We start from the raw sequence: 112,439 nt of genomic DNA on the forward strand, positions 1-112,439 counted from the left end.
TCGCCGAGCGCGCGCTGGACCCGGCCCGCTCGGCGTTCGTGGTCAGCGCCGCCGTGCCCGCCGGCAGCCCGCGCGACCGGGAACTGGCCACCGTGCCCCAGGTGCAGACCGAGGTGTACCCGCTGGCGACCTTCGCCATCGGCGGCATGATGCTGTTCGTCGCGGCCAACGACCTGCTGGTCATGTTCGTGGCGCTGGAGGTGCTGAGCCTCCCGCTCTACCTGATCAGCGGCCTGGCCCGCCGGCGCCGGCTGCTGTCCCAGGAGGCGGCGGTCAAGTACTTCCTGCTGGGTGCGTTCGCCTCGGCGTTCTTCCTCTACGGCCTGGCCCTGGTCTACGGGGCCGCCGGGAGCGTCCGCCTGAGCGAGGTCCGTGAGGCGGCGGGCACCGACGGCGGGGGGGTGCTGCTGGTCCTCGGGCTCGCGCTGCTCGTCGTCGGGCTGCTGTTCAAGGCCAGCGTGGCGCCGTTCCACACCTGGACACCCGACGTCTACCAGGGCGCCCCGACCGCGGTCACCGCCTTCATGGCCGCCTGCACCAAGGTCGCGGCCTTCGGTGCGATCCTCCGGGTGCTGTACGTCGCCTTCGGCACCGCGGAGTGGACCTGGCGGCCGCTGGTCTACGCCGCGGCGATCGTCTCCATGGTCGTGGGGGCGGTCCTCGGCCTCACCCAGACCGACCTCAAGCGCATGCTGGCCTACTCCTCGGTGGCGCATGCCGGCTTCCTGCTCACCGGCGTGATCGGCCTGGGGGCGACCGGCACCGGCTCGGGCCTCCCCGCGACGATGTTCTACCTGCTCGCGTACGGGATCACCACGCTCGGCGCCTTCGCCGTCCTCACCCTGGTGCGCGACGGCGACGGGGAGGCGAGCCACCTGTCGCAGTGGGCCGGTCTCGGCGCCCGCTCGCCGATCACCGCCGCGGTCATGACGCTGTTCCTGCTGGCGCTGGCGGGGATCCCGCTCACCGCCGGCTTCACCGGCAAGTTCGCGGTGTTCCGGGCGGCGATCGAGCAGGGTGCCTGGCCGCTGGCCGTCGTCGCGCTGCTGGCGAGCGCGGTGGCCGCCTTCTTCTACCTCCGCGTCGTCGTGCTCATGTACTTCTCCGAGCCGGTCGCCGACGGGCCGACGGTGGGAGTGCCCGGCGTGCCCACCACCCTGGTGCTCGCGGTGACCGCGACGGCGACCGTCGCGCTCGGCATCGTCCCCGGGGCGGTGCTCGACCTCGCCGAGCGGGCGGCTATCTTCGTCGGTTGATGACCGGAGCCCGTGCCGCAGTCGACGGCACTCCCCCCGAGGTCTGGCACCGGATCTCCACCCCGGCGTCCACCATCGGCCCCTGGCTGCCCGAGGGGCGACTCGGGGAGGCGCTGGCGGACGGGCTCGCCCGGGTGGAGGCCGAGCTGGTTGTCGCCGTGGGCAGCGAGCACCCGTTCGTGCGGGAGGCCGCCGGCCACCTCATGGCCGCCGGGGGCAAGCGGTTCCGGCCGATGCTCGCGCTTTTGGCCGCGCAGCTGGGCGACGCCTCGGCCGCGGCGGTCACGCAGGGCGCCGTCGTCTGCGAGCTGACCCACCTCGCCACGCTGTACCACGACGACGTCATGGACGAGGCCGCCGTGCGCCGGGGGGCGCCCAGCGCCAACAGCCGGTGGAGCAACAGCATCGCCATCCTGACCGGCGACCTGCTCTTCGCCCGGGCGTCCGACATCCTGGCCGATCTCGGCCCGGAAGCGGTGCGCATCCAGGCGCGGACCTTCGAGCGGCTGGTCACCGGGCAGATCAAGGAGACCGTCGGCGCTCAGCCGGGCGAGGACGCGATCGCCCACTACCTGCAGGTGCTCGCCGACAAGACGGGCTCGCTCGTCGCCACCTCGGCCCGTTTCGGCGCCTCCTTCGCCGGGGTCGACGCCGCGCTCGTAACGGCCCTGACCGAGTTCGGCGAGGAGGTAGGCGTCGCCTTCCAGATCTCCGACGACCTGATCGACATCGTCAGCACCGACGGGGTCTCGGGGAAGTCCCCCGGCACCGACCTGCGCGAGGGGATCGCCACGCTGCCGGTGCTCTTCGCCCTCGCCGGCGACGACCCGGACGAGGCCCGGCTCCGCGAGCTGGTGGCCGGCCCGGTCACCGACGACGACCAGCACGCCGAGGCGCTCGCGCTGCTGCGCTCCTCCCGGTCGCTCGCGCGCGCCACCGGCGTGCTGCGCGAGTACGCCGACCGGGCGCGCGCCCGCCTGGCCGGGGTGCCGGCCGGCGACGTCCGCGACGCCCTCTCCGCCCTGTGCGACTACGTGGTCACGCGCACCAGCTGAGGGAGGACCCCGTTGCCCCGCACCGCTGGCAGTCTCGCGGCGGGGCCGTGCGTGGTGGCCGCGCTGCTGCTCACCGCGTGCTCCGGCGGATCGGGGGAGGACGTCGGGTCGGTCGCGACGCCGCCCGCCACGGAAGCTCCGGCCGGCGCCCCGTCGCTGCGGGTCGAGGTGGTGGCGGACGGGCTCGACCACCCCTGGGACGTCGCGCAGGCCGAGGACGGCACCCTGCTGGTCGACGAGCGCGGGGGCGACCTGACCGCCGTGCTCCCCGACGGCACGGTCCGGAAGGTCCAGGCCGACTTCTCCGACCTCTTCGCCACCGGGGAGACCGGGCTGATGGGCCTGGCGCTCGACCCCGCGTTCGCGGAGAACCGGCGGTTCTACACCTGCCAGGGCGTGACCGACGGCGACGGTGCCTCGATCGAGGTGATCGCCTGGACCGCCGCCGACGACTGGAGCGCCGCCACCCGGGTCGACGACCCGCTGATCGGCGGCATCCCGGTCAACGAGGGCTCCGGGCGGCACGGCGGGTGCCGGCTGGAGTTCGGGCCGGACGGCGCGTTGCTGGTCGGCACCGGCGACAACGCCGTGGGCACCACCCCGCAGGACCTCGGGACGCTGGCCGGCAAGGTCCTCCGTGCCGATCCGGCGACCGGCGAACCGTTGCCGGACAACCCCTTCGCCGCCCCGGACGACGGCGCCGAGAACCTGATCTGGACCTACGGGCACCGCAACGTGCAGGGTCTGGCCGTCCGGCCCGGTACCGACCAGACCTACTCCGTCGAGCACGGCCCCGACCGGAACGACGAGGTGAACCTGCTGCAGCCGGGCGGCAACTACGGCTGGGACCCGGTAGGTGGTGGCAGCTACGACGAGAGCGTGCCGATGACCGACCCGGGGATCGAGGGCGCTCTACCGGCGGTCTGGGACTCGGGCGCCCCGCCGATCGCGCCCAGCGACGGCACCTTCCTCGACGGCGAGGGGTGGGGCGGCTACGACGGGCTGCTCCTGCTCGGCGCGCTGCGGGGGCAGCACGTGCTGGCACTCCGCCTGGACGAGGAAGGGGCACTCGTCGAGCAGTTCCGGCTGCCGGAGCTGGACGGCACCTACGGCCGGATCCGCACCGTCGAGCTGGGCACCGAGGGCGCGCTCTACGTCACCACCGACAACGGCGACGACCGGGACCAGCTGCTGCGCGTCACCCCGCAGGGCTGAGCGCCCGTCCCGCGACGCGCTGCGGGACGGCGGTGCCCGGCGGCAGCAGCGGGCACGGGTCGGGTTCGCCCAGCACCGTCCGCACCGGGAGGACGCCGGCCCACACCGGGCCCCCGAGGTCGCGCTCGTCGTCCCCCGGCGGGCCGGTGCGGATCTTGACGCTCGCCTCGGCGAGGTCCAGGGCGAGCACCGCGGTGGCGGCGAGCTCCTTGCGGTCGGGCCGGCGGGTGGCCGCCCACGAGCCGGGCGCCAGGTGCTCGGTCAGCACCTCCAGCCCGAGCAGCCGCTCGTCGGGATCGGTCACCAGCCGGGCCGCACCGTGCACCACCGCGCAGCGGTAGTTGACCGAGTGGTGGAAGGCCGAGCGCGCGTAGACGATCCCGTCGAGGTGGGTGACGGTGAAGCAGACCGGCACTCCCGTCGCCGCCGCCCGCAGCGTGGCCGCGCCCGTCGAGCCGTGCAGGTAGAGGGTGTCGCCGTGCCGTCCGTAGCCCGTCGGCAGCACCACGGGTGCGTCCCCGAGCTGCACGCCGAGGTGGCCGATCAACCCGGTGTCCAGCACGGCGTGCAGGTCGGCCCGGTCGCTGCGGGCGCGCTTCGCGCCCCGGCGCACGGTGCTGCGGGCGGTGGGGGAGAGCGGGTCCGCGGTGTCCACGACATCGATCTTGGCGCTGCCGGTGGACTGCCGGAACGGCCAATCCGCTAGATTCCCGGCAGTCCACTTTCCCGTCCTCAGGAGCGCCGTGATCGACGTCCCCCCGGTGGTGCTCGACCGCGGCTCGGGGACGCCGCTCTCGGTCCAGCTGGCCGAGGCGCTGCGCGGCGCGGCCGCCGGCGGCATTCTCCGCCCGGGCGACCGGCTGCCCTCGACACGCGCGCTCGCCGCCGCGCTCGGGGTGAGCCGCACCGTTCCCGTTGCCGCGTACGACCAGCTGCTGGCCGAGGGGTGGCTCGGCGGCCGCCGCGGCGCGGGCACGTACGTCCTCGGCGCGGTGACGGCTGCCCCGGTGAGGTCGCCCGCGCCGGCCGCCGGCGTCACGGTGGTGCCCGAGCTGGTCGACCTGCGCGCCGGGTCGCCGTGCCTGGAGGTGCTGGACCGGGCGGCCTGGCGGCGGGCATGGCGGGCCGCCGGTGAGGGTGCACCCGACGCCCACCCGGAGCCGGCCGGGGACCCGGCCTTCCGGTCGGCGGTCGCGGAGCACCTGCTGCGGCACCGCGGCCTGGTCGCCGGCGCGGACGACGTGCTGGCCACGGCCGGCACCTCGGCGGCGGTGGGGGAGGTGGCCCGCACGCTGCCGCCCGGCAGCCGCGTGGCGGTGGAGGACCCGGGCTACCAGCGGGTCGCCGGCGCGCTGCGGGACGCGGGGGTGGAGGTGGTGCCGGCAGGGGTGGACGACGACGGGCTGGTCGTCGAGCAGCTGCCGTCGGACGTGGCCGCCGTCTACTGCACGCCGGCCCACCAGTACCCGCTGGGCCGCCGCATGTCCGCCGCCCGCCGGCTGGCGCTGGTCGCGCGGGCCCGCGCGGAGGGCTGGTGGGTCCTGGAGGACGACTACGACGGGGAACTGCGCTACGACGTCGCGCCGCTGCCGCTGCTGGGGGCGCTGGGGCCCGACGTCGTGGTGCACCTGGGCACGACCGGGAAGATCCTGAGCCCCACCCTCGGCGTCGGCTGGGTCGTGGCTCCCGAGCCGCTGCGCGCGGCCCTGCTGACCCGTCGCACCGCCACCGGCACCCGGCCGGCGCGGGCGGGGCAGCGCGTCTTCTCGGCGTTCGCCGCCTCGGGCGACCTCGCCCGCCACCTGCGCCGGCTGCGGCGCGAGCTCGTCGCGCGGGCCGACGAGGTGCGCGCCGCGGTCGCGGCCGCCGGCTGCCGGGCCGAGGGGGACGCCGCCGGGGCGCACGTCGTGGTGCCGCTGCCCGACCCCGTCGCCGAGGAGGCCGTCCGGGCGGCGGGCGCGGCGCGGGGGGTGGCGCTGGACGGCCTGCGCCGGCACACGGCGCACGGTGACACCCGGCGGTCGGGCCTGGTCGTCGGCTTCGCCGCCCCCGCGCGGGAGGAGCTGCGCCGGGCGCTGCCGGTGCTCACGGCGGTGCTCCGCGAGCACGCCCGTGGGCCCGCCTCCGCGAGGGAGGCGGGCCCGGTCGCGCCGAGTGGACGCGTCTTCCCCGCGGAGGTGTGACGCAGCGCTCAGCTCATCCGGGGGACGGCACCTGGCCGCGCCGGTGCGATCCGGAGGATCGCAGTGTCATCGCCCTACCCCACGGTCCAGGTGTCGCCGCCGGCGAGCAGCGCGTCGAGGTCGCCGGGGCCCTGCAGTCGGGCCTCGTGGAGCTGCTCGGCCATCATCGCCTCGTAGCTCGGCTTCTCGACCTTCCGGAACACGCCCATGGGGGTGTACCGCAGGTCCTGCGTCGACAGCCGCGAGAGCGCGAACGCGTACGACGGGTCCTGGCGGGTGGCGTCGTGAACGACGATCTCGCCGGCGTCGACCTGGTTGGTCTCGGCCACCCGGAGTCCGCCGAAGTCGTCGCGGACCACGCACGAGGCGCCGTCCGGGCCGAACACCAGCGGCTTGCCGTGCTCCAGCGGGATCGTCCACATGGGGCCGGTCGCCGGGTCCTTCAGCAGCTCGAAGGCGCCGTCGTTGAAGATGTTGCAGTTCTGGTAGACCTCCACCAGCGACGTGCCCTTGTGCTCCGCCGCCTGGCGCAGCACGTCGGTGAGGCCCTTCCGGTCGGAGTCCATCGCCCGGCCGACGAAGGTGGCGTCCGCGCCGATCGCGAGGGACACCGGGTTGAACGGGTGGTCCAGCGAACCCATCGGCGTGGACTTGGTGACCTTGCCGACCTCGGAGGTCGGCGAGTACTGGCCCTTGGTCAGGCCGTAGATGCGGTTGTTGAACAGCAGGATCGTCATGTTGACGTTCCGCCGCAGCGCGTGGATCAGGTGGTTGCCGCCGATCGAGAGCGCGTCGCCGTCACCGGTGACGACCCACACCGACAGGTCCGGGCGCGCCGCGGCCAGCCCGGTCGCGATCGCCGGGGCCCGGCCGTGGATCGAGTGCATCCCGTAGGTGTTCATGTAGTACGGGAAGCGCGACGAGCACCCGATGCCCGAGACGATCACCATGTCCTCGCGCGCGATGCCCAAGCTCGGCAGGAAGCTCTGGACGGCGTTGAGGATGACGTAGTCACCGCACCCGGGGCACCAGCGCACCTCCTGGTCGGTCTTGAGGTCCTTGCCCTTGAGCTCGGTCAGCTTCGGACCGTGCTGCTCGAGCGAGCGGGCGATGGCGGCGTCGATCGGGGTCGGCGCGTCGGGCATGCCGAGTTCGACGGTGGTCACTGGGGTGCTCCGTTCACAGCTGCGGGCTTCACCGCGGCGGGGTCCACGGTGTCGATGGCGTCCTGGATGACGGCGGCCAGCTCGGCCGCGCGGAAGGGCAGGCCGCGCACCTGGGTGTGGCTCTGCACGTCGACCAGGTACTTGGCGCGCAGCAGCAGGGCCAGCTGCCCCAGGTTCATCTCCGGGCAGATCACCCGGTCGTACCGGGCCAGGACCTCGCCGAGGTCGGCCGGGAAGGGGTTGATGTGCCGCAGGTGGATCTGGGCGACCTTGCGGCCCGAGCTCCGGATCCGGCGTGCGGCGGCGCCGATCGGCCCGTAGGTGGAGCCCCACCCGATGACCGCGACGCGCGCGTCGCCGTCGGGGTCGTCCACGTCCGTGGGCGGGATCGTGGCGGCGATCCCGTCGATCTTCGCCTGGCGGGTGCGGGTCATGAAGTCGTGGTTGGCCGGGTCGTAGGAGATGTTCCCGGTCCGGTCGGCCTTCTCCAGCCCGCCGATGCGGTGCTGCATACCCGCGGTGCCCGGGATCGCCCAGGCGCGGGCGAGGGTCTCGGGGTCGCGCAGGTAGGGGAGGAACTCGCCGTCCTCGCCGTTGGGCTCGGTGGCGAAGCCCACCGCCGGGGCCAGGTCGGGCAGCGAGTCGGCGTCCGGGATCGCCCACGGCTCCGCCCCGTTGGCCAGGTACCCGTCCGAGAGCAGCATGACCGGGGTGCGGTAGGTCAGGGCGATGCGCGCGGCCTCGACGGCGGCGTCGAAGCAGTCGCCGGGGGAGCGCGGCGCGATGACCGGGACCGGGGCCTCGCCGTTGCGGCCGAACATCGCCTGCAGCAGGTCGCTCTGCTCGGTCTTCGTCGGCAACCCGGTGGAGGGGCCGCCGCGCTGCACGTCGACGATGACCAGCGGCAGCTCCGTCATGACCGCCAGGCCGATGGTCTCCGCCTTGAGCGCGACGCCGGGGCCCGACGTCGTCGTCACGCCGAGCGCACCGCCGAAGGAGGCGCCGAGCGCGGCGCCGATGCCGGCGATCTCGTCCTCGGCCTGGAAGGTGCGCACGCCGAACGCCTTGTGGCGGGAAAGCTCGTGGAGGATGTCCGACGCCGGGGTGATCGGGTAGGCGCCCAGGAACAGCGGCAGCCCGGAGCGCTGACCGGCGGCGACGAGCCCCAGGGCCAGGGCCTGGTTGCCGGAGATGTTCCGGTAGCGGCCCGGCTTCATGGGGGCCGGCTTGATCTCGTAGGAGACGGCGAAGGCCTCGGTGGTCTCGCCGTAGTTGTAGCCGGCCCGGAACGCGGCGATGTTGGCCGCAGCGATCTCCGGCTTGCGGCGGAACTGGCGCTCGAGGAAGCGGACGGTGCCCTCGGTCGGCCGGTGGTACATCCAGCTCAGCAGGCCGAGCGTGAACATGTTCTTGCTCCGCTCCGCCTCCTTCTTGCCGAGGCCCGAGTCCGCGAGCGCGTCGAGCGTCATGGAGGTCAGCGGGACGCTGACGGTCTGCCACCCCTCGAGGGAGCCGTCCTCCAGCGGGTTGGTGGCGTAGCCCACCTTGGCCAGGTTGCGCGGCGTGAACTCGTCGGAGTCGACGATCAGCAACCCACCACCGGGGAGCTCGGCGAGGTTGGCCTTGAGCGCGGCGGGGTTCATCGCCACGAGCACGTCCGGGGCGTCGCCCGGCGTCATGACGTCGTGGTCGGCGAACTGCAGCTGGAAGGAGCTGACACCCGGCAGGGTCCCCGTCGGCGCCCGGATCTCGGCGGGGAAGTTCGGCAGCGTCTTCAGGTCGTTGCCGAAGGACGCCGTCTCGCTGGTGAAGCGGTTGCCGGTCAGCTGCATGCCGTCGCCGGAGTCACCGGCCAGCCGGATGACGACGCGGTCGAGCTCCACGACGCTCTTGACGAGCCCGCCGGGAGCGGAACCGGACACCGGGGTGGCCGGGGCGTCGTTCGAGCTCGACGGCGCGACGGTCGGGTTGGTGCCAGTCATGAGCGGTCTACCTCCACCGGGCGAGGTTACGTGCGTGTGTCGGCGCCCGGATGTGCAACCGGACACGCTGCGGCGGCGAGGATCTCACCGCGTTCCCGGGGAGCAACCGCGGTTCCCGCGTCGTCATTCCACCGGAGGACGGCCGATCACCGGTGCGGGAACGGGCGCCCCGGGGGCGACGTTGGACCGGTCGTGCAACGCATGACCAACGGACTGAAGACCGCCCTCCTGCTGGGTCTCATGGGCGGGCTGATCCTCATGGCCGGCGCGCTGATCGGCGGGCGCGGCGGTCTGCTCATCGCGCTGGTCATCGCGCTCGCGGTGAACGGATACGCCTACTTCAACTCCGACAAGCTGGCGCTGCGGGCGATGCGTGCCTTCCCGGTCACCGAGACCCAGGCGCCGCAGCTGTACGCGATCGTGCGCGAGCTCGCGACCGAGGCGCGCCAGCCGATGCCCCGGCTCTACGTCAGCCCGACGAACCAGCCCAACGCCTTCGCCACCGGCCGCAACCCGCGCAACGCGGCCGTCTGCGTCACCCAGGGCATCCTCGAGCTGCTCGACCGGCGGCAGTTGCGCGGGGTGCTCGCCCACGAGCTCTCCCACGTCTACAACCGTGACATCCTGATCAGCTCGGTCGCCGGCGCGATGGCCACGGTCATCACCTACCTGGCGCACATGGCGATGTTCGCCTCGTTGTTCGGGGGGCGCTCCGACGAGGACCGGGGCGGCGGCAACGCCCTCGGCGGCCTGCTGCTCGTGCTCCTCGGCCCGCTCGCCGCCGGGCTGGTGCAGATGGCGGTCAGCCGCAGCCGCGAATACCAGGCCGACGCCTCCGGGGCCCAGCTGTCGCAGGACCCGCTGGCGCTGGCCGACGCCCTGCGGGTGATCGAGCGGGGGACGGCGGCGCGCCCGCTGCCGCAGGAGGAGCGGCTGGTCACCCAGAGCCACCTGATGATCGCCAACCCCTTCCGCGGGCACGGGATGGCCTCGCTGTTCGCCAGCCACCCGCCGATGCCGCAGCGGATCGCCCGCCTGGAGCAGATGGCCCGCGAGCTCGGCCAGCGCTGAAGAAGAGCCCGGCCGCTCGTCCCGACACGCCCCGCGCGCCGTGGGGCCCGCGGCCGGGCCGTTCCGTCACGTCACCTGTAGTTGTCGAACTGCAGGGCGACGTCGAGGTCGGCGCCGCGGAGCAGCTGCTGCACCGCCTGCAGGTCGTCCCGCTTCTTGCCGCTCACGCGCAGCTGGTCGCCCTGGATCTGCGCCTGCACGCCCTTGGGGCCCTCGTCGCGGATCAGCTTCGCGATCTTCTTGGCGGTGTCGGACTCGATGCCCTGCTTGATCTTCGCGCCGATCTTGTAGGTCTTGCCCGAGGCCTGGGGCTCCCCGGCGTCGAGCACCTTGAGCGAGATGTTCCGCTTGATCAGCTTCTCCTTGAACACCTCGAGGGCCGCGGAGACGCGCTCCTCGGTGTCCGCCTGCAGGGTGACGCCGTCCTCGCCGGCCCAGGCGATGGTCGCGTTCGTGCCGCGGAAGTCGAACCGCTGAGAGAGCTCCTTGCCCGCCTGGTTCAGGGCGTTGTCGACCTCCTGCCGGTCGACCTTGCTCACGACGTCGAAGGATGCGTCGGCCATGTCGTTTCCTCTCCGTGCGGGACGGGGCGCTCGGCGGCCCGTCGGTGGGGACCCGTCACGTGCCGGGCCCCTCGGCTTGTTACTCTCTCCCGCGTACCCATCGCGGCGGGTTGCCCGAGTGGCCAATGGGAGCGGACTGTAAATCCGTCGGCTTAGCCTACGAAGGTTCGAATCCTTCACCCGCCACGCCCGGTACGACGGCCCCCGACCGCCAGGTCGGGGGCCGTCGCCGTTCCGTTCCCCTTCAGGGCGACGTCGGCGCCCGGGCGCTCGAGACGGCGGTGCGCTCGAGCTGCTGCCCGCCGAGGAAGAGCCAGCCGAAGGCGATGTCGACGTGGCGGGTGCAGCGCACGGTGACCTCGGCGCCGTCGGTCTCGGCGGCCCAGCTGTCCAGCGCGACCCCGCCGTCGGCCAACTGGTCGCCGACCGCGGCCTGCGCGGCGGCGCGGGTGAGCGGGAGCTCGGCATCCACCCCCTGGGCGTAGACCACCGCCTCGTCGGCCTGGTTGGCCGCGGCGAGGGCGGCGCCGTCGCAGACCGACTGCACCTCCTGCTGCTCGAGGAAGGCGTCGGACGCGGCGATCGCCCCGAACGCCATGAGCGCCGCGACGAGCCAGCACACCAGGACGAACGGGAGCGTCGAACCGCGTTCGCGGTCGTCCTGGTCGAGGCGCACGCCCGGCAGCGTAGGCAGCGGCGGGCGGTCGCCCACGACCTGTGGACACGATCTGTGGACACTGTGGACGGCGGTTCACCCGTCCTCGTGTCCTCCCGCGGGCGCCTGTGGACGACGCCTGGCCGCGGCGGTGCCGGGTCCGTCGTGCGGCCGGTCGACCCGGCGTCCGCGGAGGCCCGCTCCCCGGGCGCCGTAGAGCCTGCCGGCGGGTGAAGCGGCTCACTCGACGTGTGATCAACGTGGCGGGTGGTAACGACATGGCGTCTCCCGCGGCGTGTCGTGATCGACATGCTTGTGGCCGCCCGTGACGGGAAGGAGTGTCTCCCGCGCGGTCCGTATTCGACGACGCTCTGCCCCCGCGCGTAGATGGCTGCCGCAACAGCCGATCAGTCGTGCCACGAGGGAGGCGCCATGAACAGCAGCGTGCAGCGTGAGGCCGGTAACCGCGGTGTGAAGTGGGGCCGTGGCGTGAAGTGGGGCCGTGGCGTGAAGTGGGGTCGCAGCCAGGCCTGAGGCCTCCGCGGTCCGGGTCGCCGGAGCTCACCCGTCGGGGCGGTCGGTCGAGTGGGCCGGCTGCCCCGCCTCATGTCCGGGGAGGCTCGTGCCGATGATCGTCGCGGACGGGGGCTCCGACCCCGCGTGCGGAGGGCGTGGCGGTGATCGCCACCGCTGCTAGCCTTCGCCCGCCCAACGACCCGGGAGAGTGCCGTGCACGTGGCTGAGCAGGACGTACGCGAGCGTAGTCGCCCGCGTACCGTGCGCAGCCCTTGGGTCGTCGCCGTCCTGGGTCTCGCGGTCGCCGTGCCGGCGGGGATCGCGGTCTTCGCGCAGGAACCCCGGGCGGTCGACGGGCGGGTCCTCGTCGCCGTCCTGCTGGCCGCGATGCTGGCCGAGTGGGTGAACGTCCACGTCGAGTTCCGTCGCCACAGCTTCGTCAACTCGGCGAGCGAGGCGGCCTTCGTCATCGCGCTGCTGGTGGTCGGCGGCGTCTGGACGGCGGTCCTGCGCGCGCTCGCCGTCGGTGTCGTGCTGGCCGTCCAGCGGTTCCCGCGCCCCAAGATCCTCTTCAACGTCGCCGTCGCCGTGATCGACAGCGCTGTCGCGGTCTTCGTGCTGGAGCTGCTGCCCGCCGGGGACGTCCGCGAGCCGGCCACCTGGGTCTCCTGCCTGCTGGCCATCTTCGTGGCCAACGTCGTCGCTGCGGGCATGGTCGCCGGTGCGATCACCCTGACCCAGGGCTACCCCGGGCGAGCGGTGTGGACGAGCCTGTTCGTGCCCGTCGTCGTCGTCCAGCCGGTTGCCGTGGTCACCGGGCTGGCCATCCTCCTGCTCCTCCAGGCCACCCTCTGGACCTGGGTGATCATCGTCCCGCTCACCGCGGCGCTCGTCCTGCTCTACCGCCGGTTCGCCGAGGTGACGCGGGAGAGCCAGTCGCTGGAGCGGGTCTACGAGTTCGCCCGCCGGGTCGAGCAGGTGGAACCGGACGAGGTCGGCACCCGGCACATCGTGCGTGCGCTGCAGGAGCTGCTGAACGCCGAGCGCGTCGCCCTGTGGCTGCCCCCGTACCTGGACGAGGGGCCGCGGCTCGTCGTCGCCACGGAGAGCGGCGCGGACTGGTACGACGGCCCCGGGGACCCCGACGACGTGCTGCGTCGCCGCGCGGTCGCGTCCTCGGGGGCCGTCCACGTCTCCGCCGGCCGTGCCGACGAGGCCGAGGCGGCCGCGCTCGCCCGCCGCGGGGTCGCGGAGCTGCTGGGTGCGCCGGTGACCACGGCCGCCGGGGAACCGGGCTACCTGGAGGTGTGCGACCGGCGCAGCGACGCAGTCTCCTTCGGCAGCAGCGAGCGCGGCGCCCTGGAGTCGATGCTCACCCACGTCAACGCGGCGATCCGGCAGCAGCAGCTGCTGACCCGCATCCGGTTCGACGCCGACCACGACCGGCTCACCGGGTTGCCGAACCGGCAGCGCCTCGCGGCGGAGATCCACGCCCTCCTGACCGGGCACCCCGCGGGCGCCGGCGCGGGGCTCATCCTGGCCTCCCTCGGCACCTACGCCGACGTCACCGACACGCTCGGGCACGCGGCGAGCGACGAACTGCTCCTGGTCACCGCCGGCCTGCTCCGCGAGCACGCCCCGCCGCGCGCCCTGCTGGCCCGCATGGAGCGCGAGCAGTTCGCGGTCCTCCTCCCGGGGCTCTCCCTCGCTGCCACCGAGCAGGCCGCCCGGCGGCTGCGCGAGGCGGCGGCGACGCGGGTCCGCGTGGCCGGGCTGGACCTGGAGGTGTCGCTGACCATCGGCGTCGCGGCCGCGCCGGAGCACGGCGCCGATGCCGGCACGTTGATGCAGCGCGCCGACGTCGCCCTGCTGGCGGCCGGGGAGTCCGGGGGCGTGGCCAGCTACCACCCGGTGCTGGACCAGCAGAGCCTGCGCCGCCTGCAGTTGGGCACCGAGCTCGCGCAGGCGATGGCCGACGGTCAGATCGGCGTTGTCTTCCAGCCGGTGATCGACGCGAAGACCTCCGACATCGTGTCGGTGGAGACCCTCGTCCGCTGGACCCACCCTCGTTTCGGCAGCATCCCGCCCGAGGACGTGATCGGGCTGGCCGAGCAGATCGGCCGGATCGGCGCGGTGACCGACCACGTGCTGGACCTGGCGCTCGCCCGCTGCCGGCGCTGGCTGGACGAGGGCATCTCGCTGTCCGTCGCGGTCAACGTCTCGGCGTTCTCCCTCAGCGAGCCCGACCTGGTCGACCGCATCCGCGGCGCCCTGGACCGGCACGGCGTCCCGGGTGAGCTGCTCATCCTCGAGCTCACCGAGAGCAGTGTCGTGGACGACTCGGTGCGCGGCAGCTCGGTGCTGGAGGAGCTGCACGACCTCGGGCTGCGGCTGTCGATGGACGACTTCGGCACCGGCTACTCGTCGCTCTCCCAGCTGCGGCAGCTGCCGATCGACGAGCTGAAGATCGACAAGTCCTTCGTGCTCACCATGGCCACCAGCCAGGGGGAGTCCTTCATCGCCCGGTCGATCATCGAGCTGGCCCACAACCTCGGGCTGTGCGTGGTGGCCGAGGGCGTCGAGGACGAGATGACCCGCAACCAGCTCATCGCCATGGGCTGCGACAAGCTGCAGGGCTTCCTGATCAGCCGGCCGCTGCCGGAGGACCGGCTGGAGAAGTGGCTGCTCGCGCGCACCGGCGTGCGCTCCGCCGCGCCGGGGGCCACCCACCGCCGCCTGTTCGTCCGTACCTGACGGAGGGTGCCGCGGGGCCCCTGCGGAGAGGGCGGCAGGCATCGGGTAGAGTCTTCGACGGCTCCTCGGAGCACGCCCCTTTAGCTCAGTCGGCAGAGCGTCTCCATGGTAAGGAGAAGGTCTACGGTTCGATTCCGTAAAGGGGCTCTGGCAGTAACCCGACCTACCGGTCCTGTCGCGAGACCGGCCCGCGTGGTCACCCGGCGGTGTAGCTCAGCCTGGTAGAGCAAGCGGCTCATAATCGCTGTGTCACCGGTTCAAGTCCGGTCACCGCTACTCCCGACGGACCCGGTCACCCGGGTCCGTCGCCGTGTCGGCCCCGGGCCGATGCGGCAGCAGGGCCCGGCCCCGGGTCCTGTCCCACAAGGCTAGGAGCGCTCCCGTGGCAGCCACCGACGTCCGTCCGAAGATCACCCTGGCCTGCCAGGAGTGCAAGAACCGGAACTACATCACCCGCAAGAACCGGCGGAACGACCCCGACCGGCTCGAGCTGAAGAAGTACTGCCCGCGCGACCGCAAGCACACGCTGCACCGCGAGACGCGCTGACGACGCGACACGGCTGAGCGAGGGCGGGAGCATGGCGCTGGACCGGGCACTGGTCGGGCGCAGCTACCCGCCCTCTGCCGTCTACGAGGTCGGGCGGGCGAAGATCGCCGAGTTCGCGACCGCGGTCGGCGCGACCGACCCCGTGCACCACGACGTGGAGGCCGCCCGTGCGGCGGGCCACGCCGACGTCGTCGCGCCGCCGACCTTCGCCATCGTGGTGAGCCTGGAGGCCGCGTTCGTGGTGCTCGCGGACGACGAGGTGGGACTGGACTACAGCCGGGTCGTCCACGGCGAGCAGAGATTCACCCACCACCGCCCGATCCGGGCCGGCGACCGGCTGGTCGCCACCACCACGATCGACGCCGCCCGCACCGTCGCCGGCAACGACCTGCTGACGGCCCGGGTGGAGCTGGCCACGGAGGACGGCGAGGCGGTCTGCACGGCCACCTCCATGCTCGTCGCGCGGGGGATGGCATGACCGCCGAGATCGGCACCGAGCTCCCCGAGCTGGTCATCCGGGTCACCCGTGCCGACCTGGTGCGCTACGCCGGCGCCTCCGGTGACTTCAACCCGATCCACTGGAACGAGCGGGTCGCGCGCGAGGTCGGCCTGCCCGGCGTCATCGCCCACGGCATGCTGACCATGGCCCTGGCTGCGCGGGCGGTGACCGGCTGGACCGGTGACCCGACGGCGCTCCTCGAGTACCAGGTCCGCTTCGGCCGCCCGGTCGTCGTCCCCGACGACGACCGCGGGGCCGAGCTGACCGTCCGCGGCACGGTGGCCGCCCTGCTGGACGAGGGGCGGGTACGGGTCGACCTGACGGTCACCAGCGGGGGCGAGAAGGTCCTCTCCCTCGCCCGCGCGGTCGTCCGGCTCGGCTGAGCCCCGCCGGGCCCCGGCCCGCTGCGGACCGGGGCCCGGCGTTCAGCCCGCCGTGGACAGCAGCCGCTGCAGCCGCGAGACGCCCTCGACGAGGTCCTCGTCGCCCAGCGCGTAGGACATCCGGAGGTAGCCGGGCGTGCCGAACGCCTCGCCGGGCACGACCGCGACCTCGGCCTGCTCCAGGATCAGCTCGGCGAGCTCCGCGCTGGTCTCCGCGGTGCGCCCGCCGATCGGGCGGCCGAGCAGGCCCTTGACCGAGGGGTAGGCGTAGAACGCGCCGTGCGGCTCGGGGCACGCCACGCCAGGGATCTCGCGCAGCATCGACACGATGGTCTTCCGGCGCCGGTCGAACGCCGTCCGCATCTCGGCGACGGCCGAGAGGTCCCCGGTCAGCGCGGCGATCGCGGCGGCCTGGGAGACGTTCGCGACGTTCGAGGTGGCGTGCGACTGGAGGTTGGTCGCCGCCTTCACGACGTCGGCCGGACCGGCGATCCAGCCCACCCGCCAGCCGGTCATGGCGTAGGTCTTGGCGACCCCGTTCACCACGACGCACCGGTCGGCGAGCTCGGGGACCAGCACCGGCATCGACGGCGCGGTGAGCCCGCCGTAGGTCAGGTGCTCGTAGATCTCGTCGGTGAGCACCCACAGGCCGGCCTCGAGCGCCCAGCGGCCGATCTCCTCCACCTGCTCGGCCGGGTAGACGGCACCGGTGGGGTTGGAGGGCGAGCAGAAGAGCAGCGCCTTGGTGCGCGGGGTGCGGGCGGCCTCGAGCTGCGCCGCCGAGACCAGGTAGCCGCTCTGCTCGTCGGCCACCACCGGGACCGGGACCCCCCCGGCCAGCCGGATGGCCTCCGGGTAGGTCGTCCAGTACGGCGCGGGGACCAGCACCTCGTCGCCGGGGTCGAGCATCGTCGCGAACGCCTCGTAGACCGCCTGCTTGCCACCGTTGGTCACCAGCACCTGGGCCGGGCTGAGCTGCAGGCCTGAGTCGCGGGCGGTCTTCGCGACGATCGCCTCCTTGAGGGCCGGCAGGCCACCGGCCGGGGTGTACCGGTGCATCGCCGGCGTCCGGGCGGCGGTGATGGCGGCCTCGACCACGTAGTCCGGCGTCGGGAAGTCCGGCTCGCCGGCGCCGAAGCCGATCACCGGCTTCCCGGCGGCCTTGAGGGCCTTCGCCTTGGCGTCCACGGCGAGCGTCGCGGACTCGGCGATGGCGCCGATGCGGCGGGAGATGCGGCGCGCGGCGGGCGGCAGCTCGGTCGAGCGGGCGGCGGACCCCGGAGCGGAGGCGTCGGTCATGGGACCATCGTGTCAAAGACCACGGCCCGCGAGCCGCGCGCCCGGCTCCCGCGCGCAGGTGACCGCGTGCGGAGGCTCCGCCGGGGGTGGCGTCGGCGGGACGTTCGCCCCCGGCCGCCGCGGTCCCGTACACTGGCTGCACCGGGGCCTGTTGACCCCGCCACCGGCGTGCCCCGGATCCCCTCGCGGGGCCGGTGCGGGTGTGGCGGCGAGACGCTCGGGGCCCACCAGGGCATAGGGGTGTAGCTCAATTGGCAGAGCAGCGGTCTCCAAAACCGCAGGCTGCAGGTTCAAGTCCTGTCACCCCTGCCAGCAGGACACGGCACGACCGACCGACGGCCCTCGCGGGAGTGGCCACCACCGACGAGGCGAGCGAGGCGCAGTGAGCGACGAGAAGCCGGGCCGCGAGGACGACGCGCGCGCCGCCTCCGACGCCGAGCTCACCGACGAGCAGCTGGACCGCGAGGCGCCGGTGGTCGACGACGCCGCCGCGCTCGAGGCCGCCGAGGACCAGGTGGCCGGCGAGGCCGAGGCCGACGAGGACAAGGTCGTCCCATCACCGCGGGGAGACCGCGCCGCCCGGCGGCGCGGCCGGATCACGGCCGGCGCCGACGAGGACGACGAGCCCGCCACGCGGTCCCGCCGCGCCGCGCGCTCGGCCACGGGCCCGGCCCGCGAGGGCGCCCCGACCCGTTCCCGGGCCGCGGCGGATCGGGCCCGCGCCGAGGAGCTGCGGCCGCGCCGCTCGATCATGCGGTTCCTGCGCGAGGTGGTCGCCGAGCTGCGCAAGGTCATCTGGCCGGGCCGGCGTGAGCTGATCACCTACACGACCGTGGTGATCGTGTTCGTCGCGTTCATCGTCGCGCTGGTGGCGGGCCTCGACCTGCTCTTCGCGCAGGGCGTGCTCGCCGTCTTCGGTTGATCCGCCTGCGCGCCTGAACGCCCCCTGACTAGGAAGAGACACCCTGTGACCGACCCCCGCGAGCCCTTCGAGACCGACAACGCGGTCGAAGGCACCGATCTGGACGACGCCCGATTCGACGAGCGCGGCACCGCCGACGTCGAGACCGGCGCCGGCGAGGTCGGCGCCGCCGAGGGGTCCAGCGACACCGCCGACCTGGCCGCGGGTACCGCGATCGCCGACGGAGAGGTCGCCGACGCGACGCCGGAGATCGAGACCGGTGACCCCGCCACCCTCGCGACCGACCCGCAGGCCGCGCCCGCCGAGGGCTCCGACGGCGCGGAGCAGGAGGACGAGGACCCGGTGGAGGCGCTGCGCAAGGCGCTGCGGATCGCCCCCGGGGACTGGTACGTCGTCCACTCGTACGCGGGCTACGAGAACAAGGTGAAGACCAACCTCGAGGCGCGCATCCAGTCCCTCGACGTGGAGGACTACATCTACCAGATCGAGGTGCCCACCGAGGAGGTCACCGAGATCAAGAACGGCAAGCGCTCGCAGGTCAACCGCAAGGTCCTGCCGGGCTACCTGCTGGTCCGCATGGAGCTCAACGACGAGTCCTGGGGCGCGGTCCGCAACACCCCCGGGGTCACCGGCTTCGTCGGCGCGACGTCCAAGCCCTCGCCGCTGACGATCGACGAGGTCGTGAAGATCCTCGCCCCGGCCACCACGCCGCAGGCGCCGCGGGTCACCGAGACCGCCGCGGCGAGCACGGGTGGCGCCGCCGCCGCGCCGGCCGCCGTCGTCGACTTCGAGGTGGGCGAGTCGGTGACCGTCATGGACGGCCCGTTCGCCACGCTGCCCGCCACCATCAACGAGATCAACGCCGAGCAGCAGAAGCTGCAGGTCCTCGTCTCCATCTTCGGCCGCGAGACGCCCGTCGAGCTCTCGTTCAGCCAGGTCCAGAAGATCTGACGGACAGGCCCCGAAGACCTCACCACCCAACCTGAACCGGAGAACAGAGCATGCCCCCCAGGAAGCGGTTGACCGCGGTCATCAAGCTCCAGATCAACGCCGGTGCGGCCACGCCCGCCCCGCCCGTCGGTCCGGCGCTCGGTCAGCACGGCGTCAACATCATGGAGTTCTGCAAGGCGTACAACGCCGCGACCGAGTCGCAGCGCGGCAACGTGATCCCCGTGGAGATCTCGGTCTTCGAGGACCGGTCCTTCACGTTCGTCACCAAGACCCCGCCGGCCGCGCGCATGCTGCTCAAGGCCGCAGGTGTCGAGAAGGGCTCGGGCGAGCCGCACAAGACCAAGGTCGCCACGGTCACCCGTGACCAGGTCCGCGAGATCGCCACGACCAAGATGGCCGACCTCAACGCCAACTCGCTCGAGCAGGCCGAGAAGATCATCGCCGGCACCGCCCGGTCGATGGGGATCACCGTCCAGGGCTGATCCCGCCCCAGCACCCGTGGGAGGGCCACGCCTGGCCCGTGCACCACGCGATCCCCGGCGACGTCCGGGGGAGAGGATCCACCATGGCGAAGCACGGCAAGAAGTTCCGCGCAGCGGCCGAGAAGGTCGACCGCGACAACCTGTACAGCCCGCTCCAGGCCGCCACCCTGGCCAAGGAGACGTCGACGACCGCCTACGACGCCACCGTCGAGGTCGCCATGCGCCTGGGCGTCGACCCGCGCAAGGCCGACCAGATGGTCCGCGGCACCGTCAACCTGCCGCACGGCACCGGCAAGACCGCCCGCGTCATCGTCTTCGCGACCGGTGACAAGGCCGCCGAGGCCGAGGCCGCCGGCGCCGACGTCGTGGGCTCCGACGACCTGATCGAGCGCATCCAGGGCGGCTTCCTGGACTTCGACGCCGCGATCGCGACGCCGGACCAGATGGCCAAGGTCGGTCGCATCGCCCGCATCCTCGGCCCCCGCGGCCTGATGCCGAACCCGAAGACCGGCACGGTGACCCCCGACGTCACCAAGGCCGTCAACGACATCAAGGGCGGGAAGATCAACTTCCGCGTCGACAAGCAGGCCAACCTGCACCTGGTGATCGGCAAGACGTCGTTCGACGAGGCCAAGCTGGTCGAGAACTACGCCGCCGCCCTCGACGAGGTGCTCCGCGCCAAGCCGTCGTCGGCGAAGGGCCGGTACCTGAAGAAGGTCACCATCTCCACCACCATGGGCCCGGGCATCCCGGTCGACCCGAACCGCACCCGCAACCTGACGGTGGACGAGCCCACCGCGTGAAGACCAGGTGACCTGGTCGTTCCGGGTCCTGGCTCGCCGTCGACAGTGAGCCAGGACGTCACCAGGTGAGCCACGACGGCCCCGCTGCGCACCGCGCGGCGGGGCCGTCGCCGTCCGGGGGGCGGCGATGCGGCGCCCACCGCCGGCGCCTCCGCGGGGATGTGACCGGGCCGACGGCCGGCGCGCCGGAGGCGACATGTATGCTCGTCCCCGTTCCCCCCAAGACCGCTGGTCGTCGCACGTCCGCGTGCGATCGAAGGTCCCGGAGCTCCGGGCGACCCGCGCAGGAGGACGGTTCGATCGGCAGGCGTCCGCGCCCGCCCCTCGCCCCGTGCGCCCTGCGCCGGGGCGTTCCTCGTCTCCGGGCCCTCCGTCGCACGCAGTCGTGCAGCGGCCAGCAGTCGCCCGACAGACGAGAGGAGGCCCATGCCCACGCAGGCGAAGGCCGCGGTGATCGACGAGATCACCGAGCGGTTCCAGTCGTCCAGCGCGGCGGTGCTCACCGAGTACCGCGGGCTGACCGTGGCGCAGCTGACCCAGCTGCGCCGTTCCCTCGGTGAGGGCAGCAGCTACGCCGTCGTCAAGAACACCCTGACGAAGCGGGCGGCGGACTCGGTCGGGCACTCCGACCTGGCCCCGCTGCTCAACGGCCCGACCGCGATCGCCTTCATCGAGGGTGACGTCGTCGAGGCCGCCAAGGCCATCCGCGACTTCGCGCGCGCCAACCCGCTGCTCGTCGTCAAGGGCGGCGTCGTCGAGGGCCGCACCGTCGGCCCCGCCGAGGTCACCGCCCTGGCCGACGTCGAGCCGCGCGAGGTGCTGCTGGCCAAGCTGGCCGGCGCCATGAAGGGCAACCTGACCAAGGCTGCCGGGCTGTTCCAGGCCCCGCTGTCGCAGGTCGCCCGGCTCGCCGAGGCGCTCAAGGAGAAGAAGCCCGCCGAGGCCGGCGCTCCCGAAGCCGCTGCTGCTGACACCACCCCCGACGCTGACGCCGCGGACGCCGCGGCCAGCACCGACTGACCCCAGAAGGAGACACCATGGCCAAGCTTTCCACCACGGAGCTGCTCGACGCGTTCAAGGAGATGACCCTCCTCGAGCTGTCCGACTTCGTGAAGCAGTTCGAGGAGACCTTCGAGGTCACCGCTGCTGCCCCCGTCGCCGTCGCGGCCGCCCCCGCCGCCGGTGGTGGCGGCGGCGACGCCGGTGCCGCCGTCGAGGAGCAGGACGAGTTCGACGTCATCCTCGAGTCGGCCGGCGACAAGAAGATCCAGGTCATCAAGGAGGTGCGCGGCCTGACCTCGCTCGGCCTCAAGGAGGCCAAGGACCTGGTCGACAACGCGCCGAAGCCGGTCCTGGAGAAGGTCGCCAAGGACGCCGCCGAGAAGGCCAAGGCCGCTCTCGAGGGCGCCGGCGCCACCGTCACCGTCAAGTAAAGGACCCGGCGCCCCCAGCCCTCGCTCCGCTCGGGCCGGGACCCTGCGCCGGGCCGTTCCACCGCGTCACCAGGGGCCGTCCTCCTTCGGGAGGACGGCCCCTGTCGCATGTCCGGGTGGTTTGCCGCCGCCGGCCGAGACCCGCGTCACCGAAACTCCGTGACACACGTAACCTTCGCCGGGCGTGATCGTTACTGACCGGTAGTGACGCGCTGAGATCCGCCGCACGCGGGGGATCGAGGTACAGGGACCGCCGGGGCCCGCCGGTGCGGCGGGGCGGGGAGCCGGCGGCAGGGCCGGGACGGGAGGCAGGGGACACGTGGGCGTCGCAGTCGAGGTCTCGGGCCTGACCAAGTCGTTCGGCAGTCAGAACATCTGGAGCGACGTCACGCTGACGCTGCCGCCGGGGGAGATCTCGGTGCTGCTGGGGCCGTCCGGCACCGGCAAGTCGGTCTTCCTCAAGTCGCTGGTCGGCCTGCTGAAGCCCGAACGCGGCTCGATCGTCATCTCCGACACCGACATCGTCCGCACCAGCGAGTCGCGCCTCTACGAGGTGCGGAAGCTGTTCGGCGTGCTGTTCCAGGACGGTGCGCTGTTCGGCTCGATGAACCTGTTCGACAACATCGCCTTCCCGCTGCGCGAGCACACGCGCAAGAGCGAGTCCGAGATCAGGCGCATCGTCCTCGAGAAGATGGACATGGTCGGCCTGCAGGGGGCCGAGGGGAAGCTGCCCGGGGAGATCTCCGGTGGCATGCGCAAGCGGGCCGGGCTCGCCCGCGCGCTGGTCCTCGACCCCGAGATCATCCTGTTCGACGAGCCCGACTCCGGGCTGGACCCGGTCCGCGTGGCCTACCTGAACCAGCTGATCGTGGACCTCAACGCCCAGATCGACGCGACGTTCCTGATCGTCACCCACGACATCGGCACCGCGCGCACCGTCCCGGACAACCTCGGCCTGCTGTTCCGCCGCCACCTGGCGATGTTCGGCCCGCGCGAGCAGCTGCTGACCTCGCAGGAACCGGTGGTCCGCCAGTTCCTGAACGGGCGCCGCGAGGGCCCGATCGGCATGAGCGAGGAGAAGGACGTCGCCCAGGTCGAGGCCGAGATGGCGGCCCTGGAGGCGCGCGGCGGGGACCAGCACAACGGCATCGGGCCCAAGGGCGCGAGCGGTGGGGACGCCGTCCCGCCGCAGCTCGACCCGTCCCCGGGCCTACCGGAGCGGAAGGCCGTGCGCCGCCGGCAGGAGCGGGTCGCCCGGATGCTGCAGGAGTTCGACCCCGCCACCGCGGCGGCCATCCGCGCCTCGCTGCCGGCGGACCTGCTCGCCCAGGCCGACGCGGGGGTCTTCGGCCCGACGCCGGTCCCGGGTGGCCGGCACTGGGGGCCGGAGCCCGGCGCGACGGCCCCCACGGTGGTGCTGCCCCGGACCGGGGGCGACGGGTGACCACCACCGGCAAGCCGGCCGCGCCGGGGCTGCTCGACGGCAGGTACTCGCCGACCCGCCCGCTGGCGGCGAGCGGGAAGCTGTTCGCCTTCGCCCTCGACGTGCTGCGGGCCCTGCCCAGGCGCCCGTTCCAGGTGCGGGAGTTCATCCAGCAGACCTGGTTCGTCGCCAGCGTGACCATCCTGCCGACGGCGCTGGTCGCGATCCCCTTCGGCGCCGTCATCGCCCTGCAGCTGGGGTCGCTGACCCGCCAGCTGGGCGCCCAGTCCTTCACCGGGTCGGCCTCGGTGCTCGCCGTCCTGCGCGAGGCCAGCCCGATCGTCACCGCCCTGCTGATCGCCGGCGCCGGGGGGTCGGCCATCTGCGCGGACCTCGGCGCGCGCAAGATCCGCGACGAGATCGACGCCATGGAGGTCCTGGGCATCAGCCCGATCCAGCGTCTCGTCGTCCCCCGGGTGCTCGCCGCGATGCTGGTCGCCACCCTGCTCAACGGGCTGGTCAGCGTCGTCGGGGTGGCCGGTGGCTACTTCTTCAACGTCGTCCTCCAGGGCGGGACGCCGGGGGCCTACCTGGCCTCGTTCAGCGCGCTGGCCCAGGTGGAGGACTTCTGGTCCGGGGAGATCAAGGCGCTGGTCTTCGGGCTGATCGCCGGCATCGTTGCCGCGTACAAGGGGCTCAACGCCGGTGGCGGCCCCAAGGGTGTGGGCGATGCCGTGAACCAGGCGGTCGTCATCACCTTCCTGCTGCTGTTCGCCGTGAACTTCGTCATGACGGCGCTGTACTTCCAGCTCGTCCCCCCGAAGGGGGCGTGATGGCGCTCCTCTCACCCACCGACCGGGTCCGGCTCCGGCTGCGCCGGCTCGTCACCACCGTCTACCGGCGGCCGCTGGACACCCTCGAGGACCTCGGCGACCAGCTCGGCTTCTACGGGCGGGCCCTGGGCTGGGTGCCGCGCACCCTGCGGCGCTACAAGCGGGAGGTCCTCCGGCTGCTGGCCGAGGTGACGTTCGGCTCCGGCGCGCTGGCGGTCATCGGCGGCACGGTCGGCGTCATCGCCTTCCTCTCCTTCTTCACCGGCACGGAGGTCGGGCTCCAGGGCTATGCGGCGCTGGACCAGCTGGGCACGTCGGCCTTCACCGGCTTCCTCTCCGCCTACTTCAACACCCGCGAGATCGCCCCGCTGGTGGCCGGTCTCGCGCTCTCGGCGACGGTCGGCTGCGGGTTCACCGCCCAGATCGGCGCGATGCGGATCAACGAGGAGATCGACGCCCTCGAGGTGATGGGCGTGCCGTCGCTGCCCTTCCTCGTGACCACCCGCATCGTCGCCGGCTTCGTCGCCGTCGTGCCGCTGTACGTGCTGGGCCTGCTCAGCAGCTACTTCGCCACGCGCACCATCACCACGCAGGCCTACGGCCAGTCGGCCGGCACCTACGACCACTACTTCAACCTGTTCCTGCCGCCGCAGGACGTGTTCTGGTCCTTCCTCAAGGTGCTGGTCTTCGCCGTGGTGATCATCCTGAGCCACTGCTACTACGGCTTCCGCGCCGGCGGGGGGCCCGCCGGTGTGGGGCTCGCGGTCGGCCGGGCGGTGCGCTTCTCGATCGTCGCCGTCATGGTCATCGACCTGTTCCTGTCGCTGGCGATCTGGGGTTCCACGACGACGGTCCGGATCGCGGGGTGAGCGGGAGATGAGCACGCGCGGGGCGGTGGCCCGCCGGCGGCTGCAGGGGCTGGCCTTCCTGGTCGTGCTGGTGCTGCTGCTCGGCCTGGCGGTGGCGGCCTACCAGAAGGCCTTCACCGAGGTGGCCCGGGTGACGCTGCAGACCGACACGGTCGGCAACCAGCTGCAGGAGGCCTCCGACGTCAAGGTGCGGGGCGTCATCGTGGGCGACGTCCGCGACGTGCGCGCGAGCGCTGACGGCGCCGAGATCGAGCTGGCCATCCGGCCGGAGCACCTGGCGCAGATCCCGGCCGACGTGACCGCGCGCCTGCTGCCCAAGACGCTGTTCGGCGAGCGCTTCGTCTCCCTGGAGCTGCCCGAGCGGCCCAGCGCGGAGCGGCTCGCCGACGGCGACGTGATCGGCCAGGACCGGAGCGAGAACGCCATCGAACTGCAGCGGGTGATCGACGGACTGCTCCCGCTGCTGCAGGCCGTGGAGCCGCAGGACCTCGCCACCACGCTCGGTGCCGTCGCCGACGCGCTGCGCGGACGGGGCGACCGGCTGGGCGCCAACCTGGCCGAGGTGGGGCGGTACGTGGGGGAGCTGAACACCGTGCTGCCGGACCTGCAGGCCGACATCATCGGGCTGGCCGACTTCGCCGACACCTACGACTCGGCCGCCGACGACCTGCTGGCGCTGCTGGACAACCTCGCCGTGACCAGCACCACCCTAGTCGACCAGCAGGAGCAGCTGCGCCGGACCTTCACCGTGGGCCGGGCAGCCGGCGACGTCACCGCGGGCTTCCTGGAGGCCAACGAGCGGAACATCATCTCGCTGGCCGAGACGTCCCGGCCGGTGCTGGGCGTCTTCGCCGAGTACTCACCGGTGTACCCCTGCCTGCTGGAGGGGCTCACCCGCTTCAACCCGATGATCAGCGAGGCCTTCGGCGCCGACGGCGACCCGTCGCTGGACCTGAACATCGTCGTGACCCTGCCGCCGCGCAACCCCTACGTCCCCGGCGACCAGCCCGCGTACCTCGACCGGAGCGGCCCGGACTGCCAGGGCCTCGACGACATCGACGGGCTGATCCGGGCGGCCGAGCGCGGCGAGTACTACTGCCCGACGCCGCCGGAGGACGGCGTGGACTCGCCCGACAACCCGGTCTCGGGCAACCCCGTCTGCCTCGGCGGGCGCGGCCCCGACGACGTGCCCGACGGAGCCGGGGAGCCCAACCCCCGGGTCGGGAACTCCCTGCCCCACGACCTCGCCGGATCGACAGCGGAGCTGGACTTCGTGCGCAGCATCCTCGCCCACCAGACCGGGACCGGGCCGGAGCAGGTCTCCGACCTCGCGGTCTCCACGCTGGCTCCCCTCCTGCGCGGCACCCAGGTGGCGCTGCGATGAGGGGCGGGCTGCGGGGGATGGCCGCCCCGGTGACCAAGCTGGTGGCGTTCGCGCTGGTCACCGTGCTGGCCAGCTACGTCCTGGTCAGCACCATCACCAACGCCGGCTACGGCGACCAGCGGGCGTACCGGGCGCAGTTCACCGACGTCGCCGGCCTCGTCGAGGGAGACGAGGTGCGCATCGCCGGCGTCCGGGTCGGCCAGGTGACCGCCATCGGGCTGGCCGAGGGGACCGAGCGCCCGGTCGCCGAGGTCGCGCTGGAGGTCAGCGCCGACGTCCCGCTGCCGGCCGGGGTCCGGGCGACGATCAGGTACCGCAACCTGGTGGGCCAGCGCTACGTGGCGCTCGAGGAGGGTGACGGCTCGGCCGGGCGGGTCCTGGCGGACGACGCGCTGATCCCGCTCGCGCAGACCACCCCCGCGCTGGACCTGACCACGCTCTTCGGCGGGTTCCAGCCGCTCCTGCAAGCCCTCTCGCCCGCGGACGTGAACCGGCTCTCCTTCGAGATCATCCAGGTGTTCCAGGGGGAGGGCGGCACGGTGCAGGGCCTGCTGCAGCACATCGCGTCGCTGAGCGGGTCGCTCGCGGACAAGGACGCCGTCATCGGCAGCGTCATCGACAACCTCACGACCGTGCTGGGCAGCGTGGCCGCCCGCGACGAGCAGCTCTCCGGCCTGATCGTGAGCCTGCAGCAGTTCGTGACCGGGCTGGCCGGCGACAGCGAGGCGATCTTCGACTCCCTGCAGACCGTCGACGGGCTGGCCCGGGCCACCACCGACCTGCTCGTCGACGTCCGCGCCCCGCTGACCGCGGACATCCAGGGGCTGGAGGCGCTGTCGACCACCCTGGCCGACAGCGGGGACGTGCTGGAGGAGTTCCTCGAGCTCGCGCCCACCAAGCTGGACCTGGTCACCCGGACGGCCGTGAACGGCAGCTGGTTCAACTTCTTCCTGTGCGGGGCGTCGGGCAACGTCGTGCTGCCGGTGAGCAACCCCGACGGCACCGAGAACGCCGTCGAGGTCCCGACCGGCGGCCTGCGCAACGGCGAACGGGGGTGCAGCTGATGGCCCGCACACCCCGTCCCTTCCGCAGCCGCAACCCCGTCCCGGTCGGCGCGGTCAGCCTGGCGGTGATCGCCGTCCTGGTGCTGCTGGCCTTCAACGCGCAGTCGCTGCCGCTCATCGGGGGCGGCACGGTGTACCGGGCGCAGTTCTCCGAGGCGGCCGGCCTGCAGCCCGACGACCCGGTCCGGGTCGCCGGCGTCAAGGTCGGGAGCGTCGAGAGCCTGTCGCTGGAGGACGGTGCCGTCACCGTCGAGTTCCGCGTCCGGGACGCGTTCGTGGGCGACCGCTCGGAGGCCGCCATCAAGATCGAGACGGTGCTGGGCGCGAAGTACCTGGCGCTGGTGCCGCGGGGGAGCGCACCGCTGGACCCCGACGAGCGCATCCCGCTCACGCGCACCGCGTCGCCCTACGACGTCGTCGAGGCCTTCGCCGACCTCTCGACGACGGTGCAGGACCTCGACACCGCCCAGCTGGCCGGGTCGTTCGAGGTGCTGGCCGAGACCTTCGCCGAGACCCCCGACGAGGTGCGCAGCTCGCTGCAGGGGCTGGCCCGGCTGTCGGACACCATCGCCTCCCGCGACGCCCAGCTGCGCGAGCTGCTCTCGGCGACGCGGACGGTGACCGACGTGCTCGCCGACCGCAACGGGGAGTTCACCCGGCTGATCGTCGACTCGAACACGCTGCTGACCGAGGTGCAGGAGCGGCGGCAGCTGATCGACGCCGTCCTCACCAGCACCCAGGAGCTGTCGGCGCAGCTCTCCGGCCTGGTGGCCGACAACCGCGAGGCGCTGACGCCCGCGCTGGCGCAGCTCTCCCGGGTCACCGACATCCTGGCGCGCAACCGGGAGCACATCGACCGGACCGTCGACCGGCTGGCGCCCTTCGTCCGGGTCTTCACCAACACCCTCGGCAACGGCCGGTGGTTCGACAGCTTCGTGGACAACCTGCTGCCCGGTGTGGTCGGCAGCATCGTGTGCGGCGGGCCCGGCGTCGTGGGCGCGCCGGTCTCCTGCCAGGAGGGGAACTGATGAGCGGCTCCCTGCAGCGCGGCGTCGCGCTCGCCGCGGCGCTGGTCCTGGTCGGCGCCCTCGGCTGGACGGTGCTGCGGCCCGCGGGCCAGTACCGGGTCACCGCCTGGTTCGGGCAGGCGGTCGGGCTCTACGCCGGCTCCGACGTGCGCATCCTCGGCATCGACGTCGGTGAGATCACCGAGGTGCGGCCCGAGGGCGACCGCGTGCGCGTCGAGATGCTGATCGACGACGGCTACGACATCCCGGCCGACGCCGACGCCGTGGTGCTCGCTCCGTCGCTGGTCTCCGACCGGTACGTGCAGTTCGCGCCCGTGTACGCCGGCGGGCCGACCATGCGGGACGGCGCGGAGGTCCCGGTCGAGCGCACCGCGACACCGGTGGAGCTCGACGCCGTGTACGGCGCGCTCGACGAGCTCTCGGCGGCGCTCGGCCCGACCGGGGCCAACGCGGACGGCGCGCTGTCGGACCTCGTCGACGTCGGCGCCGCGAACCTGCGGGGCAACGGTGACGCCCTCAACCGCACGCTGACCGGCTTCTCCCAGGCGGTGGAGACGCTGGCCGAGAGCCGCGACGGTCTCTTCGACTCGGTGGAGAACCTGCAGCTGTTCACCAGCGCGCTGGCCGGCATCGACAACCAGGTCGGGCTGTTCAACGAGAACCTGGCGGCCGTCGCCGACCTGCTCGAGGGGGAGCGGGAGGACCTCGCCACGGCGATCCGGCTGCTGTCGCAGGCGCTCGGGGAGGTCGCGGGCTTCGTCCGGGACAACACCGACCTGCTGCGCACCAACGTCGACCGGCTGGCCGACGTCACGCTGACCCTGGTGCAGCAGCGGGACGCGCTGGCCGAGGTGCTCGACGTCGCCCCCGCGGCGCTGGGCAACCTGGCGCACGCCTACAACCCCGACTACGGGACGCTGGACACCCGGGACAACTCGCTGGGGGCCACCAGCCCGGAGATCATCGTCTGCCAGCTCCTCGGGGCGACCGGGCGGCTGCGGCTGGACCTCGACCTGGTGCCCGACGTGCTCACCGACCCGCTGACCCAGGGCCTCCAGCTGCCGCCGATCGAGCAGATCTGCACGCGGCTGCTCTCCGGGGACGCGAACGCCGACGGCGCCCTCGACGACGTCGACGGCAACGGGGTGAGCGACCTGCAGGAGCTCCTGACCGCGCTCTTCGGCGGCGGCACCTCCGGCGGCCGGGCCGGCGGCTCGCTCATCGGGCTGCCCGGCCTCGCGGGAGCCCCGCGATGACCCGGCCCCTCGTGCGGGCGGCCGCCCTCGCCGGCAGCGTGCTGCTGCTCGCCGGCTGCGGCTTCCGCGGCGCGTACTCCTTCGGCCTGCCCGGCGGGGCCGACCTCGGCGACGAGCCCTTCACCGTGCAGGTGGAGTTCCTCGACGTGCTGGACCTGGTGCCGCAGTCCGGCGTGCGGGTGGCCGACGTGCCGGTCGGCCGGGTCGAGGAGATCGAGCTGGGGGAGGACTGGACCGCGCTGGTGACGCTGTCGGTCAACGGTGAGGTCGAGCTGCCCGCGAACGCCGTCGCGATGGTCCAGCAGACCTCCCTGCTGGGCGAGAAGTTCGTCGAGCTGGCACCCCCGGGCGGCGAGGAGCCGCAGGGCGTGCTCGCGGACGGTGCGCGCATCGGCCTGGACCGCACCAACCGCAACGTCGAGGTCGAGGAGCTGCTCGGCGCGCTGTCCCTGGTGCTCAACGGGGGAGGGCTCACCCAGCTGCAGACCATCACCCGGGAGCTCGGGGTCGCGCTGGAGGGCCGCGAGTCGGCGATCCGCAGCACGCTGGAGCAGCTCGACACGTTCATCGGCGGGCTGGACGCCCAGCGGGCGGAGATCAGCCGGGCGCTGGACAGCGTGGACGCGCTGGCGGCCGGCCTCGCCGAGCGCACGCAGACCATCGAGACCGCCCTGGACACCATCGGCCCCGGCCTGGACGTGGTGGACCAGCAGCGCGACCTGCTGGTCTCGATGCTGGACAGCCTCGCCCGGCTCGGCGACGTCGGGACCCGCGTCATCGAGCAGGCGGGTGCGAACACCGTCGAGGACCTGAGGCTGCTGCAGCCGATCCTCACCCAGCTCGCCTCCGCGGGGCCGGACCTGGCCGGCTCGCTGGACCTGCTGCTGACCTACCCGTTCCCCGCCAGCTCGCTGTCGGCGCTGAACTACCGGCAGGACCTGCGCACCGGTGGCTACGGCCTCTTCACCAACATGACCGCCAGCCTGGACCTGGACCTCACCGAGGTGCTCTGCCGCTACGCCGTCGACCCGCTCACGGGCGCGGTGGAGGAGAGCGCGCCGGACGACCTCAGCGGTGATCGGTGCGGCGTCCCGGGCACCCCGCCGGGCAACGGCTCCGGTGCGCCCTCGGGCGGGACGGGCCCGACCGGTCCGGCCGAGCAGACCGCCCTGGGCGCGCTGCTGCCGGAGAGCGTCGTCGGCCGGGTACCCGGCCAGGGCGGCATCGTCGGTCTGCCCGACCTGCTGGGAGGCCGGCCGTGATCACCCGGACCACGAAGCTCCAGCTCGCCGCCTTCGCGATGGTGGCCGTGCTGGGGATGGCCTACCTGGGGTTCAAGTACGTCGGCCTCGACCGGGTGCTGCTCGGCACGGGCTACGAGGTGGCGGCCGACTTCCGGGACTCCGGTGGCATCTTCGAGAACGCCGAGGTGACCTACCGGGGGGTCTCCGTCGGGCGGGTCACCGACATGGAGCTGGTCGGGGACGGGGTGCGCGTGACGCTCACCATCGACCCCGACGCCGAGCCCATCCCCGCCGACACCACCGCCAGGGTCTCCACCCGCAGCGCGGTGGGGGAGCAGTACGTCGACCTCGTGCCCGACGACGGGGAGGGCCCGTTCCTGGAGGACGGTGCGGTCATCCCGCAGGAGCGCACCGCGATCCCCGTGCCGGTCGAGCAGCTGCTGCTCAACGTCGACGAGCTGGTCGGCTCGCTGGACCAGGAGAACCTGCGGATCGTCGTCGACGAGCTGGGCCGGGCCTTCGCCGGGGCCGGGGACGACCTCGGCCGGCTCATCGACAACGGCGACCTCCTGCTCGCCCGGGCCCAGGAGTCGCTGCCCGAGACGCTGCGGCTGATCAGCGACAGCCGGACGGTGCTCGACACCCAGGTGGCGGGCCGCTCGGCGATCCAGCAGTGGGCGGCCGACCTGCGGCTGGTGAGCGACACGCTGGTGGCCGGCGACGCCGACCTGCGCAGCCTCCTGGTGAACGCCCCCGATGCCGGCGACTCCCTGCAGCGCCTGGTCGAGGAGGCCGGCCCCGCCCTCGGCCCGCTGATCCGGAACCTCGACGTCCTGAACCGGGTCACGATCCCGCGCCTCGACGGCGTCGAGCAGCTGCTGGTGACCTACCCGGACGTCGTCTCCGGCGGCTTCACCGTCGTGCGCGACGACGGCGGGACGATGCGGGCGCACTTCGGCTTCGTCCTCAACGCCGATGACCCGCACCCGTGCACCAGCGGCTACGTGTCCACCGGCTCCCTGCCGGGGCCCGGCGCGGTGCAGGCGCTGGACACCGACGCGGTGCGGTGCGAGGTCGTGGACGGCGTCGACCCCGACCCGGCGGACGGCGTCGACGAGACCGGCGCCGCCATCCGCGGTGAGCAGAACATCGGGCGCTCCGGCGGGGTCGGCGGGACCGGGCCGCAGAGCGGGGGCGGCACCCGCCCGCCCGTGCTGACCGGCCTCGACGACCTGCTCGGCGAGCTGCTGGGCGCCAGCCCCTTCGCCCGCACCGCTGCCTGAACCCACCCGTCCGGGTCGGTCGCGGTGCACCGCCGGCCCGGGCCACGAGATGACGGAGGAAGATGCGCCGGTGATCAGGAACGCGTGGTCCCGGTCGCCCGCGGGCGACCGGGTGAGCGACACCTCCGTGGCCGTCGCCGAGGAGGCCCCCGCGGTCGCCGCCGCCGGTGCCGCGGGCGGGACGGCCGGGGAGCCGGCGACCGACGCCGCCACGACCGGCCGGCCGGCGGTCCCGGTGGTGCCGCTGCTCGCGACGCTGCTGGCCCTGCTCCTGGCCGCGGCCGCCTTCCTCTGGTCCACCAGGCCGGCGCCGTCGGCCATCGGCACCGACGACTACGTCGACGCGCTGCAGGCTGCCCGTGCCCACGTGGTCGACCTGACCTCCTTCGACCACGTCACCCTCGACGAGGACATCCGCGAGATCGAGCAGGTGGCGACGGGCGAGCTGGCGGAGGAGACGATCGCCCAGCTGGAGGCGCGCCGCCAGCAGATCGTGGAGTCCGAGGCCGTCGTCAGCACCGAGGTCGTCGGGGCCGGCGTCACCCGGGCCGACGCGGGCCGGGCCACCGCGCTCCTGGTCATCGAGTCGACCCAGAAGAGCGACGCCGACGAGCAGGCCCAGCTGCTGCGCTACCGGATCGAGGTCGAGCTGACCGAGGTCGACGGCCGGTGGCTGCTGTCCGCGATCCGGGGAGGGTGAGGTACCGATGAGCCAGGCACCGGAGGACCGCCCGCGCCCCACGGCCCGCCCCCGGCCCGCACCCGCGGCCCGGCCCAGCCCCCGCCCGCGGGTCGCCGGGAGCCGGCGTGACCGCGAGGACGCCCCGGTCCCGCCCGGGTCGGCGCCCGGGAGCCCGGACACCGCGGCGGCGGAGCCCGCCGGCCGCGCACGGCGGTCGGCATCGGCCCGCCGGCACGCCGCGGCACCCGCCACGGGTCCGGCCCCGCGCCGCCGGCGTCCCGGCCGTGCACCGGTCGCGGTCCTGGCCCTGCTCTGCCTGCTGGCCGCCGTCGGCACCGGTCTCCTGCTGGGGCAGCGGCTGGATCCGCGCTACGTGCAGACCGGGGTGATCGAGGCGGCGGAGGACGGCGTGCGTGCGCTGTACGCCTACGACTACGAGGACTCCGAGGGCAGCGTCGAGGGCAAGCTCGCGGTGCTCACCGGGGAGCTGCGCGAGCAGTACGAGCGCGACCTGTCCCAGGGCGGGATCATCGACACCTACGAGCAGGTCTCGGCCACGACCAGCTACGAGGTCGACGACGTCGGGCTGCAGCAGATCAACGACGCCCAGGACACCGCGACGCTCGTCGTCTTCGGTCAGTACGTCGTCCGCTCGGTGAACACCGGGCAGCAGCAGCCCCCCGAGGGCTCGGAGTGCCAGGTGACCCCCGAGGGGGCCCAGTCCTGCGTGCAGACGGTGCAGGTGCGCATGGTCACCGTGGACGGCGAGTGGAAGATCAGCGAGCTGACGCTGCTCACCACCTCCTGAGAGGCCGACGGCGTGGCGGTCCCACCGGGGGCGTCCGACTGCCATGATGGGTCCGGCGCACGCCCTGCCGGGCCCCTCGACGGGCCCGCGCGTCCCGCTGGTGTGGCACCGGTCGCACCGGTGACCCCGGCGTGGACACGGCGCTCCGGTAGGGGTAGGGTCTCCTGTTGCGCTGCCCTCTGACTGCCTGCCCGCCGAGACGGGTCACGACGGGTGCCCGGGAATCTCCCGGGCCACGCCCGCGCTGACCTGTGCGGCGAGCGATCGCGGCCGTCGCGGACAGCCTCGCCATCACCGACGACGACCCAGGACGACCCCGCAGCCCACCGCCCGCACGTCGTGAGGTCCTTGGAAGGACGCATCTTGGCAGGCTCTCGCCCCACCAGCATCACCCCCGGCACCACCGAGTCCGGCACCACCCAGACCACCCCGGTCCCGCAGGACGGTCCCCGCACCGGCGAGGCCGACCAGCAGAAGATCCCCGGCGCGCCGCTGCGCGTCTCGTTCGCCAAGATCTCCGAGCCGCTCGAGGTCCCCGACCTCCTGGCGCTCCAGACCGCTTCCTTCGACTGGCTCGTGGGCAGCCCCGAGTGGCGGGCCACGCTGTCGCCGGAGGAGCAGGCCGACGCCGTCGGCGGGCTGGCCGAGATCCTCGAGGAGATCTCGCCGATCGAGGACTTCAGCGGCTCGATGTCGCTGTCCTTCTCCAACCCGCGCTTCGAGGACGTCAAGGCGTCCCTCGAGGAGTGCAAGGACAAGGACATGACCTACGCGGCGCCGCTGTTCGTCACCGCGGAGTTCATGAACAACACCACCGGCGAGATCAAGTCGCAGACGGTGTTCATGGGCGACTTCCCGATCATGACGAACAAGGGCACCTTCGTCATCAACGGGACCGAGCGCGTGGTCGTCTCGCAGCTGGTCCGCAGCCCGGGTGTCTACTTCGACAAGACCCTGGACAAGACGTCGGACAAGGACGTCTTCAGCGCCAAGGTCATCCCCAGCCGCGGTGCGTGGCTGGAGTTCGACGTCGACAAGCGCGACACCGTGGGCGTGCGCATCGACCGCAAGCGCCGCCAGCCGGTCACCGTGCTGCTCAAGGCGCTGGGCTGGACCGAGGACCGCATCCGCGAGCACTTCCAGTGGTCGCCGACCGTCCTCGCCACCCTGGAGAAGGACCACATCGCCGGCCAGGACGAGGCACTGCTCGACATCTACCGCAAGCTGCGGCCGGGCGAGCCGCCGACGCGCGAGTCGGCGCAGGCGCTGCTGGAGAACCTGTTCTTCAACCCGAAGCGCTACGACCTGGCCAAGGTGGGCCGGTACAAGGTCAACAAGAAGCTGGGCGTCGAGGTGCCGCAGAGCACCAGCACGCTGACCGAGGACGACATCGTCGCCACCATCGAGTACGTCGTGCGCCTGCACGCCGGCGAGCCCGACCACGGTGTGGACGACATCGACCACTTCGGCAACCGCCGCCTGCGCACCGTCGGGGAGCTGATCCAGAACCAGATCCGGGTCGGCCTCTCCCGCATGGAGCGCGTGGTCCGCGAGCGCATGACCACCCAGGACGTCGAGGCGATCACGCCGCAGACGCTGATCAACATCCGGCCGGTCGTCGCCTCCATCAAGGAGTTCTTCGGCACCAGCCAGCTGTCCCAGTTCATGGACCAGACCAACCCGCTCGCGGGCCTGACCCACAAGCGCCGCCTGTCGGCGTTGGGCCCCGGTGGTCTGTCCCGTGAGCGGGCCGGCATGGAGGTCCGGGACGTCCACCCGAGCCACTACGGCCGCATGTGCCCGATCGAGACGCCGGAAGGCCCGAACATCGGCCTCATCGGCTCGCTCTCCTCGTTCGGCCGGGTCAACGCCTTCGGCTTCATCGAGACGCCGTACCGCAAGGTCGAGAACGGCCAGGTCACCACCCAGATCGACTACCTGACCGCCGACGAGGAGGACCGCTTCGTCGTCGCGCAGGCCAACAGCCCGCTCGACGCGCAGGGCCGCCTGGCCGAGGACCGCGTCCTGGTCCGCACCAAGGGCGGCGAGGTCGACTACCTCTCGCCCGAGCAGGTCGACTACATGGACGTCTCGCCGCGGCAGATGACCTCGGTCGCGACCGCGATGATCCCGTTCCTGGAGCACGACGACGCCAACCGCGCGCTCATGGGCGCCAACATGCAGCGCCAGGCGGTGCCGCTGCTCCGCAGCGAGGCGCCGCTCGTCGGCACCGGCATGGAGCTGCGCGCCGCGGTCGACGCCGGCGACGTCGTCGTCGCGGAGAAGGCCGGTGTGGTCGAGGACTCCACCGCCGACTACATCACCGTCATGGCCGACGACGGCACCCGGCAGACCTACCGGCTGCTGAAGTTCCGCCGCTCGAACCAGGGCACCTCGATCAACCAGACCCCCGTCGTCGACGAGGGCCAGCGCGTCGAGGTCGGCCAGGTCATCGCCGACGGCCCCTGCACCGACCAGGGCGAGATGGCGCTGGGCAAGAACCTGCTCGTCGCCTTCATGCCGTGGGAGGGCCACAACTACGAGGACGCGATCATCCTGTCGCAGCGCCTCGTGCAGGACGACGTCCTGTCCTCGATCCACATCGAGGAGTTCGAGGTCGACGCCCGCGACACCAAGCTCGGTGCCGAGGAGATCACCCGGGACATCCCGAACGTCTCCGAGGACGTGCTGGCCGACCTGGACGAGCGCGGCATCATCCGCATCGGTGCCGAGGTCGTCCCCGGCGACATCCTCGTCGGCAAGGTGACGCCCAAGGGCGAGACCGAGCTGACCCCCGAGGAGCGGCTGCTGCGCGCGATCTTCGGCGAGAAGGCCCGCGAGGTCCGCGACACGTCGCTGAAGGTCAAGCACGGTGAGTCCGGCAAGGTCATCGGCGTCCGCGTGTTCTCGCGCGAGGACGGCGACGAGCTGCCCGCCGGCGTCAACGAGCTCATCCGGGTCTACGTCGCCCAGATGCGCAAGATCTCCGACGGCGACAAGCTCGCCGGGCGCCACGGCAACAAGGGCGTCATCTCGAAGATCCTGCCGCAGGAGGACATGCCGTTCCTCGAGGACGGCACCCCGGTGGACATCGTCCTCAACCCGCTCGGCGTGCCCGGCCGCATGAACGTCGGCCAGGTGCTGGAGACCCACCTCGGCTGGATCGCCAAGCAGGGCTGGGAGGTCAACGGCGACCCGGACTGGGCGAAGAACCTGCCCGAGGCCGCGAAGTCGGCGGCCCCCGGGACCCGGACCGCGACGCCGGTGTTCGACGGCGCCAAGGAGGACGAGATCATCGGCCTGCTCGGGTCGACGGTCCCGAACCGCGACGGCAACCGGATGGTGCAGCCGACCGGCAAGGCGCGGCTCTTCGACGGCCGCTCCGGGGAGCCGTTCCCGGAGCCGATCTCGGTGGGCTACGTCTACATCCTGAAGCTGCTGCACCTGGTCGACGACAAGATCCACGCCCGCTCGACCGGCCCCTACTCGATGATCACGCAGCAGCCGCTGGGTGGTAAGGCGCAGTTCGGTGGCCAGCGCTTCGGCGAGATGGAGTGCTGGGCGATGCAGGCCTACGGCGCGGCCTACGCGCTGCAGGAGCTGCTCACCATCAAGTCCGACGACATCCTCGGCCGCGTGAAGGTGTACGAGGCGATCGTCAAGGGCGAGAACATCCCCGAGCCGGGCATCCCCGAGTCGTTCAAGGTGCTGCTCAAGGAGCTGCAGTCGCTCTGCCTCAACGTCGAGGTGCTCTCCGGTGACGGGCAGGCGATCGAGCTGCGCGACACCGACGACGAGGTCTTCCGGGCCGCGGAGGAGCTGGGCATCGACCTGTCCCGCCGCGAGCCGAGCTCCGTCGAGGACGTCTGAGAGAGGACCCCTCCCCGGACCCCTTCGCACGCTCAGGGGACCCCGGGGAGGGGGCCTTTCCAACCAAGCCTTTTCAGTCAAAGTGCAGTACCGATCCCCTGAAAGGGGTCACACCTTGCTCGACGTCAACTTCTTCGACGAGCTCCGCATCGGGCTGGCCACCGGCGACGACATCCGCCAGTGGAGCCACGGTGAGGTGAAGAAGCCCGAGACCATCAACTACCGGACCCTGCGTCCGGAGAAGGACGGTCTCTTCTGCGAGAAGATCTTCGGTCCCACGCGGGACTGGGAGTGCTACTGCGGCAAGTACAAGCGCGTCCGGTTCAAGGGCATCATCTGCGAGCGCTGCGGCGTCGAGGTCACCCGCGCCAAGGTGCGTCGTGAGCGGATGGGCCACATCGAGCTGGCCGCGCCGGTCACCCACATCTGGTTCTTCAAGGGTGTGCCCTCCCGCCTGGGCTACCTGCTCGACCTGGCGCCCAAGGACCTCGAGAAGATCATCTACTTCGCGGCCTACATGATCACCTCGGTCGACGACGAGGCGCGCCACCGCGACCTCCCGACCATCGAGGCCGAGATCAGCGCCGAGAAGTCGAACCTGGAGAACCGGCGCGACGCCGACGTGGAGGCTCGCCAGCAGAAGCTGGAGGCCGACCTCGCCGAGCTCGAGGCCGAGGGCGCCAAGTCCGACGTCCGCCGCAAGGTCCGCGAGGGCGGCGAGCGCGAGATGCGCCAGCTGCGCGACCGCGCCCAGCGGGAGATCGACCGCCTCGACGAGGTGATGGACACCTTCCGCAAGCTCGAGGTCAAGCAGCTCATCGCCGACGAGGGCCTCTACCGCGAGCTGCGGGACCGCTTCGGCGAGTACTTCGAGGGCGGCATGGGCGCCGCGGCGCTGCAGAAGCTGCTCGCCGGCTTCGACCTCGACGCCGAGGCCGCCTCGCTGCGCGAGACCATCCGCAGCGGCAAGGGCCAGCGCAAGCTGCGGGCCCTGAAGCGGCTCAAGGTCGTCGCGGCGTTCCAGCAGACCCGCAACTCGCCCATGGGCATGGTGCTGGACTGCGTCCCGGTCATCCCGCCGGACCTGCGCCCGATGGTGCAGCTCGACGGTGGCCGCTTCGCGACCAGCGACATGAACGACCTGTACCGCCGCGTGATCAACCGGAACAACCGGCTGAAGCGCCTGCTGGACCTCGGCGCCCCCGAGATCATCGTGAACAACGAGAAGCGGATGCTCCAGGAGTCCGTGGACGCGCTGTTCGACAACGGGCGCCGCGGACGGCCGGTCACCGGGCCGGGGAACCGTCCCCTGAAGTCCCTGAGCGACCTGCTCAAGGGCAAGCAGGGCCGGTTCCGCCAGAACCTGCTCGGCAAGCGCGTCGACTACTCGGGCCGTTCGGTCATCGTCGTCGGCCCGCAGCTGAAGCTGCACCAGTGCGGTCTGCCCAAGCAGATGGCGCTGGAGCTGTTCAAGCCGTTCGTGATGAAGCGGCTGGTCGACCTCAACCACGCGCAGAACATCAAGTCCGCCAAGCGGATGGTCGAGCGCGCCCGCCCCGTCGTCTGGGACGTGCTCGAGGAGGTCATCACCGAGCACCCGGTCCTGCTGAACCGGGCGCCGACGCTGCACCGCCTGGGCATCCAGGCCTTCGAGCCGCAGCTGGTCGAGGGCAAGGCCATCCAGATCCACCCGCTGGTCTGCACCGCGTTCAACGCGGACTTCGACGGTGACCAGATGGCGGTGCACCTGCCGCTGTCGGCCGAGGCCCAGGCCGAGGCCCGCATCCTGATGCTGAGCTCGAACAACATCCTGAGCCCGGCCGACGGTCGTCCGATCACCGCGCCGACCCAGGACATGGTGCTGGGCCTGTACCACCTGACGACCCTGGTCCCCTCGCGGCACGAGGCGGACGGTGGCAAGCCGGCGGCCTACGCCTCGGCGGCCGAGGCGCTCATGGCCTTCGACATGGGTGCCCTGGCGCTGCAGGAGCGGGCCTACATCCGGCTCGACGAGGTGTTCGGCGTCGACAACGGCAAGGTCAACGAGCCGTGGGAGCAGCCGGAGGACTGGACGCCGGGTCAGCCCGCCATCGTCGAGACCAGCCTGGGCCGGGTGCTGTTCAACGAGGCCCTGCCAGAGGACTACCGCTTCGTCAACTACCAGGTGCCGAAGAAGGAGCTCGGGGCGATCGTCAACGACCTCGCCGAGCGCTACCCCAAGGTGCAGGTGGCGGCGACGCTGGACGCCCTCAAGGCGGCCGGGTTCCGCTGGGCCACGCGGTCGGGCGTCACCATCGCCATCGACGACGTCGTCACGCCGCCGGTCAAGCAGGAGATCCTCGACCGGCACGAGGCCGAGGCGGCCAAGATCGAGAAGCAGTACGAGCGCGGCGTCATCACCGACGCCGAGCGTCGTGGCGAGCTGATCGAGATCTGGACCCGCGCGCGGGCCGAGGTCAGCCAGGCGATGGTCGACAACTTCCCGACCACCAACCCGGTCTGGGTGATGGTCAACTCGGGCGCCCGAGGCAACATGATGCAGATCAGCCAGATCGCCGGTATGCGCGGTCTGGTCGCCAACCCCAAGGGCGAGATCATCCCGCGGCCGATCAAGGCCAACTTCCGGGAGGGTCTGTCCGTGCTGGAGTACTTCATCTCCACGCACGGTGCCCGCAAGGGTCTGGCCGACACCGCGCTGCGGACCGCCGACTCCGGGTACCTCACCCGTCGTCTGGTGGACGTCTCGCAGGACGTCATCATCCGCGAGGAGGACTGCGGCACCGACCGCGGCGTCCTCATGCCGATCGGCACGCTGGTCGACGGCGTGGTCACCCGTGACCCCCACGTGGAGACCAGCGTCTACGCCCGCGCGCTCTCGGCCGACGTGGTCGCCGAGGACGGGACGGTCATCGCCCCGGCCAACGCCGACCTGGGCGACGTGCTCATCCAGCAGCTGGTCGACGCCGGCGTCGCGGAGGTCAAGGTCCGCTGCGTCCTGACCTGCGAGTCGCTGCTCGGCACCTGCGCCACCTGCTACGGCCGCTCGCTGGCGACCGGCAAGCTGGTGGACGTCGGCGAGGCGGTCGGCATCATCGCCGCCCAGTCGATCGGTGAGCCCGGCACCCAGCTGACGATGCGCACCTTCCACACCGGTGGTGTGGCGGGTGAGGACATCACCCACGGTCTGCCGCGTGTGGTGGAGCTCTTCGAGGCCCGCGTCCCCAAGGGCAAGGCCCCGATCGCCGAGCTGGCCGGCACGGTCCGGATCGAGGACGGCGAGCAGTTCCGCAAGCTCACCATCACGCCGGACGACGGCTCCGACGAGGTCGTCTACGACAAGCTGTCGCGTCGCTCGCGGCTGCGGGTCGAGGACGGCGCCCACGTCGAGGTCGGCGAGCAGCTCACCGAGGGTGCGGTCGACCCGCACGAGGTGCTGCGGATCATGGGCCCGCGCGAGGTGCAGCTGCACCTGGTCCGCGAGGTCCAGGAGGTCTACCGGAGCCAGGGTGTGTCGATCCACGACAAGCACATCGAGGTGATCATCCGCCAGATGCTGAAGCGGGTGACCATCATCGACTCGGGCGCGACGGAGTTCCTGCCCGGTGCGCTGGTCGAGCGGACGCTGTTCGAGACGGAGAACCGTCGCGTCGTCGCCGAGGGCGGCGAGCCGGCCTCGGCCCGTCCGGTGCTCATGGGCATCACCAAGGCCTCGCTCGCGACCGAGTCGTGGCTGTCGGCCGCCTCCTTCCAGGAGACGACCAAGGTGCTCACGGATGCCGCGATCCAGGGCAAGAGCGACAGCCTGCTCGGCCTCAAGGAGAACGTGATCATCGGAAAGCTGATCCCGGCGGGTACGGGCATCAGCCGCTACCGGAACATCACGGTCGAGCCGACCGAGGAGGCGCGCGCCGCCGTCTACACCATGGCCGGCTACGAGGACGGGCAGTACTACAGCCCGGACGTCTTCGGCCAGGGCACCGGCGAGGCCGTCCGCCTCGAGGAGTACGACTGGCGGGGCTGATCCCCGGTAGGCAGTGACGAAAGGGCCCCCGAGTCTCGGACTCGGGGGCCCTTTCGCGCGCCGGGCCGGGCGTGACGATCAGCTCACCCGGACACCGCCTCAGCCGGCGAGGCGCTTCATCGTCTCGACGGTGCGCAGGCGGGCCTCGCGGCTGCCGTCCAGCGGCTGCAGCATCAGCGTGGTGACGCCGGCCTCGGCGAACGCGGCGATCCGCTCGGCGACGTACCCCTCGGACCCGATCAGGGACGACGCCCGCACCAGCTCGTCGGGCACCGCGGCGGCCGCCTCCTCCTTCTTCCCGTCCAGGTAGAGGTCCTGGATCGTCTTCGCCTCGGCCTCGTAGCCGTAGCGGACGGCGAGGTCGTTGTAGAAGTTCCTGCCGCGGGCGCCCATGCCCCCGATGTACAGGGCGAGGGAGGGTCGCACGAGGTCCAGCAGCGGCTCGACGTCGTCACCGATCGCCACGGGGACGCCCGTGATGACCTGCAGCTCGCCCAGCGCCGCGTCGCGCTTGGCCTTCCCGGCGGCCAGCGAGTCGCCCCAGACCGAGGCCGCCTTCTCCGGGACGAAGAAGATAGGCTCCCAGGCCTCGGCGATCTCGGCGGCCAGCTCCACGTTCTTGGGGCCGAGCGCCGCGAGCATCACCGGGATCCGCTCTCGTACCGGGGTGTTGATCAGCTTCAGCGGCTTGCCGAGGCCCGTGCCCTGCTCGGCCGGCAGCGGGATCGAGTACTTCTTCCCCTCGTGCTGCAGCCGCTCGCGGCGCCACACCTGGCGGCAGATCTCGACGATCTCCCGGGTGCGCTGCAGGGGGGCGTCGTAGGGCAGGCCGTGCCAGCCCTCGATCACCTGCGGGCCGGACGCGCCCAGGCCCAGCGTGAACCGGCCGCCGGAGACGAAGTCCAGCCCGGCGGCGGTCATGGCCGTCAGCGCGGGGGTCCGGCTGTAGATGGGCAGGATGCCGCTGAGCAGCTCCACGCGCTCGGTCACCGCCGCGAGGTAGCCCAGCTGGCTCACCGCGTCGAAGGTGTAGACCTCGGCCACCATGGCGAGGTCGAGGCCGGCGGACTCCAGGTCGCGGATCTCCGCCGCCGTCTCCTGGAAACCGCCGCTGTAGCTGGCCTGGATGCCGATCCGCACGTGCGCTCCTCTGCTCCGCGGCGCCACCGTTGGCGCCCACCGCACGGTAGCGGTCGCCGCGCGGGGGAGCCTGGGACCTGCCGCGGGCTCCCGGCCGGCGGTAGTCTCCCGACCACCCGGGTCGCCGACCGGCCCTCCGGTCGACGTGTCGACCGGTGTGAGGGACCCGGCTTTGACCGCCTGTTCGGGCACGGGTATCGTGGTCAGCCGTGCCCAGGGTGTCCTGGGCCTGCTCCCGTTCGCGGTGCGCCTGGGTGACCAGAGGTGGCAAACCTCCTGGACATCGGGGACCACCTCCCGGCTCGCCGGAAGGTGGCGGCGCCGGGGTCGCGAGGGGCAACCGAATTCGGTCTGGCATCGGACCGGTCCGAGGAAGGGCAACACGCCCGACCGCGTGGACCGGACGAGGAACACGACCGGGGTCGGGGAGGTTCCCCGAGGAGCCGGCACCCCAGCACCACCCGCAGAGCAGCAAACAGACGAGCACCACCCCAGCGCAGGTAGGAGATCCAGGCCACCCATGCCCACGATCAACCAGCTGGTCCGCAAGGGCCGCGAGGACAAGGTCGAGAAGACCAAGACCCCGGCGCTGAAGGGTTCGCCCCAGCGTCGCGGAGTCTGCACGCGCGTGTACACGACGACGCCGAAGAAGCCGAACTCGGCGCTGCGCAAGGTCGCTCGCGTCCGCCTGACCAGTGGCATCGAGGTGACCGCCTACATCCCGGGCGTCGGCCACAACCTGCAGGAGCACTCGATGGTGCTCGTGCGCGGCGGCCGCGTGAAGGACCTGCCGGGCGTGCGCTACAAGATCATCCGCGGCTCGCTGGACACCCAGGGTGTCCGCAACCGCAAGCAGGCTCGCAGCCGTTACGGCGCGAAGAAGGAGAAGAGCTAATGCCGCGCAAGGGCCCCGCGCCGAAGCGTCCGCTGGTCGCCGACCCGGTGTACCAGTCGCCGCTGGTCACCCAGCTGGTGAACAAGGTGCTGGTCGACGGCAAGCGCTCGGTCGCCGAGGCGATCGTCTACGGCGCCCTCGAGGGCGCCCGCGCCAAGACCGACACCGACCCGGTCGTCACGCTCAAGCGCGCGCTGGACAACGTGAAGCCGGCCCTCGAGGTCCGCAGCCGCCGCGTCGGTGGTGCGACCTACCAGGTCCCGGTCGAGGTCCGCGCCTCCCGCAGCACCACCCTCGGTCTGCGCTGGCTGATCCAGTACAGCCGGGCCCGCCGCGAGAAGACGATGACCGAGCGCCTGATGAACGAGCTGCTCGACGCGAGCAACGGTCTCGGTGCTGCTGTGAAGCGGCGCGAGGACACGCACAAGATGGCCGAGTCGAACAAGGCCTTCGCGCACTACCGCTGGTAACGCACCAGCGCCCGCCGTCGGCGGGACTCCCGGGCGACCCCCGGCACCCGCACACGGACAACCAGCAAGAGGAGTAAGGAATGGCCAGCAACGAGGCCCAGCTCGCCAGGACCCGCAACATCGGGATCATGGCGCACATCGACGCCGGCAAGACCACCACGACCGAGCGCATCCTCTTCTACACCGGTATCAACTACAAGATCGGTGAGGTCCACGACGGCGCGGCCACGATGGACTGGATGGAGCAGGAGCAGGAGCGCGGCATCACCATCACGTCGGCCGCGACGAAGTGCTCCTGGAACGGCTTCGACATCAACATCATCGACACCCCCGGGCACGTCGACTTCACCGTCGAGGTGGAGCGGTCGCTGCGGGTGCTCGACGGTGCGGTCGCCGTGTACGACGGTGTGGCCGGCGTCGAGCCGCAGACCGAGCAGGTCTGGCGCCAGGCGGAGAAGTACGGCGTCCCGCGCATGTGCTTCGTCAACAAGCTCGACCGAACCGGTGCCGACTTCTTCCGCTGCGTCGACATGATGGTCGAGCGCCTCGGGGCCAACCCGCTGGTGCTGCAGCTCCCCATCGGTGCCGAGGCCGACTTCATCGGTGTCGTGGACCTGGTCCAGATGCGTGCCCTCACCTGGCGCGGCGAGACCAAGATGGGTGAGGACTACGCGGTCGAGGAGATCCCCGCGGAGCTGGCCGACCAGGCCGCCGAGTACCGCGAGAAGCTCCTCGAGAACATCGCGGACTTCGACGACTCGCTCATGGAGGCCTACCTCGGTGGCGAGGAGATCTCCGTCGAGCGCCTCAAGGCCGCCATCCGCAAGGCGACCATCGCCGCGCAGGTGAACCCGGTCCTCACGGGCACCGCGTTCAAGAACAAGGGTGTGCAGCCCCTGCTCGACGCGGTCACCGACTACCTGCCCAGCCCGCTGGACGTCGAGGCGATCGTCGGCACCGCCATGGACGGCGAGACCGAGGTCCTGCGCCACGCCGACGAGGACGAGCCGTTCTCCGCGCTGGCGTTCAAGATCCAGACCGACCAGCACCTCGGGAAGCTGACCTACATCCGGGTCTACTCGGGTCGGCTGGACGCCGGGTCCCCGGTGCTGAACAGCACCAAGGACCGCAAGGAGCGGGTCGGCAAGATCTACCAGATGCACGCGAACAAGCGCGAGGAGCGCGAGGGCGTGGGCGCCGGCCAGATCGTGGCGGTCAACGGCCTCAAGCAGACGACGACGGGTGACACCCTCTGCGACCCGCAGAAGCCGGTGATCCTCGAGTCGATGACGTTCCCCGCGCCGGTCATCTCGGTCGCCATCGAGCCGAAGACAAAGAGCGACCAGGAGAAGCTCGGCACCGCGATCCAGAAGCTCGCCGAGGAGGACCCGACCTTCCAGGTCAAGCTCGACGAGGAGACCGGTCAGACGGTCATCTCGGGCATGGGCGAGCTGCACCTGGAGATCCTCGTCGACCGCATGCGCCGCGAGTTCAACGTCGAGGCGAACGTCGGCAAGCCGCAGGTGGCCTACCGCGAGACGATCCGCAAGGCCGTCGAGCGGTACGACTACACGCACAAGAAGCAGACCGGTGGTTCGGGTCAGTTCGCGAAGGTCCAGATCGCGATCGAGCCGCTCCCGATGGGTTCGGACTCGGCGACCTACGAGTTCGAGAACAAGGTCACCGGTGGCCGGGTCCCGAAGGAGTACATCCCCTCGGTCGACCAGGGCATGCAGGACGCCATGCAGTACGGCGTGCTGGCCGGCTACCCGATGGTGGGCGTCAAGGCGATCCTCCTCGACGGCCAGTACCACGAGGTCGACTCCTCGGAGATGGCCTTCAAGATCGCCGGGTCGATCGCGTTCAAGGAGGCTGCGCGCAAGGCCGACCCGGCCCTGCTCGAGCCGCTGATGGCGGTCGAGGTCACGACGCCCGAGGAGAACATGGGCGACGTCATCGGCGACCTGAACTCCCGCCGCGGGATCATCCAGGCGATGGAGGAGCGCTCCGGCGCCCGCGTCGTCCGGGCCCTGGTCCCGCTGTCGGAGATGTTCGGCTACGTGGGCGACCTGCGCAGCCGCACCCAGGGACGGGCGAGCTACTCGATGGTGTTCGACTCGTACGCCGAGGTCCCGGCCAACGTCGCCAAGGAGATCATCGCCAAGGCGACCGGCGAGTAACCGGAATGCGGGCGGTCACGCCCGCGCTCCCCGAGCACAGCCCGCAACCCCCAGAGCACGCACCACCTGCGTAACCACGAGGAGAGGAACCCAGTGGCCAAGGCCAAGTTCGAGCGGACCAAGCCGCACGTCAACATCGGCACCATCGGGCACATCGACCACGGGAAGACGACGCTGACCGCGGCGATCACCAAGGTCCTGCACGACAAGTACCCGGACCTCAACGAGGCGTCCGCCTTCGACCAGATCGACAAGGCGCCCGAGGAGAAGGCCCGCGGCATCACGATCTCGATCGCGCACGTCGAGTACCAGACGGAGAACCGTCACTACGCGCACGTCGACTGCCCCGGGCACGCCGACTACATCAAGAACATGATCACCGGTGCGGCCCAGATGGACGGCGCGATCCTGGTGGTCGCCGCCACCGACGGCCCGATGCCGCAGACCAAGGAGCACGTCCTCCTGGCCCGCCAGGTCGGCGTCCCCTACATCGTCGTCGCCCTCAACAAGGCCGACATGGTGGACGACGAGGAGATCCTGGAGCTCGTCGAGCTCGAGGTCCGCGAGCTGCTGTCCGAGTACGAGTTCCCGGGCGACGACGTCCCCGTGGTCCGCGTCTCGGCGCTGAAGGCGCTCGAGGGCGACGCCGAGTGGGGCGACAAGCTCATGGAGCTGATGAACGCCGTCGACACCGCGATCCCCGAGCCGGAGCGCGACATCGACAAGCCGTTCCTCATGCCCGTCGAGGACGTCTTCACGATCACCGGTCGTGGCACCGTCGTCACCGGTCGCGTCGAGCGCGGCATCGTCAAGGTGAACGAGGAGGTCGAGATCGTCGGTATCCGCGAGGGTTCGACGAAGACCACCGTCACCGGTGTCGAGATGTTCCGCAAGCTGCTCGACCAGGGCCAGGCCGGCGACAACGTGGGTCTGCTCCTCCGCGGTATCAAGCGCGAGGACGTGGAGCGCGGCCAGGTCGTCGTGAAGCCCGGTTCGATCACCCCGCACACCAACTTCGAGGGCTCGGTCTACATCCTCTCGAAGGACGAGGGTGGCCGTCACACGCCGTTCTTCAACAACTACCGTCCCCAGTTCTACTTCCGGACGACGGACGTGACGGGCGTCGTGACCCTGCCCGCCGGCACCGAGATGGTCATGCCGGGCGACAACACCGAGATGACGGTGGAGCTCATCCAGCCCATCGCCATGGAGGAGGGGCTCCGGTTCGCCATCCGCGAGGGTGGCCGGACCGTGGGCGCCGGGCGCGTCACCAAGATCATCAAGTAACACCCTGACGGGCGGCGGCCGGGGACCCGGCCGCCGCCCGGCCATGGGCTCCGCGGGATCACCCGCCGGGGCCACCCCCGGGTCCTCGGACCCACCGGGTCAGCAGACCCACTTGATCTTTCACAACCGATCGGCAGGAGCGAGAACAGGCGATGGCGGGACAGAAGATCCGCATCCGGCTGAAGGCCTACGACCACGAGGCCATCGACGCCTCGGCGCGGCGCATCGTGGACACGGTGACGAAGACCGGAGCGCGCGTCGTCGGCCCGGTGCCGCTGCCGACGGAGAAGAACGTGTACGCCGTGATCCGGTCTCCGCACAAGTACAAGGACTCCTTCGAGCACTTCGAGATGCGGACCCACAAGCGGCTCATCGACATCCTCGACCCGACGCCGAAGACGGTCGACGCGCTCATGCGCATCGACCTGCCGGCCTCGGTCGACGTCAACATCCAGTAAGGGCAGTCAGCAGACATGGCGAGCACATTCCGTGGTCTCCTCGGCGAGAAGCTGGGGATGACCCAGGTTTTCGACGAGAACAACCGCCTCGTGCCGGTGACCGTCGTCAAGGCGGGTCCGTGTGTGGTGACCCAGGTGCGCACCCCCGAGGTGGACGGCTACTCGGCCGTGCAGCTCGGGTTCGGTGAGATCGACCCGCGCAAGGTGAACCGGCCCGAGGGCGGGCACTTCACCAAGGCGGGCGTGACGCCGCGGCGCCACCTGGTGGAGCTGCGCACCTCCGATGCGGGGAGCTACACGGTCGGCCAGGAGCTGACCGCCGAGGTGTTCGACGGCGTCGCGAAGGTCGACGTCATCGGCACCAGCAAGGGCAAGGGCACCGCCGGCGTCATGAAGCGTCACGGCTTCAAGGGCCTCGGCGCGGCGCACGGCACCCAGCGCAAGCACCGGTCGCCGGGCTCCATCGGTGGCGCCTCCACGCCGGGCCGGGTCTTCAAGGGCCTGCGCATGGCCGGCCGCATGGGTGCGGTCAAGACCACGACCCTGTCGCTGGTCGTCCACAAGGTGGACACCGAGCGCGGTCTGCTGCTGATCAAGGGCGCCGTCCCCGGTCCGAAGGGCGGGCTCGTGCTCGTCCGTTCGGCCGTCAAGGGCGGCCCCGTGGGGAGTGACAACCAGTGACCTCATCGACCGAGACGCGTACCGACCGCCAGGTCGACGTCCGCACCCCGGCGGGGGAGACCTCCGGCAGCGTCACGCTGCCCGGTGAGCTCTTCGACGCCAGCGCGAACGTCTCCCTCATGCACCAGGTCGTCGTCGCGCAGCTGGCTGCCGCCCGCCAGGGCACGCACGCCACCAAGACGCGCGGCCAGGTCAGCGGTGGTGGCGCCAAGCCGTACCGCCAGAAGGGCACCGGCCGCGCTCGCCAGGGCTCGACCCGCGCGCCGCAGTTCGCCGGCGGTGGCACCGTCCACGGCCCGCAGCCGCGCAACTACGAGCAGAAGACGCCGAAGAAGATGAAGGCCGCCGCCCTGCGCGGTGCCCTCTCCGACCGGGCCCGCGAGGGCCGGGTGCACGTGGTGTCCGCGTTCGTCGACGGCGACGCGCCGAAGACGAAGGCGGCCCTCGCGACGCTGAACGCCGTCACCCAGGCCAAGCGCGTCCTCGTGGTCCTGGACCGCGACGACGTCCTCAACTGGGTGAGCCTGCGCAACGTGCCCGAGGTGCACCTGATCGAGGCCGGCCAGCTCAACACGTACGACGTGCTGGTGTCCGACGAGGTGGTCTTCACCGAGGCGGCGCTGGCGGAGTTCGTGGCGGGCCCGGCCAAGGGCAAGCGCTCCGGCGCCGACCTGCCCGACCTCGCCACCCACGAGATCCCCGGTGGCGTCCCGTCCATCGCCCCCGCCGCCGGCGAGGGCACCGTCGAAGAGACCACCGAGGAGAAGGCATGAGCGTCCGCGACCCCCGGGACGTCCTGCTCGCCCCGGTCATCTCCGAGAAGAGCTACGGCCTGCTCGACGGCAACCAGTACACGTTCATCGTGCGCCCGGATGCCAACAAGACGCAGATCAAGATCGCGGTCGAGCAGATCTTCAACGTGAAGGTCCTCGGCGTGAACACGATCAACCGCCAGGGCAAGCGCAAGCGCAGCCGCGGCGCGCAGATGGGCAAGCGCAAGGACACCAAGCGCGCCATCGTCTCCGTGGCTGCCGGCGACCGCATCGAGATCTTCGGTGGTCCCGGCGCCTGACGCGCCGGAACCGTTCGGACCAGAGATAGAGGACTGAGTCAGCAATGGCTATCCGCAAGTACAAGCCGACGACGCCGGGCCGCCGCGGCTCCAGCGTCGCCGACTTCGCCGAGGTCACGCGAGACCACCCCGAGAAGTCGCTGGTCCGACCGCTGCACGGTCGTGGCGGGCGCAACGTGCACGGGAAGGTCACCGCTCGCCACCAGGGCGGTGGGCACAAGCGCGCGTACCGGGTGATCGACTTCCGCCGGGCCGACAAGGACGGCGTGCCGGCCAAGGTCGCGCACATCGAGTACGACCCGAACCGCACGTCGCGGATCGCGCTCCTGCACTTCGCCGACGGCGAGAAGCGCTACATCATCGCTCCGGCGCGGCTCAAGCAGGGCGACACGGTGGAGTGCGGCCCCGCCGCCGACATCAAGCCCGGCAACAACCTGCCGCTGCGGAACATCCCCGTCGGCACGGTGGTTCACGCCATCGAGCTCCGTCCCGGTGGCGGCGCCAAGATCGCCCGATCCGCGGGGACCAGCGTCCAGCTGGTCGCCCGTGAGGGCCGGTACGCGCAGCTGCGCATGCCGTCGGGCGAGATCCGCAACGTCGACGTGCGCTGCCGCGCGACCGTCGGCGAGGTGGGCAACGCCGAGCAGTCGAACATCAACTGGGGCAAGGCCGGTCGCATGCGGTGGAAGGGCAAGCGCCCGACCGTCCGCGGTGTCGCCATGAACCCGGTGGACCACCCGCACGGTGGTGGTGAGGGCAAGACCTCCGGTGGTCGCCACCCGGTGAACCCGAAGGGCAAGCCGGAAGGCCGGACGCGCAAGCGGAAGGCCAGTGACGCCCTGATCGTGCGCCGCCGGCGCACCAACAAGAAGCGCTGAGCGGGTAGAGGAGTCCGACAGATATGCCACGCAGCCTGAAGAAGGGCCCGTTCGTCGACGACCACCTGCTCGCCAAGGTGGACGCCCAGAACGCCAAGGGCACCAAGAACGTGATCCGTACCTGGTCACGCCGCTCGACGATCATCCCGGACATGCTCGGCCACACCCTCGCGGTGCACGACGGTCGCAAGCACGTGCCGGTGTTCGTCACCGAGGCGATGGTCGGGCACAAGCTCGGGGAGTTCGCGCCCACGCGCACCTTCCGCGGGCACGTCAAGGACGACCGCCGCTCGCGGCGGGGCTGACCGGGTAGAGAGAGATTCAGATGACTTCCCAGTTGGGACAGGAGGCGCCGGTCGCCCGGGCTACGGCCCGGTTCGTCCGCGTGACCCCCATGAAGGCCCGCCGCGTGGTGGACCTGATCCGCTACCTGCCGACCGACGAGGCCCTGGCGCTGCTGCGCTTCGCCCCGCAGTCGGCCAGTGAGCCGGTCGCCAAGGTCGTCGCCAGCGCGGTGGCGAACGCCGAGCACAACCTGCAGCTGGACCCGGCCGCACTCGTGGTCAGCGCGGCGTACGTCGACGAGGGCCCGACGCTCAAGCGGATCCGTCCGCGTGCGCAGGGCCGGGCGTTCCGCATCAACAAGCGGACCAGCCACATCACCGTCGAGGTGAGCGAGGTGGCCAGCAGCGCCGTCCTCGCGCAGAAGTCGCGCAAGGCGCGCCGGGACACCGGCCAGTCGGGCCCGGCCACCCAGCAGTCCACCAGCAACACGAGGGGAGGGACCCGATAGTGGGTCAGAAGGTCAACCCGCACGGGTTCCGACTCGGGATCACCACCGACTACAAGTCCCGGTGGTACGCGGACAAGCTGTACAAGGACTACGTCAAGGAAGACGTCGCGATCCGCAGGCTCATGTCCAAGGGCATGGAGCGGGCCGGCATCTCCAAGGTGGAGATCGAGCGCACCCGTGACCGGGTCCGCGTCGACATCCACACCGCCCGCCCGGGCATCGTCATCGGCCGCCGTGGCGCCGAGGCCGACCGCATCCGCGGCGAGCTCGAGAAGCTGACCGGCAAGCAGGTGCAGCTGAACATCCTCGAGGTCAAGAACCCCGAGTCGGACGCGCAGCTGGTCGCCCAGGGCGTCGCCGAGCAGCTCTCCAGCCGGGTGAGCTTCCGCCGCGCGATGCGCAAGGCCATGCAGTCGGCCCAGCGCAGCCCGCAGGTCAAGGGCATCCGGGTGCAGTGCTCGGGTCGCCTCGGCGGTACGGAGATGAGCCGCTCGGAGTTCTACCGCGAGGGCCGCGTGCCCCTGCACACGCTCCGCGCGAACATCGACTACGGCATCTACGAGGCCCGCACGACCTTCGGTCGCATCGGCGTCAAGGTGTGGATCTACAAGGGCGACGTCAGCGGCTCGCGCGCCGAGCGGGAGGCCCTCGAGGCCCTCGCCCAGCGTCAGCAGCGCCGTGAGCGCGCTCAGCGGCCCCAGCGCCGCTCGGGCTCGTCGGGCACCACCGCGGGTGGGACCGAGGCCGGGCGCGCCGCCGCCGAGACCACGACGGGTCCGGTGGCCGACACCACGGACGCCGTCGTCGCGCAGACCTCCGGTGAGGTCGCTCCCGAGCAGACCGTCGCCGAGGCAGCCGGCCCGCAGGGCACGGCCGCCGCCGAGGCGACGACCGAGAACACGGAGAGCTGAGCCATGCTCATCCCACGGCGCGTCAAGCACCGCAAGCAGCACCACCCGAGCCGCTCCGGCCGGGCCAAGGGCGGCACCGAGATCAACTTCGGTGAGTACGCCATCCAGGCCCTGGAGCCGGCGTACGTCACCAACCGGCAGATCGAGTCGGCGCGTATCGCGATGACCCGGCACATCCGTCGTGGCGGCAAGGTGTGGATCTCGATCTACCCCGACCGCCCGCTGACGAAGAAGCCCGCCGAGACCCGCATGGGTTCGGGTAAGGGGTCGCCCGAGTGGTGGGTGGCCAACGTCAAGCCCGGCCGCGTGCTGTTCGAGCTGTCCGGTGTCGCCGAGCCCGTGGCCCGCGAGGCCATGCGCCGCGCGATCCACAAGCTGCCGATGAAGTGCCGCTTCATCACGCGTGAAGGAGAAGTGTGATGGCCGCTGGTCTGACCGCTCCCGAGCTGCGCGAGCTCTCCGTGGATGAGCTCGCCTCGCGGCTGCGCGAGTCGAAGGAAGAACTGTTCAACCTGCGGTTCCAGGTGGCCACCGGCCAGCTGGACAACAACCGGCGACTGCAGACCGTCCGCCGCGACATCGCCCGGATCTACACGATCATGCGCGAGCGCGAGCTGGGTCTCTCGGTCGCCCCGAGCGAGGGTGTGGCATGAGCGAGACCCAGCAGTCGTCCGGCCCCGGCCTGGCCGGCCGTGGCTACCGCAAGGTCCGCGAGGGCCTGGTCGTCAGCGACAAGATGGAGAAGACCATCGTCGTCGAGGTCGAGGACCGCGTGAAGCACGGCCTCTACGGCAAGGTCATCCGCCGGACCAGCAAGCTGAAGGCCCACGACGAGCAGGGGGTCGCCGGCATCGGTGACCGCGTGCAGATCATGGAGACCCGGCCCACGTCGGCCACCAAGCGGTGGCGGCTGGTCGAGGTCATCGAGAAGGCCAAGTAAGAGGCGGCCCTCCGGGGCCGTGGCGGGTAGGAGTACCCTGGACGACTGGCGCGCACCCCACCGCTCGAACGGGGACGCGCGCCGCATCCCGGTACCCGCGCTTCGGACGCACCGGCGGCAGCAGCCGCCGGTGCGTCCGCACGCGAGTGCCGGACAGCCGGTTCACCGTTCCGGCCCGGCTGTCACCACAAGTATTGGGGAGTAGGACGTGATCCAGCAGGAGTCGCGGCTGCGAGTCGCCGACAACACCGGTGCGAAGGAGATCCTCTGCATCCGGGTTCTCGGCGGCTCCGGGCGACGCTACGCGGGCATCGGCGACGTGATCGTCGGCACCGTGAAGGACGCGCTGCCGGGCGCCGGCGTCAAGAAGGGCGACGTGGTCAAGGCCGTGGTCGTCCGCACGGTGAAGGAGCGGCGTCGTCCCGACGGCTCCTACATCCGCTTCGACGAGAACGCCGCGGTCATCATCCGCGACAGCGGCGACCCGCGCGGCACGCGCATCTTCGGGCCGGTCGGCCGGGAGCTCCGCGACAAGCGCTTCATGCGGATCATCTCGCTCGCCCCGGAGGTGCTGTGATCATGGCTGCCGCCAGCAACGGCAAGACGCCGTCGATGAAGGTCAAGAAGGGCGACACCGTCCTGGTCCTGTCCGGCAAGGACAAGGGCGCCAAGGGACGCGTCATCGCCGCCTACCCGAAGCTCCAGCGCGTGCTGGTCGAGGGTGTCGGGCGCGTGCGCAAGCACACCCGCATCAGCTCGACGCAGCGCGGCGCCCAGCAGGGCGGGATCGTCACGCAGGAGGCGGCCATCCACGTGAGCAACGTGATGGTGGTCGACTCCGAGGAGAAGCCGACCCGGGTCGGATACCGCAAGGACGAGGAAGGCCGCAGCATCCGGGTCTCGCGGCGCACCGGTAAGGACCTCTGAACCTCATGAGCGCACCCACCCGTGAGCTGCCCCGCATGCTCGCCCACTACCGCGAGACGATCGTGCCCGCCCTCCAGTCGGAGTTCGGCTACGAGAACGTCATGCAGATCCCCCGCCTGACGAAGATCGTCGTCAACATGGGCGTCGGCGAGGCCACCCGCGACGCCAAGCTGATGGACGGCGCGGTCCGCGACCTGACCGCCATCACCGGTCAGAAGCCGGCCGTCGTCCGGGCCCGCAAGTCCATCGCCCAGTTCAAGCTGCGCGAGGGCATGCCCATCGGCGCGAAGGTCACCCTCCGCGGCGACCGCATGTGGGAGTTCCTCGACCGCCTGCTGTCGCTGGCCCTGCCCCGCATCCGCGACTTCCGCGGGCTGAACGCCAAGCAGTTCGACGGCAACGGCAACTACACGTTCGGGCTGACCGAGCAGTCGATGTTCCGCGAGATCGACGTCGACAAGATCGACCGCCCCCGCGGTATGGACATCACCCTGGTCACCACCGCGACCAACGACGAGGAGGGTCGCGAGCTGCTCCGCCAGCTGGGCTTCCCCTTCGCCGGCCAGCCCGTCATCACGACCGTCCGCTGAGCCGGGCAGGAGAGAAGAGATGGCCAAGAAGGCGCTGATCAACAAGGCGGCCCGCACCCCGAAGTTCAAGGTGCGCGGCTACACCCGCTGCCAGCGGTGCGGTCGCCCGCACTCCGTCTTCCGCAAGTTCGGCCTGTGCCGGATCTGCCTGCGGGAGATGGCCCACGCCGGGGAGCTCCCCGGCGTGCGCAAGTCCAGCTGGTGAAGGACCCCGTCCTCCCCACCCTTCGCACGCTCGGGGTGGGACCCGGGACGGGGCCGACGCAGGCCGGACGCACCGCGCAGTAGCACCTATCCACCGGGCACCACCGATCGCCGAGAGGCCCGGCGCCAAGTCCCTGAGACCCGGCGCACGAGGAACCGCGGCGAGAGAGGCACCACTCACGTCATGACCATGACCGACCCCATCGCAGACATGCTGACGCGTCTGCGCAACGCCAACCAGGCGTACCACGACTCCGCGGTCATGCCGTCGTCGAAGCTGAAGACGCACATCGCCGAGATCCTCCAGCAGGAGGGCTACATCGCCGGCTGGCGCGTGGACGACGTCGACAAGGACGGCAACCCCTTCAAGCAGCTGGTGATCGACCTGAAGTACGGCCCCAACCGCGAGCGCAGCATCGCCGGGGTCCGCCGGGTCTCGAAGCCCGGTCTGCGGGTGTACGCGAAGTCCACCGCACTGCCCAAGGTGCTCGGCGGACTCGGCGTGGCGATCATCTCGACCTCGACCGGGCTGCTGACCGACAAGCAGGCGACCAAGAAGGGCGTGGGCGGGGAAGTCCTCGCCTACGTCTGGTAAGAGGAGCGAGCGAAGATGTCACGGATCGGACGACTCCCGATCGCCGTGCCCGGTGGTGTGGACGTCGCCATCGACGGTCAGACGGTCAGCGTGAAGGGACCCAAGGGCGCGCTCAGCCACACGGTCGCCGCGCCGATCACCGTCGTACGCGACGAGGACGGCACGCTGCGGGTGCAGCGCCCCAACGACGAGCGGCAGAACCGCGCCCTGCACGGGCTCTCGCGGACTCTGATCGCCAACATGATCACCGGCGTCACCGAGGGCTACACCAAGACCCTCGAGATCGTCGGTGTCGGTTACCGCGTCCAGGCGCGCGGCTCGGACCTCGAGTTCGCCCTGGGCTTCAGCCACCCCGTGCCGGTGAAGGCCCCGGAGGGCATCACCTTCGCGGTCGAGTCCCCGACCCGCCTGCGGGTCAGCGGGATCGACAAGCAGCTGGTCGGTGAGGTGGCGGCCAAGATCCGCAAGATCCGCAAGCCCGACCCGTACAAGGGCAAGGGTGTGCGGTACCAGGGCGAGGTCGTCAAGCGCAAGGTCGGGAAGACGGGTAAGTGATGGCTCAGGCAACTGCTTCCAAGAACGGGAAGACCGCCGGCGGCCGCAAGCCCGTCGGCACCGACATCAGCACGGCGCGCCGCACCTCGCGGCTCCGTCGTCACAACCGGCTGCGCAAGCGGGTCTCCGGCACGCCGGAACGTCCGCGCCTGGTGGTCAAGCGCAGCTCTCGCCACATCCACGTGCAGGTCGTCGACGACACCGTCGGCCGCACCGTGGTGAGCGCGTCGACCATGGACGCCGGCCTCCGCGGGGCCGAGGGCGACAAGTCGGCCCTCGCCCGTCAGGTCGGCGCCCTGGTGGCCGAGCGCGCGAAGGCCGCCGGGATCACGGCGGTCGTCTTCGACCGCGGTGGCAACCGTTACGCCGGGCGCATCGCCGCCCTGGCCGACGGTGCCCGCGAGGGTGGGCTGGACTTCTGATGACCACCCACCCCACCAGCACGAGCGAGCAGATCGAGAGGGACGTCTGATGCCAGGACCACAGCGACGCGGCGGCGGCGCCGGCGGCGGTAACGACCGCCGGGACCGCCGTGACGGCGGGCGGGGCCCCGGTGGCGCGCCCGCCGAGAAGAGCAACTACATCGAGCGCGTGGTGGCCATCAACCGCGTGTCCAAGGTCGTCAAGGGTGGTCGGCGCTTCAGCTTCACCGCCCTGGTGATCGTGGGCGACGGTGACGGCACCGTGGGCGTCGGCTACGGCAAGGCCAAGGAGGTGCCCGCGGCGATCGCCAAGGGCGTCGAGGAGGCCAAGAAGCACTTCTACAAGGTGCCGCGCATCGCCAGCACCATCCCGCACCCGGTGCAGGGTGAGGCGGCCGCCGGTGTCGTGCTGCTCAAGCCGGCCAGCCCCGGTACCGGTGTCATCGCCGGTGGCCCGGTGCGTGCCGTGCTCGAGTGCGCCGGGATCCACGACGTGCTCTCCAAGAGCCTCGGTTCGTCGAACCCGATCAACATCGTGCACGCCACCATGCAGGCGCTGAAGGACCTCGTCCGCCCCGAGGAGATCGCGGCCCGCCGCGGCCTGCCCCTCGAGGACGTCGCCCCGGCCGCCATGCTCCGTGCGCGTGCGGGTCAGGGGGTCTGAGATGGCGCAGCTGAAGGTCACCCAGATCAAGTCCGCGATCGGCACCAAGCCCAACCAGCGCCAGACGCTGCGTTCGCTGGGCCTGAAGAAGATCAACGACTCGGTCGTCCAGGAGGACCGTCCCGAGATCCGCGGGATGGTCGCGACGGTGCCGCACCTGGTCACCGTCGAAGAGATCAGCTGAGCAGGGGCACAACATGACTCTGAAGGTCCACCACCTGCGGCCCGCCCCCGGCGCCCACACCAAGAAGACCCGGGTGGGTCGTGGTGAGGGTTCCAAGGGCAAGACGGCCGGGCGCGGTACCAAGGGCACCGGCGCGCGGGGCACCGTCTCCGCGCGGTTCGAGGGTGGGCAGACGCCGCTGAACATGCGGCTGCCCAAGCTCTCGGGCTTCAAGAACAACAACAAGGTCGTGTTCCAGGTCGTCAACCTCGACCGGATCGCGGCGCTGTTCCCGCAGGGCGGTCCGGTCAACCCGGACACGCTGGCCGAGGCCGGCGCCGTGCGCCGCGGCCAGCCCGTCAAGGTGCTCGGCACCGGCGACCTCGGCGGGGTCAAGGTCGACGTGCACGCGAACGCCTTCTCCGCCTCCGCGGCCGAGAAGATCGCCGCGGCCGGAGGCAGCACCACCCGCATCTAGTCCCGAGGACCCCTCTGCCCCGGCCCTCCTGCAGGGTCCCGCCGCGAGCCTGCGAGCGGTGGGGGGCAGGGGGGTCCTTACACTGACTCGACCGACAAGGGGAGGGCACGTGCTGCAGGCGTTCGCCGCGGCGTTCCGGACGCCAGATCTCCGGCGCAAGCTGCTGTTCTCCCTGGCGATCATCGCCATCTACCGGCTGGGGGCGGCGGTCCCCGGGCCCGGCGTCTCGGTGGAGGCGATCAACAGCTGCCTGGAGGCGGCGCAGGCCTCCGACCAGCGCGACGTCTACTCGCTGGTGAACCTGTTCTCCGGTGGCGCGCTGCTGCGGCTCTCGGTGTTCGCGCTGGGCATCATGCCGTACATCACGGCGAGCATCATCGTCCAGCTGCTGGTCGTGGTGATCCCGCGGTTCGAGCAGTTGAAGAAGGAAGGGCAGTCGGGTCAGGCGAAGCTGACCCAGTACACCCGCTACCTCACGATCGCGCTGGCGGTCCTGCAGGCGACCGGCATCATCGCCCTGGCCCGCAGCGGGCAGCTGTTCCCGAACTGCAGCGAGGAGATCATCCCCTCGGACTCCGTCTGGACGACGGTGGTCCTGGTGATCGCGCTCACCGCCGGAACCGCCTTGATCATGTGGCTCGGCGAGCTGCTCACCGAGAAGGGGATCGGCAACGGCATGTCCGTGCTGATCTTCACCTCCATCGCCGCGCGCATCCCGGCCGAGGGCGGGTCGATCCTGCAGACCCGGGGCGGCGTCGTCTTCGCCGTCGTCTGCGCCTTCGCGGTCGTCATCATCGGCACGGTCGTCTACGTCGAGCAGGCCCAGCGGCGCATCCCGGTCCAGTACGCCAAGCGGATGGTCGGGCGCCGCATGTACGGCGGCACGTCCACCTACCTGCCGCTGAAGGTCAACCAGGCCGGCGTCATCCCGGTCATCTTCGCGTCGTCCCTGCTCTACCTGCCGCAGCTGATCGTCCAGCTCCAGGGCACCGAGACCGGTGGCGTCCGCCAGTTCTTCGAGACGTACGTCATCGACCAGAGCAGCCCGGTCCACATCGCGGTCTTCTTCGGCCTGATCGTCTTCTTCACGTACTTCTACGTGTCGATCACGTTCAACCCGGAGGAGCGGGCCGACGACATGAAGCGGTACGGCGGCTTCATCCCGGGCATCCGCCCGGGGCGGCCGACCGCCGAGTACCTCCAGTACGTGCTGTCCCGGATCACCCTGCCGGGGTCGATCTACCTGGGCGTGGTTGCCGTCCTGCCCAACTTCTTCCTGGCCATCACGCAGGAGGGGCAGAACCAGAACTTCCCGTTCGGCGGCGTCGCCGTCTTGATCATGGTCGGAGTGGGGTTGGAGACGGTGAAGCAGATCGAGACGCAACTCAACCAGCGCAACTACGAAGGGTTCCTGAAGTAGTGCGCGTCGTCCTCCTGGGGCCGCCCGGAGCGGGCAAGGGCACCCAGGCGCAGATCATCGCCGGCAAGCTCGGCGTCCCCGCGATCTCGACGGGTGACATCTTCCGGGCGAACGTGAGCGGCCAGACCGAGCTGGGCCGCAAGGCCAAGGTCTACATGGACGCCGGTGACCTCGTCCCCGACGAGATCACCGTGGCCATGGTCAAGGACCGGCTGGCCGAGGCGGACGCCGCCGCCGGCTTCCTGCTCGACGGGTTCCCGCGGACGATCGCCCAGGCCGAGCAGCTGAGGTCCTCTCTGCAGGACCTCGGGCACGGCCTCGATCGGGTTCTCGAGCTCGTGGTCGAGGAGGAGGAGCTGGTCCGCCGGCTGTCCGGTCGGCGGATGCTCGTCGACGGCCAGATGGTCCAGCGGGACGACGACAAGCCCGAGACGGTACGGCACCGGCTCGAGGTCTACCGGGAACAGACCGCGCCGCTCTCCGGCTTCTACGAGGGCGAGGGGCTGCTCGCGCGCATCGACGCGATCGGCTCCGTCGAGGAGGTCACCTCCCGTGCGTTGCGCGCGCTGGGCGCCGACGGTGACGGCGAGGCCGGTCAGCCGGCCGCCGTCTGACCTGACGGGTCCGGCGCGGTGAAGGAGCAACTCGGCAGATGACGGCAGGACTCCTCGGCCGCCTTCCGTTGCTCGCGAAGTGGAGTGGACGCATGATCCAGATCAAGACGCCGCACGAGATCGAGCTGATGCGGGGTGCGGGCCTCGTCGTCGCCGGTGCCATCGCGGCGGTCCGCGCCGCCATCCGGCCAGGGGTGACCACCGGCGAGCTCGACGCGATCGCCGAGGACCACATCCGCAGCGCGGGGGCGGTGCCCTCGTTCCTGGGCTACCACGGTTTCACGGGCAGCATCTGCGCGTCGATCAACGACGAGATCGTGCACGGCATCCCGCGCAAGGACCGGACGTTGGCAGCCGGCGACAACATCTCCGTCGACTGCGGCGCGATCCTGCACGGCTGGCACGGTGATTCCGCCGTGACGCTGACCGTGGGGGAGCCCTCGGCGGAGGACGCGGCGCTCATGGCCGTGACCGAGCGCTCCATGTGGGCGGGGCTCGCCCGCGCGGTGGCCGGCGGCCGGCTCACCGACATCAGCTCGGCCGTCGAGGCCGAGATCCGCCGGGAGCAGCACCCGTACGGCATCGTCGACAACTACGGCGGGCACGGCATCGGCACCGAGATGCACCAGGACCCGCACGTGCTCAACTACGGCCGTCCCGGTCGCGGACCCAAGCTGGTCCCCGGGTTGGCGCTGGCCATCGAGCCGATGGTCACCGTGGGCGACCCGGCGACGGTGGAGCTCGAGGACGGCTGGACCGTCGTCACCAAGGACGGGTCGCGCGCGGCTCACTTCGAGCACACGGTCGCGATCACGTCCGAGGGCCCGTGGGTCCTCACCGCCGAGGACGGCGGCGTCGCGGGGCTCGCCCCGTTCGGCATCACCCCCCGCACCTAGAGGGACCCCGTCGCCGCCCGGTACTCGCCGCGCTCGCACCGGGGGCCCTGCGACGAGGCCGATCCAGTCGGTCGCCAGGGCCGATCCGGCGTGGTGCCGGCGCCCGGTCCGGGACGACGCCGCGGGGTGCGGGCCGTCACGCCAGGGGCGAGTTGGTGACTCGCCGGGCACCGGGGTACGATCTTCTGTGGCGCTAGCGCCGTTCCGTCGTCGTGCTGTGGCCGCATGACCCGGAGCGCCCTCTGCGAGAGCGTCAGCACCACCCGATCTGCAATCTCCGAGCGCGTCCAGCCGGGTACCGGTGCGGGCGCGGGAGGAACCAGTACCACCGAGTCAAGGAGTGCGTGTACGGCATGGCGAAGAAGGACGGGGCCATCGAGGTCGAGGGTCGCGTCGTCGAGCCGCTGCCCAACGCGATGTTCCGGGTCGAGCTGCAGAACGGGCACCGGGTGCTCGCCCACATCAGCGGCAAGATGCGTCAGCACTACATCCGCATCCTGCCCGAGGACCGCGTGGTCGTGGAGCTGTCGCCCTACGACCTGACGCGCGGTCGCATCGTCTACCGCTACAAGTGACCGTCGCGGACCCGCACCAGGTGCGGGGTCCCGGCACATCGATTTCGAGGAATGAGGGGCGGCACCGGTGAAGGTCCAGCCGTCGGTGAAGAAGATCTGCGACAAGTGCAAGGTGATCCGCCGGCACGGCCGGGTCATGGTCATCTGCGACAACGCCCGGCACAAGCAGCGCCAGGGCTGAGGGAGTACCAGAACATGGCACGACTGGCTGGCGTCGACCTCCCCCGCGAGAAGCGGATGGAGATCGCGCTCACCTACATCTATGGCATCGGCAAGCACCACGCCAAGGAGACCCTGGCCGCGACGGGGGTCAACCCCGACCTGCGCGCCAGGGACCTCAGCGACGAGGACCTGCTGAAGCTGCGCGACTACATCGACGAGCACTTCCGCGTCGAGGGTGACCTCCGCCGCGAGGTGGCCGCCGACATCCGCCGCAAGGTGGAGATCGGTTGCTACCAGGGCCTGCGGCACCGCCGTGGCCTCCCGGTGCACGGTCAGCGCACCCGCACCAACGCGCGCTCGAGCAAGGGCCCGCGCAAGACCATCGCCGGCAAGAAGAAGGCCGGCAAGAAGTAGGCCGCGAGAGCGCGTCGTCGCAGAGCCCGTGAGGGGGGAGCGACGGTGCGCGCGCGTGCTGCCTCTCTAGGCCACGAAGAGAAGGAACCCACAGACACATGCCTCCCAGGGCTCGCGCCGCGGCCGGTGCCAAGAAGGTCCGCCGCAAGGAGAAGAAGAACGTCGCTCACGGTGCTGCGCACATCAAGAGCACGTTCAACAACACGATCGTCTCGATCACCGACCCGACCGGGAACGTGATCAGCTGGGCCTCCGCCGGCCACGTCGGCTTCAAGGGCTCGCGCAAGTCGACGCCGTTCGCCGCGCAGATGGCCGCCGAGAACGCGGCCCGCAAGGCGCAGGAGCACGGCATGCGCAAGGTCGACGTCTTCGTGAAGGGTCCCGGCTCCGGCCGCGAGACCGCGATCCGCTCGCTGCAGGCCACCGGCCTCGAGGTCGGGCAGATCCAGGACGTCACCCCGCAGCCGCACAACGGCTGCCGCCCCAAGAAGCGTCGCCGGGTCTGACCGGCCACCGACGAGATCGAACGAGGTAGATAGACGTGGCCCGTTACACCGGAGCCGACTGCCGCATGTGCCGGCGCGAGAAGATGAAGCTGTTCCTCAAGGGCAGCAAGTGCGAGTCCCCGAAGTGCCCGATCGAGATCCGGCCCTACCCGCCGGGTGAGCACGGCCGGGGTCGCAGCAAGGACAGCGAGTACCTGCTGCAGCTGCGCGAGAAGCAGAAGGCCCGCCGGATCTACGGCGTGCTGGAGAAGCAGTTCCGCGGCTACTACGAAGAGGCCAACCGCAAGACCGGCAAGACCGGTGAGGTCCTGCTGCAGATCCTCGAGTCGCGGCTGGACAACGTGGTCTACCGGGCCGGCTTCGCCGAGTCCCGCGACATGGCGCGCCAGCTGGTGCGCCACGGCCACATCCGGGTGAACGGCCGCAAGGTCGACATCCCGTCCTACCGGGTCAGCGAGAACGACATCATCGAGGTCGCCGAGAAGTCGCGCACCATGATGCCGTTCGAGGTGGCCCAGGCCCGTGCCGGTGAGCGACCCGTGCCGCCGTGGCTGGAGGTCATCAGCAACCAGCTGCGTGTGCTGGTGCACGGCATCCCGGCCCGCCAGGTGATCGACACCCCGGTCCAGGAGCAGCTGATCGTCGAGCTCTACTCCAAGTAGCGGCTCGTCCCCAGGTGCCGGGAGCGATCCCGGCACCTGGGGCAAGGCTCCGACGGGCGGACAGATGCCCGCGCGAGGCCAGCACCACCCCCTCACGGCGTCATATGGCGGGTGCCGGAGGACCTGAAGGAGAAACGCAATGCTCATCGCACAGCGCCCCACGCTGACCGAGGAGACCATCACCGAGCAGCGCTCGCGGTTCGTCATCGAGCCGCTGGAGCCCGGCTTCGGCTACACCCTCGGCAACTCCCTGCGGCGCACGCTGCTGTCGTCCATCCCCGGTGCCGCTGTCACCAGCATCCGCATCGAGGGCACCCTGCACGAGTTCACCACCGTGCCGGGCGTCAAGGAGGACGTCACCGAGATCATCCTGAACCTCAAGGGCCTGGTCGTCAGCTCCGACTCCGACGAGCCGGTCACGATGTACCTGCGCAAGCAGGGCCCGGGTGAGGTCACCGCCGCGGACATCGCGCCGCCGGCCGGGGTCGAGGTGCACAACCCCGACCTCCACATCGCCACCCTGAACGGCAAGGGCCGGCTGGAGATCGAGCTGGTCGTCGAGCGCGGCCGCGGCTACGTGCCGGCCCCGCAGAACAAGCAGCCCGGCCAGGAGATCGGCCGCATCCCGGTCGACTCCATCTACTCGCCGGTCCTCAAGGTGACGTACGCCGTCGAGGCCACGCGTGTCGAGCAGCGCACCGACTTCGACCGCCTCGTGGTCGACGTCGAGACCAAGCCCTCCATCGCCCCGCGCGACGCCATCGCGTCGGCCGGGTCGACCCTGGTGGAGCTGTTCGGCCTGCTGCGCGAGCTGAACGTCGACGCCGAGGGCATCGAGGTCGGGCCGAGCCCGGCCGAGGCCGCCGACATCGCGAACTTCTCGATGCCGATCGAGGACATGGACCTCACCGTCCGGTCCTACAACTGCCTCAAGCGCGAGGGCGTGCACACCGTCGGTGAGCTCGTCACCCGTTCCGAGGCCGACCTGCTGGACATCCGGAACTTCGGGGCCAAGTCGATCGACGAGGTCAAGATGAAGCTGGCGGCCATGGGCCTCGCGCTCAAGGACAGCCCGCCCGGGTTCATCCCCACCTCGATCGAGAGCTACGACGAGGGGTACGAGACCGACGCCTACCAGGGCACCGGCGAGTACGCCGCGGGCTACGACCAGGCGCAGTACGACGACGGCTCCTACCAGGAGACCGAACAGCTCTGAGGGACGGCGCAGCCGGGCGGCGGGGTGACCCGCCGCCCGGCACCGCCGTCCGACGCGCAACACTGGACGACGCACCACAGACGCTTTGCACCACGGATGCAGCCGGCACCGAGCGCCCGGCCGCCTGAGGAAGGACCGACATGCCCACCCCCACCAAGGGCCCCCGTCTCGGCGGCTCGCCCGCGCACGAGCGGCTGATGCTGGCGAACCTGGCCACCTCGCTGTTCGAGCACGGGCGGATCACCACCACCGAGGCGAAGGCCAAGCGGCTGCGTCCGCTGGCCGAGAAGCTGGTGACCTTCGCCAAGCGCGGTGACCTGCACGCCCGTCGTCAGGTGATGACGACCATCCGTGACAAGGACGTCGTCCACACGCTGTTCGCCGAGATCGGTCCTCGCTACGAGAACCGCCCCGGCGGCTACACCCGCATCACCAAGGTCGGCCCGCGCAAGGGCGACAACGCCCCCATGGCGGTCATCGAGCTCGTCGAGGCGCTGACCGTGGGCCAGCAGGCCGTCGGCGAGGCCGAGCGTGCCCGTGGCACCCAGTTCGCCACCGGTGCCGGCGCTGCCGCGGCCGCCGGCGAGGTCACCGCCGACGTCGTCGAGCCGACCGACTCCGCGGACTCGGTCGACAGCCCCGACTCGGTCGACAGCGCCGACACCCCCGACGAGGTCGCTGCCGAGGCGCCCGCCGCGGACGCCGACGCCGAGGGCACGGACGCCCGATGAGCGAGCCCCAGGACGTGCCGGGCGCCGGCGCCGCCGGCGTCTCCGCCGGTGGCGGCGACCAGGGGGCCACGTTCGAGGGTGAGACCACCGGTCCCGGAGGCGACACCTCGCCGGCCGTGACCGACGGCAGCGTCAGCGACGAGGCCCAGGAGATCGTCACCGACCTCTACAACCCCGACGACGAGCGCCAGGACGACGGCGATGTCACGCCGCAGCCCCAGCGCGAGAACGCCGCCGTCGTGGAGGACCCCGCGCTCTCGCCCGAGGTGGCGCGCGCCGCCGCGGCCGAGGTCGAGGCCGCCGAGCTGGGCGACGCCGCGACGGCCAGCGAGCAGTACCAGGGCGGCGACGCCGCGCCCGACCCGAAGTGACCGGTCGCTGACCACGCCGCTCACGGGTGCCGAGTCCCGGACAAGGCCCCAGGACGAGCCCGCCACCGAAGCCGGTGGCGGGCTCGTCCGTCTCCGGCTCGACGTGCAGTACGACGGCACCGGGTTCCACGGCTGGGCCCGTCAGCCGGCGGTTCGGACCGTGCAGGAGGAACTGGCGCGCGGCCTGGCCACGGTGCTGCGCCGGGACGTCGACCTGACCGTCGCCGGCCGCACCGACGCGGGGGTGCACGCCACCGGTCAGGTGGCGCACTGCGACCTGCCGCGGGAGGTCTGGGCAGAGCAGGCGCCGAAGCTGGTCCGCCGGCTGCGGGGCGTGCTCCCGCCCGACCTCGCCGTCCGCTCGGTCTCCGAGGCGCACCCGGACTTCGACGCACGCTTCGCCGCGCTGGCCCGCCACTACGCCTACCGGCTGACCGACGACCCGGCCGGGCCGCCGCCGCTGCGCCGGACCGACACGGTGGCCTGGCCCCGCCGGCTCGACGACGCGGCCATGGACCTCGCCGCCGGTCTGCTCCTCGGCGAGCACGACTTCGCCGCCTACTGCAAGCGGCGGGCGGGCGCGACCACCATGCGCACCCTGCTGCGGCTGAACGTCTCGCGCGTCGCGGAGGACGGTGTCGAGGTGGTCCGCATCGACGCCTCGGCCGATGCCTTCTGCCACTCGATGGTGCGCAGCCTCGTGGGCGGGCTCGTCGCGGTGGGCGAGGGCCGGCGCCCGCTGGACTGGCCGGCCGGGCTGCTCGAGCGCACCGAGCGCGCCAGCGAGGTGCCGGTGGCTCCGGCCCACGGGCTGACGCTGCTCGCCGTCGACTACCCGCCTGACGCCGCGCTCGCCGCCCGGACCGGCGTCACCCGGGCCCGTCGCGACGGGTGACGCGGGGGGTCGGCGGGCGTCACGCAGCCGGTCACGGCACCGCGGCGACCGCCTCCGAGATCGGCGTCCCGCCGGCGACGAGTTCGACGACCGCGCCGTCGCGCGGGTGGTCCAGGAGCTCGAGCAGGACGGCCGCCACGTCGTCGCGCGGGATCTCGCCCCGCTCGACGTGCCGGTCGAGGGTGACCCGCCCCGTCCCGGGATCGTCGGTCAGCCCGCCCGGGCGCAGCACCGTCACCGCGAGCGCCGGGCGCGCGAGCAGGTCCTGCTCGGCGGCCAGCTTGGCGCGCAGGTAGGCGGCGAACACGTCGTCGAGGCCCTCGGGTGGGCGGCCGCCGGCGACGAGGTCGGTGCCCATGGAGGAGACCAGCAGGTAGGTCCGCACGCCCGCGCGCTCGGCGGCGTCCGCGAGCAGCACCGCGGCACCCCGGTCGACGCTGTCCTTCCGCGCCGCCCCGCTGCCCGGGCCGGCGCCGGCGGCGAAGACGACGGCGTCGGCACCCTGCACCACCTCGGCGACCTCGTCGACGGAGGCGGACTCGAGGTCGACCACCGCCGGGGTGGTGCCGTCGGCCTCCAGGTCGGCCCGGTGGTCGGGGTTGCGGACGAGGCCGACGACGGCGTCGCCGCGGCTGGACAGCAGACGGCCGAGGCGGCGGGCGACCTGCCCGTGGGCCCCGGCGATGACGATGCGCATGCCCGGGCCCTACCCGGGAGGTCCGCCGGCTACCGCCCGCGCCCGCGCCAGCTCCTCGGGGGTGTCGCAGTCCGACCACGGTGCCGGCCGGCCGGGCTCGACCGGCGGGGACCAGCGGTCGACGGCCAGGCCGGACACCACCCGGTGCAGCGCCCGGGGGCCGGCCGGGTCCGCCACGGCCGCGCGCAGGGCCGCGGTGCGCCAGGCACCGAGCAGGAACTGGTCCCGGCCGTCCTCGTCGACCACCAGCACCCCGTCGCGGCGCAGCCGCCGGCGCAGCTGCAGGACCAGGTCGGCGGTGAGGAACGGGAGGTCGGCGGCGAGGACGACGACGGCGGGGGTCTCCACGTGGTCGAGGCCGGCGCGCAGCGCAGCCACCGGACCGCCGCCGGGTGGCGTCTCGCGCGTCAGGAGGACGCCGTCCGGAACCTCCTGCGCCGGTCCGACCACGACCCGGCCCTGTGCGTCGGCCACCCCGTCGAGGACGGTGGCGAGCAGGGTCCGGCCGCCCACGCGCAGCTGTGGCTTGGCCTCCCCGCCCAGCCGTTCGGCCCGGCCGCCGGCCAACACCACGGCCGCGTAGGGGGGCAGGGGGTCCACGTCGTCACCGTAGGCCCGCGGCATGGGTACCGTCGCCCGCGTGGGACGAGTCACCAGCCGCACCCCGGTGCTGCGCATCCGCGGTCCGCAGCACACCACCCGGCCGGACACGGTCGCCGCCGAGGAGCCGCTCGAGATCCGCCTGGGCGGCACCGCCCTCGCGATCACCATGCGCACGCCCGGCGACGACTTCGACCTCGTGCACGGGTTCCTGGCGACCGAGGGGGTCATCCGCGGGGCCGACGACGTCGCGGGCCTGCGCTACTGCGACTCGGTGGACGCCGACGGCCGCAACACCTACAACGTCGTGGACGTCGACCTCGCGCCCGGCGTCCCGGTGCCCGACACCGGGCTGGAGCGGAACTTCTACACGTCGAGCTCGTGCGGCGTCTGCGGCAAGGCCAGCATCGACGCCATCCGCACCAAGACCGCGTTCGACGTCGCCGCCGATGCCGTGGAGCTGCCGCTGGAGGTGCTGCTGGCGCTGCCCGACCGCCTGCGGGCCGCCCAGCAGGTCTTCGACAAGACCGGCGGTCTGCACGCGGCGGGCCTGTTCACCGCCGGCGGGGAGCTGCTCGCCCTCCGGGAGGACGTCGGCCGGCACAACGCCGTGGACAAGGTGATCGGCGACGGCGTCCGCGAGGGCCGGCTGCCGCTGGCCGGGCAGGTGCTGATGGTGAGCGGCCGGGCCAGCTTCGAGCTGACCCAGAAGGCCGCCATGGCCGGCATCCCGGTGCTGGCCGCGGTGTCGGCGCCGTCGTCCCTCGCCGTGGAGCTCGCCCGCGAGGTGGGCATCACCCTGGTCGGCTTCCTGCGCGGCGACGGCTGCAACGTCTACACCCGTACCGAGCGCATCCAGCTGGCACCGGAGAACTGACGCAGCACCTGACGGGAGCCGCCCCGCGGGGTGACCGCAGGGGTGGGGGCCGGAGGCTCCCGCGACGGAGGTCAGGACGCGCTCAGCGCAGGCCGGGGACGGAACCCGGCCGCGGTGTCGTCCGGAGGACGACGTCAAGCATGGTCGCCGCCGCGCAGCTGGCTGACCACGTGGGGGAGCAGCGGTGCCAGGACCGCGAGCCCGTCCTTCACACCACCGGTCGATCCCGGCAGGTTGACGACGAGCGTGCGCCCCGCCGTCCCGGCCACGCCGCGGGAGAGCACCGCCGTCGGCACCCCGTTCTCGGCCCCGTACCGGCGCACCGCCTCGGCGATACCCGGCGCCTCGCGCTCGATCACCGCGCGGGTGGCCTCGGGGGTGACGTCGGTGGGGGAGAGCCCCGTGCCACCGGTGGTGAGCACCACGTCGAACCCGGCGTCGACGGCGTTGCGCAGCACGTTCTCCAGCTCGACGGCGTCGTCCGGGCGGACGTGCGGCCCCTCCACGTCGAAGCCCAGCCGGGCGAGACCGTCGGCGAGGGCCTTGCCGCTGCGGTCGTCGTAGACGCCGGCGTAGGCGCGGTTGGAGGCAGTCAGCACCATCGCCCGGGCGTCGGACGGCAGTGGGGCGGTCACCGGGTCCACTCCCCGCTCTTGCCGCCGGTCTTGCGCAGCAACCGGACGTCGGTGATCGCCGCTCGCGGGTCGACGGCCTTCACCATGTCGATCATCGTCAGCCCGGCCACGGTGACCGCCGTGAGCGCCTCCATCTCCACCCCGGTGCGGTCGGCGGTGCGGGCGGTCGCGGTGATCTCGACGGCGTCGTCGGCGACCTCGAGGTCGACGGTGACGCCGTGCAGCGCGATCGGGTGGCACAGCGGCACGAGGTCCGGGGTCCGCTTCGCCCCGGCGATGCCCGCGATGCGCGCCACCGCCACGGCATCGCCCTTGGGCACCCCCTCGCCGCGCAGCAGGCGCACGACCTCGGGGCTGACCAGCACGCGGCCGGCGGCGGTGGCCTCCCGGGCGGTCACCGTCTTGGCGGAGACGTCCACCATCCGGGCGGCCCCGGACTCGTCGACGTGGGTGAGACGCGGCTCGCTCACCGCAGTGCTCCCGCTCGTCCCCGCGCTCGCTCGTCCCTCGCTGCGATGCTCACTCGCTGTCCACTCACTGGAGTGCTCCCTCGATCAGCACGACGTCCACGGAGGCGCCGGCGGGCAGTTCGGTGACGTCCTCGGGGACGACGACCAGGCAGTTGGCCCGGGCCAGGTGCGCGACCAGGTGCGAGCCGGGGCCGCCGACCTGGGAGACCTCACCGCCGTCGTAGCGGCCGCGCAGGAACTGGCGGCGGCCGGCGGGGGAGCGCAGCGGGCCGGAGAGCCGGGCCGGTGCCCGCAGGCGGTCGGGCGAGGTGTGCCCGAGGGCGCGGCGCAGCGCCGGGCGGACGAACACCTCGAAGGAGACGAAGGCGCTGACCGGGTTGCCGGGCAGGGTGACCACGGGGACGCCGTCGACGGTGCCGGCGCCCTGGGGGCCGCCGGGCTGCATCGCGACCTTGCCGAACTCGACGGTGCCCAGTGCCCGGAAGGCGTCCTTCACGACCTCGTAGGCGCCGGCGCTGACGCCGCCGCTGGTGATCAGCAGGTCGGCCGTCGCCACCTCGGCGCGCACGGTGGCGAGGAACTGGTCGACGTCGTCGGGGACGAAGTGCAGCCGCCGCGGGGCGCCCCCGGCCTCCTCCACCGCGGCCGCCAGCAGCGCCGAGTTGGACTCGTAGATCTGGCCGCGCGCCAGCGGCTGCCCCGGCGCGACCAGCTCGCTGCCGGTGGAGAGGACGAGCACCCGCGGCCGGCGCCGGACGACGAGCTCCGAGACGCCCACCGCCGCGGCCAGGCCGAGCTGGGCGGCACCGAGCGGGGCGCCGGCGGAGAGCGCGACGGTGCCGGCGGCGATGTCCTCGCCCGCCGCCCGCAGGTGGCTCCCGGCCGCGGGCCGGTCACGGATCTCCACCATCTCGGTACCGCCGTCGGTGAGCTCGACGGGGACGACGACGTCGGCCCCCGGCGGCAGCGGGGCGCCGGTCATGATCCGGTGGACGGTGCCCGGCGCGAGCGGGACGACGTCGGTGCGTCCGGCGGGGATGTCCTCGGCCACCGGGAGCCGCACCGGGCCGCCGTCGGCGCCGGCGAGCTCGGCCCAGCGACCGGCGTAGCCGTCCATCGCCGAGTTGTCGAAGCCGGGCAGCGGCACCTCGGCGACGACGTCGCGTGCCAGCACACGTCCGTGCGCCTCCGCCAGGGGCACGGTCTCCTCGGGCAGGGCGGGCAGCAGCGCGCTCACCGCCGCCTGGTGTTCCTCGACCGTCCGCACGGGGCACATCCTCGCCCATCGCCGCCTCCCCGACAGCGGCGGTCGCCAGGAGGTGCGGCATGGCTGCGGTGGTCGTGCTGGGACAGGTCGGCCGCGACCTCGTGCTGCGGCTCACGGCGGTGCCGGACGTCGGTGGCTCGGCCTCCGCCACCGGCCGCACGGAGGTGCTCGGCGGGAAGGGGGCCAACCAGGCGGTCGCGCTCACGCAGCTCGGCGTCCCGGTGGCGCTGGTCGGCGTCGTCGGGGACGACCCTGCGGGGCGGGACGTGCTGGCGCAGGCCGCCGCCGACGGCGTCGACGTCTCGGGCGTCGTCACCCGGCCGGACGCGACGACCGCCCTCCTCCTCGACCTGGTCGAGGACGGCGGCCGGCGACGGCTGGTGGAGGACGTGCCGCCCGCGGTGCTGCTCACCCCCGCCGACGTCGCCGCGGCCGGGGCGCTCATCGCGGGCTGCCAGGTCCTCAGCCTCCAGCTGCAGCAACCCGGCGCGGCGGTGCGCGCGGCGCTGGGACGGGCGCCCCGGACGGCGCTCGTGGTGGCCGACGGGGCGCCGGAGGACGCGGGCACGCGGGACGCGGTGCTCGGCCGCGCCGACGTCGTCCGGGCCGATGCCGCCGAGGCCGAGCTACTGGTGGGCCAGCGGCTGTCCGGACCCGACGACGCCCGCGACGCCGCCGCGCGACTGCTGTCGGCCGGCCCCCGGCTGGTGGCCCTGGCCACCGGCGAGGAGGGCGACCTGGTGGCGTGGCGTGCCGGCCCGGCTCCCGGGGTGACGGCGGGCGTGGGGGAGGCCGACCCGGCGTGGGCCGACGGCGAGGTCCTCGTGCCCCGGCTGGGCGGCTCGCCGGTCGACCCGACCGGTGCCGGGGACGCGTGGGTCGCGGCGCTCGTCGCGGCGCTGCGCGGCCGGGGCGGCCCCGAGGAGGCGGCGTGGCTCGCCGCCGCGGCGGCGGCCTCGACGGTCGCGCGCGCGGGCGGGCGGGCGGCGCTGGACCCGGTGGCACTGGCCGGGGTGATCGACCGGGAGCGCGGTCGCGGCGGCGTCCGGCTATCGTCCGGGCGTGGCTGAGATCGACCGGATGCTCGAGGCGAACGCGGAGTGGGCGGAGCGTTTCCCCGGCAGCAAGCCGGTGGCCCCTGCGCGGAAGGTCGCCGTCGTCGCCTGCATGGACTCGCGGATGCCGCTGTTCCCGCTCCTGGGCCTGGAGGTCGGTGACGCGCACGTGATCCGCAACGCCGGTGGCGTCGTCACCGAGGACACGGTGCGGTCGCTGACGATCTCGCAGCACCTGCTCGGCACCCGCGAGATCGTGCTGGTCCACCACACCGACTGCGGGCTGCAGAAGAGCAACGACGTCGACTTCGCCGACCTGGTGGAGCGGGCCACCGGCCGCCGGCCGCCGTGGTCGGCCCGCACCTTCACCGACGTCGACGCGGACGTGCGGGAGTCGATGCGCCTGCTGCGGGACTGCCCCTACCTCCTCTCGCGCGAGGTGCGGGGGACGGTCTACGACGTCGACACCGGGCGGCTCCGCGAGGTGGTGTGACCGCGGGCGGGAGACCGCTCCGGCGCTGCTGGTATCGTGCTCGGTTGGCGCGCGTGCCGGCTGGTGCCGCGCGTGCAGATCCGTCTCCCGTGCTCGGCGAGGCGATCCCACCAGCCATCCCGACGACGACGGAGGACGCGCGCCGTGCGCACGTACACCCCCAAGCCCGGCGAGGTCGCCCGGGCCTGGCACGTCATCGACGCCACTGACGTGGTGCTCGGTCGACTCGCCAGCCAGACCGCGCAGCTCCTGCGCGGCAAGCACAAGCCCCAGTACGCCCCGCACGTGGACGTCGGCGACTTCGTCGTCATCGTCAACGCCGGCAAGGTCGCCCTGACCGGGTCGAAGCGGGACGACAAGCTCGCCTACCGGCACTCGGGTCACCCGGGTGGCCTCAAGACCATCAACGTGGGCGACCAGCTGCGGACGCACCCCGACCGCGTCATCGAGCGCGCCATCAAGGGCATGCTCCCGCACAACACGCTGGGTCGGCAGATGCTGAAGAAGCTCAAGGTCTACGCCGGCCCGGAGCACCCGCACGCCGCGCAGCAGCCCCAGACCTACGAGATCAAGCAGGTGGCCCAGTGACCAGCGCACTGACCGTGACCGACGCCGAGGGGCGTCCGGTGCAGACCGTCGGCCGGCGCAAGGAGGCCGTCGTCCGCGTGCGGCTGCTCCCCGGCACCGGCCAGTTCAAGCTGAACGGCCGCTCCCTCGAGGAGTACTTCCCGAACAAGGTGCACCAGCAGCTCATCCGTGAGCCGTTCGTGACCCTCGAGAAGGCCGAGCAGTACGACGTCGTCGGCATCCTCAAGGGTGGCGGCGTCACCGGGCAGGCCGGCGCGCTGCGCCTGGCCATCGCCCGCGCTCTCATCGAGGTCGAGTCCGAGGACCGCCCGGCCCTCAAGAAGGCCGGCTTCCTGACCCGTGACCCGCGGGTCAAGGAGCGCAAGAAGTACGGGCTCAAGAAGGCCCGCAAGGCGCCCCAGTACTCCAAGCGCTGACCGGTACGTCCGTGGGTCGCCTCTTCGGGACCGACGGCGTCCGGGGTCGGGCCAACTCCGACCTCACGCCGGAGCTGGCCCTCTCGGTGGCACGCGCCGCCGCAAGCGTGCTCGCCGACCGCGACGGGACCTCGCGTCCCGTCGCGGTCGTCGGCCGCGACCCCCGCGCGAGCGGGGAGATGCTCGAGGCCGCGGTCGTCGCGGGCCTCACGAGCGCGGGAGCCGAGGTGCTCCTCGCCGGCGTCGTGCCGACCCCGGCGCTGGCCTGGCTGACCGGCCGCAGCGACGCCGACCTCGGCGTCATGATCTCGGCCAGCCACAACCCGATGCCGGACAACGGCATCAAGCTCTTCAGCCGCGGTGGGCACAAGCTGCCCGACGCCGTCGAGGCCGCCATCGAGCGGACCGTCACCTCCGGTGCCTCCGACGGGCACCGCCCCACCGGCGGCTCGATCGGCCGCGTCAGCGCGCTTGCCGACGGTACGGACGCCTACGTCGAGCACCTGCTCTCCACGGTCGACCGGCCCCTGAGCGGGCTCTCGGTCGTCGTCGACGCCGCGCACGGGGCGGCCGCCACGGCGGCGCCCGAGGTCTACCGGCGCGCCGGGGCGACGGTGCACGCCATCGGCTGCGAGCCCGACGGCTGGAACATCAACGACGGCGTGGGCTCCACCCACCTCGGACCGCTGGTCGAGGCCGTCCGGGCGCGGGGCGCCGACATCGGGCTGGCCCACGACGGTGACGCCGACCGGTGCCTGGCCGTGACCGCCGAGGGCGAGGTCGTCGACGGCGACGCCATCCTGGCGATCTGCGCACTGGACCTCCACGAGCGCGGTGCGCTGAAGTCCGACACGGTCGTCGCGACGGTCATGAGCAACCTCGGCTTCCACCACACGATGCGCGACGCCGGCATCTCGGTGAACACGACTGCGGTCGGTGACCGCTACGTGCTGGAGGCCCTGCGCGCGCACGACCTCAGCCTCGGCGGGGAGCAGAGCGGCCACCTGGTCTTCCTGGAGCACGCCACCACCGGCGACGGCCTGCTGACCGGGCTCGCGCTGCTCTCCCGGATGGCCGGGACCGGCGCGTCGCTGGCGGAGCTCGCCTCGGTGGTCCAGCGGTTGCCGCAGGTGCTGGTCAACGTGCCCGTCTCCGACCGCCTCGCGGTGGCCGCGAGCGACGAGGTCGCCGCCGCGGTCAACGAGGTCGAGGCCGAGCTGGGTGACACCGGCCGGGTCCTCCTGCGGCCCTCCGGCACCGAGCAGCTCGTGCGCGTCATGGTCGAGGCTCCCACGCAGGAGCAGGCGGACCGGGTGGCCCGGCGCCTCGCCGATGTGGTGGCCGAGGTGCGCTGACCGCGGTCGTGTGACGCCTGGGGCGCTGGAAGCCCCGTGCGACGCGGCGTCGCCGTGCATGCGTGGCCTGGACGGATCGGTCCGCCACTCCCGGTACTCTCGGGCGAATGTGCGGCATCGTGGGATACGTCGGCCCGCAGGACGCCCGGGACGTCGTCCTGGAAGGACTGCGGCGACTGGAGTACCGCGGCTACGACTCCGCGGGCATCGCCGTCGTCGCTGAGGGTGAGCTGAGCTCGGCGAAGAAGGCCGGCAAGCTCGCCAACCTGGAGAAGGTGCTGGCCGACCAGCCGCTCCCGGCCGCGACCATCGGCATCGGGCACACACGCTGGGCCACCCACGGTGGCCCTACCGACCGGAACGCCCACCCGCACCTCTCCGCTGACGGCGCGGTCGCGGTGATCCACAACGGGATCATCGAGAACTTCGCCGCGCTGCGGGCCGGGTGCGAGGCCACCGGCGTGGAGTTCAGCTCCGAGACCGACACCGAGGTCGTCGCCCACCTGCTGGCCGCCGTCTACGAGTCGGCCCCGGCGGGGCCCGGCCGGCTGGCCGAGGCGATGCGCGCGGTCTGCCAGCGGCTGGAGGGCGCGTTCACCCTCGTCGCCACGCACGTCGCCGAGCCCGACACCCTCGTCGCCGCCCGGCGCAGCAGCCCGCTGGTGGTCGGCATCGGCGAGACGGCCGACGGCACCCCCGAGTACTTCCTGGGCTCCGACGTCGCCGCGTTCATCGGGCACACCAAGGAGGCGCGCGAGCTCGGCCAGGACCAGGTCGTCGAGATCGACCGGACCCGGGGGCTCACGGTCACCGGCTTCGACGGCGCGCCGGCCGAGCCCACCGCCTACACCGTCGACTGGGACGCCGCGGCCGCCGAGAAGGGCGGCTACGACTGGTTCATGCTCAAGGAGATCGCCGAGCAGCCGCAGGCGATCGCCGACACGCTGCTGGGCCGGCTCGGCGAGGACGGCGAGCTCGTGCTCGACGAGGTCCGCCTGTCGGACCAGGAGCTCCGCGACATCGACAAGATCTTCGTCGTCTCGTGCGGCACCAGCTACCACGCGGGCCTGATCGCCAAGTACGCCATCGAGCACTGGACCCGGATCCCGGTCGAGGTGGAGGTGGCCAGCGAGTTCCGCTACCGCGACCCCGTGCTGGACCGCTCCACGCTGGTCGTCGTCATCAGCCAGTCGGGCGAGACGATGGACACCCTGATGGCGCTGCGGCACGCCAAGGACCAGAAGGCCCGCGTGCTGGCCATCTGCAACGCCAACGGCTCGACCATCCCGCGCGAGTCCGACGCCGTCCTCTACACCCACGCCGGGCCGGAGATCGCGGTGGCTTCGACCAAGGCGTTCCTCGCCCAGGTCGTGGCCTGCTACCTCGTCGGCCTGTTCCTGGCCCAGGTGCGCGGCGTCAAGTACGAGGACGAGATCGCCGCGATCGTCGAGGACCTGCGCAAGCTCCCCGACGCCGTCGAGGAGGTGCTCGAGCAGATGGAGCCGGTGCGCGCGCTGGGCCGGTCGCTGGCCGATGCGGGCACCATCCTCTTCCTGGGGCGCCACGTCGGCTTCCCGGTCGCGCTCGAGGGTGCGCTGAAGCTCAAGGAGCTCGCCTACATCCACGCCGAGGGCTTCGCCGCCGGGGAGCTGAAGCACGGCCCGATCGCCGTCATCGACCAGGGCACCCCGGTCGTCGTCATCGTGCCCTCGCCCCGCAGCCGCAACTCGGTGCACGGCAAGGTCGTCTCCAACATCCAGGAAGTGCGGGCCCGCGGGGCGCGCACGATCGTGATCGCCGAGGACGGTGACGAGGACGTCGTCCCCTTCGCCGACGAGCTCATCCGCGTGCCCCGGACGCCCACGCTCATGGCGCCGGTGGTGACGACGGTGCCGCTGCAGGTGCTCGCCTGCGAGATCGCCGACACCCGGGGCTACGACGTCGACCAGCCGCGCAACCTGGCCAAGAGCGTCACCGTCGAATAGCGGCTGCCCGTCGCCATGGTCCGGGGACCTGATCATGGCGCGTCCTCCCTCACGGCAGACGGTGGGGGGAGACGCGCTGCGGTGAGGGAGGACGGCGCCGGGCGCCCGGGACGACGGCGCGGCAGACTGGGCGCCGTGATCATCGGGGTGGGCATCGACGTCGTGCCGGTCGACCGCTTCGCGCGCTCGCTGACCCGCACCCCCGGGCTGCGCGACCGGCTGTTCACCGCCGAGGAGCAGCGCACCCCGTCGGGCGCCCCGCGGACCGGGGAGTCGCTGGCCGCGCGGTTCGCCGCCAAGGAAGCGCTGGCCAAGGCGCTCGGCGCCCCCGGTGACCTGCACTGGCACGACGCAGAGGTGACGGTCGGCGCCCACGGCCGGCCGCACCTGGCCGTGCGCGGTTCGGTGGCCGGTCGCGCCGCCCAGCTCGGCGTCACCTCGTGGCACGTCTCGCTGAGCCACGACGGCGGTATCGCGTCAGCGGTGGTCGTCGCCGAGGGGCTGACCCGGGAGGCCACGTGATCGACCTGCACACCGCCGTCGAGGTGCGCGCGGCCGAGGCCCCGCTGCTGGCCGCCCTGCCCGAGGGTGCGCTCATGCAGCGCGCGGCCGCCGGCCTGGCCACCGTGTGCCTGCGGCTGCTGGGGCGCCCCTACGGCGCCCGGGTCACCGTCCTGGCGGGGGCGGGGAACAACGGTGGCGACGCACTCCTCGCGGGGGCGCGGCTCACGGCCCGGGGGGCACGCGCGACCGCCGTCCTGCTCAGCCCCGACCGCGCCCACCCGGCGGCGCTCGCCGCCTTCCGCCGGGCCGGCGGACGGACCGTCGCCGTCGAGGCGGCCGGGCCGGTGCTCGATCGGTCGGACCTCGTGCTGGACGGGATCGTCGGCCTCGGCGGCTCAGGCGGGCTCCGGCAACCGGCCGCCGCGCTGGTCGAGCGCGCGGCGGCGGGGCCCGCGCTGATGGTCGCCGTCGACCTGCCCAGCGGCGTGGACGCCGACACCGGCGCCGTGGTCGGTGCCGCCTTCCCGGCGATGCACACGGTCACCTTCGGGGCGGTCAAGCCCGGCCTGGTCGTCGGCGCCGGCCGCGGCCACGCCGGGGAGGTCCACCTGGTCGACATCGGGCTGGGGCCGCACCTCCCGGCGCCGTCGGCCCGGCAGCTGACCGACGCCGACGCCGCCGCCCGGCTACCGCTCCCGGACGCCGACGACGACAAGTACTCGCAGGGGGTCGTCGGCGTCGTCGCCGGCTCGGCCACCTACCCCGGGGCGGGCGTCCTCTGCACCGGGGCGGCGCTGCGGACGCGGCCCGGGCTGGTGCGCTACGCGGGGACGGCGGCCGACGGCGTCCGGGCCGCGTGGCCCGAGGCGATCGTGACCGACGGCCGGCCGGGGGACGCCGGCCGCGTCCAGGCGTGGGTGGTCGGGCCCGGCCTGGGCACCGGGGACGACGCCCGCAGCGTCGTGGCCGAGGTGCTCGCCACCGACCTGCCCGTGCTCGTCGACGCCGACGGGCTCACCCTGCTGGCCGCCGAGCCGGAGCTGGTGCGCCGCCGGTCGGCGCCCACCGTGCTCACCCCGCACGACCGGGAGTTCGCCCGGTTCGGCGCCGAACCCGGCGACGACCGGATCGGGGCCACCCGCCGGCTGGCCGCGGACCTGGGCGCCGTCGTCCTGCTGAAGGGTGACGCGACCGTGGTCGCCGACCCGGAGGGGGCCGTCTTCGTCAACGGGACCGGCACGCCCTGGCTGGCCACCGCCGGTACCGGCGACGTGCTCTCGGGGATCGCCGGCGCGCTGCTGGCGGCGAACCTGCCCGTGGTCGAGGCGGCGGCGGTCGCGGCGCACGTGCACGGGCGCGCCGGGCAGGTCGCCGCGGCGCGCGGACCGTTCGTCGCCGGTGACGTCGTCCGGCACCTGCCGGAGGCGGTCGCTCGGGTGCGCGGTGCCCCGCCGGCCGGCCTGCCAGACTCGGGGGCGTGACGAACGGGACCGGTGCCGAGGTGGTCGTCGACCTCGACGCCATCGCGGCGAACACGGCGGCGCTGCGAGCGCGGGTGGGGCGACCGCTGATGGCGGTCGTCAAGGCCGACGGGTACGGGCACGGGCTGGTGCCGGCGGCTCGGGCCGCGCTCGCCGGTGGCGCCGACCAGCTGGGCGTCGCCGTCGTGGGCGAGGCGCTGGCCCTGCGGGCCGCAGGGGTCACGGCACCGGTGCTGGCCTGGCTGAACGGCCCGGGTGCGGACATCGCCGCCGCGCTGGCCGCGGACGTCGAGGTGTCGGTCAACGCCACCTGGGGCCTGGCCGAGGTGGTGGCCGCGGCCCGGGCGACCGGCCGGACCGCCCGGCTGCACCTGTTCGTCGACACGGGGCTCTCCCGGGAGGGGGCGCCCGTCGCCGAGTGGCCCGGGCTCGTCGCGGCCGCCGCCCGGGCGCAGGCCGACGGCGATGTCCTGGTCACCGGGCTGTGGAGCCACCTCGCCTACGCCGACGCCCCCACCCACCCCACCATCGACGCGCAGGTGCGGGTGTTCGAGGAGGCGGTCGCGGTCGCCCGGGCCGCGGGGCTCACCGACGCCCGCCGGCACCTGGCCAACTCGGCGGCGACGGTCGCGCTGCCCGAGACCTGGTACGACATGGTGCGCCCCGGCGTCGCCGTCTACGGGCTGGACCCGCTCGGGGGCGACCCCGCCGCGCACGGGCTGCGGCCGGCGATGACGGTGCGCGCCCGGGTCGCGCTGACCAAGCGGGTCGCCGCCGGGGAAGGGGTCTCCTACGGCCACACCTACGCGACCCCCGCCGAGACCACGCTGGCCCTCGTGCCCGCCGGCTACGCCGACGGGGTGCCGCGGGCCGCGGGCAACACCGCGCCCGTCCTCGCGGCGGGCCGGCAGCGGACCATCGCCGGCCGGGTCTGCATGGACCAGTTCGTCCTCGACGTCGGGGACGACCCGATCGCCGTCGGCGACGAGGTGGTCCTCTGGGGGCCGGGGAGCGGGGGAGAGCCCACCGCCCAGCAGTGGGCCGACGCCGTCGGCACCATCCACTACGAGCTGGTCACCCGGATCGGCGGCCGGTTCACCCGCCGCTACGTCGGGTCGGCGGGGGCGGTCTGATGGCCCGCAGCCGCCCGCAACCGGCCCGGCGCCCGGCCGAGCACCCCAGGGCCCGCGCCGCCGGCGTGGTGGGTGCCGTCGTCGGGCTGGCCGCCGCGGGCACCGCGGCCGGCGTCGCGCTGAGCCGCATCGCGGCCCGACGGGTGCGGGCGGCCGAGCTGGGCCCGGCGGCGGAGGTGGCGACGGCGCTGGCCGAGAGCCGGCTGCGCCAGGTGGACCCGCTGGGGGCCGATGCACGGCCGGCCGACCGCACCGCCCTGGTGCAGGCCGACGACGGCGTGCTGCTCTCCGTCGAGGAGATCGGCCCCCGCGACGCGCCGCTGACCGTCGTCTTCGTGCACGGCTACAGCCTGTCGATGGCGTCGTGGGCGTTCCAGCGCCGCACCCTCGGCGCGGAGCTGGCCACGGGTAACGGGCACCGGCCGCAGGCGCGCCTGGTCTTCTACGACCAGCGGGGCCACGGTTCCTCGGGCCGGGGCGCGCCGGAGCACTCCACCATCGACCAGCTGGCACGCGACCTGCTCGCGGTCCTGGACGCGCGCGCACCGCGCGGCCCGGTGGTCCTGGTGGGGCACTCGATGGGCGGCATGACGATCATGGGGCTTGCCGCGCTCCGGCCCGAGCTGTTCGGCACCCGGGTGCGGGGTGCCGCGCTGGTCTCCACCTCCAGCGGCAACCTCGCCGAGCTCCGCTTCGGCCTGCCCGAGATGCTCACCCGCCTGCGCGCCGCGGTTCTGCCGGTCGCCGCCTGGACGATGCGGCACCGGCCCTCCTTCGCCGAGCGCACCCGCCGGGTGGCCGCCGACCTGGTGTCGGCGGCGACGAAGGCGCTGTCGTTCGGCTCCTCCGACGTCGACCCGGCCCTCGTGCGCTACGTCGACGCGATGATCGCGGGCACGCCGGTCGACGTCATCGCCGAGTTCTACCCGGCGTTGGCCGGCCTCGACGAGACCGGCCGCCTGGAGCCCCTGCGCCGGGTGCCCACGCTGGTGCTCACCGGCGACCGGGACACGATGATCCCGCAGGAGCACAGCGAGCTCATCGTCGAGCGCCTCGCGCAGAGCGGTGAGAACGCCGTCGAGTACGTCGTCGTGCCCGGCGCCGGGCACATGGTGCTCCTGGAGCAGCCCGACGAGGTCAGCCGGGCGATAGCGGGGCTGCTCCGCCGCGTGGCGGCCGGAGCGGACGTCGGCGCGGCGGGCTGACCCGGCCCCGGGGACGGCTCCGCCGCCGCGGCTAGGGTGCGGGGGTGGCCGCTCCCCGTCCGCCCCGGCTCGACGCCGCCGCCGACGAGGTGGCCCGCGCCGCGGCGGCCGCTCCCGACTGGGCGGCGCTCGCGGACACCGCCCGCGCCTGCGTCGCGTGCCCCGAGCTGGCCACGGCCCGGCAGCACGTGGTCGTCGGGGACGTGCCGCTGGGCGGCCGCCCGCGCTTCGTGCTGGTGGGCGAGGCGCCGGGCGCGACCGAGGACGAGACCGGCCGGCCGTTCGTCGGGAGGTCGGGTGCGCTGCTGGACCAGCTCCTCGCCGAGGCGGGCCTGGACCGCGCGCAGGCCGCAGTGCTCAACGTGGTCAAGTGCCGGCCCCCGGGCAACCGCACCCCCAGGGCGCCGGAGGTGGCGCGGTGCGGCGGCTGGCTGCGCCGCCAGCTGGAGCTGCTCGGCAGCCCCGTGGTGGTCGCGCTGGGGCTCTCCTCGGCCAAGTGGTTCCTCGGCCCGCGCACCGTCCTGGCCGCCGTCCGCGGGCGTGCGCACGAGGTCGACGGCCGCGCCGTGTGGGCCACCTACCACCCGTCGGCCGCCATCCGGTTCGGCCCGAACGGCGCCCCGCGCGCCGGCCTGCTGGCCGACCTGACCGCCGTCGCCGGATCGCTCGAGGGGCGGAGATGAAGCGGGAGCACGTGCTGCCGCACCTCGCCGACACGCATGCCCTGGGCGAGGCGCTCGCCGCCCTGGTCCGCCCGGGCGACCTGGTGGTCCTGGTCGGCCCGCTCGGCGCGGGCAAGACCGCCCTCACCCAGGGCATCGGCGCGGGGCTCGGCGTCCGCGAGCCGGTCACCTCACCGACGTTCGTCATCGCGCGGGTGCACCGTGGTGGCCGCATCCCGCTGGTGCACGTCGACGCCTACCGGCTGGGCGGTCACGCCGACGTCGACGACCTCGACCTCGACGCCTCGACCGACGAGTCGGTGACCGTCGTCGAGTGGGGGCAGGGACTGGTCGAGCAGCTGGCCGACGAGCACCTGGAGGTGCGGCTGGACCGGCGGGACGACGACGTCCGCACGGCCCTGCTGGTGCCGCACGGCCCGGGGTGGGCCGCCCGGCTCGACCGGAGCTGACACGGGCGGGGCCGCACGGCTCCGGCTGGCAGGATCCGCGACCGCGACCACTCCCGGAACGCCGGCGCCGTAAGGCAGGGTCGTGGCCGGTGGGCTGCCCGAGCTGGACCAGCGGTTGTCCCGGGAGCTCGACGCGTGCAAGGCCGCCGCCACCGAGGGGTCGCGGCAGCGCGGGAGCTGACCGTGCAGGTCCTGCACCCACGTGTTCGTCACCTCGTTCACCTTCCAGGCGCCGGCCTTCCACGAGCGGCAGGGCCACCGCGAGATCTTCCGGCGGGAGGGCGTGCCCACGCCCGGTGCGGCCGACCTCCACCTCCGCAAGGAGCTGTGAGGCGGCGCCGGGCGCGGGCGGCGGCGTCGCGGTCCTCGACGAGGACGACGAGGTGGTGCAGGGCGGTGGTGCTGGGCGCCGGAGGACTCCGGGGTGGGTGCGGTGCGGCGAGAGGACGTCGTCCGGCGCGGGCGGGGCCACAGCAGAGGGGCACGGCGGTGCTCGCGGAGGGCGGCCCGCGCGGCCGCCCGCTGGTCACCGGAGCGCCGGATCCCTGACTCGCTCGTGGCTCGAGGCCGACCCGGCGGTCACGGGGGCGACCGCAGCGCCGGGGCGGCGGCCCCGGGCAACGAGTTCCTGGTTAGCCTTCGGCCCGTGGACCCGCGGGTGGAGCTGATCGAGCTGCGGCCGGCGGCCCTGCGCGGGCTCGCCGACGGCGACCTGGCCGCGGCCGAGGCGGCGGCGCCGGTGCCGCTGAGCCCGTACCTCGCGGGGCCGGAGTGCCGGGCGGTCTGGCGCATCCGGGCCGAGCAGGTCGTCGCGGACCCGGCCGGCGCCCGCTGGATCACCCGGGTGGTCCACGACCCCGTGCGCGGTGTGACGGTGGGCCGGGCCGGCTTCCACGGACCACCGGACGCATCCGGCATGGTCGAGATCGGCTACTCCACCGACCCCCGGTACCGGCGTCAGGGGTACGCCCGGGCGGCGCTGCGCGCGCTGCTGGCCGAGGCGGCCCAGGAGCCCGCGGTCACCACCGTGCGCGCGTCGGTGGCCCCGGCGAACACCGCCTCGCGCGACCTGGTGCGCGCCGAGGGCTTCGTCGTCGTGGGCCAGCAGGTCGACGAGGAGGACGGACTGGAGATCGTCCACGAGGTGGCCGCCGGCACTCGCCTACGCTGATCGGTCGTGCTGGTCCTCGCGCTCGACACCGCCACCCCGACGCTCGTCGCGGGGCTCGCGCGGTGGACCCCCGACGGCGGCACGGAGGTGCTCGCCGAGCGAGCCGTCCCCTCCGGCACGAAGCACGCCGAGCTGCTGACCCCGGCGATCCAGGACGCGCTGGCCGACGCGGGCCTCGCGCTCGGCGAGGTCGAGGCCGTCGTCACCGGGCTGGGCCCCGGGCCGTTCACCGGTCTGCGGGTCGGGGTCGTCACCGCCGCCGCGCTCGCCGACGCCCGCCGGTTGCCGGTGGTCGGGGTGTGCTCGCTCGACGCCATCGGCAGCGGGGCCCGCACGGTGGTGACCGACGCCCGCCGCAAGGAGGTCTACTGGGCCGCCTACGACGACGCCGGCCGCCGGGTCGAGGGCCCCGGGGTGGTCCGCCCCGAGGAGTTCGGCCGGGGCGGCCCGTTCGTCGGTGACCCGGCGTTCGCCGAGCGGCTCGGGAGCGCGGTGGCGCCGGCGGAGGTGACCACCGCGGGCCTGCTCCGTGCGGCCGCGACCCAACTCGCCGATCCGGGATCGGCCGCCCCGCTGGTGCCGCTGTACCTGCGCCGGCCCGACGCGGTGCCGCCCACGTCGATCAAGGCCGTGACCCGGTGACCCGGCTGCGGCCGATGGCGCTCGCCGACCTGGCCGCGGTCATGGGGCTGGAGGAGGAGCTCTTCGCCCCCGACACGTGGACGGTGGCGATGTACCGCGACGAGCTCGCCCGCCCCGACACCCGCCACTACCTGGTGGCCGAGGACGACGGCGGCGTCGTCGGGTACGCCGGGCTGATCGCCTACGACGACGAGGCCCACGTGGCCACGATCGGGGTGACCGGCGCACGGCAGGGCGAGGGCATCGGCGCCCGGCTGCTGGACGCGCTGCTGGCCGAGGCCGACCGGCGCGGCGTCCCGGTGGTGCTGCTGGAGGTGCGCGCGGACAACGAGACCGCGCAGGGGCTCTACCGCCGCCGCGGGTTCACCGAGATCGGCCGGCGGCGTGGCTACTACCAGCCCAGCGGCACGGACGCCGTGGTCATGAAGAGGGAGCGCACAGGGGCGTGAGCATCGCAGCGAGGAACGAGCGAGGAGCGGAGCGCCCCGCGGGAGCGACATGGGACGGAGGGACGCCGTGACGGAGCCGCTGGTCATCGGGTTCGAGACCTCCTGCGACGAGACCGGCGTGGGCATCGTCCGCGGGCACACCCTGCTCGCCGACGCGCTGGCCACCTCGATGGCGGAGCACGAGCGCTTCGGCGGCGTCGTCCCCGAGATCGCCTCGCGCGCCCACCTGGAGGCGATGGTGCCGACGGTGCACCGGGCGCTGGCCGAGGCAGGTGTCAGCGCCGCCGACGTCGACGCCGTGGCGGTGACGAGCGGCCCCGGGTTGACCGGTGCGCTGCTCGTCGGGGTCGCGGCCGCCAAGGCGTACGCCCTCGCGCTCGGCAAGCCGCTCTACGGGGTCAACCACCTCGCCGCGCACGTCGCCGTCGACGAGCTGCAGCACGGCCCGCTCGCCGAACCGTCGATCGCGATGCTGGTCTCCGGCGGCCACAGCTCGCTGCTGCTGGTGCCCGATCTGGCCCAGGAGGTGCAGTCGCTGGGGCGGACGATCGACGACGCGGCGGGGGAGGCGTTCGACAAGGTCGCCCGTGTGCTCGGGCTGCCGTTCCCCGGTGGCCCGCCGATCGACCGGGCCGCCCGCGAGGGCGACCCGCACGCGATCACCTTCCCGCGCGGGCTCACCGGCCCCCGCGACCCCGCCTACGACTTCTCCTTCTCGGGCCTGAAGACCGCCGTCGCCCGGTGGATCGAGGCCCGGGAGCGCGCGGGTGAGCCGGTGCCGGTGGCCGACGTCGCCGCCTCGTTCCAGGAGGCGGTCGCCGACGTCCTCACCGCCAAGGCCGTGCGCGCCTGCCGCGACCACGGCGTCGACCACCTCGTGCTCGGCGGGGGAGTGGCGGCCAACTCGCGGCTGCGCGCCCTGGCCGAGGAGCGCTGCGCGGCGGCCGGCATCGTGCTGCGGGTGCCCAGCCCCAGGCTCTGCACCGACAACGGGGCGATGGTGGCGGCCCTGGGCTCGCGGCTGGTCGCCGCGGGCGTCGCGCCGTCCGCCCCGGACCTCGGGGCGGACAGCTCCCTGCCGATCGACGTCGTCAGCCGCTGACGTCGCACACCAGGGCGGTCGGGGCGCCGGCGACCCGGGTGACGACGACGGTCGCCGTGCCGCCGCCGGGGCCGCGGAGCTGCCGGGCCAGGGTCTCCGGCTCGATCGCCGAGCCGCGCTTCTTCACCACCACCCGGCCCACCCCGCGGTCGCGCAGCAGCGCCCTGAGCTTCTTGAGGTTGAACGGCAGCACCTCGTCGACCCGGTAGGAGCTGACCCACGGGGAGCCGGCGTGCTCGTCGGAGGTCAGGTAGGCGATGGTCGGGTCGACCAGGGTCGCGCTCAGGTCGGCGGCGACGAGCGACACCAGCCCGGAGCGGATGGCGGCGGGGTCGGGCTCGTGCAGCCAGGACCGCACCGGCCCGTCCGGTGCGGGCCCCGGATCGGCGTCCGCGGTGAGCTCGTGGACCTCGCCGTCGCCGAGCACGGTCGCCCGCCGCCAGGTCGCCGACACCGCGGGACCCCACAGCAGCGCCTCGACGATCGAGCCGCCGACCGACACCCACTCGGCCTCCACGCCCTCGGGCACCCGCTCGTGGTCCAGGCCGGGCGCCACCTTGACCACCGACGTCGGCACCTTCGCGAGCAGCTCCGCGACGGTCGACCACGGCGGCGACCAGCGGTCCGGGTCCAGCAGCCGCCGGCCGCCGGCCCGCCGGGCAGGGTCGAGGACGGCGGCGCCGCACCCGGCCACCTCGCCCCCGCGGGCGGCGGCCACGACCTCGACCGCGTCACCGGCCACCACCCAGACGTCGTCGGCGACCCCCAGTGCCTCGGCGTTGGCGGCGGTCAGCTCCCGGGCCACCGGGTCGACGTCGACGGCGAGGACCCGGGCACCCGCGCGGGCGAGCGCGATCGTGTCGGTGCCCGCCGCGCACCCCAGGTCGGCGACGGAGTCGGCGCCCCCGGCCAGCAACCGGGCCGCGCGCCGGGCGGCTAGCGCCGGGCGTCCGGCCTGCTCGAGGGTGTCACCGGTGAACAGCATCCGGTCGGCGTCCGCCCCGAACGCCGCCCTGGCCCGCTGCCGCTGCCGGGCGACGCCCCACGCGGGACCGGCGAGGTCCGTGCCCACCTCGGCGCGCAGCCGGGTCAGGGCGGTCACCGCGTCGGCTCCCTCGGCCAGCAGCGCCGCCGCGCGCGCCAGCGCCGCCGCGCCCTCCGGGGTCGTCAGCGCGCGCAGCTGGCGCACCGTCTCGGCGGTCTGCTCCTCGGATGGCCGGTCCACCGGCACAGCGTGGCGTACGCGCTGCTCCGGCTCGCCGTCACCCACCCTGGCGACCGGGTTGAGTGGCTGGCACTCTCCTGGGTAGAGTGCCAAGCGACACGGGCTGGCGCCCGACCCCCGCGACGGCGGGCGCCCGACCTCGTGCCACAGCATCGAACATCCCTGCCGTCCGACACCGAAGGGGGCGTCACCGACGTGACGACCGCTACCAAGGTCAGCATCAAGCCGCTGGAGGACCGGGTCGTGGTCCAGGCCAACGAGGCCGAGACCACCACCGCTTCCGGTCTGGTCATCCCGGACACCGCCAAGGAGAAGCCCCAGGAGGGCACCGTCGTCGCCGTGGGCCCCGGCCGCATCGACGACAACGGCAACCGCGTCCCGCTCGACGTGAACGTCGGCGACGTGGTCATCTACTCGAAGTACGGCGGCACCGAGGTCAAGTACGCCGGCGAGGAGTACCTCGTGCTCTCCGCCCGCGACCTGCTCGCCGTCGTCTCGAAGTAAAAGGACCCGTCGCACCCCGCGGCTCGCCAGCTCGCCGCGGGGCCCTGCGACGGGGCCGTCCCAGCACCTCACCAACGACCGCCCCGGCGACCCGAACACCGGGTCCCGGGGCGGTCGTCTTTCGCCCTGCACTGACTGATCGGAAGGGCCCATGGCCAAGATCATCAAGTTCAACGAGGACGCCCGCCGAGCCCTGGAGCGCGGTGTCGACAAGCTCGCCGACGCGGTCAAGGTGACGATCGGCCCGCGCGGCCGCAACGTCGTCCTCGACAAGAAGTTCGGCGCCCCGACCATCACCAACGACGGCGTCACCATCGCCCGCGAGGTCGAGCTCGAGGACCCGTACGAGAACCTCGGCGCCCAGCTGGCGAAGAGCGTCGCCACCAAGACCAACGACGTCGCCGGTGACGGCACCACGACGGCGACCGTGCTCGCCCAGGCGCTGGTGCACGAGGGCATGCGGAACGTCGCCGCCGGCGCGAACCCGATGGCGCTGGGCCGCGGCATGCGTGCCGCCGTCGACGCCGTGCACGCCGCCCTCGACGCCGCCGCCACCCCGGTGGAGAAGCGCGAGGCCATCGCCGGCGTCGCCACCATCTCCGCGCAGGACGCCGAGGTCGGTGAGCTGATCGGCGAGGCGATGGAGCGCGTCGGCAAGGACGGCGTCATCACCGTGGAGGAGAGCAACACCCTCTCCACCGAGCTCGACGTCACCGAGGGCGTCCAGTTCGACAAGGGCTACCTCTCGCCCTACTTCGTCACCGACCCCGAGGCCATGGAGGCCGTCCTCGAGGACGCCCTCGTGCTGCTGGTCAGCGGCAAGATCAGCGCACTGGCCGACCTCCTGCCGCTGCTGGAGAAGGTGCTGTCCACCGGCGGGCGCCCGCTGCTGATCGTGGCCGAGGACGTCGAGGGCGAGGCGCTCTCCACCCTGGTCGTCAACTCGATCCGCAAGACCGTCAAGGTCGTCGCGGTGAAGTCACCCTTCTTCGGCGACCGGCGCAAGGCCTTCATGACCGACCTCGCCGTCGTCACCGGCGGGCAGGTGGTCAGCGAGGACGTCGGCCTCAAGCTCGACCAGGTCGGCCTCGAGGTGCTCGGCACCGCCCGGCGGGTCACCGTCACCAAGGACGAGACCACCATCGTCGACGGCGGCGGCACCTCGCAGGCCATCGGTGACCGCGTGGCGCAGATCCGCCGCGAGATCGAGGCGACCGACTCCGACTGGGACCGCGAGAAGCTGCAGGAGCGGCTGGCCAAGCTGGCCGGCGGCATCGGCGTCATCCGGGTCGGCGCGGCCACCGAGGTCGAGCTCAAGGAGCGCAAGCACCGCATCGAGGACGCCATCGCCGCCACCCGCGCGGCGGTGGAGGAGGGCGTGATCCCCGGCGGCGGGTCCGCCCTGGTGCACGCCGCGAGCGCGATCGAGGCCCTCTCGCTGGAGGGCGACGAGCTCACCGGCGCCCGTGCGGTGCGCACGGCGCTGGACGCCCCGCTGGTGCAGATCGCCGAGAACGCGGGCTTCGAGGGCCGCGTCGTCGTCGCCAAGGTGCGCGAGGCCGGCGCCGGTCAGGGCTTCAACGCCGCGACCGGCGAGTACGGCGACCTCGCCGCGCAGGGCGTCATCGACCCGGTGAAGGTCACCAAGGCAGCGCTGGGCAACGCCGTCTCGATCGCGGCGATGGTGCTCACCACCGACTCCGCCGTCGTCGAGGCGCCGGAGGAGGAGCACGAGCACGGCGCCGGTGGGCACCACACCCACGGCCACTCCCACGGCCACGGGCACAGCCACTGAGCCTCGGCGAGACCACCTGACCTGATCGTGGCGTGTCCTCCCTCACCGTCTGCCGGGGGGGGGAGGACGCGCCACGGCGGGGGAGGACACCGCGCACACGCGAGAGGGCCCGGTCCAGGAATTCTGGACCGGGCCCTCTCGCGTGCTGGTGGGGAGCTAGACCCCGGCGGCGACCGCAGCGGGCTCGGCCGCGATCAGCCGGGCCCGCTCCTCCTCGCTCATGCCACCCCAGACGCCGTAGGGCTCGCGGACGGCGAGCGCGTGCTTCAGGCACGCGTCGACGACCGGGCACCGGGAGCAGACGGCCTTGGCCGCGGACTGCCGCCGCGCCCGGGCCGGCCCGCGCTCCCCGTCGGGGTGGAAGAAGAGGGACGTGTTCTCGCCACGGCAGGCTCCGTGGAGCTGCCAGTCCCAGACCTCGGCCACGGGCGTCGGGAGTCTGCGGATGTCGGCCATGTCTCCTCCAGGACTCGGTAGAGCCGGAGGGGGCTGTCCGGCTGCAAGGGGCCCGGTGCCCTCGCCGTCCCACGTCCAAACACAGCCGATTCGCAACTTTTGCCCCGTGTGCACTCCGTCACCTGGTCCGGGGCCGCTCACCCCCCGGGGTGAGGGCGTCTGTTCCGCCGCCCGGGAGTCGATCACTGTGGCTCCAGGTCGTGCTGACGTCCGGGAAGGGGGAGCTACCCGGACCGGCTGCCCGACCTGCGCGGAGGGGGGGGGGGGGGGGGGGGGGGGGGGGGGGGGCCCCCCCCCCCCCCCCCCCCCTCGGCGACACCCGGCCGGGTGCCTTCCCGGCCGGTGGGGGACCCGGCCGCCGAGCGACCGGGGGGAGCGAGGAGCTGGCGTGATCGACGACAGGATGCGCGCACCCGTGCAGGGCGCGACCGTGTGGGTGTACGACGAGCGGCGGCGGGTCCGGGACGACGTCGCCTCACGGCTGGTCGCCCTGCCCTTCGTCGGCCGCGTCGAGGTGGTCGGTGACGCGCAGTCGCTGATGGCCCGCCTGGCCACCCGCACGCCCGACGTCCTGGTCGTCGGCACCCAGCGCGCCGTCGACACAGGGCTCTCCGCCGCCACGCAGGCGCTGCGGTCGTACCCGGGCCTGCCGGTGCTCGTCCTCGGCGCGCCCGACGACGCCGACAGCGTCCGCGCCGCCGTGGCTTTCGGGGCCCGCGGCTACCTGCGCTGGGACGCGACCGCCATCGAGATGGGCCTGGGCCTCTCGCGGGTCGGGCTGCGGGCCGACGGCCGGATCCCGCAGCAGGCTGCCGCCCCCGCTCCCGCGTGGAGCGCCGCCCCCCTGGCGGGCTCCGCGCCGACCACGGTGCGCTCGACGGTGCGGGACGCCGCGCCTGCCGTGGCGCTGTCCATGCGCGAGATGCAGGTCCTCACCGGGATGAGCCAGGGCAAGAGCAACGCCCAGATCGGCCGGGAGCTCTACCTCTCCGAGGACACCATCAAGACCCACGCCCGCCGGCTGTTCCGCAAGCTCGGCGCCAAGGACCGCGCCGAGGCGGTGGCCACCGGCTTCCGCCGCGGGATCATGACCTGACCGGTCACCCGACCGCCGCACGCGCACCGAGGGCCGCCTCCCGCACCGGGAGGCGGCCCTCGATGCGTTCCCGCCCGCCGGCGCACCGTGCCAGGAGGCCGACTTCCGGGAGATCGGGCCCTGGACGGCGCCGCAGACCCCCTTGTCGCGCATCTCGGCTCCGTAGCCCGACGGCACGTGGCCGCGGTGCGGTGCGGGGTCGGCCCGAGTGGGGCCCGGAGGGTCCCGCGCAGGGACGACGGGGGGCTCGGCGAGACCGGGGGACGGCACGTGGCCGCGGTGCGGTGCGGGGTCGGCCCGAGTGGGGCCCGGAGGGTCCCGCGCAGGGACGACGGGGGGCTCGGCGAGACCGGGGGACGGCACGTGGCCGCGGTGCGATCCGGAGGATCGCGATGAACTCAGTCGTCGCGGGCGTGCCGGCCGGTGCGCCCGCCGCTGGGCTCGTCCCGCTCGGCGAGCGCCGCGACGCCGTCGGCGTACCCGCTGGCGTAGTCCCAGCTGACGTAGTCGTCGGGGTTCGGGTCGAACGGCGGTTCGTGGCGGCCGGTCTGCCCCTCGTCGAGGAGCTGGCGCAGGTTGGCCTGCATCAGCGCCCAGTCGACGTGGTGCTCCTCCTCGCAGTCGGGGCAGTCGACCACGATGCCCTTGATGCCGGTCGGCTCGAGGAGGGTGCGGAAGACCTCGAGCTCGGCCAGGTCGTCGAGCACGCCGGCGCGCTCCTCCATCGTGAGCGGCGGAGGTGCTGGCCCGTCGGCCGGGCCGAAGTCCGGCCCGAAGGCGTCGTCGAACGGAGACACGGTCACACGGTAGCCGTCGAGCAGGCGGAGCACCGCCCCCTCCGTGCCGCCGCCTACGATCGGACGAGGTCCTCCGCGCCCGCGAGGTGTGTCGACCGGTGTCCGACCCGAACCGCGCCGAAGGGTGGCCGCGCACATGCAGCCCGACTCCGTGCCCGAGCTGCCGGCGAAGTTCGCCCGGCTCGGGCTGACCTACGACGACGTCCTGCTCGTGCCCGGGGCGTCCGACGTCGTCCCGGCCGAGGTGGACACCAGCAGCCGGGTGACCCGGCGGATCACCCTGGCGGTGCCGCTGCTGTCCAGTGCGATGGACACCGTGACCGAGGCGCGCATGGCGATCGCCATGGCCCGCGTCGGTGGCATGGGCGTGCTGCACCGCAACCTGTCCGCGGAGGAGCAGGCCGGCCAGGTCGACCTGGTCAAGCGGTCGGAGGCCGGCATGGTCACCAACCCGGTCACGTGCTCGCCGGACAACACGTTGGCCGAGGTCGACGCGCTGTCGGCCCGCTACCGCATCTCCGGTGCGCCGGTCGTCGACGCCGACGGCGTCCTGGTCGGCATCGTCACGAACCGCGACATGCGCTTCGAGACCGACATGAACCGGCTCGTGCGCGACGTCATGACGCCGATGCCGCTGGTCACCGCACCGGTGGGTGTCGACCCGGAGACGGCCCTGGGTCTGCTGTCCAAGCACAAGATCGAGAAGCTGCCGCTGGTCGACGACGCCGGGCGCCTGCGCGGGCTGATCACCGTCAAGGACTTCGTCAAGCGCGACCAGTTCCCGCTCTCGACCAAGGACGCCGACGGGCGCCTGGTCGTGGGCGCCGCGCTGGGCGTCGGCGAGGACGCCTACAAGCGCGCCGGCCTGCTGGTCGACGCCGGCGTCGACGTCCTCGTCGTCGACACCGCGCACGGCCACCAGCGGGCGGTGCTGGAGATGGTCACCCGGGTCAAGAAGGACTTCGGTGGTGAGGGTGGGCTGGAGGTCGTCGGCGGCAACGTCGCGACCCGAGCCGGCGCGCAGGCCCTCGTCGACGCCGGGGCGGACGCGGTGAAGGTGGGCGTGGGCCCCGGTTCCATCTGCACCACCCGCGTGGTCGCCGGCGTCGGCGTGCCGCAGATCAGCGCCATCTACGAGGCCTGGCTCGCGGCCGGCCCGGCCGGGGTCCCGGTGATCGCCGACGGCGGGCTGCAGTACTCCGGTGACATCGCCAAGGCGCTCGTCGCCGGCGCGGACACCGTGATGATCGGCGGGCTCTTCGCCGGGGTCGAGGAGGCCCCGGGCGAGCTGGTCTTCATGAACGGCAAGCAGTACAAGACCTACCGCGGCATGGGCAGCCTCGGCGCCATGCAGAAGCGCGGCAACCAGTCGTTCAGCCGCGACCGCTACTTCGCCGACGACGTCCTCTCCGACGACAAGCTCGTCCCCGAGGGCATCGAGGGCCAGGTGCCCTACCGCGGGGCGCTCTCCGGGGTCGCCCACCAGCTCGTCGGTGGACTGCGCGCCTCCATGGGCTACGCCGGGGCCGGTACCGTCGCCGAGCTGAAGGAGCGCGGTCAGCTGACCCGCATCACCTCGGCGGGCCTGGTGGAGAGCCACCCCCACGACATCCAGATGACCGTCGAGGCCCCGAACTACCGGGGGCGCTGAGCATGAACGCGCGCGACACCGTCGACATCGGCCTCAACCGCTTCGCCCGCCGTGGGTACGACCTGGACGAGGTCTCCATCGTCCCGTCCCGCCGCACCCGCGACGTCGACGACGTCTCGACCGCCTGGCAGATCGACGCCTTCCGGTTCGGCATCCCGCTCGTCACCAGCCCGAGCGACGCTGTCGTCAGCCCGGCGACGGCGATCGCCGTCGGCCAGGCCGGTGGCCTCGGGGTCCTCAACGGCGAGGGCCTGTGGACCCGCTACGACGACCCGACCCCGGTGTACCGCCGGATCGCCGAGGCCTCCGCCGCCGGCGCGCCGCCGGTGGCCCTGCTGCAGGAGGTCTACGCCGAGCCGGTCAAGACCGACCTCATCACCGCGCGCATCAAGGAGATCGGCGAGGCCGGCGTCACCACCGCGATCCGCATCTCCCCGCAGCACACCGAGCAGCTCGCCCCCGCGGCGCTCGCGGCCGGCGTGGACCTGCTGGTCATCCAGGGCACGATCGTCTCGGCCGAGCACGTGACCAGCCAGGGCGACGCGCTGAACCTCAAGGAGTTCATCGCCGACCTCGACGTCCCGGTGATCGTGGGCGGGGCGGCGAACTACACCACCGCCCTGCACCTCATGCGCACCGGCGCCGCCGGGGTCATCGTCGGCGTCGGCGCCGACACGTACTCGACGACGGACGCCGTGATGGGCATCCGCGTCCCGCTGGCCAGCGCGATCGCCGACGCCGCCGCGGCCCGCCGCGACTACCTCGACGAGACCGGCGGCCGGTACGTGCACGTGATCGCCAACGGCCGGATCGAGACCAGCGGTGCGATCGCCCGCGCGCTGGCCTGCGGTGCCGACGCCGTCCAGCTGGGGGAGCCGCTGCGCGCCGCGGCGGAGGCGCCCGGCGGCGGCGTGTGGTGGGACTCGGTGGCCGCGCACCCGCGGCTGCCGCGCGGCGGCACGTCCCCGCGGATCGAACCCGCCGGTTCGCTGACCGACGTGCTGCTCGGCGAGGCCCGCGACGCCGACGGGCGCACCAACCTCTTCGGTGCGCTGGCCCGCACGATGGCCAAGACCGGGTACTCCGACCTCAAGGAGTTCCAGCGCGTCGACCTGGTGATCGGCGGAGCCATCGGGGACCGGGCCCGGTGATGGACTTCCCCACCGTCCTCGTCGTCGACTTCGGCGCCCAGTACGCCCAGTTGATCGCCCGGCGCATCCGCGAAGCGGGCGTCTACTCCGAGATCGTCTCCTCGGAGGTGCCGGCCGAGGAGATCGTCGCCCGCAAGCCGGCCGCGATCGTCCTCTCCGGTGGCCCCTCCAGCGTCTACGCGCCGGAGGCCCCGCAGGTCGACCCGACGCTCTTCGAGTCCGGCGTCCCCGCATTCGGCATCTGCTACGGCTTCCAGGCGATGGCCGCCTCGCTCGGCGGCACGGTCGCCCGCACCGGCGACCGCGAGTACGGGGGCACCCCGCTCACCGTCACCACGCAGGCGCGGCTGTTCGGCGACCTGCCGGTCGAGCAGAGCGTCTGGATGAGCCACGGCGACGCCGTCAGCGCGGCGCCTCCCGGGTTCACCGTCACCGCCACCTCCACCGGGGCCCCGGTCGCGGCGTTCGAGGACGTCGACCGCAAGCTCGCCGGTGTGCAGTTCCACCCCGAGGTGCGGCACACCGCCCACGGCCAGACGGTCCTCGAGCACTTCCTCTTCGACATCGCGGGCCTCGAGCCCACCTGGACGATGAGCAACGTCGTCGACGAGCAGGTCGCGGCGATCCGCGAGCGGATCGGCGACCGGCGGGCGCTGTGCGCCCTGTCCGGCGGCGTCGACTCCGCCGTCGCCGCGGCGCTCGTGCAGCGGGCGATCGGCGACAAGCTCACCTGCGTCTACGTCGACCACGGGCTGATGCGCGCCGGCGAGACCGAGCAGATCGAGCGGGACTTCGCCGCCACCACCGGGGCGGACCTGCGGGTCGTCGACGCCAGTGAGCAGTTCCTCACCGCGCTCGCCGGGGTCAGCGAACCGGAGGAGAAGCGGAAGATCATCGGCCGCGAGTTCATCCGGGTCTTCGAGCAGGCGGCCACCGACGTCGTCGCCGACGCCCAGGCGCACGGCGAGACGGTCGACTTCCTGGTGCAGGGCACGCTCTATCCCGACGTCGTCGAGTCCGGCGGCGGCAGCGGGACGGCGAACATCAAGAGCCACCACAACGTCGGTGGGCTGCCCGAGGACCTCACCTTCACCCTCGTCGAGCCGCTGCGCACCCTGTTCAAGGACGAGGTGCGCGAGGTGGGCCGGCAGCTGGGCCTGCCCGACCGGCTGGTCCAGCGCCAGCCCTTCCCCGGCCCGGGGCTCGGCATCCGCATCGTCGGCGAGGTCACCCGCGAGCGGCTGGACGTGCTGCGCAAGGCCGACGCCATCGCCCGCGAGGAGCTCAGCGCGGCGAAGCTGGACGACGAGATCTGGCAGTGCCCCGTGGTGCTGCTGGCCGACGTCCGCTCGGTCGGCGTGCAGGGTGACGGGCGCACCTACGGCCACCCGGTCGTGCTGCGCCCGGTCTCCAGCGAGGACGCCATGACCGCCGACTGGACGCGGCTGCCCTACGACGTGCTGGCGCGGATCTCCACCCGCATCACCAACGAGGTCGAAGAGGTCAATCGAGTCGTCCTCGACGTCACGAGCAAGCCCCCCGGCACCATCGAGTGGGAATAGGACTCCCTCGGGGACACCCCCGTCCCTGACCGCTCGCGCGCGTACCGATCCTCTGCCAGACGGGCCGTGGATGCCTCGCACGCCCGGCGCGGGCCCCTGCGACGGGGGCGTCCCAGCACGCCACTGACCGTGAGGATGGGGAGGGTGGGGTCACCCCCGGTGGTCTGGCTCTCCACCTGACCGAGGCTTGCGAGCCACGAGGGACGCCAACGACCGTGATGACGAGCGCGTGATCGGGTGTCTCCGGCGGCGTGGACACCCACGGCCGAAGTCACCACGCTGCAGCGATCGATGGCGCCGGCAGGCTGGGCGGTCACGCCGGGTTCGTCGGCACCGCTGCCGGCTCCGCGGCGCTGCTGGCCTGGCGGACCACCCTCGGTCGGCTGCTCGGGTCGCGGTCGCGACGGAGGCAGTGCTGCGCGTCGGCGCTGTGCGACGTGGCTGCCCTGGCACAGCTGACGGGGAGGTCCACACCGCGTCGCTCGCGGACGTCGACGACCCGGTATCCAGCGCTCGACGCCGGAAGGAGCACCCTCGCGCCCCCGGTGGGTGCCGGTAGGTCGACGCTCCAGGGCAGGGCGCACCGGCGGCGGGCATCTCACCCCGAGGTGTGAGGTCACCGGCGGCCGGGTGCGCTCGCCGTGTCGACGGGGCGATCACCTCGGGGGTGAACCTGACATCTACGGCGCCCGCGCCCGACAGCGGTGTCGGTAGCGTTCCCGTCGCGGACGATCGAGCTCCTCGTCTCGGCGACGTGCTGACTGCCCACGGGGTGATCACACCCGTTCAGCTGGCCAAGGCGCTGCGCCGTGCCAACGCGCTCAAGGAGCCGCTGGGCTCCGTGCTGCTCGCCGAGGAGCTGGTGACGCGGCGGCAGCTGTTCGTCGCGCTCGCCGAGGTCTGGGGCGCCGAGCTGGCCTTCCTGGATCCGCTGGAGGTCGATCCCGCGCTGGCCCAGCGCTTCCCGGCCGCCCTTCTGGCCCGCGAGGTGTGGGTCCCGCTGCGGGTGGAGCTCACCGGGGACGGCGAGCAGCAGGTCGTCGTCGCGACCGCCAGCCGCCCGTCGGCGCACATCGCGCAGGTGGTCGTGGAGCACACCGGCATCTCGCGGGTGCGGCAGGTGGTCACCACCGACTGGGACGTGCATCGCACGCTGCAGGCGGTCTGGCGCGAGGACCTGGTGCACGACGCGGTGCGCGGGCTGGCCGAGAAGCGGCCGGCCGAGTCGGCGTCGACCGTGTTCGTCCGGCAGCAGGTCGCGGTGCTGGCGGCTCTCGCGCTGGCCACCGTCGTCGGCTTGGCGTTCTGGTTCACCACCACCATGGCCGTGCTCGTGGCCGCGGTGAACGTGGTGGTCGCCCTCGCCGTGGGGGCCAAAGCGCTGATCAGCAGCATCGGGACCGCGTACGAGACCGTCGAGCAGGTCACCGATGCAGAGGTCGCCGCCCTCACCGACAGCGAGCTGCCGCACTACACGATCCTCGTGCCGGTCTACAAGGAGGCCGGGATCGTCGGGCTGCTCATGCAGAATCTCGTCGCGCTGGACTACCCGCGGGAGAAGCTGGAGATCCTGCTCCTGCTCGAGGAGGACGACCCCGAGACGCTCGAGGCCGCGCTGGCGTCGTCCCCACCGGACGTGGTGCGCATCCTCGTCGTCCCGCACTCGCTGCCCAAGACCAAGCCGCGAGCGTGCAACGTCGGGCTGGCCTTCGCGCGCGGCGAGTACGTCGTCATCTACGACGCCGAGGACCGCCCGGACCCCGACCAGCTCAAGAAGTCGGTCGTCGCCTTCCGCAAGGGCGGCGAGGACCTGGTCTGCGTGCAGGCGGCGCTGAACTACTTCAACGCCTCCGAGAACGTGCTCACCCGCATGTTCACGCTGGAGTACTCGTCCTGGTTCGACTACACCCTGGCCGGGCTGGACAAGCTGCGGCTGCCGATCCCCCTGGGTGGGACGAGCAACCACTTCCGCACGCACATGCTGCGCGACCTCGGCGGGTGGGACCCCTACAACGTCACCGAGGACGCCGACCTCGGTATCCGCGCCTCGGCCCGTGGCTTCCGCGTCGCCGTCGTCAACTCGACGACGTACGAGGAGGCGAACATGGCGGTGGGCAACTGGCTCCGCCAGCGCAGCCGCTGGGTCAAGGGCTACATGCAGACGGTGCTGGTGCACACCCGGCACCCGGTGCGTCTGCTGCGCGTGGTGGGGCCCCGGCAGGCCGCCGGGTTCGCGCTGCTCATCGGCGGCACCCCGCTGACCTTCCTGCTCACCCCGTGGCTGTACGCGCTCCTCGTCGCCGAGCTCGTCGCGCCGGGCGCGCTGGTGCCGGGCCTGCCGGACTGGTTGCGCACCGTCGGTTTCGCGAACCTGATCTTCGGCAACGCGGTGATCCTCTACCTGTCGCTGCTGGCCAGCTTCAAGCGGCGCACCTACCGGCTGGTCCCGTTCGCCCTGCTCTCCCCGCTGTACTGGCTTCTGCACTCCATCGCCTCGTACAAGGCGGCCTGGCAGCTGGTGACCAAGCCGTTCTACTGGGAGAAGACGACCCACGGTCTGTCCAGCCACGTCGGCCCCGCCGGGGACGACGAACCCGCCGAGGTCGACGCCGCATCGCCGGTGGTCGCGCGATGACCGCGGCGACCCGGGGTACCGCCCGCATCCGGACCGTCCCGCCGGTGCCCGCTCCCCACGACCGGGCCCCGTCGCCCGAGGCGGCACGCCGCACGGTCCCGTCGGCGGACCGGGCCGGGCACGCTCCGCGGCCGGTCGCGCACCGGCCGGTGGAGCGCCGTCCGGCGCGGCTCCGGGTGGACCGTGCGCTGCTGCTCTGCGTGCCGCTCCTGGCCGCCGTCGTCGGTGGGCTCGCCGCGCGGGGCGTTCCCGGTCGGGGTCTGGTCGTGGCCGGATGCCTGGTCCTGGTCACCGCCTTCGGTGCGGCCTTCGTCTGGGCAGGCGTGAGCGTGGCCGGCTTCATCGCCGGTGCGGCCGGCGCCGGGATCGTCGTCGCCGAGCCGGGGCACCTGCTGGCGGTCCTGGTCGGTGCCGGGGTGCTGGCGCTGGCCTGCGGGGTCGCCCCCGGCTGGGAGCGCGTGGAGGCGTGGCAGGACTCGCGGACCAACCGCTCGATCCGCCCGCCCGGCGCGGTGTCAGGCTCGCCTGCGCCGTCAGGGAACCGCTGGTGGCGCCGGTGGCGCACCGATCGGGTGCTCGCCGCCTACCTCGTCCTGGTCTTCCCGCCGGGGACGGTCGCCGCTTCGGCGATCCTGCTCGAGTGGATGAGCAACCGCTGATCCTTCTCGCGGCGAGGATGCGTCCGGTCGAGAGGTCGGCCCTGGGTGAACCGGCATCCGGCCGCCCTGGTGTCCGGTCGCCGGGTCGCTGCGCGAACCGGTCGCCGTCCGGCGGTGAGGACCGTGGGTGAACCCCGCAGCGGTCGTCCTGACCCCACCCGTGCCAGCGGGCACCCACCGAGACCATGACGTGCTCGAGGTCGACCGCCCCGACCGCAGGACCCGCCGGGTCGCCGATCCGCTCGACGTCGGAGCCGCCGCCGGCACCGTCCCGACCAGGGCATTGCGTCCTGCCACCCGCCACAGTGACCGTGAAGCCCGCCCTGGCCGTCCGACGACCCACAGGAGCATCGCTCGGGTCGCCGACGGCTCGGCCTTCTGCTGAGGTGGACGACGGCCGTTGACGTCGAGGACCCGGAGGGCGAGTGACTTCCTCGGCGTGGCCGCTCTACCCGAGCCTGGGTGTGCTGGCAGCGATGGCCGTCGTCATCGTGGTCGTCGGTGTCCGCCTCACCCGGGTCGCGGACACCCTCGCCGAGCGCACCGGCCTCGGTGACGCGATCGGTGGCGCCCTGCTGCTGGGGGCGGTCACCTCCCTCCCCGGCAACGTCACCGTCCTCACCGGCGCGCTCGAGGGCGACCCCGGGTTCGCCCTGGCCAACCCGGTCGGTGGCATCGCGCTGCAGACGGTGTGGCTGGCGATCGCGGACCTGCTCTACCGCCGGGTCAACCTGGAGCACGCGGCGGCGTCGCTGCAGAACGTCCTCCAGTCCGTCCTGCTCATCGCGATGCTGGCGATCCCGGTCATCGCCTACGCCACCCCGGACCTCCGGCTCGGGTGGATCCACCCCCTCACCCTGCTGATCCCCGCCCTCTACGGCTACGGGCTGGTGCTCCTCCGGCGGATGCAGCACGAGCCGATGTGGCAGCCGAAGCACACCGACCAGACCGAGGACGACGACGGCGAGGGCGACGGGAACGGCGACGGCGACCAGGACGGCGGCCAGGACGGCGACGACGACGGCGACGACCGCTCCACCGCCCGGCTGTGGGGCCTGCTCGCGGCGTTCGGGCTGGTCACGGGTGTCGCCGGCTGGCTGGTCGGCCGCGCGGGGCTGAGCGTCATCGCCCGCACGGACCTCGACAGCGGGGTCCTCGGCTTCACCCTGACCACGGCCATCAGCTCGCTGCCCGAGCTCGTCGTCCTGCTCACGGCGGTGCGCATGGGCCAGCTGACCCTCGGTGTCGGAAACATCGTCGGCGGCAACGTCTACGACATCCTGATGATCGCGCTGGCCGATGCCGCCTACCTGGAGGGGCCGATCTACCGGGACGCCGGCCCCACGAGCCTCGTCCTCGTCGGGGGCACGCTGCTCATGACCGCCGTGCTCGCCGCCGGCCTGATCATGCGCGACCGGAAGTGGATCGGCTTCGAGGGCATCTCGATCCCGCTGGTCTACGTCGGCACGGTCGTGCTCGCCGTCTCGGGCTGACCACCGCACGCGGTGAGGGCCCGGGAGCGATCGCCCCCGGGCCCTCACCGTCCACCCCTCCCGCCGTTCAGCCCCGGCTGCGCGGCTTCCGCAGCTCCCGGACCAGCAGGGCGACCCCGGCGCCGATCAGGAGGATCCAGAGCAGGGTGCCGTCCTCGAGGAGGCTGAACGGCAGGTCGACCCCGACCACCGCGGACAGCCCCAGCACGATGAAGAGCACTCCCGGGACGAGGGCGACCAGGTCGATCCTGCGGCGGGGTTCCGGCGCGGGCCGGTCCTCGGTCTCGAGGGGCCGGACCATCTCCCACTGCTGCTCCTGCCACGCCGTCGGCGTGGTCGGGAACTCGCTGTAGTCAGCCACGGGACACCTCCACCTGTCCGATCCCGCTGTGGATCTCGAGCTCGATCTCGGGCTCGCCGTCGTCGGTCCACCGGGCCGAGCCGGTGCCGGCGTGGTAGCCGGTGCCGGCGCCGCTGGTGCCGAGCACGTCGAGCTCGCCGACGCCCTGGTCCGCGGAGACCCGCACGTCGGCGGACCGCGGGACGACCACCTCGACGTCGCCGACACCGTGCTCGATGCGGACCTCGAGGGTCTCGTCGAGGTCGTCGAGGGGCACCTCGGAGAGATCGACGACCAGGTCGCCGATGCCGCCGCTGTAGACCTCGCGGACGTCGTCGACGGTCTGCGGGCGGAACGTGCGGTCGCCGATGCCGTTGCCGCCGCTGGGCGTGACGCTGGCGGTCATCAGCGCCAGGGACAGGACCACCCCGAGCGCGATCAGCCCGCCGCGTGCGGTGCGGCCACCGGTGACGGCGCCGACGACCAGGCCGGCGCCGACGACGACGAGCGCCGTGCCGAGGAAGGTGCCCGGGCCGGGGTCCCAGGCGGTGACCCGGGACAGCAGCGCGAGCAGGCCCATGAGGATGAGCAGCCCGGCGATGGTGATCCCGGGCACGGGGGACCGCGGTCCGACGGGGGTGCGGACCCGGAGCCGCGCGGCGGGCCGTCCGGATGCCGCGGGTTCGGGGCCGTCGGCCGCGACCGGCATGAGCAGCCACAGCAGCAGGTACACCAGCACGCCGGTGCCGCCGGCGAGGGCGAGGGCGACGAAGCCGACCCGCCACAGGAGCGCGTCGATTCCGCTGTACTCGGCGAGGCCGCCGCCGACGCCGCCGATCACCTTGTCGCTGCGGCTGCGGCGCAGCTGGGCGCGGTCGGGTGGGCCGGACGGTGACCACGGGGGCGGTTCGACCGCGGGGGGAGCGGGAGGGGGGACGGAGGTCATGGCAGCAAGCGTGCCGACCGGCGGGCCGGGTGACCATCAGGGAACCCCCCGAACCGACCCTGGTTCCTCTCCCCGGGTGATCACCGGTGTCGGCGGGCCGGGCGCCGGTGCGACGATCGGTGTCGTGACCCCCACCGTCGGCGTGCCCCCGCGTCCGCCCCTCGCGCGCCCGCGTGAGGGCCGGCTGGTCGCCGGCGTCGCGGCCGGCACCGCGGCCCACCTGCGCCAGGACCCGCTGGTGGTCCGGGTGGCGTTCGTGCTGCTGGCGACGACGGGGCTGGGCGTGATCGCCTATGCCCTGCTGTGGCTGACCATGCCGGTCGCCGCGCCCGGGGAGTCCGCCACGGTGATCGAGGGCTGGCGCCCGGCCGGTGCCCGGCAGTGGATCGCGCTCGTCGTGCTCGGGCTGATCGCCGTCAGCCTGCTGGGCCAGCTCAGCCAGTGGACGAGCGCCGACGTCGTGCTGCCGCTGATCCTGCTGGCCGGTGGGCTCACCGTCATCTGGCGGCAGCTGGACACCGACCGCACCCTGGCCGTCGCCGGGGTCCGTTGGGCGCTGGCCGGCGGGGTCGCGGTGCTGGGTGTCGGGCTGTTCCTGCTGCTGGCGACCACCGGTCAGCTCGCCAACGCGCGCAACGGCTTCGCCGCCACGCTGCTCATCCTCACCGGCGTCGTCCTGGCGACCGCGCCGCTGTGGCGGCGGCTGCTGGACTCCCGGGCCGAGGAGCGGGCCGCCCGCATCCGGTCGGAGGAGCGGGCCGCCGTCGCCGCCCACCTGCACGACTCGGTGCTGCAGACGCTCGCCCTGATCCAGCGCAACGCCGAGGAGCCGCAGGCGGTGAGCCGGCTGGCCCGCAGCCAGGAGCGGGAGCTCCGGGCCTGGCTCTACGACCCGGTGGCCGTCCGGGAGGGCGGGACCTGGGCCGGACTGGTGGCGGGCATGGTCGCGGAGGTGGAGGCCGACCACGCACTGACCGTGGACCCCGTCGTGGTCGGGGACGCCCCCGTCGACGAGCAGTTGGCCGCCCTCGGTGCCGCCACCCGCGAGGCGCTGGTCAACGCGGCCAAGCACTCCGGCGAGCCCTCCGCCGACCTGTACACCGAGGTGACCGCCGACCAGGTGTCGGTCTTCGTCCGGGACCGCGGCAAGGGGTTCGACCCGGGCACGGTGCCGGACGACCGGCGCGGCCTGCGCGATTCCGTGCACGGCCGGCTCACCCGGCTGGGAGGCTCGGCCCTCGTCCGGTCGACACCGGGGGAGGGGACCGAGGTCGAGCTGGTCCTGCCGAGGACGAGCACGTGACGTCGAACGAGGAGCGCAGCAGCATGGGTCCGCGGGTGTTCGTGGTCGACGACCACGCGATGGTGCGCACCGGCGTGCGCGCCGAGCTGGGCGCGGACGTGACCGTCGTCGGGGAGGCGGCCGACGTCGCCACCGCGATCGACGGCATCCGCGGCACGCGTCCCGACGTCGTGCTGCTGGACGTGCACATGCCCGGCGGCGGCGGGCGGGCGGTGCTGGAGGCGCTCCGCGCGGAGCTGCCGGACGTGAAGTGGCTGGCCCTGTCGGTCTCCGACGCCGCGGAGGACGTCATCGCCGTGATCCGGGCGGGGGCGCGGGGCTACGTCACCAAGACCATCTCCGGCCCCGACCTGCTGGACGCCGTCCGCCGGGTGGCCGACGGCGACGTCGTCTTCAGCCCCCGGCTGGCCGGTTTCGTCCTGGATGCGTTCGCCGCCGGGGGACCGGCGGCGCAGCAGCCCGTGGCCGAGGAGGTCAGCGACCCGGGGCTGGACCTGCTGAGCGCCCGCGAACGGGAGGTGATGCAGCTGCTGGCCCGCGGCTACACCTACCGGGAGATCGGGACACGGCTGTTCATCTCCGTGAAGACCGTGGAGTCGCACGCCTCCAACGTGCTGCGCAAGCTGCAGCTCTCCAACCGCAACGAGCTCACCCGATGGGCGGCGACCAACCGGCTGCTGTAGCTGCGACTGGCCGCTCCCGGCGACCTCCGCTAAGCATGTGCCCGAGGACACAGGCGGCTTGCTCAGCAGGCCCGGGGGAGGGAGAGCCCGTCATGCTCCGCACGCTGTCGCGCCCGCTGGTCGCCGGCGTGGAGCGGTACCTGCCGGGAGCGTTCGTCTTCGCGGTGGTCCTCACCGTGATCGTCGCGGTGCTCGCCCTGCTCTTCGGTGACATCGGCCCCGCGGAGCTGACGCGGGCCTGGGGCGACGGCCTGGCGGGGCTGCTGGCGTTCATGACCCAGGTGGCCCTCGTCCTGCTGCTCGGCTACACCCTGGCGCTGACCCGGCCGGTCAAGGCGGGGCTGACCCGCATCGCCGAGGTGCCGAAGAGCCCCCGGGCCGCCTACGCGTTCGTCGCCCTCGTCTCGGCCGTCGCCTCGCTGATCAGCTTCGGGCTGGGGCTGGTCGTCGGCGGCGTGATCGCCCTGGAGGTGGGCCGGGCCGCGCGCCGTCGCGGGACGAAGCTGCACTACCCGCTGCTCGTGGCCAGCGCCTACTCGGGCTTCGCCGTCTGGCACATGGGCTACAGCGCCACCGGCCCGCTGGCCGCCGCGACGCCCGGCAGCTTCGTCGAGGAGGCGATCGGCCGCACCATCCCGATCAGCGAGACGGTGTACTCGCCCTGGAACCTCATCGCGATCGTCGTCGCGGTCGCGGCGATCCTCGGCACCGTCGTCCTGCTCGCCCCCAGGGGGAAGGACCGGATCGTCGAGCTGCCCCAGCGGATGGGGACCGAGGAGCCCGACGTCGCGCTGAAGACGCCGGGGAGCCCCGCCGAGCGCATGGAGGCCTCGCGGCTGGTCACGCTGGTCCCCGGCCTCGCGCTGCTGGGCTACCTCGGCGTGTACTTCGCGCAGGAGGGGTTCGACCTCACCCTCGACATCGTCAACTGGTCCTTCCTCGCCGCGATCCTGCTCATCGTGCGCAGTCCGGCGGAGCTGGCCGAGCTCGTCGGCGGGGCGGTGCGCACGGTCGGCGAGGTGCTGCTCCAGTACCCGCTCTACGCCGGGATCATCGGGATGATGACCGCGTCGGGGCTCGCGGCCCAGCTCAGCGGGTGGTTCTCCGACGTCGCCAGCCCCGGCACCCTCGGGTTGCTGGCCTTCCTCTCCGCCGGGCTGCTCAACATGTTCGTGCCCAGCGGCGGCGGGCAGTTCGCCGTCCAGGCGCCGATCTTCCTGGACGCCGCCGACTCGCTCGGCGTCGATCCTGCCGTCATCACGATGGCGATCGCCTACGGCGACCAGTGGACGAACATGATCCAGCCGTTCTGGGCCCTGCCGCTGCTCGCGGTCGCGGGCCTGGGCGTCCGTGACATCTTCGGTTTCACCGCGATCACCTGCCTGATCACCGGGATCGTGTTCGGCGGGACGATGCTGGTGCTCGGCGCCGGCTGAGGCCGGCCGGCCCCGCTCTCTCAGCGGAAGTGGCTCTTCGGGATGACCCCGTGCACGCCGACGGTGCGGTCGACGACCTGGGAGACCTCGAAGTCCACGGCGGTGGAGAGGTAGGCGTAGGCGACGGCGCGGTCCATGCCGAGGTCGTTCTGGAGGAAGTCCAGGGCGTGGACCACCGCGCGCCGGTTGGCGATGTCGAGGTCGCTGACCTGCCCGAACCGGGCACCGTCGGGGTCGGACAGCCCGATGGGCAGCCACGACTCCGGCGTCTCGCCGAACGGGTAGCGGAACGCCACCGACGGGGCGTCGGAGGTGCCCTTCCGGCAGACGGTCAGCCGGAACGTGAGGCGCAGGGATCCCTCCAGCGCGGTGAGCGCCACCTCGCCGCTGCCCATCGACATGTGCGGGTCGCCGACCGAGAACAGCGCGCCGGGAGCGACCACCGGCACGTAGAACGCCGACCCCACGCCGAGCAGGTTCACGTCGATGTTGCCGCCGCCGACCGTGGGCGGGATCGAGTTGACCAGCGGGTCGTTGAGCACGGCTGCGTCCCCGACCGTGGCCACCGCCATGAGCCCGGCGAACGGGTCGACCGGCCAGGAGACCGTGCCCGTCGACCCGCGGGGCAGGCTCGCCCGCACCGCGCCGCCGCGGACCGCCAGCGGGGTGAAGTGCGAGACGTTGCCGTACTGCAGCGGGTTCCCGGTGCTCCGCCCGTCGGGCGTGGAAGGCATGACCTCGGCGGCGGTGATGTCACCGGGAGCGGTGGCGAACGCCGCCGACAGCGCGCCCTTGCCGTGCCGGCTGGAGACGACGCCGTACGGCACCCGCGGCAGCGCCGTCAGCAGTTCGATCTTCAGGACGTCGCCGGGGCGCGCGCCCTCGACGTGCACCGGGCCGGTGACGACGTGCGGGCCGTCGGCGTCGAAACTCCGGGGGTGCCGGGCGTACTCCGTCGCGATGGCGACGGCGTCGTCGAGCACCTGCTCCCGGGGCACCCCCTTGCTCCCGAACCAGGCCACCGGGTCGCGTCCCTGGTCCTCGAGGATCCCCTCGTGGCTGACCGTGTCGATGGTGATCGTCCCGCCGGAGCGGACACGGGCCACCGGGGCGTCGCCGGTGCGCGGCAGGTAGCCCCAGAGCACCTCGTCGGGCCGGGAGGGCAGGTAGACCTGCCCGTCGATCGGGCCCTTGCCGGGCTGGAGCACCTCGCGGGGCAGCCGCGTCTTGGGCGCGGCGACCGCCGGGCCCGCCGTCGTCGCCCCCGCGGCGAGCAGCGCACCGGTCGCCAGCGCGGCCTGCACGAACCCGCGGCGGCCGATCCCCCGCTCGAGGCGCTCGGCCGCCTCCTGCGGGTCGGGGGCGGTCTGGTCGTGCGGGGTCGTGGTCACGGTGGTCTCCCGGTGCCGTCGGCGGGCGTCGGGGGAGTTCTACGGGCCCGGTGGTGCGTCCGCGTGGCGCGGGCGGCACTCGGTGTTACGAGCTCGTTCCGCCGGGCTCGACCTCGAACGCCGCACGCCGGAAGGCGGCGAACAGCGGTGGCGGCTGCGGTGAGGCCCACATCTGGTTGGTCAGCAGGACGGCCGTCGTGCCGGTGACCGGATCGGTCCACCAGCTGCTGCCCAGGCCGCCGTCCCACCCGTAGGAGCCCGCGTGCCGCCCGCCCGGCTCGTCGGTGCGGCGGACGCCGATGCCCAGCCCCCACCCGCCGCCCTCGTCGTCCACCGGGCCGACCTGCTCGGTGGTCATGGTCCGGACCGCGGCCTCGCTCAGCACCCGGGTGCCGTCGGCGGCGCACCCCTGCGACTCGAGGACCCGGGCGAAGGCGGCCAGGTCGCCGACCGTGGAGACCAGGCCGTCGCCGCCGTCGGGGAACGCGGGCGCCGACGACCACTGGCCGTCCGCCACGTCGTAGAGCTTCCGCGTGCCGTCGGGCCCCGGCGGTGCCCAGTGCGGTCCCAGCCGGTCGCGAGCCGCCGCCGGCACCCCGAAACCGGTGCTGGGCATCCCCGCCGGCCGCAGGATGCGTTCGTCCAGCACCGCCGGCAGCGGACGCCCGGCGGCGCGGGACACCAGCACGCCGAGCACGCTGGCGCCCACGTGGTACAGCCAGCGGCTGCCGGGTTGGGCGGCCAGCGGGACCGTGCCCAGGCGGCGCATCCACTCGTCCGGCGCCGGTGCCACCTGCGGGGCCGGGGGCCCCGCGGGCAGCCCGGTGGCGGCGAGCGCGGTCATGGTCGGCGACGGCCACGGGCCGGTGAAGTCCAGGCCGAGCCCCAGCCGGAGGGTGAGGACGTCGCGGACGGTGATCGGTCGCGCCGCCGGCACCGTCCCCGCGTCCGGGTCGGCGGGGTCGGTGAGCACCCGCCGGCCGGCGAGCTCGGGGAGGAACTCGTCGACGGGCTCGTCGAGGGCGAGGACCCCCTCGTCGACGAGGGACAGCGCGGCGGCGGCGACGACCGGTTTCGTGGTCGAGGCGATCCGGAACACGGTGCCCGGTCGCACGGCGTGGTCGATGCCGGGTGCGTGCACGCCGGCGGCGCCGGTGGTGACCGGTTCGCCGCGCCGGCCGACCCACCAGGCGGCGCCCGGGACCTCCCCGGCGGCGACCGCGGCGGCCACCACGGCCTCGACGCGCTCCGCCTGTGCCGAGTTCCCGCTCCGACCGCCCATGCGGGGATGACCCGGGGGCCGGCCGGAACTCATCGCCTCAGGCGGTGTGCACCACGTGGAAGGCCTCGGCGAGGCGGCCCGCGGGGAGACCCAGCCGCTGCGCGGTCTGCCGCATCCAACCGGTCACGAAGCCCTCGAGATCCGGCACGTGGCTCACCTGGGTGACGTGCGACCTGAGAGCGGCGAACTTTCGGTCGACGACGTCGGTGACGTCGACGGCGTGGTCGGCGCGCGGGCTGGCGCCGAGCCAGACCTCGCTGACGGTCCAGGCGTCCAGCCCCTCATCGGCCAGCAGTTCGGGGAAGGCGAAGGGGTTGCGGGCGTCGGGGTAGACCGCCCGCAGCGTCGACTCCCCGACGGTCATGTGGTCGGGGTGGCTGGCGCCGATCCGCTCCCAGAACCGCTCCGGGGAGCTGGTCAGCACCCGTTGCGGGCGCACCTGCCGGATGACCCGGCTGATGTCCCGGCGCAGGTCGAGGGTCAGCTCCAGCCGGCCGTCGGGGTAGCCGAGGAAGCGGACGTCGGTGACACCGACCTCGGCCGCCGCCGCGACCTGCTCGGCCCGGCGCATCGGTCCCATCTGCTCGCGCGGGGTCTCGTCGAAGCCGCCGGCGTCGCCGTCGGTGACGATCAGGTAGGTCACCTCGGTGCCGGCGTCCGTCCAGGTGGCGACGGTGCCGGCGCTGCCGAAGTCGACGTCGTCGGGATGGGCCAGGACGCACAGCGCGCGCTCGACGTGCTCGGCGGGACCAGGCGGGGGCTGGAACGGGGAGCTCACCCGGCGGAGCCTAGGAGGTGCGCCGGAGCCCGGCGAGCTTCTCCGGGTTGCGCACGAGGAGCACCTGCTCGATGCGCCCGTCGACGACGACGAGCGACATCGCCAGCAGCGGCTCGCCGCCGGTCCAGGCCACGATCCCCGGCCCGCCGTTCACCTCGGCCACCTCGATGCGCAGGTCCGCGAGCTCCAGCCCCTGGGCGGCGACCGCCACCGCGAACCGGGCGACCTTGTCCGCGCCCGCGATGGGCCGCAGCGCCGCCCGCACCTTGCCGCCGCCGTCGCTCACGAGGACGACGTCGGGGGCGAGGACGGCCAGGAGCTCCGCGACGTCGCCGCCGGCGCACGCGGCGAAGAACCGCTCGGTGACCTCCTGCTGCGCCCGCCGGTCGGTGTCGAAGCGGGGCCGGCGGACCTGCACGTGCTCACGCGCCCGGTGGGCCATCTGCCGCACGGCCGGCTCGCTGCGGCCCAGCGTCGCGGCCACCTCCACCACCGGGAGCCCGAAGACCTCGCGGAGCACGAACACGGCCCGCTCGGCGGGGGAGAGGGTCTCCAGCACCACCAGCACGGCCAGCGACACCTGCTCGCCCACCTCGGCCGCTGCGACCGGGTCCGCCGGCGGGGGCGCCGTGGCCACCGGGTCGGTGCCGGTCAGCAGCGGCTCGGGCAGCCACGGCCCGACGTAGCGCTCCCGGCGCGCGCGAGCCGAGCCGAGCCGGTCCAGGGCGAGGTGGGTGGTGATGCGCACCAGGTAGGCGCGCGCGTCGGCGACCTCGCCCCGGTCGGCCGCCGACCAGCGCAGCCAGGTGTCCTGCACGACGTCCTCGGCGTCGGCGACACTGCCCAGCATCTGGTAGGCCACGGAGAACAGCAGCCCGCGGTGGTGGTCGAACGGGGCGAGGGCACCGGTCACGCCGGGAGCTCGCAGCGGTCCCGGAAGCCCTGGCTGGTCAGGCCGAGAGCGCTGTTGAAGCGCGACCGCGAGTTCTCCACGGCGATCATCATCGTGAGCTCGACGAGCGCGGCGTCGTCCAGGTGCTCGCGGAGCCCGGCCACCATCCCGTCGGTGACCTGCAGGGGCGTCGTCGTCATCGCCTCGGCGTAGGCCATGACCTGCCGCTCGAGGTCGGAGTACACCGGGCTGCCACGCCACCGGGGCACGTCGCGGAGCTTCGCCGGGTCGACGCCGTCCTGGCTGCTGGCCCAGTAGCCGAAGTCGAGGCACCACGAGCAGCCGATGGTGGCGGCCGAGGACATCACGGCGAGCGCCCTGAGGGTGGGGTCCAGGCGGTTCCAGCGGGCCACGGACTGCTCGTGCCGGACGTAGGTGCGCAGCACGGCGCCGTGGTGCGCCATCGCCGCGCCCGGGTCCAGGACGGCGCCGAAGCGTCGGCGGGAGTACCACTCGGTGAGCCGGACGAACGGGGTGCGGGGTGGGTCGAGCGGGATGCGGGCCACGGTGGGAGTCCTCTCGGTCGTCGGTGTACGACCACGGGACGACGCAGCCCGTCCTGCTGTGACACGGGTCGGCGGCGGAGCCGTGACCGCGGTCGCGCAGACTCGTGCGGTGCCCTCGTTCACGTTGTCCGTCGCGCTCCGGTCCTCCGCCCCGTTGGACGACGACGCCGTCGACGCCCTCCGCACGGTGCTGCGGCCCGGTGACCCCGAGCTCCGGTTGTGGCGCGAGCCCGACCGCGCGGTGCTGCGCGTGAGCACCGAGTGCGAGGCCGAAGACCTCGACGCCGCCCTGGTGCTCGGCATGGAGCTGGCCAACGAGGTGGGCGAGGCCCGCCCCGGCCGGGTGTTCGAGGTGGCCGCGATGGGTGACGACGACTCGCAGGTCTGGCGCAGCGGCCCGTGACGACGGGGTCCGCCTCAGAGGCGGCCCCGGCCCTGACGGAGCAGCATCATCCCGAGGGCGGCGCCGTCCGGGCCCAGCGCGGTGCGGAACCGGGAGAGCACCTGCTGCTCGCGGGACAGCGAGAGGCGCGTCCCGCCGGACGCGGCGCGCAGCGCGCCGATCTCCTGGCTGATCTCCAGCCTGCGGCGGACCAGCTCGATGATCTCGGCGTCGCAGGCGTCGATGGCGCCGCGGAGCGCGCCGATCCGGTCGGCAGGGTCCTCAGGGGCGGCCGGGCCGGTGACGGGGGAGGCGGTGGAGGTGCTCATCGGTGTCCTCGGTGGTCTGGGGGCCGGCAGGTCCGAGGACGAGAAACGCCCCGGGCTCCTCGGGCCCGGGGCGTCTGTTGCGGCGTGTGCTCAGCCAGCGGTGACGGACACCGGATCCCGGTGGCCGTAGGAAAAGCTGACGTTGGCGAGCACGGTCCGGAGTGTGCCACACCCCGGACCCGGGCCGCCACGGCCGCGACGTGGGGCTGGTGGGGCGCGCGGTTCCCGGGCCGCCGGGAGCGTCACCCGTCCGGCTTACAGTGGCGGGGTGAGTGCGCCGAAGGCTTCCGGTCCCCCTGCGGAGCAGTGTTGAGCAGCAGCCTCCAGCAGTCACTCCCCGGCACCGCCGCCCTGCAGCGTTCCGCACCCGGATCGGTGGGGCGGGAGCTGGACCGGATGCTCGCCGGCCTGAACGGCCCGCAGCGCGACGCCGTCGTCCACGAGGGCAGCCCGCTGCTCATCGTCGCCGGCGCCGGGTCGGGCAAGACCCGCGTGCTCACCCACCGGATCGCCTACCTGCTCGGTGCCCGCGGGGTGCAGCCGGGGGAGATCCTGGCCATCACCTTCACCAACAAGGCCGCCGGTGAGATGAAGGAGCGGGTGGCGGCGCTCGTCGGTCCCCGGGCGCGGTCGATGTGGGTGTCGACGTTCCACTCGATGTGCGTGCGCATCCTGCGGGCCGAGGCCGCCAAGCTGGGCATGAAGTCGTCGTTCACGATCTACGACCAGGGCGACTCGATCCGGCTGATGACGATGGTCGCCCGTGACCTGGACCTAGACGCCAAGCGCTATCCCGGGCGCAGCCTGTCCAACCAGGTGTCCAACCTGAAGAACGAGCTCGTCGACGAGGAGTCGTTCAGCCCCCAGACGGCGCCGGAGAAGGTGCTCAAGGAGGCGTACACGCTCTACCAGCGGCGGCTGCGCGAGGCCCACGCCATGGACTTCGACGACCTGATCATGACGACGGTCCACCTGCTCCAGGCCTTCCCCGACGTCGCCGAGCACTACCGCCGCCGGTTCCGGCACGTGCTGGTGGACGAGTACCAGGACACCAACCACGCCCAGTACATGCTGGTGCGCGAGCTCGTCGGCGACGGTTCCGGGCCGGTGCCGATGGGGGAGCTGTGCGTCGTCGGTGACGCCGACCAGTCGATCTACGCCTTCCGGGGCGCGACCATCCGCAACATCGACGAGTTCGAGCGCGACTACCCGCAGGCCACCACGATCCTGCTGGAGCAGAACTACCGCTCCACCCAGCGCATCCTCAAGGCCGCGAACACGGTCATCGCCAAGAACACCGGCAGGCGGCCGAAGAACCTCTGGACCGACTCGGGCGACGGCGAGCTGATCGAGGGCTACGTCGCCGACAACGAGCACGACGAGGCCGCCTGGGTGGCCGAGCAGATCGACGCGCTGGTCGACGAGGGGAAGGCGCGACCGGCCGACATCGCGGTCTTCTACCGCACCAACAACGCCTCCCGTGTGTTCGAAGAGGTCTTCATCCGCGTCGGCATGCCCTACAAGGTCGTCGGCGGGGTGCGCTTCTACGAGCGCAAGGAGGTCCG

120 protein-coding genes and 4 tRNA genes (2 of these 124 only partly in view) are annotated in these 112,439 nt (G+C 72.9%); 101 read left to right on the top strand and 23 right to left on the bottom strand.

Going from position 1 to position 112,439, the window contains the following annotated elements; genetic code table 11:
- The 3 genes in view from nuoN to ACI79W_RS01440 are tightly spaced (at most 12 nt apart) and all read left to right on the top strand, a layout consistent with a single transcriptional unit that may run on beyond the window.
- Window positions 1–1,256 carry the 3' portion of an NADH-quinone oxidoreductase subunit NuoN gene (nuoN, locus tag ACI79W_RS01430; RefSeq protein WP_456560307.1) on the top strand. The gene continues 283 nt to the left of window position 1, outside the view, so 1,256 of the gene's 1,539 nt are visible here — the last part of the coding sequence; its start codon lies beyond the left edge, outside the window; the stop codon is at window positions 1,254–1,256.
- A complete protein-coding gene (locus ACI79W_RS01435; protein WP_456560308.1) occupies window positions 1,256–2,311 on the top strand; it encodes a polyprenyl synthetase family protein in 1,056 nt (351 codons plus the stop codon). The genes nuoN and ACI79W_RS01435 overlap by 1 nt, the downstream gene beginning before the upstream one ends.
- Before the next feature lie 12 nt (window positions 2,312–2,323).
- The gene (locus ACI79W_RS01440; RefSeq protein WP_456560309.1) at window positions 2,324–3,526 is read left to right on the top strand and encodes a PQQ-dependent sugar dehydrogenase; all 1,203 of its coding nucleotides are present in this window, start codon (window positions 2,324–2,326) and stop codon (window positions 3,524–3,526) included.
- Here the strand turns inward: ACI79W_RS01440 and ACI79W_RS01445 are convergent.
- Window positions 3,510–4,181 (bottom strand): pyridoxamine 5'-phosphate oxidase family protein, encoded by a 672-nt coding sequence (locus ACI79W_RS01445; RefSeq protein ID WP_456560310.1) that lies wholly within the window; start codon window positions 4,179–4,181, stop codon window positions 3,510–3,512. The two genes, ACI79W_RS01440 and ACI79W_RS01445, sit on opposite strands and share 17 nt — an antisense overlap.
- 88 nt (window positions 4,182–4,269) lie before the next feature.
- On the opposite strand from ACI79W_RS01445, the gene pdxR reads away from it, so the two are divergent.
- Complete coding sequence (gene pdxR / locus ACI79W_RS01450) at window positions 4,270–5,709, top strand: MocR-like pyridoxine biosynthesis transcription factor PdxR (RefSeq protein ID WP_456560311.1); 1,440 nt, start codon at window positions 4,270–4,272, stop codon at window positions 5,707–5,709.
- A 74-nt stretch (window positions 5,710–5,783) separates the two neighbouring features.
- Here the strand turns inward: pdxR and ACI79W_RS01455 are convergent, their stop codons facing one another.
- Together ACI79W_RS01455 and ACI79W_RS01460 are read right to left on the bottom strand one after the other, a co-directional pair.
- Window positions 5,784–6,875: a 2-oxoacid:ferredoxin oxidoreductase subunit beta gene (locus ACI79W_RS01455; RefSeq protein WP_456560312.1), complete on the bottom strand. Its 1,092-nt coding sequence runs from the start codon at window positions 6,873–6,875 to the stop codon at window positions 5,784–5,786.
- A complete protein-coding gene (locus ACI79W_RS01460) occupies window positions 6,872–8,857 on the bottom strand; it encodes a 2-oxoacid:acceptor oxidoreductase subunit alpha (RefSeq protein ID WP_456560313.1) in 1,986 nt (661 codons plus the stop codon). The genes ACI79W_RS01455 and ACI79W_RS01460 overlap by 4 nt, the downstream gene beginning before the upstream one ends.
- A gap of 201 nt (window positions 8,858–9,058) precedes the next feature.
- Here ACI79W_RS01460 and htpX point away from each other — a divergent pair, with 201 nt between their 5' ends.
- Entirely contained in the window at window positions 9,059–9,928 is an 870-nt protein-coding gene (htpX, locus tag ACI79W_RS01465; protein ID WP_456560314.1) for a zinc metalloprotease HtpX, read from the top strand.
- A gap of 71 nt (window positions 9,929–9,999) precedes the next feature.
- On the opposite strand, the gene ACI79W_RS01470 is transcribed toward htpX, so the two are convergent.
- A complete protein-coding gene (locus tag ACI79W_RS01470) occupies window positions 10,000–10,491 on the bottom strand; it encodes a YajQ family cyclic di-GMP-binding protein (RefSeq protein WP_456560315.1) in 492 nt (163 codons plus the stop codon).
- 104 nt (window positions 10,492–10,595) lie between these two features.
- Between ACI79W_RS01470 and ACI79W_RS01475 the strand changes: the two genes are divergently transcribed.
- Window positions 10,596–10,677: transfer RNA gene (locus ACI79W_RS01475), tRNA-Tyr, on the top strand.
- A gap of 58 nt (window positions 10,678–10,735) precedes the next feature.
- On the opposite strand, the gene ACI79W_RS01480 is transcribed toward ACI79W_RS01475, so the two are convergent.
- The gene (locus tag ACI79W_RS01480; protein ID WP_456560316.1) at window positions 10,736–11,167 is read right to left on the bottom strand and encodes a pilus assembly protein TadG-related protein; all 432 of its coding nucleotides are present in this window, start codon (window positions 11,165–11,167) and stop codon (window positions 10,736–10,738) included.
- 756 nt (window positions 11,168–11,923) lie between these two features.
- On the opposite strand from ACI79W_RS01480, the gene ACI79W_RS01485 reads away from it, so the two are divergent.
- The 6 genes from ACI79W_RS01485 (at window position 11,924) to ACI79W_RS01510 (ending at window position 15,845) form a co-directional block, all read left to right on the top strand.
- Window positions 11,924–14,416, top strand: coding sequence for a putative bifunctional diguanylate cyclase/phosphodiesterase (locus ACI79W_RS01485; protein ID WP_456560317.1), 2,493 nt, complete (start codon window positions 11,924–11,926; stop codon window positions 14,414–14,416).
- Window positions 14,417–14,490: 74 nt separating this feature from the next.
- Window positions 14,491–14,563: transfer RNA gene (locus ACI79W_RS01490), tRNA-Thr, on the top strand.
- Window positions 14,564–14,618: 55 nt separating this feature from the next.
- Window positions 14,619–14,692, top strand: a tRNA-Met gene (locus ACI79W_RS01495).
- Window positions 14,693–14,798: 106 nt separating this feature from the next.
- Window positions 14,799–14,963 carry a 50S ribosomal protein L33 gene (gene rpmG / locus ACI79W_RS01500; RefSeq protein ID WP_284491312.1) on the top strand — a complete coding sequence of 55 codons (165 nt, stop codon included), beginning with the start codon at window positions 14,799–14,801 and terminating at the stop codon, window positions 14,961–14,963.
- Window positions 14,964–14,994: 31 nt separating this feature from the next.
- On the top strand, window positions 14,995–15,441 hold the full coding sequence (locus ACI79W_RS01505) for an FAS1-like dehydratase domain-containing protein (protein ID WP_456560318.1): 447 nt from the start codon (window positions 14,995–14,997) through the stop codon (window positions 15,439–15,441).
- On the top strand, window positions 15,438–15,845 hold the full coding sequence (locus ACI79W_RS01510) for a MaoC family dehydratase (RefSeq protein ID WP_456560319.1): 408 nt from the start codon (window positions 15,438–15,440) through the stop codon (window positions 15,843–15,845). Before ACI79W_RS01505 ends, ACI79W_RS01510 begins: the two co-directional genes overlap by 4 nt.
- Window positions 15,846–15,887: 42 nt before the next feature.
- On the opposite strand, the gene ACI79W_RS01515 is transcribed toward ACI79W_RS01510, so the two are convergent.
- Window positions 15,888–17,144, bottom strand: coding sequence for a pyridoxal phosphate-dependent aminotransferase (locus ACI79W_RS01515; protein ID WP_456560320.1), 1,257 nt, complete (start codon window positions 17,142–17,144; stop codon window positions 15,888–15,890).
- A 236-nt stretch (window positions 17,145–17,380) separates the two neighbouring features.
- Here ACI79W_RS01515 and ACI79W_RS01520 point away from each other — a divergent pair.
- From ACI79W_RS01520 to ACI79W_RS01615, 20 genes are all read left to right on the top strand, one after another.
- A tRNA-Trp gene (locus ACI79W_RS01520) sits at window positions 17,381–17,456 on the top strand.
- 70 nt (window positions 17,457–17,526) lie between these two features.
- Window positions 17,527–18,066, top strand: a complete 540-nt coding sequence (secE, locus tag ACI79W_RS01525) for a preprotein translocase subunit SecE (protein WP_456560321.1) — start codon at window positions 17,527–17,529, stop codon at window positions 18,064–18,066.
- 45 nt (window positions 18,067–18,111) lie between these two features.
- On the top strand, window positions 18,112–19,017 hold the full coding sequence (gene nusG, locus ACI79W_RS01530) for a transcription termination/antitermination protein NusG (protein ID WP_456560322.1): 906 nt from the start codon (window positions 18,112–18,114) through the stop codon (window positions 19,015–19,017).
- 50 nt (window positions 19,018–19,067) lie between these two features.
- A complete protein-coding gene (rplK, locus tag ACI79W_RS01535; protein ID WP_456560323.1) occupies window positions 19,068–19,499 on the top strand; it encodes a 50S ribosomal protein L11 in 432 nt (143 codons plus the stop codon).
- 83 nt (window positions 19,500–19,582) lie between these two features.
- Entirely contained in the window at window positions 19,583–20,302 is a 720-nt protein-coding gene (rplA, locus tag ACI79W_RS01540) for a 50S ribosomal protein L1 (protein WP_236829269.1), read from the top strand.
- Between the two features lie 426 nt (window positions 20,303–20,728).
- Window positions 20,729–21,322 carry a 50S ribosomal protein L10 gene (gene rplJ / locus ACI79W_RS01545; protein ID WP_091929128.1) on the top strand — a complete coding sequence of 198 codons (594 nt, stop codon included), beginning with the start codon at window positions 20,729–20,731 and terminating at the stop codon, window positions 21,320–21,322.
- A gap of 17 nt (window positions 21,323–21,339) precedes the next feature.
- Window positions 21,340–21,735 carry a 50S ribosomal protein L7/L12 gene (gene rplL / locus ACI79W_RS01550; protein WP_456560324.1) on the top strand — a complete coding sequence of 132 codons (396 nt, stop codon included), beginning with the start codon at window positions 21,340–21,342 and terminating at the stop codon, window positions 21,733–21,735.
- Window positions 21,736–22,054: 319 nt separating this feature from the next.
- On the top strand, window positions 22,055–23,179 hold the full coding sequence (locus ACI79W_RS01555) for an ABC transporter ATP-binding protein (protein ID WP_456560325.1): 1,125 nt from the start codon (window positions 22,055–22,057) through the stop codon (window positions 23,177–23,179).
- Complete coding sequence (locus ACI79W_RS01560; protein WP_456560326.1) at window positions 23,176–23,991, top strand: MlaE family ABC transporter permease; 816 nt, start codon at window positions 23,176–23,178, stop codon at window positions 23,989–23,991. The genes ACI79W_RS01555 and ACI79W_RS01560 overlap by 4 nt, the downstream gene beginning before the upstream one ends.
- Window positions 23,991–24,860, top strand: a complete 870-nt coding sequence (locus tag ACI79W_RS01565) for an MlaE family ABC transporter permease (RefSeq protein WP_456560327.1) — start codon at window positions 23,991–23,993, stop codon at window positions 24,858–24,860. Before ACI79W_RS01560 ends, ACI79W_RS01565 begins: the two co-directional genes overlap by 1 nt.
- A gap of 7 nt (window positions 24,861–24,867) precedes the next feature.
- Window positions 24,868–26,244, top strand: a complete 1,377-nt coding sequence (locus tag ACI79W_RS01570) for an MCE family protein (protein ID WP_456560328.1) — start codon at window positions 24,868–24,870, stop codon at window positions 26,242–26,244.
- A complete protein-coding gene (locus tag ACI79W_RS01575) occupies window positions 26,241–27,308 on the top strand; it encodes an MCE family protein (RefSeq protein ID WP_456560329.1) in 1,068 nt (355 codons plus the stop codon). The genes ACI79W_RS01570 and ACI79W_RS01575 overlap by 4 nt, the downstream gene beginning before the upstream one ends.
- Window positions 27,308–28,336 (top strand): MCE family protein, encoded by a 1,029-nt coding sequence (locus tag ACI79W_RS01580; RefSeq protein WP_456560330.1) that lies wholly within the window; start codon window positions 27,308–27,310, stop codon window positions 28,334–28,336. The genes ACI79W_RS01575 and ACI79W_RS01580 overlap by 1 nt, the downstream gene beginning before the upstream one ends.
- Window positions 28,336–29,592 carry an MCE family protein gene (locus ACI79W_RS01585; RefSeq protein ID WP_456560331.1) on the top strand — a complete coding sequence of 419 codons (1,257 nt, stop codon included), beginning with the start codon at window positions 28,336–28,338 and terminating at the stop codon, window positions 29,590–29,592. The genes ACI79W_RS01580 and ACI79W_RS01585 overlap by 1 nt, the downstream gene beginning before the upstream one ends.
- On the top strand, window positions 29,589–30,854 hold the full coding sequence (locus ACI79W_RS01590; protein ID WP_456560332.1) for an MCE family protein: 1,266 nt from the start codon (window positions 29,589–29,591) through the stop codon (window positions 30,852–30,854). Before ACI79W_RS01585 ends, ACI79W_RS01590 begins: the two co-directional genes overlap by 4 nt.
- Window positions 30,851–32,119: an MCE family protein gene (locus ACI79W_RS01595; RefSeq protein WP_456560333.1), complete on the top strand. Its 1,269-nt coding sequence runs from the start codon at window positions 30,851–30,853 to the stop codon at window positions 32,117–32,119. The genes ACI79W_RS01590 and ACI79W_RS01595 overlap by 4 nt, the downstream gene beginning before the upstream one ends.
- Before the next feature lie 112 nt (window positions 32,120–32,231).
- A complete protein-coding gene (locus ACI79W_RS01600) occupies window positions 32,232–32,819 on the top strand; it encodes a hypothetical protein (RefSeq protein WP_456560334.1) in 588 nt (195 codons plus the stop codon).
- A gap of 7 nt (window positions 32,820–32,826) precedes the next feature.
- The gene (locus ACI79W_RS01605) at window positions 32,827–33,609 is read left to right on the top strand and encodes a hypothetical protein (RefSeq protein ID WP_456560335.1); all 783 of its coding nucleotides are present in this window, start codon (window positions 32,827–32,829) and stop codon (window positions 33,607–33,609) included.
- Between the two features lie 363 nt (window positions 33,610–33,972).
- Window positions 33,973–37,479, top strand: coding sequence for a DNA-directed RNA polymerase subunit beta (gene rpoB / locus ACI79W_RS01610; RefSeq protein ID WP_456560336.1), 3,507 nt, complete (start codon window positions 33,973–33,975; stop codon window positions 37,477–37,479).
- 115 nt (window positions 37,480–37,594) lie between these two features.
- The gene (locus ACI79W_RS01615) at window positions 37,595–41,500 is read left to right on the top strand and encodes a DNA-directed RNA polymerase subunit beta' (protein ID WP_456560337.1); all 3,906 of its coding nucleotides are present in this window, start codon (window positions 37,595–37,597) and stop codon (window positions 41,498–41,500) included.
- A 99-nt stretch (window positions 41,501–41,599) separates the two neighbouring features.
- On the opposite strand, the gene ACI79W_RS01620 is transcribed toward ACI79W_RS01615, so the two are convergent.
- Window positions 41,600–42,640 (bottom strand): LLM class F420-dependent oxidoreductase, encoded by a 1,041-nt coding sequence (locus ACI79W_RS01620; protein ID WP_456560338.1) that lies wholly within the window; start codon window positions 42,638–42,640, stop codon window positions 41,600–41,602.
- 520 nt (window positions 42,641–43,160) lie between these two features.
- Between ACI79W_RS01620 and rpsL the strand changes: the two genes are divergently transcribed.
- The 37 genes from rpsL (at window position 43,161) to truA (ending at window position 66,265) form a co-directional block, all read left to right on the top strand.
- Entirely contained in the window at window positions 43,161–43,535 is a 375-nt protein-coding gene (rpsL, locus tag ACI79W_RS01625) for a 30S ribosomal protein S12 (RefSeq protein ID WP_012950487.1), read from the top strand.
- On the top strand, window positions 43,535–44,005 hold the full coding sequence (gene rpsG / locus ACI79W_RS01630) for a 30S ribosomal protein S7 (RefSeq protein WP_091929116.1): 471 nt from the start codon (window positions 43,535–43,537) through the stop codon (window positions 44,003–44,005). The genes rpsL and rpsG overlap by 1 nt, the downstream gene beginning before the upstream one ends.
- Window positions 44,006–44,085: 80 nt before the next feature.
- Window positions 44,086–46,185, top strand: coding sequence for an elongation factor G (fusA, locus tag ACI79W_RS01635; RefSeq protein ID WP_456560339.1), 2,100 nt, complete (start codon window positions 44,086–44,088; stop codon window positions 46,183–46,185).
- A gap of 93 nt (window positions 46,186–46,278) precedes the next feature.
- Window positions 46,279–47,472, top strand: coding sequence for an elongation factor Tu (gene tuf / locus ACI79W_RS01640; protein WP_236825800.1), 1,194 nt, complete (start codon window positions 46,279–46,281; stop codon window positions 47,470–47,472).
- 152 nt (window positions 47,473–47,624) lie between these two features.
- Complete coding sequence (gene rpsJ, locus ACI79W_RS01645) at window positions 47,625–47,930, top strand: 30S ribosomal protein S10 (protein WP_091929113.1); 306 nt, start codon at window positions 47,625–47,627, stop codon at window positions 47,928–47,930.
- Window positions 47,931–47,945: 15 nt separating this feature from the next.
- Window positions 47,946–48,611: a 50S ribosomal protein L3 gene (gene rplC / locus ACI79W_RS01650; RefSeq protein WP_456560340.1), complete on the top strand. Its 666-nt coding sequence runs from the start codon at window positions 47,946–47,948 to the stop codon at window positions 48,609–48,611.
- The gene (rplD, locus tag ACI79W_RS01655) at window positions 48,608–49,384 is read left to right on the top strand and encodes a 50S ribosomal protein L4 (protein ID WP_456560341.1); all 777 of its coding nucleotides are present in this window, start codon (window positions 48,608–48,610) and stop codon (window positions 49,382–49,384) included. Before rplC ends, rplD begins: the two co-directional genes overlap by 4 nt.
- Window positions 49,381–49,683 (top strand): 50S ribosomal protein L23, encoded by a 303-nt coding sequence (gene rplW, locus ACI79W_RS01660; RefSeq protein WP_456560342.1) that lies wholly within the window; start codon window positions 49,381–49,383, stop codon window positions 49,681–49,683. The genes rplD and rplW overlap by 4 nt, the downstream gene beginning before the upstream one ends.
- Before the next feature lie 44 nt (window positions 49,684–49,727).
- Window positions 49,728–50,561: a 50S ribosomal protein L2 gene (rplB, locus tag ACI79W_RS01665; protein ID WP_236825797.1), complete on the top strand. Its 834-nt coding sequence runs from the start codon at window positions 49,728–49,730 to the stop codon at window positions 50,559–50,561.
- 23 nt (window positions 50,562–50,584) lie between these two features.
- Complete coding sequence (rpsS, locus tag ACI79W_RS01670; RefSeq protein WP_236825796.1) at window positions 50,585–50,866, top strand: 30S ribosomal protein S19; 282 nt, start codon at window positions 50,585–50,587, stop codon at window positions 50,864–50,866.
- A 20-nt stretch (window positions 50,867–50,886) separates the two neighbouring features.
- Window positions 50,887–51,354: a 50S ribosomal protein L22 gene (gene rplV, locus ACI79W_RS01675; RefSeq protein ID WP_456560343.1), complete on the top strand. Its 468-nt coding sequence runs from the start codon at window positions 50,887–50,889 to the stop codon at window positions 51,352–51,354.
- Window positions 51,354–52,265 (top strand): 30S ribosomal protein S3, encoded by a 912-nt coding sequence (gene rpsC, locus ACI79W_RS01680; RefSeq protein ID WP_456560344.1) that lies wholly within the window; start codon window positions 51,354–51,356, stop codon window positions 52,263–52,265. Before rplV ends, rpsC begins: the two co-directional genes overlap by 1 nt.
- A gap of 3 nt (window positions 52,266–52,268) precedes the next feature.
- Entirely contained in the window at window positions 52,269–52,685 is a 417-nt protein-coding gene (rplP, locus tag ACI79W_RS01685) for a 50S ribosomal protein L16 (protein ID WP_014377986.1), read from the top strand.
- Complete coding sequence (gene rpmC, locus ACI79W_RS01690) at window positions 52,685–52,918, top strand: 50S ribosomal protein L29 (RefSeq protein ID WP_236825794.1); 234 nt, start codon at window positions 52,685–52,687, stop codon at window positions 52,916–52,918. The genes rplP and rpmC overlap by 1 nt, the downstream gene beginning before the upstream one ends.
- Window positions 52,915–53,205 carry a 30S ribosomal protein S17 gene (gene rpsQ / locus ACI79W_RS01695; RefSeq protein ID WP_456560345.1) on the top strand — a complete coding sequence of 97 codons (291 nt, stop codon included), beginning with the start codon at window positions 52,915–52,917 and terminating at the stop codon, window positions 53,203–53,205. The genes rpmC and rpsQ overlap by 4 nt, the downstream gene beginning before the upstream one ends.
- A gap of 208 nt (window positions 53,206–53,413) precedes the next feature.
- The gene (rplN, locus tag ACI79W_RS01700) at window positions 53,414–53,782 is read left to right on the top strand and encodes a 50S ribosomal protein L14 (protein WP_091929103.1); all 369 of its coding nucleotides are present in this window, start codon (window positions 53,414–53,416) and stop codon (window positions 53,780–53,782) included.
- A 2-nt stretch (window positions 53,783–53,784) separates the two neighbouring features.
- Window positions 53,785–54,132, top strand: a complete 348-nt coding sequence (gene rplX / locus ACI79W_RS01705) for a 50S ribosomal protein L24 (protein ID WP_456560346.1) — start codon at window positions 53,785–53,787, stop codon at window positions 54,130–54,132.
- 5 nt (window positions 54,133–54,137) lie between these two features.
- Window positions 54,138–54,722, top strand: coding sequence for a 50S ribosomal protein L5 (gene rplE / locus ACI79W_RS01710; RefSeq protein WP_456560347.1), 585 nt, complete (start codon window positions 54,138–54,140; stop codon window positions 54,720–54,722).
- Window positions 54,723–54,741: 19 nt separating this feature from the next.
- Window positions 54,742–54,927: a type Z 30S ribosomal protein S14 gene (locus tag ACI79W_RS01715; RefSeq protein ID WP_091929101.1), complete on the top strand. Its 186-nt coding sequence runs from the start codon at window positions 54,742–54,744 to the stop codon at window positions 54,925–54,927.
- A gap of 189 nt (window positions 54,928–55,116) precedes the next feature.
- Window positions 55,117–55,521, top strand: a complete 405-nt coding sequence (gene rpsH / locus ACI79W_RS01720; protein ID WP_456560348.1) for a 30S ribosomal protein S8 — start codon at window positions 55,117–55,119, stop codon at window positions 55,519–55,521.
- 15 nt (window positions 55,522–55,536) lie between these two features.
- The gene (gene rplF / locus ACI79W_RS01725; protein ID WP_456560349.1) at window positions 55,537–56,076 is read left to right on the top strand and encodes a 50S ribosomal protein L6; all 540 of its coding nucleotides are present in this window, start codon (window positions 55,537–55,539) and stop codon (window positions 56,074–56,076) included.
- Entirely contained in the window at window positions 56,076–56,498 is a 423-nt protein-coding gene (gene rplR / locus ACI79W_RS01730; RefSeq protein ID WP_456560350.1) for a 50S ribosomal protein L18, read from the top strand. Before rplF ends, rplR begins: the two co-directional genes overlap by 1 nt.
- Window positions 56,499–56,547: 49 nt before the next feature.
- Window positions 56,548–57,162: a 30S ribosomal protein S5 gene (gene rpsE, locus ACI79W_RS01735; RefSeq protein WP_026857030.1), complete on the top strand. Its 615-nt coding sequence runs from the start codon at window positions 56,548–56,550 to the stop codon at window positions 57,160–57,162.
- Between the two features lies 1 nt (window position 57,163).
- Window positions 57,164–57,346, top strand: coding sequence for a 50S ribosomal protein L30 (gene rpmD / locus ACI79W_RS01740; RefSeq protein ID WP_456560351.1), 183 nt, complete (start codon window positions 57,164–57,166; stop codon window positions 57,344–57,346).
- Between the two features lie 13 nt (window positions 57,347–57,359).
- A complete protein-coding gene (rplO, locus tag ACI79W_RS01745) occupies window positions 57,360–57,803 on the top strand; it encodes a 50S ribosomal protein L15 (RefSeq protein WP_305998213.1) in 444 nt (147 codons plus the stop codon).
- Window positions 57,804–57,912: 109 nt separating this feature from the next.
- The gene (gene secY / locus ACI79W_RS01750; RefSeq protein ID WP_456560352.1) at window positions 57,913–59,223 is read left to right on the top strand and encodes a preprotein translocase subunit SecY; all 1,311 of its coding nucleotides are present in this window, start codon (window positions 57,913–57,915) and stop codon (window positions 59,221–59,223) included.
- Window positions 59,223–59,837, top strand: a complete 615-nt coding sequence (locus ACI79W_RS01755) for an adenylate kinase (protein WP_456560353.1) — start codon at window positions 59,223–59,225, stop codon at window positions 59,835–59,837. Before secY ends, ACI79W_RS01755 begins: the two co-directional genes overlap by 1 nt.
- Window positions 59,838–59,929: 92 nt before the next feature.
- A complete protein-coding gene (map, locus tag ACI79W_RS01760; protein ID WP_456560354.1) occupies window positions 59,930–60,733 on the top strand; it encodes a type I methionyl aminopeptidase in 804 nt (267 codons plus the stop codon).
- A 353-nt stretch (window positions 60,734–61,086) separates the two neighbouring features.
- Complete coding sequence (gene infA / locus ACI79W_RS01765) at window positions 61,087–61,308, top strand: translation initiation factor IF-1 (protein WP_012950459.1); 222 nt, start codon at window positions 61,087–61,089, stop codon at window positions 61,306–61,308.
- Between the two features lie 67 nt (window positions 61,309–61,375).
- On the top strand, window positions 61,376–61,489 hold the full coding sequence (gene rpmJ, locus ACI79W_RS01770; RefSeq protein WP_012950458.1) for a 50S ribosomal protein L36: 114 nt from the start codon (window positions 61,376–61,378) through the stop codon (window positions 61,487–61,489).
- A 14-nt stretch (window positions 61,490–61,503) separates the two neighbouring features.
- A complete protein-coding gene (gene rpsM / locus ACI79W_RS01775) occupies window positions 61,504–61,884 on the top strand; it encodes a 30S ribosomal protein S13 (RefSeq protein ID WP_456560355.1) in 381 nt (126 codons plus the stop codon).
- A gap of 98 nt (window positions 61,885–61,982) precedes the next feature.
- Window positions 61,983–62,390, top strand: coding sequence for a 30S ribosomal protein S11 (gene rpsK / locus ACI79W_RS01780; RefSeq protein WP_012950456.1), 408 nt, complete (start codon window positions 61,983–61,985; stop codon window positions 62,388–62,390).
- A 35-nt stretch (window positions 62,391–62,425) separates the two neighbouring features.
- Window positions 62,426–63,052, top strand: a complete 627-nt coding sequence (gene rpsD / locus ACI79W_RS01785; RefSeq protein ID WP_456560356.1) for a 30S ribosomal protein S4 — start codon at window positions 62,426–62,428, stop codon at window positions 63,050–63,052.
- A gap of 139 nt (window positions 63,053–63,191) precedes the next feature.
- Entirely contained in the window at window positions 63,192–64,268 is a 1,077-nt protein-coding gene (locus ACI79W_RS01790; RefSeq protein ID WP_236829299.1) for a DNA-directed RNA polymerase subunit alpha, read from the top strand.
- Between the two features lie 140 nt (window positions 64,269–64,408).
- Entirely contained in the window at window positions 64,409–64,999 is a 591-nt protein-coding gene (gene rplQ, locus ACI79W_RS01795; RefSeq protein WP_456560357.1) for a 50S ribosomal protein L17, read from the top strand.
- Entirely contained in the window at window positions 64,996–65,370 is a 375-nt protein-coding gene (locus tag ACI79W_RS01800) for a hypothetical protein (protein ID WP_456560358.1), read from the top strand. Before rplQ ends, ACI79W_RS01800 begins: the two co-directional genes overlap by 4 nt.
- A 103-nt stretch (window positions 65,371–65,473) precedes the next feature.
- Window positions 65,474–66,265 carry a tRNA pseudouridine(38-40) synthase TruA gene (truA, locus tag ACI79W_RS01805; protein ID WP_456560359.1) on the top strand — a complete coding sequence of 264 codons (792 nt, stop codon included), beginning with the start codon at window positions 65,474–65,476 and terminating at the stop codon, window positions 66,263–66,265.
- Between the two features lie 31 nt (window positions 66,266–66,296).
- Here truA and ACI79W_RS01810 read toward each other — a convergent pair whose 3' ends face one another.
- Together ACI79W_RS01810 and mobA are read right to left on the bottom strand one after the other, a co-directional pair.
- The gene (locus ACI79W_RS01810; RefSeq protein ID WP_456560360.1) at window positions 66,297–66,962 is read right to left on the bottom strand and encodes an NAD(P)-binding oxidoreductase; all 666 of its coding nucleotides are present in this window, start codon (window positions 66,960–66,962) and stop codon (window positions 66,297–66,299) included.
- 9 nt (window positions 66,963–66,971) lie between these two features.
- A complete protein-coding gene (mobA, locus tag ACI79W_RS01815) occupies window positions 66,972–67,562 on the bottom strand; it encodes a molybdenum cofactor guanylyltransferase (RefSeq protein WP_456560361.1) in 591 nt (196 codons plus the stop codon).
- A 40-nt stretch (window positions 67,563–67,602) separates the two neighbouring features.
- Between mobA and fdhD the strand changes: the two genes are divergently transcribed.
- Window positions 67,603–68,439 carry a formate dehydrogenase accessory sulfurtransferase FdhD gene (gene fdhD / locus ACI79W_RS01820; protein ID WP_456560362.1) on the top strand — a complete coding sequence of 279 codons (837 nt, stop codon included), beginning with the start codon at window positions 67,603–67,605 and terminating at the stop codon, window positions 68,437–68,439.
- A 134-nt stretch (window positions 68,440–68,573) separates the two neighbouring features.
- Here the strand turns inward: fdhD and ACI79W_RS01825 are convergent, their stop codons facing one another.
- The 3 genes from ACI79W_RS01825 to moeA all read right to left on the bottom strand — a co-directional run bounded on the left by ACI79W_RS01825 (window position 68,574) and on the right by moeA (window position 70,811).
- A complete protein-coding gene (locus tag ACI79W_RS01825; RefSeq protein ID WP_456560363.1) occupies window positions 68,574–69,074 on the bottom strand; it encodes a MogA/MoaB family molybdenum cofactor biosynthesis protein in 501 nt (166 codons plus the stop codon).
- Window positions 69,071–69,544 carry a cyclic pyranopterin monophosphate synthase MoaC gene (gene moaC, locus ACI79W_RS01830; protein ID WP_456560364.1) on the bottom strand — a complete coding sequence of 158 codons (474 nt, stop codon included), beginning with the start codon at window positions 69,542–69,544 and terminating at the stop codon, window positions 69,071–69,073. Before moaC ends, ACI79W_RS01825 begins: the two co-directional genes overlap by 4 nt.
- A 64-nt stretch (window positions 69,545–69,608) precedes the next feature.
- Complete coding sequence (moeA, locus tag ACI79W_RS01835) at window positions 69,609–70,811, bottom strand: molybdopterin molybdotransferase MoeA (protein WP_456560365.1); 1,203 nt, start codon at window positions 70,809–70,811, stop codon at window positions 69,609–69,611.
- A 59-nt stretch (window positions 70,812–70,870) separates the two neighbouring features.
- Here moeA and ACI79W_RS01840 point away from each other — a divergent pair, with 59 nt between their 5' ends.
- The 17 genes from ACI79W_RS01840 (at window position 70,871) to tsaD (ending at window position 85,522) form a co-directional block, all read left to right on the top strand.
- Entirely contained in the window at window positions 70,871–71,881 is a 1,011-nt protein-coding gene (locus ACI79W_RS01840) for a PfkB family carbohydrate kinase (protein ID WP_456560366.1), read from the top strand.
- Window positions 71,874–72,359 (top strand): beta-class carbonic anhydrase, encoded by a 486-nt coding sequence (locus tag ACI79W_RS01845; protein WP_456560367.1) that lies wholly within the window; start codon window positions 71,874–71,876, stop codon window positions 72,357–72,359. The genes ACI79W_RS01840 and ACI79W_RS01845 overlap by 8 nt, the downstream gene beginning before the upstream one ends.
- A gap of 144 nt (window positions 72,360–72,503) precedes the next feature.
- On the top strand, window positions 72,504–72,947 hold the full coding sequence (gene rplM, locus ACI79W_RS01850; protein ID WP_091929078.1) for a 50S ribosomal protein L13: 444 nt from the start codon (window positions 72,504–72,506) through the stop codon (window positions 72,945–72,947).
- Window positions 72,944–73,363: a 30S ribosomal protein S9 gene (gene rpsI, locus ACI79W_RS01855; RefSeq protein ID WP_456560368.1), complete on the top strand. Its 420-nt coding sequence runs from the start codon at window positions 72,944–72,946 to the stop codon at window positions 73,361–73,363. The genes rplM and rpsI overlap by 4 nt, the downstream gene beginning before the upstream one ends.
- An 11-nt stretch (window positions 73,364–73,374) precedes the next feature.
- Window positions 73,375–74,718 carry a phosphoglucosamine mutase gene (gene glmM, locus ACI79W_RS01860; RefSeq protein WP_456560369.1) on the top strand — a complete coding sequence of 448 codons (1,344 nt, stop codon included), beginning with the start codon at window positions 73,375–73,377 and terminating at the stop codon, window positions 74,716–74,718.
- A 107-nt stretch (window positions 74,719–74,825) separates the two neighbouring features.
- Window positions 74,826–76,703 carry a glutamine--fructose-6-phosphate transaminase (isomerizing) gene (gene glmS, locus ACI79W_RS01865; RefSeq protein WP_456560370.1) on the top strand — a complete coding sequence of 626 codons (1,878 nt, stop codon included), beginning with the start codon at window positions 74,826–74,828 and terminating at the stop codon, window positions 76,701–76,703.
- A 135-nt stretch (window positions 76,704–76,838) separates the two neighbouring features.
- The gene (locus ACI79W_RS01870; protein WP_456560371.1) at window positions 76,839–77,225 is read left to right on the top strand and encodes a holo-ACP synthase; all 387 of its coding nucleotides are present in this window, start codon (window positions 76,839–76,841) and stop codon (window positions 77,223–77,225) included.
- Entirely contained in the window at window positions 77,222–78,688 is a 1,467-nt protein-coding gene (locus ACI79W_RS01875; RefSeq protein ID WP_456560372.1) for an NAD(P)H-hydrate dehydratase, read from the top strand. Before ACI79W_RS01870 ends, ACI79W_RS01875 begins: the two co-directional genes overlap by 4 nt.
- A complete protein-coding gene (gene alr, locus ACI79W_RS01880; RefSeq protein WP_456560373.1) occupies window positions 78,685–79,821 on the top strand; it encodes an alanine racemase in 1,137 nt (378 codons plus the stop codon). Before ACI79W_RS01875 ends, alr begins: the two co-directional genes overlap by 4 nt.
- On the top strand, window positions 79,821–81,026 hold the full coding sequence (locus ACI79W_RS01885) for an alpha/beta fold hydrolase (protein WP_456560374.1): 1,206 nt from the start codon (window positions 79,821–79,823) through the stop codon (window positions 81,024–81,026). The genes alr and ACI79W_RS01885 overlap by 1 nt, the downstream gene beginning before the upstream one ends.
- A 44-nt stretch (window positions 81,027–81,070) precedes the next feature.
- Window positions 81,071–81,709 carry a uracil-DNA glycosylase gene (locus ACI79W_RS01890; RefSeq protein ID WP_456560375.1) on the top strand — a complete coding sequence of 213 codons (639 nt, stop codon included), beginning with the start codon at window positions 81,071–81,073 and terminating at the stop codon, window positions 81,707–81,709.
- Entirely contained in the window at window positions 81,706–82,158 is a 453-nt protein-coding gene (tsaE, locus tag ACI79W_RS01895) for a tRNA (adenosine(37)-N6)-threonylcarbamoyltransferase complex ATPase subunit type 1 TsaE (RefSeq protein WP_456560376.1), read from the top strand. Before ACI79W_RS01890 ends, tsaE begins: the two co-directional genes overlap by 4 nt.
- Before the next feature lie 202 nt (window positions 82,159–82,360).
- Window positions 82,361–82,489 carry a hypothetical protein gene (locus ACI79W_RS01900; protein WP_456560377.1) on the top strand — a complete coding sequence of 43 codons (129 nt, stop codon included), beginning with the start codon at window positions 82,361–82,363 and terminating at the stop codon, window positions 82,487–82,489.
- A gap of 315 nt (window positions 82,490–82,804) precedes the next feature.
- A complete protein-coding gene (locus tag ACI79W_RS01905; protein WP_456560378.1) occupies window positions 82,805–83,329 on the top strand; it encodes a GNAT family N-acetyltransferase in 525 nt (174 codons plus the stop codon).
- A 6-nt stretch (window positions 83,330–83,335) separates the two neighbouring features.
- On the top strand, window positions 83,336–83,971 hold the full coding sequence (gene tsaB / locus ACI79W_RS01910; RefSeq protein WP_456560379.1) for a tRNA (adenosine(37)-N6)-threonylcarbamoyltransferase complex dimerization subunit type 1 TsaB: 636 nt from the start codon (window positions 83,336–83,338) through the stop codon (window positions 83,969–83,971).
- The gene (gene rimI / locus ACI79W_RS01915; RefSeq protein WP_456560380.1) at window positions 83,968–84,420 is read left to right on the top strand and encodes a ribosomal protein S18-alanine N-acetyltransferase; all 453 of its coding nucleotides are present in this window, start codon (window positions 83,968–83,970) and stop codon (window positions 84,418–84,420) included. The genes tsaB and rimI overlap by 4 nt, the downstream gene beginning before the upstream one ends.
- A gap of 67 nt (window positions 84,421–84,487) precedes the next feature.
- Window positions 84,488–85,522: a tRNA (adenosine(37)-N6)-threonylcarbamoyltransferase complex transferase subunit TsaD gene (gene tsaD / locus ACI79W_RS01920; RefSeq protein ID WP_456560381.1), complete on the top strand. Its 1,035-nt coding sequence runs from the start codon at window positions 84,488–84,490 to the stop codon at window positions 85,520–85,522.
- Here the strand turns inward: tsaD and ACI79W_RS01925 are convergent.
- Window positions 85,512–86,747 (bottom strand): THUMP-like domain-containing protein, encoded by a 1,236-nt coding sequence (locus ACI79W_RS01925; RefSeq protein WP_456560382.1) that lies wholly within the window; start codon window positions 86,745–86,747, stop codon window positions 85,512–85,514. The genes tsaD and ACI79W_RS01925 overlap by 11 nt on opposite strands.
- Before the next feature lie 195 nt (window positions 86,748–86,942).
- On the opposite strand from ACI79W_RS01925, the gene groES reads away from it, so the two are divergent.
- Entirely contained in the window at window positions 86,943–87,251 is a 309-nt protein-coding gene (gene groES, locus ACI79W_RS01930) for a co-chaperone GroES (RefSeq protein WP_166531823.1), read from the top strand.
- Window positions 87,252–87,402: 151 nt separating this feature from the next.
- Window positions 87,403–89,046, top strand: coding sequence for a chaperonin GroEL (gene groL / locus ACI79W_RS01935; RefSeq protein ID WP_456560383.1), 1,644 nt, complete (start codon window positions 87,403–87,405; stop codon window positions 89,044–89,046).
- A gap of 156 nt (window positions 89,047–89,202) precedes the next feature.
- Here the strand turns inward: groL and ACI79W_RS01940 are convergent, their stop codons facing one another.
- Window positions 89,203–89,502, bottom strand: coding sequence for a WhiB family transcriptional regulator (locus tag ACI79W_RS01940; RefSeq protein ID WP_091929063.1), 300 nt, complete (start codon window positions 89,500–89,502; stop codon window positions 89,203–89,205).
- 388 nt (window positions 89,503–89,890) lie between these two features.
- On the opposite strand from ACI79W_RS01940, the gene ACI79W_RS01945 reads away from it, so the two are divergent.
- Window positions 89,891–90,598, top strand: coding sequence for a response regulator transcription factor (locus tag ACI79W_RS01945; RefSeq protein ID WP_456560384.1), 708 nt, complete (start codon window positions 89,891–89,893; stop codon window positions 90,596–90,598).
- A gap of 398 nt (window positions 90,599–90,996) precedes the next feature.
- Here ACI79W_RS01945 and ACI79W_RS01950 read toward each other — a convergent pair whose 3' ends face one another.
- Window positions 90,997–91,395, bottom strand: coding sequence for a DUF5319 family protein (locus tag ACI79W_RS01950; RefSeq protein ID WP_456560385.1), 399 nt, complete (start codon window positions 91,393–91,395; stop codon window positions 90,997–90,999).
- A gap of 136 nt (window positions 91,396–91,531) precedes the next feature.
- On the opposite strand from ACI79W_RS01950, the gene guaB reads away from it, so the two are divergent.
- The 6 genes from guaB to ACI79W_RS01980 all read left to right on the top strand — a co-directional run bounded on the left by guaB (window position 91,532) and on the right by ACI79W_RS01980 (window position 100,546).
- Window positions 91,532–93,046 carry an IMP dehydrogenase gene (guaB, locus tag ACI79W_RS01955; RefSeq protein WP_456560386.1) on the top strand — a complete coding sequence of 505 codons (1,515 nt, stop codon included), beginning with the start codon at window positions 91,532–91,534 and terminating at the stop codon, window positions 93,044–93,046.
- 2 nt (window positions 93,047–93,048) lie between these two features.
- Window positions 93,049–94,197 (top strand): GuaB3 family IMP dehydrogenase-related protein, encoded by a 1,149-nt coding sequence (locus ACI79W_RS01960; RefSeq protein ID WP_456560387.1) that lies wholly within the window; start codon window positions 93,049–93,051, stop codon window positions 94,195–94,197.
- Complete coding sequence (guaA, locus tag ACI79W_RS01965) at window positions 94,197–95,759, top strand: glutamine-hydrolyzing GMP synthase (RefSeq protein ID WP_456560388.1); 1,563 nt, start codon at window positions 94,197–94,199, stop codon at window positions 95,757–95,759. Before ACI79W_RS01960 ends, guaA begins: the two co-directional genes overlap by 1 nt.
- 754 nt (window positions 95,760–96,513) lie before the next feature.
- Window positions 96,514–98,394 carry a glycosyltransferase gene (locus tag ACI79W_RS01970; RefSeq protein ID WP_456560389.1) on the top strand — a complete coding sequence of 627 codons (1,881 nt, stop codon included), beginning with the start codon at window positions 96,514–96,516 and terminating at the stop codon, window positions 98,392–98,394.
- A 44-nt stretch (window positions 98,395–98,438) separates the two neighbouring features.
- On the top strand, window positions 98,439–99,053 hold the full coding sequence (locus ACI79W_RS01975) for a hypothetical protein (RefSeq protein WP_456560390.1): 615 nt from the start codon (window positions 98,439–98,441) through the stop codon (window positions 99,051–99,053).
- Window positions 99,054–99,478: 425 nt separating this feature from the next.
- A complete protein-coding gene (locus ACI79W_RS01980) occupies window positions 99,479–100,546 on the top strand; it encodes a sodium:calcium antiporter (protein ID WP_456560391.1) in 1,068 nt (355 codons plus the stop codon).
- Between the two features lie 67 nt (window positions 100,547–100,613).
- Here the strand turns inward: ACI79W_RS01980 and ACI79W_RS01985 are convergent, their stop codons facing one another.
- Window positions 100,614–100,907, bottom strand: a complete 294-nt coding sequence (locus ACI79W_RS01985) for a hypothetical protein (RefSeq protein WP_456560392.1) — start codon at window positions 100,905–100,907, stop codon at window positions 100,614–100,616.
- Window positions 100,900–101,832, bottom strand: coding sequence for a PspC domain-containing protein (locus tag ACI79W_RS01990; RefSeq protein WP_456560393.1), 933 nt, complete (start codon window positions 101,830–101,832; stop codon window positions 100,900–100,902). Before ACI79W_RS01990 ends, ACI79W_RS01985 begins: the two co-directional genes overlap by 8 nt.
- Window positions 101,833–101,956: 124 nt before the next feature.
- Between ACI79W_RS01990 and ACI79W_RS01995 the strand changes: the two genes are divergently transcribed.
- The 3 genes from ACI79W_RS01995 (at window position 101,957) to ACI79W_RS02005 (ending at window position 105,254) form a co-directional block, all read left to right on the top strand.
- Complete coding sequence (locus tag ACI79W_RS01995; RefSeq protein WP_456560394.1) at window positions 101,957–103,135, top strand: ATP-binding protein; 1,179 nt, start codon at window positions 101,957–101,959, stop codon at window positions 103,133–103,135.
- Window positions 103,132–103,818, top strand: coding sequence for a response regulator (locus ACI79W_RS02000; protein ID WP_456560395.1), 687 nt, complete (start codon window positions 103,132–103,134; stop codon window positions 103,816–103,818). The genes ACI79W_RS01995 and ACI79W_RS02000 overlap by 4 nt, the downstream gene beginning before the upstream one ends.
- A gap of 92 nt (window positions 103,819–103,910) precedes the next feature.
- Window positions 103,911–105,254: a short-chain fatty acid transporter gene (locus ACI79W_RS02005; RefSeq protein WP_456560396.1), complete on the top strand. Its 1,344-nt coding sequence runs from the start codon at window positions 103,911–103,913 to the stop codon at window positions 105,252–105,254.
- Window positions 105,255–105,274: 20 nt separating this feature from the next.
- Here ACI79W_RS02005 and ACI79W_RS02010 read toward each other — a convergent pair whose 3' ends face one another.
- The 5 genes from ACI79W_RS02010 to ACI79W_RS02030 form a co-directional block, all read right to left on the bottom strand.
- Window positions 105,275–106,645 carry an acetamidase/formamidase family protein gene (locus tag ACI79W_RS02010; protein WP_456560397.1) on the bottom strand — a complete coding sequence of 457 codons (1,371 nt, stop codon included), beginning with the start codon at window positions 106,643–106,645 and terminating at the stop codon, window positions 105,275–105,277.
- An 85-nt stretch (window positions 106,646–106,730) separates the two neighbouring features.
- Window positions 106,731–107,927 carry a serine hydrolase domain-containing protein gene (locus ACI79W_RS02015; protein WP_456560398.1) on the bottom strand — a complete coding sequence of 399 codons (1,197 nt, stop codon included), beginning with the start codon at window positions 107,925–107,927 and terminating at the stop codon, window positions 106,731–106,733.
- Between the two features lie 37 nt (window positions 107,928–107,964).
- Window positions 107,965–108,705: a PIG-L deacetylase family protein gene (locus tag ACI79W_RS02020; RefSeq protein ID WP_456560399.1), complete on the bottom strand. Its 741-nt coding sequence runs from the start codon at window positions 108,703–108,705 to the stop codon at window positions 107,965–107,967.
- Window positions 108,706–108,715: 10 nt separating this feature from the next.
- Complete coding sequence (locus tag ACI79W_RS02025; RefSeq protein ID WP_456560400.1) at window positions 108,716–109,618, bottom strand: RNA polymerase sigma-70 factor; 903 nt, start codon at window positions 109,616–109,618, stop codon at window positions 108,716–108,718.
- Complete coding sequence (locus ACI79W_RS02030) at window positions 109,615–110,163, bottom strand: carboxymuconolactone decarboxylase family protein (protein WP_456560401.1); 549 nt, start codon at window positions 110,161–110,163, stop codon at window positions 109,615–109,617. The genes ACI79W_RS02025 and ACI79W_RS02030 overlap by 4 nt, the downstream gene beginning before the upstream one ends.
- A gap of 109 nt (window positions 110,164–110,272) precedes the next feature.
- Here ACI79W_RS02030 and ACI79W_RS02035 point away from each other — a divergent pair, with 109 nt between their 5' ends.
- On the top strand, window positions 110,273–110,566 hold the full coding sequence (locus tag ACI79W_RS02035) for a hypothetical protein (protein ID WP_456560402.1): 294 nt from the start codon (window positions 110,273–110,275) through the stop codon (window positions 110,564–110,566).
- A gap of 14 nt (window positions 110,567–110,580) precedes the next feature.
- Here the strand turns inward: ACI79W_RS02035 and ACI79W_RS02040 are convergent, their stop codons facing one another.
- Window positions 110,581–110,874 (bottom strand): chorismate mutase, encoded by a 294-nt coding sequence (locus tag ACI79W_RS02040; RefSeq protein WP_456560403.1) that lies wholly within the window; start codon window positions 110,872–110,874, stop codon window positions 110,581–110,583.
- 309 nt (window positions 110,875–111,183) lie between these two features.
- Here ACI79W_RS02040 and pcrA point away from each other — a divergent pair, with 309 nt between their 5' ends.
- On the top strand, window positions 111,184–112,439 hold the 5' portion of the coding sequence (pcrA, locus tag ACI79W_RS02045; RefSeq protein WP_456560404.1) for a DNA helicase PcrA. It continues 1,045 nt past the right edge of the window; the window shows 1,256 of its 2,301 coding nt (coding positions 1–1,256); the start codon lies at window positions 111,184–111,186; its stop codon lies off the right edge, out of view.

The sequence above is a fragment of the Blastococcus sp. SYSU DS0533 genome, assembly GCF_054050775.1.

Coding starts and splice junctions, on each gene's coding strand:
- ACI79W_RS01585 (WP_456560331.1), top strand. CDS start 28,336: ATGAGCGGCTCCCTGCAGCGCGGCGTCGCGCTCGCCGCGGCGCTGGTC.
- ACI79W_RS01435 (WP_456560308.1), top strand. CDS start 1,256: ATGACCGGAGCCCGTGCCGCAGTCGACGGCACTCCCCCCGAGGTCTGG.
- ACI79W_RS01960 (WP_456560387.1), top strand. CDS start 93,049: ATGAACGCGCGCGACACCGTCGACATCGGCCTCAACCGCTTCGCCCGC.
- rplO (WP_305998213.1), top strand. CDS start 57,360: ATGACTCTGAAGGTCCACCACCTGCGGCCCGCCCCCGGCGCCCACACC.
- rplW (WP_456560342.1), top strand. CDS start 49,381: ATGAGCGTCCGCGACCCCCGGGACGTCCTGCTCGCCCCGGTCATCTCC.
- ACI79W_RS01990 (WP_456560393.1), bottom strand. CDS start 101,832: ATGACCTCCGTCCCCCCTCCCGCTCCCCCCGCGGTCGAACCGCCCCCG.
- ACI79W_RS01505 (WP_456560318.1), top strand. CDS start 14,995: ATGGCGCTGGACCGGGCACTGGTCGGGCGCAGCTACCCGCCCTCTGCC.
- rpsG (WP_091929116.1), top strand. CDS start 43,535: ATGCCGCGCAAGGGCCCCGCGCCGAAGCGTCCGCTGGTCGCCGACCCG.
- rpsM (WP_456560355.1), top strand. CDS start 61,504: ATGGCACGACTGGCTGGCGTCGACCTCCCCCGCGAGAAGCGGATGGAG.
- ACI79W_RS01590 (WP_456560332.1), top strand. CDS start 29,589: ATGACCCGGCCCCTCGTGCGGGCGGCCGCCCTCGCCGGCAGCGTGCTG.
- infA (WP_012950459.1), top strand. CDS start 61,087: ATGGCGAAGAAGGACGGGGCCATCGAGGTCGAGGGTCGCGTCGTCGAG.
- glmS (WP_456560370.1), top strand. CDS start 74,826: ATGTGCGGCATCGTGGGATACGTCGGCCCGCAGGACGCCCGGGACGTC.
- ACI79W_RS01470 (WP_456560315.1), bottom strand. CDS start 10,491: ATGGCCGACGCATCCTTCGACGTCGTGAGCAAGGTCGACCGGCAGGAG.
- rplB (WP_236825797.1), top strand. CDS start 49,728: ATGGCTATCCGCAAGTACAAGCCGACGACGCCGGGCCGCCGCGGCTCC.
- ACI79W_RS01565 (WP_456560327.1), top strand. CDS start 23,991: ATGGCGCTCCTCTCACCCACCGACCGGGTCCGGCTCCGGCTGCGCCGG.
- ACI79W_RS01715 (WP_091929101.1), top strand. CDS start 54,742: ATGGCCAAGAAGGCGCTGATCAACAAGGCGGCCCGCACCCCGAAGTTC.
- rplV (WP_456560343.1), top strand. CDS start 50,887: ATGACTTCCCAGTTGGGACAGGAGGCGCCGGTCGCCCGGGCTACGGCC.
- rpsJ (WP_091929113.1), top strand. CDS start 47,625: ATGGCGGGACAGAAGATCCGCATCCGGCTGAAGGCCTACGACCACGAG.
- ACI79W_RS01605 (WP_456560335.1), top strand. CDS start 32,827: ATGAGCCAGGCACCGGAGGACCGCCCGCGCCCCACGGCCCGCCCCCGG.
- ACI79W_RS01940 (WP_091929063.1), bottom strand. CDS start 89,502: ATGGCCGACATCCGCAGACTCCCGACGCCCGTGGCCGAGGTCTGGGAC.
- rplP (WP_014377986.1), top strand. CDS start 52,269: ATGCTCATCCCACGGCGCGTCAAGCACCGCAAGCAGCACCACCCGAGC.
- rplQ (WP_456560357.1), top strand. CDS start 64,409: ATGCCCACCCCCACCAAGGGCCCCCGTCTCGGCGGCTCGCCCGCGCAC.
- ACI79W_RS01790 (WP_236829299.1), top strand. CDS start 63,192: ATGCTCATCGCACAGCGCCCCACGCTGACCGAGGAGACCATCACCGAG.
- ACI79W_RS01800 (WP_456560358.1), top strand. CDS start 64,996: ATGAGCGAGCCCCAGGACGTGCCGGGCGCCGGCGCCGCCGGCGTCTCC.
- ACI79W_RS02040 (WP_456560403.1), bottom strand. CDS start 110,874: ATGAGCACCTCCACCGCCTCCCCCGTCACCGGCCCGGCCGCCCCTGAG.
- rplE (WP_456560347.1), top strand. CDS start 54,138: ATGAGCGCACCCACCCGTGAGCTGCCCCGCATGCTCGCCCACTACCGC.
- ACI79W_RS01580 (WP_456560330.1), top strand. CDS start 27,308: ATGGCCCGCACACCCCGTCCCTTCCGCAGCCGCAACCCCGTCCCGGTC.
- rpsS (WP_236825796.1), top strand. CDS start 50,585: ATGCCACGCAGCCTGAAGAAGGGCCCGTTCGTCGACGACCACCTGCTC.
- ACI79W_RS01840 (WP_456560366.1), top strand. CDS start 70,871: ATGGCTGCGGTGGTCGTGCTGGGACAGGTCGGCCGCGACCTCGTGCTG.
- guaB (WP_456560386.1), top strand. CDS start 91,532: ATGCAGCCCGACTCCGTGCCCGAGCTGCCGGCGAAGTTCGCCCGGCTC.
- guaA (WP_456560388.1), top strand. CDS start 94,197: ATGGACTTCCCCACCGTCCTCGTCGTCGACTTCGGCGCCCAGTACGCC.
- map (WP_456560354.1), top strand. CDS start 59,930: ATGATCCAGATCAAGACGCCGCACGAGATCGAGCTGATGCGGGGTGCG.
- ACI79W_RS01460 (WP_456560313.1), bottom strand. CDS start 8,857: ATGACTGGCACCAACCCGACCGTCGCGCCGTCGAGCTCGAACGACGCC.
- rplC (WP_456560340.1), top strand. CDS start 47,946: ATGGCGAGCACATTCCGTGGTCTCCTCGGCGAGAAGCTGGGGATGACC.
- rplA (WP_236829269.1), top strand. CDS start 19,583: ATGGCGAAGCACGGCAAGAAGTTCCGCGCAGCGGCCGAGAAGGTCGAC.
- rpmC (WP_236825794.1), top strand. CDS start 52,685: ATGGCCGCTGGTCTGACCGCTCCCGAGCTGCGCGAGCTCTCCGTGGAT.
- ACI79W_RS01885 (WP_456560374.1), top strand. CDS start 79,821: ATGGCCCGCAGCCGCCCGCAACCGGCCCGGCGCCCGGCCGAGCACCCC.
- rplF (WP_456560349.1), top strand. CDS start 55,537: ATGTCACGGATCGGACGACTCCCGATCGCCGTGCCCGGTGGTGTGGAC.
- ACI79W_RS01810 (WP_456560360.1), bottom strand. CDS start 66,962: ATGCGCATCGTCATCGCCGGGGCCCACGGGCAGGTCGCCCGCCGCCTC.
- ACI79W_RS01515 (WP_456560320.1), bottom strand. CDS start 17,144: ATGACCGACGCCTCCGCTCCGGGGTCCGCCGCCCGCTCGACCGAGCTG.
- rplR (WP_456560350.1), top strand. CDS start 56,076: ATGGCTCAGGCAACTGCTTCCAAGAACGGGAAGACCGCCGGCGGCCGC.
- rplJ (WP_091929128.1), top strand. CDS start 20,729: ATGCCCACGCAGGCGAAGGCCGCGGTGATCGACGAGATCACCGAGCGG.
- ACI79W_RS02015 (WP_456560398.1), bottom strand. CDS start 107,927: ATGGGCGGTCGGAGCGGGAACTCGGCACAGGCGGAGCGCGTCGAGGCC.
- rpsK (WP_012950456.1), top strand. CDS start 61,983: ATGCCTCCCAGGGCTCGCGCCGCGGCCGGTGCCAAGAAGGTCCGCCGC.
- rpsL (WP_012950487.1), top strand. CDS start 43,161: ATGCCCACGATCAACCAGCTGGTCCGCAAGGGCCGCGAGGACAAGGTC.
- rpsQ (WP_456560345.1), top strand. CDS start 52,915: ATGAGCGAGACCCAGCAGTCGTCCGGCCCCGGCCTGGCCGGCCGTGGC.
- rpmD (WP_456560351.1), top strand. CDS start 57,164: ATGGCGCAGCTGAAGGTCACCCAGATCAAGTCCGCGATCGGCACCAAG.
- rplX (WP_456560346.1), top strand. CDS start 53,785: ATGGCTGCCGCCAGCAACGGCAAGACGCCGTCGATGAAGGTCAAGAAG.
- ACI79W_RS01575 (WP_456560329.1), top strand. CDS start 26,241: ATGAGGGGCGGGCTGCGGGGGATGGCCGCCCCGGTGACCAAGCTGGTG.
- fusA (WP_456560339.1), top strand. CDS start 44,086: ATGGCCAGCAACGAGGCCCAGCTCGCCAGGACCCGCAACATCGGGATC.
- ACI79W_RS01570 (WP_456560328.1), top strand. CDS start 24,868: ATGAGCACGCGCGGGGCGGTGGCCCGCCGGCGGCTGCAGGGGCTGGCC.
- ACI79W_RS02005 (WP_456560396.1), top strand. CDS start 103,911: ATGCTCCGCACGCTGTCGCGCCCGCTGGTCGCCGGCGTGGAGCGGTAC.
- ACI79W_RS01510 (WP_456560319.1), top strand. CDS start 15,438: ATGACCGCCGAGATCGGCACCGAGCTCCCCGAGCTGGTCATCCGGGTC.
- rpsH (WP_456560348.1), top strand. CDS start 55,117: ATGACCGACCCCATCGCAGACATGCTGACGCGTCTGCGCAACGCCAAC.
- rplK (WP_456560323.1), top strand. CDS start 19,068: ATGCCCCCCAGGAAGCGGTTGACCGCGGTCATCAAGCTCCAGATCAAC.
- tsaE (WP_456560376.1), top strand. CDS start 81,706: ATGAAGCGGGAGCACGTGCTGCCGCACCTCGCCGACACGCATGCCCTG.
- htpX (WP_456560314.1), top strand. CDS start 9,059: ATGACCAACGGACTGAAGACCGCCCTCCTGCTGGGTCTCATGGGCGGG.
- groL (WP_456560383.1), top strand. CDS start 87,403: ATGGCCAAGATCATCAAGTTCAACGAGGACGCCCGCCGAGCCCTGGAG.
- rplL (WP_456560324.1), top strand. CDS start 21,340: ATGGCCAAGCTTTCCACCACGGAGCTGCTCGACGCGTTCAAGGAGATG.
- rpsE (WP_026857030.1), top strand. CDS start 56,548: ATGCCAGGACCACAGCGACGCGGCGGCGGCGCCGGCGGCGGTAACGAC.